This window comes from Hymenobacter sp. M1-2 (genome assembly GCF_057808495.1).
On the sequence record NZ_JBTYZO010000004.1, the window covers coordinates 171220 to 255417 of the forward strand.

Sequence of the window (84198 nt, forward strand, 5' to 3'; positions counted from 1 at the left end):
TTACGAACTGGGCCGTACGCTGCGCACGGCGTCGGTGGGAGGCAAGAAGGTCACGAATATCAGCGAGCTGGAAACCAATCCGGTGGTGGTGCGCAACTACGAGGCGGGCCTCAACAGCCAGCTTGGCCCCGTGAACGTGGGTGGCGTGTACTACATCAGCCGCTCCGACCTGGGCGCCAACCTGGTGCAGGTAGACGGCGTTCTGGTGCCGCAGCGCCTGCCCGAACGTGTCTGGGGCTATGAACTGACGCTGGATTGGGCCGCGCTAGACCAGCTTTCCATCGGGGGCTCCTACTCCTGGGTGGAAGGCAAAGCCGACCGCGGCGACAACGGCAGCTTCTCCGACGCCGACGACGTGTATCTGAACAGCACCCGCATCACCCCGCCTAAAGCCACCGGCTACATTCGCTACTCGCCCTTCGAGAAGCTGAGCCTCAACCTGAATTACGTGCGCTCGGGCCGCCGAGAGCGGTTTCAGCCGCTGGCCCGCCCCACGGCTACGGCGCTCTATGCTCCGGGTGAGGGTCCGCTTAAGCCCTTCGACTTGTTCAATTTCAGCGCCGCGTATCGTCCTGGTGAGCAAATCACGGTGGGCCTGGGCGTAGAAAACCTACTGAACAAGGCGTACTATCCAACTATTGCGCAGTTCTATGGCAACGATACGAACTACACCCGTGGCAACGGTGCCCGTATGAATCTGAGCGTGGGATACTCTTTTTAGCGGGCTAGTTAGTGGCACGGACTTCAGTCCGTAGTCCTGCCATTAGCTCAGTTTGGGTAGGTGGCAAAAGGAGGCTACGGACTGAAGTCCGTGCCACACTACTTGTTTAAGCTTTGATTTGTTAGATCTAACGTCTCCAACGCAGCAATGCCCATCAACCGCCGGCTCTTTGCGCTTCATTCCTGGCTCGGCCTGCTGGCGGGCAGCTTCATTCTCGTGTTTTTCTGCACGGGCGCGCTGATGGTTTTTCGGGAAGAAATAAACGAGCTGAGCCACCCGGAGCTGTTTCGGGTAGAAGCGCAGCCGCGGCTCCTGAGCTACGATACCTTGTACCGGCTGACGCGGCAGCACGAGCCGGCGGCCATTTTCTACTCGCTCCGTCACATCCCCCAAACACCCAACGAAACGCTGGAAATCCGCATTTACGAAGCCGGCGAGTACGGGCGGCTGTTCGTGAATCCCTACACTGGGCAGGTGCTGGGCAAGTCGTTCAATTCCTTTACCGATGCGCTGATTATTCTGCACTACAGCTTTTATCTCAAGCACGTGGGCGAGGCGCTGGCGGGCTTTTTTGCCATCTGCCTGCTCGGTTCTACCCTCACGGGCGGCATCGTGTACCGCAAGTCGCTGCTGAAAGTGCTGTTGTTTCGGCAGCGGGTGAGCTGGCGCAACTGGCGGGCGGCTTCGTCGGGGCTGCACCGAGTGCTGGGCGTGTGGGCGCTGCTGTTTCAGCTATTGCTGGCGAGCAGTGGCCTCTGGATGAGCTGGGACGCTTTCGATCTGCAAAAAATCCTGAGCAACGAGGAGAAGCCGCAGGCCACATTGCCCGCCGTAGCCGCCAATCTTGACGTACTCATTCGGGAAGCAGCTCAGCAAGTGCCAGGTCTGCACCTGACGCGCGTCAATTTCCCCCGTAAGCCCGAAGCGCCCATCAGCGTACTCGGCACCTCGCCTGCCGACTCCTGGCTGTGGGGCGGCTCCGTGAACAAGGTGGAATTCGCTAACGTACCCGGCGCGGCTCAGCTCCGCAAGCTCACTCGCCAACAGGACCTTAAGCCGCTGGAAAAGCTCGATTTGGCGCTCCGTACGCTGCATTTCGGGCAATATGGCGGTCTGGGCATCAAGGTGCTGTATAGTCTGCTGGCCCTTAGCAGCGCTGTCATCACCATCACCGGCTTCATGATGTGGTTTCGGCGCTCCAAAGCCCACCCCGTAGCCCGGCGCGGCCACGCGGCCCGGCCGCGTGGCCGGCTGACGCGCGTCTGAGCAACAGGCGCAGGTAAAGTACGCACTACTTTCCGTTTCACATGGCCCAGTTCTTTCACCACAATGAGTTTGGCTACTGCGCCCGGTGCCCCCGGACGCGCCATTTGCACGTGTGCTTTGGAAACGTCGCCTTAGCCGCCACGGTCCCCGAGTTTCAGGAGTTTCGGCAGTGCATTCAGCAAACTTGGCAGCACCACCAGTTCAGCACCCCTGACCCCGAAAGCCGCTGCATTGCCCTCCGAACTCCGGCTCCGAAGCTCGCCATGGTTTTTTCGTTGGTAGAACTGGGCCAACTACATGATATTCTAGAAAACACGGCGTTGTTGCTGGAAGTGGAAGAACTGCTGAATCCTGGTGAGTAGGAGCAAGCTAGCGGTGTTTATTGGAGTATTTGGTGCAGACCGAGCCCGGCTTTGACTATCTGTGGCCTGCTCTCTATAATTCAAGAATAGCTTTTAGCCAGCGGGCCCCGGAAGGATGAATAGTCAGACTTTTGAGTTTCTCTCTAAGAACCCACAACGTACCTTTCTGCTCCATTGCAACCTGAAGCTCTACAAGCCAGTAGAGGCAGGTGCTTTCAACCACTGCTTTTTTCCTTTTTATGAAGCAACCCTACTTTCTCGACTACCTGTCCGGCCACAAAAGCTCGGTTCTAGCAACCGTGTTCGGTATCAGTGCCTTAGGTGCCCAAAGTCAATCCCTAAATTTCACTCCCGCATCCGTCAGTAGTACAGTTGGCACCTTCACGCCACTAGGTAGCGCCAGCACGGCTATTGTGGTGGCCAGCAGGGACGACGCTAACTCCGCACCCCAGCCCATCGGCTTCACATTCAACTACAACGGGCAAAATTTCACCCAGTTTATACTCAATACCGATGGGGCGTTGAAGCTTGGCAGCACACCGCCCACCGATACGTTTGATGATTTTCTCATCAGTGTGGACCCAGCGAACAACAACATGCTATTTCCTTTGTACGAGGATTTGCAGGCCGCTTCTACCACTACGAGTTTCCGCTTTCAAACTACGGGCACGGCGCCCAACCGGGTGTGCACGGTGGAGTGGGCCGGCATGGACGAATCCGTTGGCCCAAAGCAGTTCACGGATGCCAGCTTTCAAGTCAAACTCTACGAGACCATCAACACCATTGAGTTCGTATATGGTCCGTTTACACCAGGCAACGGTACCGCAAAAACGTCGATCAGCTCTGTTGGCCTAAAAGGAACGGGCCCTCTTAATGGTCGCTTAGTGTTAGCAACCAAGTCAGCAACAACCCCGTGGGCGGCTGGTACTTGGCGAGGCAATCTTTATGCCACCGAAAAATTTGATTTCGACAAAACGACCTTACCGCAAGTAGGACGCACGTTCCGTTTCGGCACTGCTCCGCTAGGCACCTCAGCCGCGTTGGAGCAAGCCGTCAACGTGTTCCCAAACCCAAGCAGCGGGTTATGTACGCTCGATGTGCGCGGCGCCAGTAGCAAAAATGGTTTGCAAGTGAAAGTTATAAATACGCTGGGCCAGTGCCTTCACACGGCCGTAGTCCGAGACAACACTGCCACTCCACTTGACTTGGGCAACTTGCCTAATGGCATGTACACGCTGAAAGTGCGGAATGGCAACGACTTCTCCATCCGCCACGTGTCGGTGCAGAAGTAGGGAAGGGCTTGAGCAATGTTGTGGAGAAGGCAGTCAGTAATTGGCTGCCTTTTTTGCTTGATAAGTGTTTTGCAGCAACCGTAATGGTTGTGGCTGCGGCTACCATACTAGTTGCTATTGCACTGTTCTATTGCAGGTTGAATTATACAACGATATATTAAAACAATGGCATTGTTTTTTCTGTGGCTGTGAAGTGTATAGCTCTACCTGCGAGTAGATCTATCAGGATGTCTCAATTCTCACCATTTTTCTTCTCCACTATGAAAAAGACTTACCTCTTCGCACATTTGTATGGCCGCAAAAATCTAGCGTCGCTCGCCTTACTTGGCCTGGTTTCCTTGGGCGCTCAAGGGCAAGCGCTGAATTATCCTCCCACTTCTGTTACCAATACAACTAGCGCATACACTCTCCTCGGCAATACAAGCACGACCATTAGGGTAGACGATGCTGACGATGATAATTCGGATCCTCAACTTATTGGTTTTACGTTCAACTACAACGGGCAAAACTTCACCCAGTTTGTGCTGAACACCAATGGAGCCTTGAAGCTTGGTGCCACTCCACCCAGCGATGATAACGATGATTTTCTGAACAGCACGAACCCAGCTGATGAGAATATGCTGTTTCCCTTATCTGATGACTTAGTGGGAATTTCAGCTACCTCAAGTTTTCGCTTTGAAACAACTGGGACAGCGCCTAACCGTGTATGCACGGTGGAATGGTCTGGCATGAGTGAATTCGACGAGCCAACTCAATACACCGACGCTAGTTTTCAAGTCAAACTCTACGAAACTACCAACGCTATTGAGTTCGTCTACGGTTCTTTCACCCCCGGTACTGGTAGTGCAGAGGCAAGCTTGGGGTATGTAGGGCTGAAAGGAACGGGCCCTCTCAATGGCCGTCTAGTGCTAGGGACCAAAGCAGAAACGGCCGCCTGGTCGGCTGTTGCGTGGCAGGGCGCTCTATATACATCGAATCAAGGCTTAATCTTTAACAGGACGACTTTGCCCGATGCGGGACGTCGGTTTCGCTTCAACACTACTCCGCTAGGTACATCGGCCGCACTCAACCGGGCTATCAGTGTGTTCCCTAACCCCAGCAGCGGGTTGTTCACCCTCGATGTGCGCGGCGCCAATGCCAAGAACGGGCTACAGGTGGAAGTCGTGAATATGCTCGGCCAGCGTGTGCATGCGGCCACGGTGCGTGACAACTTTGCCAGCCAGCTTGACTTGAGCACTTTATCCAATGGCATGTACACGCTGAAGGTGCAGAACGGCAACGAATTTTCCGTTCGTCATGTGTCAGTGCAGAAGTAAGAATCGCGGCTGTTATTCGTATCCATTGCACAAAAAAGACGGCCTGCTACTGCGGGCCGTCTTTTTTGTGAGAATGAAGTAGGCAAGTTGCTTTCAACGAAGCAGCCTTAACGTAGTATCAAGACGCTGAGTGCGCAGTAGATCTTGGTATTCCTGTTGCAGTTGTAGCTGGTTTTGGCTTTGTTCTAGGCCCCTGAACGGGCGCACTTTGTAGCGGCTGCCAGGAGTACGACTTAAGTTCACGTAGAGTAGGCCCCGACTAGGCCGCTCCGTTGCTTCCCCGCTACGGATACGGGCAACCCGTTTTTGGTTGTTGCCAAATAATGCCTGCATGGGGCTCAACCCCACATAAAGATTCGCTTGGCCATTCAGGTAATATTCGCCGCTCACGTCCATATCGGTGAGGTTGCTATTTAGGTTTAGAGACGGAATTAGCAGCCGGCCGCCATCGAGTACAAAACGCGGACTGACGGGCTCGAAGAGAAGGTGGCTGGTGCGTTCTTCGCGCAGAAACCGTAGGGCCGTCATGAGGGCTTCTACATTTAGTAGTTCCAAGTTGCGCAGGTCGGTTTTTAGGAAGGCGTAAGTTTGGTTCAAGTGCGGCAGAAATGTGTTATCCAAATCTGTATATAGGTCCGTTTCTCCGTTCATCGTGCCCCGAATATTGTCGGGCCCTAGTACATCAAAGCCCAGCGCACTGGCGAGCGTAAATAGCTCCGGCAGCTGTAAGCCGCGTAGGCGCAGCTGCGCGTGCAACGGATGATGGTTGGCTTCAGCACCGGTGAGTAGTTCACCACGCAAGGAAATATCACCCCCGAAGGCCCGCAGGTCGCATTGTTCCACCCGTGCCTTTCCAGCTCCCAAGCTGCTTTCGAGCCGAAAGCGGCTGCCTTGTAGCGCCGCATATCGCACTTGGTCGGCAGTCACGCGCACCTGGCCAGTTACGGTGCCGTCGAGGAAAGGGGAAGGGGTGCCCTGGGGCCGGCGGCGTTGGCGGAGAGTATCAGTATCACCATCCGTATCGGGAGGAACGGTGCTGAGAGCCGCTAATAGCTGCAGTAAGTGCTGCACATCCAGGGTGGCGTAGCGCAGGTCGAGGCGGGCGTGAGCATTGGTTAGGTGCGTGCCATCGAGGCGGGCGCTGGCGCTGAGTTGGCCAGTGCCACCCGTAGTAGAGCGAAAAGTCAGGGCCGGAATTCGAAAGTCGGGGCCCGTTTTGTTGATGTTTAAACGAAGGTTCAGAAGCTGGTCGTTGGTGGGCAGCACCAGCCGGTCGATGGTGGCCACGGCCTGCCCGTTGGCAGCGAGGAGTATTTCGCGCAAAGTAGGGGCCGTGGGGGCCGCAGATGCCCGCTGCGACGGGCGCGTAACACGGGCCAGGAGCTGACGATAGTTGAGCAGAGGAAAATGTACCGCTAACTGGGTGGTGATAGGCTGAGACGTGAGGGTGTCGGTGGGCCAACTTACGCGGCCAGTCAGCTCCCCACCCCATACCCGCCCGTGCAGCTCACGGAGCTGCACGCTACGGCCATCGTGGTCGACTGTGGCCGCTAAGTCTGCCAGCGTGTCGGCCGCCAGCACCAAACGTCCACATCGCAGCTGAATGTTGAGCCGCAGACCGGGGGGAAGCACATTCAGGGCCCGCGAAGCCAGATCCTGGTTCCGAGTGCGGCCGGGGCGTGGGAGGCGAGGAGCAGTGGGTGTAGTACGGCGGCGTGGGTCGGCCAGCAAACGGCGAAACTCAGCTAGGTTAAGCTCGTCTACCGCGAACGTGCCGGCTACAGTGGTGGTAGCATGTTGGCCGCTGAAGTAAGCTAGCAGATACGTGGTGGTGGCGTTGGCGCGTACCTGCATCCCGTTGAGGCGCCCCGACAGGTTTTCCAGCACCCACAGACTGTCGCGCAAACGGATGCGCACGTTCAACCCCACCATATTGGCTTGCCGCCGCGGCACTGTGAACGAGGCATTTTCGAATTGCACGGTACCACGGGCCGCAATGGGGCGCAACAGTGAATCGGGAGGAGGAAGGGTACGCCGGGCAGTGCGCTTAGGTATTGTGGGCAATACTCCATTCAGCTCTAAGTCGAGGGCTGCTTGGCCCTGGCGGGCCCGCCACAGCGTGGGGGCCACCACTGCTGCTAGCGTTTGCAGCTCGGTGCGGCCGCGCACATGGCCCAGCAGCCGGGGCCGCGTGAAATCGCGCACGGTAAGGGCGGCATCCAACTCACCCGCCTTCGAATAAAGCCGACAGTGCTCGAACGTGAGGTAAGTCGTGCGCGGCGAGTGGCCGGGGCCATTATCGAATACGCCGCGCGCGTCCCAGCGACGGATGCGCCGCGCGGCGTCTGTCCACTGCATCTGGGCATTGCGGAGCGTGAAGCGCAGGACCGTACGGGGCCGGGTGGTAGGCCCGCTCAAACCCCGAATGGTGTACCAGATATGGGCGTGACTAGGGCTACGAGCACCTCGCAGGTACCTGTTTAGGCTGGTGGGCAAGGCCACGTGCAGCACCTCCAGCAAGGGCTGGTCGCCCTCGAAGCGTAGGTTGAGGTGGGTGCCGCGGGGCTCGCCGGGCGCCGGGCCCCGGTGCGTACCCCCAATGCTTACCGTGTCGCCGTTGAGCGTGGCGCGGGTGCGCAGGAAAGTGCCTTCGCGCCGCCGAAAATTGTATTGATAGCTCACCCGCGCCACTATGGGCTCTTGTTCAAACAAGTTGCCCTGCCCACTGCGTAAGTACACCAATTGCCCATTCAGCAAACCGCCTACTTCAGCCACACCCTTGCGCACCCGCGCCACCAGCCGCCCGTGCCGCACATACGCCTCGAAGCCACTTCTGTGCAGCTCGTTGCGGTCCGTTACGCGCACGTTGAGCAGAACCAGTGAGTCAAGGTCGAAATTGGGCGGGATGCTGGGCGTTGTTTTCCGGGGGCCTTTACCCCGCAAGCCCCAGTCATGCCCCAGCGAGTCAGTGAATTGGCGAAACTCTACGTCGCGTAGCGTTAGGTGGCTGACCCGAAACTCACCCCGCCAAATAGATCCTAATTCCAGTTGCGCATCAGCCTGGCCCACGCGTAGCACGGGTACCGCGCGGTGGTAGGAGGTATCCGTCAGTAACACATGTTGCAACGAGGCCGTGAGGTGGGGGAAGTTGCGCAGGATGGAAATATCCACTGCAAAGGGAGCGAGCACCAAATCTGAAGTACGCGCTACTCGTTCGCGGATTAAGTGCTCCAACTGCCGCTGCCCCCAGTGCGTGCCCAGCAACCAAGCGCCAATCAATACCGTCAGCAACACGCCCAGCACGCTTAGGCCTAGCAACTGACGGAAAGAAGGACGCCGCATAGGAAGGAACAGAGACAAAGAAGATGAGTCCCCATACTACGCAGAAAACCCGGCAGTGGTATGTAGCAAAGCTCAGCCAGGTATAGAAGAGCTAAGCTGTATAGCCAGGTTTGCTCTGTGGAAGACAATGCTCCTCAGCACCAAACCTGTCTACACGTAACTCCACCAGCAAAGTACTACTGAAAATCAGCCCCTAGAAAAGACGGCGTAAGCTGCGCCACTAAGGCATTCAGCAGCGGAAAAAGGAAGCTGGGACCTTGGGCCAAAAGTTGCCGTTGCTGGTTCAGGTGGCCGATTGTTTGCACATGCGGCGCAGCTGGGAGGGTGGAACCTTCCGCATCAAGCAGCGCGTCGAGTAACTCGTCGGTTGCTTCCGGATGAAATTGGAGCCCTACCACCCGGCTTTCCCACACAAATCCCTGACACGGCGTGGCTTCCGATGAAGCCATGGCCACCGCGCCGGGCGGTAGGGTAAACGTGTCGTAGTGCCAATGCAGCACGGGTAGCACCGCCGGGGTGTGCTGAAACAACGAATGTTGCCGGATGGCTTCGGTGAAATGCACTGGGAAAAAGCCCACTTCCGGCTCCGTATTAGGGCCTATCCGAGCACCCAAGATCTGCGCCAGCAGCTGAGACCCTAAGCAAATGCCTAGCACCGGCGTACCAGCCGCAATAGCAGTCCGCAAAAAAACCTTCTCGGCGCGTAGCCACGGAAACTCGGCCTCGTCGTGCACCCCCATAGCTCCACCCAGCACCACCAGCAGGTCCACATCAGTGAGTTGCGGAAGAGCGGGTTGGGGTTCAAACCACCGCGTGCTAGTCAGGCTGTGGCCGTGCGTGTGGGCCCAGGTGGCCACCCAGCCCGGCCCTTCGGCGGCCATGTGTTGAAAATAATGGATGCGCATCACTCAGCGGAGGTCGTCGAACTCCAGGTACAGCTGCTTCTCCACGGTTACCGGAACGGGCCGTTGTTGACTGGTGCCCGTTACGGTAGCGGAAGTTGCAGGTAGCGGCTTGCGGGCGTTAGCGCCCGGCAATTGCCACGAAAGCGCGTCGTTCTGCCGCAGGCTTTTCACGGCTTTGGCATCGGTTACGCGCACACGCAACACCTGGTCGAAATCGGGCTGGCCTTCGATGCGGTGCACCAAGAACTGCTCCTGGCTGCTGCCGAACAGTAAAAAAGACTGCTGCGGAGCCGGTGTCGTAGCGGCGTTGAGCTGCTGGAAGTGCACCACGCGCCGGATGCTGACGCGCACGTTGCGCGCGATGGGTACGCCGCCCCGCTCGAAGTGGCCCCGATAGAGCGTGCCGCGGAAAGACTGGCGAGCCTGCACTACTTCGGGCAGCACAAACCGCTCCGGCTCCAGCGTGTACACGGTTTCGGCGGGAAATTCCCGCTGGCTTTGCGCGTATACCGCCTGGGCCGAATCGGGCAGACTGAGTTCTAGCAGCACCTGGTAGTGGTGCGGGCTGTGGAACATGGGCAGGTGTGAGGCAAACACGGCACTCGTGCCAAACACCAGCATACCGTGCACGCTCGGCCGGTCGGGTACGGCGGCAGTGGGAGCCGAAACGGCGGTGGGGGTAGGGTGATGCGCGTGCTGCCCCAAGGCAGACAGGCAGCTAGTGAGGAGCAGGGCCGCGACGGTGGCGCCCTGCAAAACCCGGCGAGGGGTGTAAAACATTTGTCAGGAAGACAGGGGGGGATTGCCAATATTCGGCACCGGGACAAAGGTAACACTCCGCCGCGAAACGCCGTGACTGTGTCACAATTGAAAGAAAACCAGTGCGGCTTCGGTACTCGGAAAGGGCCAATACAATATATGGGCTGGATATGGGCTGGTAACTCAACAGGAAAATATGGAAGAAGCCAGATTCATCCGTTTCTTGCTTGCTCTTTCCTGTCTCTTATGAAACTGCCCTCTTTGCAGCACTTGGCTGCCGAAGCTGTCCGTGTGGTGCGGCGCTTCCCGCTCACTCTGCTGTGTAGTTTGCTGCTAGGCGCCGTGTGCATCTATTATCAGCGCCTCGACTACGAGGAAAAAGACACTATAGACTGGTTGTTTCCGGTGCTATCGGCGGCGGTGCTGGGGCTCACGCTCACGCTGAGTGCGGCACTGGCCGGGGAACGGTACCGTTGGCCGTGGTGGGGGCGGGCACTGGCGGCGGCTGGTGCTGTGGGTTTGCTGGTGCTGTGGTATGCGCTAAGTCCGACCGAACCCAGCTTGGTATGGGCGTTGCGGCTGGCGCTGCTACTGCTCGGGCTGCATTTGCTGGTGGCCGTGGTGCCCTACCTGCCGGAGTTGCGCCGCACAGCCGATACCCCAGGCTTCTGGCGTTACAACGAGATTTTGTTTCTGCGCATTCTCACAGCGGGCCTGTATTCGGGGGTGCTTTTTGCTGGCTGCGCACTGGCGCTGGTAGCTATACAAAATTTATTTAACGTCGTGCTCGACCGGCACATTTACGAGCATCTGTTTACGGTGCTGGCCACGGTGTTCAACACCTGGTTTTTCCTGGCCGGGGTGCCCCACGACTTCGAGGAGTTGGAGCAAGATGCTGCTTATCCCAAAGGGTTGAAGCTGTTTACGCAGTTTGTGCTGCTCCCGCTGGTCGTCCTGTACCTCGTCATTCTGTACGCCTATCTGGCCCGTATCCTGGTGCTCTGGACGCTGCCAAAAGGGTGGGTTTCTACGCTGGTGCTGGCTTTCTCCGTAGCCGGCATCTTTGCTTTGCTTCTTATTCATCCCATTCGCCATGCCGCCGAAAACACCTGGATTCGCACGTTCGCGCGGTGGTTTTATAGGGCTTTGTTTCCGCTGCTGGGGTTGCTGTTTGTGGCTATTGGTACGCGCGTACAGGCTTACGGCATCACCGAGGAGCGCTACTTCGTGCTGGTGTTGGCGGGGTGGCTGGCCGGTATAGCGGCGTACTTCCTGCTGCGGCAGGGGCGGGGTATTATCTGGATTCCGGCTTCCTTGGCGTTAATAGTACTGCTGGCGTCGGCCGGGCCGTGGGGCGCGTTTGCCGTAGCCGAACGGAGCCAGTTGCAGCAACTTCAGAAACTAGCCGCGGAGTACAAGCTGCTGAAGAATGGGAAGCTAGACGGAGCCGGCGAACGAGTGCCAAAGCTGACAAAAAACACCAGAAACCGCATTGCTTCCGTATTAGATTTCTTCGTCAAGCGTGACGCCGTGCCGCGGCTTCAGCCGTTTTTCGCGGCGAATCTGACGGTGCCCGATTCCCTGCGTGAAGCACCAGATCAGAGGGAATGGTTTTACAGCCGGCTGCACGAAATCAGTGGCATTTCGCCGTATGATCCATACGGTTTGGAAGAAGGAACCGAAACGTCTACCAGTTTTGAAACTCCCAGCTACGACTATCAAGCATTGGGTAATGGCCGCTATTGGATCAAGAATGTGTATAGCGCCCCATACGGATACCTCTCCAACCGCACGGAAGAAAGCTTGGTAGAAGTACCAGCGCGCGAGGGTTCTTTTCGGCTGCGGAGCGAGAGACAAGGCTATAACATTATATTGGAGCAATTGCGCCCTGACAGCACTTGGCAACAGATGTTACATGTGTCGCCCGGCGCCCTCGCCGATTCGTTGGTGCAGCAGCGTGGCTCCGGCAATAGTTCTAGAGTTGAGCTACCAGCCAGCGGCCTTACGTTGCGCGCGTCTACCTCTAAAGCTTCGCTAAGCCTGTTTATGGCCCAGCTGACCAGGCAGCAGAAACAAGATTCGGTATTCTACCACATGAACGGCGAGGCGCTGTTGGAGCTAAGTAAGCAGTTTCCTTCCACGAGATAATAGGCAGTCGGCGATTAGCAAATGCCGCGGCTGTAGGCTGTGCAGCTCCGCAAACCAGAATGGAAGCTAAATTCTAAGTTCTTATATCTAGTGTCTCACTGCATAAAAAAAGAGCCGCCAGCGTAACGCCGGCGGCTCTTTTTACGCAACGCCTATTCCCACTCAATAGTAGCCGGGGGCTTGGAGCTGATATCGTACACGACGCGGTTGATGCCGCGCACTTGGTTGATGATTTTGTTGCTGACTTCGGCCAGGAACTCGTAGGGCAGGTGGGCCCAATCGGCGGTCATGCCATCTACGCTCGTTACGGCGCGCAGGGCCACTACCCGCTCGTAGGTACGCTCATCGCCCATTACGCCCACGCTCTGCACGGGCAGCAGCATTACGCCAGCCTGCCATACTTTCTCGTAGAGGCCGTGCTCTTTTAGGCCGTTGATGAAGATGGCGTCGGCGCGTTGCAGCAGGTCCACTTTCTCCGGCGTGATATCGCCGAGGATGCGGATGCCCAGGCCGGGACCGGGGAAGGGGTGGCGGTGCAGAATATTAACCGGCAGCTCCAGCGTGTGGCCCACTTCCCGCACCTCATCCTTGAACAAGGCCCGCAGCGGCTCCACAATGCGCAGGTTCATCTTCTCGGGCAGCCCGCCCACGTTGTGGTGGCTCTTGATGGTCACGGCCGGCCCTTTCACCGACACCGACTCAATAACATCGGGGTAAATGGTGCCCTGCGCCAACCACCGGGCGCCGTCTACTTTCTGCGCTTCCCTATCGAAGACCTCAATAAACGTGCGGCCGATGGCCTTGCGCTTCAGCTCCGGGTCCGTCAAACCAGTCAAGGCTGCGTAAAACTCGGCACTAGCATCCACGCCGCGCACGTTTAGGCCCAAGTCGCGGTAGGAGTGGAGCACATCTTCGTACTCGTCTTTCCGCAGCAGCCCATTATTGACGAAGATGCCGTGCAGGCGCTTGCCAACGGCGCGGTGCAGCAATAGCGCCGCCACGCTCGAATCGACGCCGCCGGAGAGGCCCAGAATCACCTGGTCCTGCTCGCCAATAGTGCGCTGCAAGGTTGCCACCATCGAATCGACGAAGTGCTCCGGCGTCCAGCTTTGGTCGAGCCCGCAGATGTTTACCACGAAGTTCTGGAGTAGCGTTTTGCCGTCCGTGGAGTGCGTAACCTCGGGGTGAAACTGAATGCCGTAGGTTTCCTGCCCGGCGATATGAAAAGCCGCCACGGCCACTTCCGGCGTGCTGGCAATAATGTCGAAGCCAGTTGGCAGCGTCTTAATCGTGTCGCCGTGCGACATCCAGACTTGCGACTCCGTGGGCACGCCGTGCAGCAGCGGCGAATCGTGGTGCACGCGGGCCAGGCGGGCGCGGCCGTACTCCCGAATGGTAGCCGGCATCACGTCGCCGCCTTGCTGGTGCGCCAGCAACTGGGCCCCGTAACACACGCCTAACACGGGCACGTGGCCTAAATATTTGTTTAGGTCAGGATTAGGAGCTTCTGAGTCGCGGACGGAACACGGCGAGCCCGAAAGCACAACGCCCCGGATGTCCTCAGTGAGGTCCGGGGCGTGATTAAACGGGTGGATTTCGCAGTAAACGTTCAGCTCGCGGATGCGTCGGGCAATAAGCTGCGTGTACTGTGACCCAAAATCGAGAATCAGGATTTGTTGAGGCATGACGCAAAGGTAAACACCCTAGTCGTGCGCACAACAATCCAGATAAAGCGTTTTTGCTCTTTATAACCCAAGTCATGGAAGTATATAAATTAAATAATGGATATTTTTTCTTGGTTTTTTCTCAGCTATTCAAAATGTATTCGTAATATTGCATAGTAGTTTTTGAAGAACATATTGGAACTCGACAGTAACCTTGTTCGCCAAAGTTCAGTATGCGCCTCTGATAACTCTCTCGTTTGCAACTCGCTCTTCTCAGTTTACCCGCATGAAAACTATTTACTCTCGCCTTGCCTTGCTGTGTGTCCTTGGTGTATCGGCATCGTCGGCAATAGCTCAGTCTCGTCCTCGTCCTGCTGCCGCCCCAGCGGCTCGAGTTCTCAATTCCCGCACGCTAGCCATTGCCGATAAAAAAACGGAACCAGTTGTTGTAGCCGAAACGGCCGCGCCTCTAGCACCCGTAGCAGCTCCAGCACCGCAACCTCGCGTGCTAATGGGCACCGTGCTCAACGAACAAGGCGCGCCGCTAGCCGGAGCAGTAGTGCTAATTACCTCCGACCGTACCTCCGCCACCAGCACCAACGCCGACGGCCAGTACATGATTCGCAGCACCGCCGTCGATCCGGTACTCAAGGTAACGTACGCGGGCTACCAAGACATGGAGTTCACGCCCCACGAAGAACAGCCCGTTACTTTCACTTTGGAGCCTATCAGCGACTATTCGCGCCAGTTCAAGAAGCAAAGCAAGGCTGCGCAAAAAGCTTATAAGCACTAAGCCAGCCGGCTGAAGCTACTTGCTTGAGAGCGAAATATTTACTGCATACCATACGCCTCGGCCCGTCGGAAAAAACCCAGCGGGCCGAGTTTTTTGCAAAAAAACTACGGTAGCTATGCGTTTCCCAGTATTGGCGGCGTATCTTTGCAGCGGCGAGTCAGAACGACCAGCTCCTGCTGAACTCCCCCAGGACCGGAAGGTAGCAAGGGTAGGTGGTTGAGCGGTGCGATTTTGGCTCGCTTTTTTTGATCACAGATTAGCGCGAATTTTAACGGATTACACGGATTTCGTGGACGTTGTTCGTTCTACTTGCCCATATTAGTTGAAACAGAGAGGGCTTGCCATCTGGCAAGCCCTCTCTGTTCTTAGGGAGCCCCAGTGTTTGAGAGTCTGGGCGCCGGCTCCAGGTCAGGCGATTCAACTGTTCACATAATCTGCGTGAAAAGTCTGTCGGCAGCAGCGCTACGCGCGAGCCAGAAGCTGCAATCGTCCACAAAATCCGCGAAATCCGTTAAAATCCGCGCTAATCCGTGATCCTTGGAGTAGCTTTGGGGCCTCATTGTTTTCAACTTACTCGCATGAAATTCTTCATTGATACCGCCAACCTGAAGGAGATTCAGGAAGCCGTGGAGCTGGGCGTGCTCGACGGCGTGACCACCAACCCTTCGCTGATGGCTAAAGAAGGCATTCGCGGCATTGATGCCGTGCTGAGCCATTACAAGCAAATCTGCGAGCTGGTCGATGGCGACGTATCGGCCGAAGTAATTGCCACCGACTTAGAGGGCATCATTCGGGAAGGCGAGGCGCTGGCCGAACTACACCCCAATATTGTGGTGAAAGTGCCCATGATTCGGGAAGGCGTGAAAGCCATCAAGTATTTCTCGGAGAAAGGCATTAAAACCAACTGCACTCTGATTTTCTCGGCCGGACAGGCCCTACTGGCCGCTAAAGCCGGTGCTACCTACGTGTCGCCATTCGTAGGTCGCCTGGATGATATCGGGCACGACGGCCTGCAACTGATTCAGCAGATCGTAGATATTTTCTCCAACTACGGCTACCCCACGCAGGTGCTAGCCGCCTCCGTGCGCCACGTGCCACACCTCATTCAATGTGCCGAGTTGGGTGCCGACGTAGTGACCTGTCCGCTGAACGTTATTACGAGCCTGCTCAATCATCCCCTCACCGAGAAAGGCCTCGCCACTTTCCTGGCCGACCACGCGAAAGTAAACGCGTAAGTTTGAAGAGCTAGGAGTTAGAAGCTAGAAGTCAGTAGCAGCTTTGCATTCTAACTCCTGGCTCCTAACTCCTAGCTCCTTCAGTATGTACATCATCAAGGTAAAAGGCAAGGCCAAGATTCCGGACTACATTCAGTTGCGCGACGAGAACTTCGTGCTCATCGCGTATTTCCGTGCCGACCGGCCGCTGAAGGACTTGCACCGCTATGGCCTCGAAAACAAGGAAGTGGCGCTAGCGGCCGTTATAGAGGGCCTGGAGTTCGGTAAGCTGCAAAAGCTGGAAGTGTAAGCCGCCACACCAACACTTGCATTCCCGCTAAAGCGCAAACGCCGGGCGGGCCCTGTTATAGCAGCCGTACTTGGCTTTCTGCTTTAGCCGGAATGATATTTTTGGGGAAAGACTCGTCCCTGTATCTTCGCCTTTATGCCCACTGCCACCAACCCGGTTATCGAACTGCACGACGCCTACATAATGCAGGATGTGAATACCGTGCTGCAAAAGGTTACGTTTGCGCTCGACAAAGGCGAGTTCGCCTACCTCGTTGGGCGTACGGGTTCCGGGAAAAGCTCTCTGCTGAAGACGCTCTACGCCGATTTGCCCCTGGGTTCCGGCACGGGCGCGGTGGTAGGATTTCCGCTGCCCAAGCTCAGTAATAGCGGCAAAGTGCCGTTTCTGCGCCGTAAGTTGGGTATTATCTTCCAGGATTTCCAGTTGCTTTTCGACCGAACCGTGGCCGAAAACCTGCTCTTTGTGCTCAATGCTACCGGCTGGCGCGGGAAGGCGCGCAAGCAACAGCGTATGTCGGAGGTGCTGATGCGCGTGGGGCTGGCTAACGTGGCCAACAAGATGCCGCACCAGCTTTCCGGCGGCGAGCAGCAGCGCGTGGTAATTGCCAGAGCCCTACTAAATGAACCACTGCTGCTGCTGGCCGACGAACCCACTGGCAACCTCGACCCCGACGTAGCGGATAGTATCATGCGCCTGTTCGTGGAAATCAACAACGCTGGCACGGCGGTGCTTATGGCTACCCACAACTACCAAATCATTCGGCAATACCCGAAACGAGTGCTCAAGTGTGAGCAAGGCCAATTGGTTGACTCAGCTGTTTCACCGTTTCAATTGAAAATGGAAAGCTAGGAGCTACGTAGTTTTTTGGGTGGCGCGTGAAAAGTTTGGTTACATTCTTGCCGCTGACTCAGCTCCTGAACGAAACAAAGGATGACTGTAGGCATTGCTCGCAAGTCAGCCCTCATTCTTAATTCATACTTCCCCATTCATACTTCCAAAGGATGTCCGGTTTGTCGGTGTTGATTCCGGTGTACAACCGCAACGTGACGGAGCTGGTGCAAGCGCTGCTAGCCCAGGCTGCTGACTGGCCCGGTCCGCTGGAAATCTGCTGCTTCGATGATGGCTCGACGGAAGCTCAGCGTCTGCTAAACCGCCCATTAGCGGCGCTGCCTGGTGTGCGCTACCAAGAACTGCCCCACAACGTAGGTCGGGCGGCCATTCGCAATCAGTTGGCTACAGCGGCCCGCTACGAATGGCTACTACTGCTCGATAACGATAGCCTGCTTCCCGACGACAAATTTCTCGCCCGTTACGCCGCGGCCCGCCACCTGGCGCCGGTACTGGTGGGCGGCACCGCCTACGAAACGGCCGCCCCAGCTTCTAAGGAGCTGCGTCTGCGCTGGCTCTACGGCCGCCGCCGCGAAGCCCGCCCCGCCGCTCGACGCCAGCGGGCTCCTCACGGCCAGCTCACGCTCAATAATATGCTGGTGCGCGCCGACGTATTTCTGCGCTTCGGCCTCGATGAAACCCTAACTCGGTACGGACACGAAGACACTAAATTTGGATGGTTGCTCCGGCAGGCGAAAGTACCTGTGCAGCACCTCGATAACCCCGTGCTGCACGATGGGCTGGAGCCCGCGGCGCAGTTTCTGCAAAAAACCCACGACGCCGTCCGCAACTTGGCCCGCCTGTACCGTGCCGAAGGCCTCGGTGCCGATACCAAGCTGCTGAAAGCCGCTTTGCAACTCCACCGCTGGGGACTTGGGGAGGCGGTGCGCGGCGCTTTCCGGTTGCGCCAGCAACAAGTACGCCGCAACTTGCTCTCCACCCAGCCCAGCCTGCGCCAGCTCGACGCGCTCAAGCTCTACTGGCTGCTAACGGAACTGCGATAACAAAAAAAGGCCGGCCCCTCGCGGGAACCGGCCTTTGCACGGGTGGGTGCAAGTTTTTATTCTTTCTTCTTGTCGTCTTTGCCGTCGAAGACGTCTTTCACGGCGCCGCCAACTTTCTTACCGACTTTCACAGCGCCTTTGCCGATTTCCTTACCGGCTTCTTTCACGTCGCTGCCAACGTTTTTGGCTGATTTGCCGGCTTCTACGCCTTCGCCTTTCGCTTTAGCGTCAGCTTTATCGCCGGTAACCAAGTCGCCCACTTGCGAGCCGCGGGCTTCCGTTTTATCAAATGATTTAAAGGCGGCGTATTTCAGCTTTTCCTTGGCTATTTCAGCCTTATCGGCTCCGCTGACGTCACCTTTTACTTGGTCGTATTTGGCGTCCATAGCACGCCACTCGGCGTTGATGTTACGCCAGTCATCAATGTCGAACTTGTCTTCGTTCTGCTTAATGCTGCGGACGAAAGCTTCGTACGTGCCCCGGGCGTTGGCCGCCGTGAGGGCCGCGGACGGTGAGCTAGGCTTGTAATATTTGCCAAGCTTAGTTCCGCCACTGTTGCCACTGCCGCTGCTAGCAGAAGCAGTCGTCGTCGTGGTGGCGGTGGCAGTAGTATCAGCAGAAGCAGTGGCAGACGCCCCGCTGCTAGCTGACTCCATCTTGTCGTAGGCCGTGGTGTAACGCGTGCGGAGCGCCTCAATTTCCTGTCGGCGCGCATCGTCGTACTGGTCGGCGTATTTATCTACGGCCGCCACTTTGGCGTCGAAGTCGGCCTTGAGCTGGGCAGTTTCCTGCTGAATATTACCTCCGGCCTGGGTGGCCGCGGCATCAGCTTTGGCTTCGGTGTCCGAAACGAAAGTCTTGAAGTCGTTGTACGCCTGGTCACTTTCAGCCGAAACCTCTTTTTTTTGGTTGGAGGAGCAACCGGTCTGGGTGAAGGCAACGCCGCCCATCAGCAACGTGGCCGATAGCGCGTGGAGGGTGAGAGCTTTCCTGAACATGGCATCAAAAATCTAAAGACAACATATAGGCCCGCCACTACATAGTAGCTGGCTCTGGCACGCTTAACGCAGCCCAAACGCTCTAGGTTGCGCCAATGTGGCTTGCCCAACGGCTACCGACGACGTTTTATCTTTGAATTTCATCTCTTCCCGGCTCGCTGTGCCCGCCTTTCCACTACTTCCGCCCACACCTATCTCCCTCCTCGATTTGCCCGCCCAGCACGCGCCCATCCGGGAAGAGCTGGACGCGGCCCTGCGCCAAACGCTCGATGAGGCAGCCTTCATTCAAGGGCCCGCCGTGGGCCATTTTGCGCAGGAGCTGGGCGAATACCTGGGCGGCCCGCACGTAATTCCCTGCGCCAATGGCACCGATGCGCTGCAATTGGCGCTGATGGCGCTGCGCCTGTCACGTGGCACCGAGGTCATCGTTCCGGCCTTCACGTACGTGGCGACGCTCGAAGCCGCTGCCGTGCTTGGTCTGGTGCCCGTGCCGGCCGAGGTGCGCCCCGACACTTTCAACCTCGACCCGCAGGCCGTGGCCGCCGCCATCACCAGCCGCACCGGCGCCATTGTGGCCGTGCATCTTTTCGGGCAGTGCGCCGACCTAGAAGCCCTGCGCCAGGTGGCCGACCAGCACGGCGTAGCCCTCATCGAAGACAATGCCCAGGCCATCGGGGCTACATTCCGCCCCAGCCACGGCGGCACCTGGGTGGCCGGCACGGTGGGAGAGGTGGGCACTACGTCGTTTTTTCCGAGCAAAAACCTTGGCGGCTTTGGCGATGGCGGAGCCCTCTTCACCCACGACGAAGCTCGCGCCGCCTATCTGCGTCAGCTTGCCAACCACGGCCAGACCCGCAAATACCACCACGAGCACGTAGGCCTCAATTCTCGCCTCGATACCTTGCAGGCGGCTCTGTTGCGCGTGAAACTGCGCCACCTCGACGCCTGGACCGCCGCCCGCCAGCGCGTAGCTGCCCGCTACGACGCCGTGCTAGCCGATACTCCCGGCCTTACCCCGCCGGCCCGCGACCCACGCAGCACCCACGTCTTCCACCAATACACCCTCACCACCGCGGACGAGCCCGGCCACCGCGACGCGCTGCAACAGCACCTACAGCAACACGGCGTACCCAGCATGATTTACTACCCGCTGCCCAACCATCTACAGCCCGCTTACCAGTACTTGGGCTATCGCGCAGGTCAGTTTCCGGTGGCCGAGCGGCTGTGCCGTACAGTGCTGTCATTGCCCATTCATCCCACTCTGACGGATGAGCAGGTGGCGTACGTGGGTGAGGTGCTCAGGGAGTTTTCCATCGAATAGTTTGGTCTATAATCTCGTGCGGTAATCTTAGGCTACAGAAGTGCCTTGGGACGCTTCAACACATTTCTAATTACGATTTTGTGCATACCAGCCGGACTTGGTACCCCTTGTGACTTAGCTCGCACCAATGTGTCGCGCGTATACGGTGTGCGCGGAGAAGCCGGTGTTTTTTCGGAGCTTGCCAAACTGTTTATTGCTCCCGAACCCCGTTTCCCTTGGCTGATTCTTCTGCCGTTCGTTTTGCCATTTGCGGCGTAGGCCACATCGGCCACCGTCACGCTGCCCTCGTTTCGCGCCATCCCGGCGCCCAGCTCACCGCCCTCATCGACATTCGCCCGGAGCTGCAAGCGGGCTTGGCCGCCGAGTTTCCAGGCGTACCCTTTTTCCTTTCACTCGACGAATATCTGCTACACGGGCCAACGGCCGATGTACTGACGGTGGCTACGCCTAATCATCTACACGCTCCGCAAGCCATTCAGGGCCTGCGCGCCGGCTTGCACGCGGTGGTAGAAAAACCCATTGCCTTGCGCAAGCGCGATGCCGAAGACCTCGTGCACACCGCCTTGCAAACGGGCCGCCTCGTGTTTGGGGTGATGCAGAACCGCTACTCGCCGCCCGCCGCTTGGCTCAAGCAAGTCTACGACGAAGGTCGCCTCGGCAACATCTACCTCGTTCAGATCAACTGCTTCTGGAACCGCGACGCCCGCTACTACCGGCCCGGCGGCTGGAAAGGCACTCAGCAGCAAGACGGCGGTACGCTCTTCACTCAGTTCAGCCATTTCGTGGACCTGCTTTATTGGGTGTTCGGGGATATAGAGAACATTCAGGCCCGCTTCCGCGACTTCAACCATGCCGGCCTCACTGAGTTCGAAGACAGCGGCCTCGTCACGTTCGATTTGGTGCGCGGGGGCAGCGGCACGCTCCAGTACAGCACCGCCGTCTGGGACCGCAACCTCGAAAGCTCCCTCACCGTGGTGGCCGAGCATGGAAGTCTGCGCCTCGGCGGCCAGTATATGGACCAAGTAGCCTACTGCCACCTCAAAGACTACCAGCTCCCCGCGCTACCGCCCACCAACCCCGCCAACGACTACGGCCCCTACCAAGGCTCCGCCGCCAACCACGTGCAGGTGATAGAAAACGTGGTGGACACCGTGCAAAAGCGCAGCTTCGCAACCACTAATGCGCTGGAAGGCCTAAAGGTGGTGGAGATTATTGAGCGGGTGTATAGTTTGAGGTAAGAAGCAAGACGTTGCGTGATGAAGAGTCGTATATTCCGGCAACATGGCCACCTTACGTATCTTCAGACCCGACTCGCCAGCCTCTGCCAACACTTTCGGGTAGAACAGCTATATCTGTTTGGCTCGGCCGTAAAGGGCCAGTTTGACCCCGATACTAGTGACGTAGATGTGCTGGTAAAAATGTTGCCCGCGTCGCCGGTGGAGCAAGGAGAAGCCTTGCTGCAACTCAGGGAAGAATTGGAGAAACTGTTCCAACGCAAAGTCGATTTGCTGACGCCGGGCGCATTGCGCAATCCGTATCTGCGAGAGGAAATAGAGCGTACCAAACGCCTGGTGTATGACATTTCGCGGCCATAAGTATCTGTTTGATATCCTTCAGGCCATTGAATAGGCGGAAGAGTTTGTGCACGATATTCCCGACTTCGCCGCTTATCAGGCAGATCGTAAAACCCGTAGCGCCGTAGAACGCCAATTAGGCATTGTGGTGAGGCAATGAATCATTTACGCCGGGTGTGGCCCGAGGCCGAATTGCCCAATACCAAGCAGATGATAGATTTTCGGAATCGGCTAATCCACTCGTATGATAATATTGACGACGTTATCGTGTGGGCTATCTTGAAAAAACATCTACCAGTGTTGAAGGCCGACGTGCAGCGCCAGCTAGGGGCCGATGAGTGAAAGCAAAACTTGAACCGTGTCTACTGCCGAAGAGCAAGCCCGTACCGAACTGCACACCTGGCAGCGCAAGATGCAGCAGCCTCCTTCGCTGCTGAACCGCTTGGCGCGGCGCGTCCAAACCCGGCTGAATGCATTGCTGCCAGAAAAAGTACACGCGGCCATCACGGCGGCCATCAAGCAAATGGTGCGCGGCGTGCTGTTCGGCTCCGCGCATACTACGCGCAAGCCCGTGGAGGATATTGCTCTCGCGGAGCGGGAAGACGCCGTGCGCACGCGCGTCCGTGTGTACCGCAACACGGCCGCTGCGGAAGGAGCCGTGACGGGCGCGGGCGGCTTCCTGCTCGGACTCGCCGATTTTCCGCTGCTGCTTAGCATCAAGCTCAAGCTACTCTTCGACATTGCGGCCCTCTACGGCCACGACGTGCGCGACTACTCCGAGCGTCTCTACCTGCTGCATGTGTTCCAATTGGCCTTTAGCAGTCAGCACACCCGCAACGACATCTACCAGCGCCTCGCCGATTGGGACGCCTACCGCCACACCCTCCCCAGCGACGTGCACGAGTTCGACTGGCGCACCTTTCAGCAAGAATATCGCGACTACATCGACCTGGCCAAAATGGCCCAACTGGTGCCCGTCATCGGGGCTCCCGTTGGGGCCATTGCCAATTACCGCCTCCTCATTCAGCTTGGCCACACCGCCATGAACTGCTACCGCATGCGCTGGTTTGCGGCTGAGGCTACCGCTTCTCCTTCCACCTGAACAGAGGAAAGAAGGACAGGTCATAAAACCCGAAAAAGCCCCGTCAATCACTTGACGGGGCTTTTATCATTGCGGCTGAACTTAGCTTTTGGCTTTGCGGTGGCCTTTGTGTTTCTCGGCTTTCTCAGCGCGAAGCTGGGCGTATTTGGTGTACTGGTCGGCCGTCAGGATTTGCTGGAGCTTCGCGTCGTATTGCGCTTTGCTGGCCTTCATTTCCTGGTGGCCTTCGCGGCGCTTTTTCTTGTCGGTAGTGGCGGCGTACTGGGCGCGCTTGGCTTGCATCTCCTGGTAGCGGGCCAGGTGCAGTTCGCGCACTTGCGCCGTCTGGGCGGGCGTGAGGTTGAGCTTTTTAGTGAGGCTCTGGGCGGCGTGGTCGGCGCGCTGCTGGGGCGTTTTCTGCGTCTTAGCGGCGTGGTCCGTTTTTACTTTGCGCTCGGCTTTGGCGGGCGCCACTTGCGCCGATGCTACACCAGCCGAAAGAGAGAAAGCAGCGAGAAGAACGAGGATTTTTTTCATGGAAATGTTTGAATTGTTGAATTCGAGAAGTCGGAAAAGAAGCATGGCTAAGCAGTATTTTGTGCTTCTGAGTGTGATTAGGCAACTCAGGTGCCAATTTTTGTGCCCGGTGGCTTTTCTGTTGAAAATAAAAAAAGTCAATTATGAGATTAAACCTTCGTGTCCTCGATTCATCGGGGCCAGATGGGCGGGAATATGCAGCTCAGGAGCACTATTTGTAAATGCGCGAAGGCTGCGCTTACCTTTGACGCACCAATTCTTTACCGACGAAGGATTGTTTTTATACAGAGGCGCTGAGAGACAGGCTCTACGACGCGCCGGCAACCCTCGGATCATCCGAAACGGTGCCAACTCCTGACCATATAAAAACAACAAGCCGTGGATTCTTTGCCCCGCTTTTCAGCCCGTTTCGTACTCTCTGCCTCGCTGTGCGTGTCGGCTAGCTGTTGTTGCCCGGGCTGTTGTAGCTAGCCTTCCTGTAGGTCAACTTCAGACCGTGTGAGTGCGCTCCGAAGTTGGTGGCTAAGGCCTGTTAAGGCCCTTTCTTTCCCTCGTTTTCTTTTTTGGCTTCGGCCTGCCAGGCGTTTTACGCTCCGGTTCCGCGTGCGGCTATTGCGGCGGAACGGTGTGTGGTTCAACAATTCGTGAAGCCGAGGCTTCATGACACCTCTTTTTATGCTGAAAAAATCCTTGGAACTGCTGCGGCAGGAAGCCGCCGAAACGGGCGCCAACACCCTCAAACGAACCCTGAACGGCTTCAACCTCATCACTATTGGCATCGGCGTCATTATTGGGGCCGGCTTGTTTTCGCTCACGGGCATCGCGGCCGCCAACAACGCCGGCCCGGCCGTGACTCTCTCGTTTGTGGTGGCTGCCGTGGGCTGCGCGTTTTCGGCGCTGTGCTACGCGGAATTTGCTTCTATGGTGCCGGTTTCGGGCTCGGCCTATACTTATGCCTACGCTACCATGGGTGAGCTGTTCGCCTGGATTATCGGCTGGGATTTGGTGCTCGAATACTCGGTAGGCGCGGCGACGGTAGCCATTAGTTGGTCGCAATACCTGCTCAAGTTTCTCAGCAAATACGGCATCATTCTGCCGCCGCGGCTGGTGATGTCGCCGTTTGAGACGGCGCAGTTGGCCGATGGCAGCATCGTGCATGGCTTCGTCAATGTTCCGGCCATGCTCATCGTGCTGGCTATTACGCTCATCATCATTCGCGGCACACAGGGTTCGGCCTGGTTCAATGCGCTGGTCGTGACGCTGAAGGTGGCGGTGGTGCTGGTGTTTATTGCGCTGGGCTGGCAGTACATTGACCCGGCCAACTACCAACCCTACATTCCGCAGAATACGGGCGTGTTTGGGGAGTTTGGCTGGAGCGGCATTCTGCGCGGGGCGGGCGTGGTGTTCTTCGTCTTCATCGGCTTCGACATTGTGGCCACGATGGCGCAAGAAACGAAGAACCCGCAGCGCAACATGCCCATCGGCATTATCGGCTCCTTGCTGATTTGCACGGTGCTGTTCGTACTGTTCGGCCACGTCATGACTGGCTTGGCCAACTACACCGAGTTCAAAAACAGCGCCGCGCCGGTAGCCATTGCCATCGAAAAAACGCCCTACGCCTGGCTTTCTTCGGCCGTGATTCTGGCCATCATCATCGGTTATACTTCCGTGATTTTGGTGGATTTGCTCGGGCAGAGCCGCGTGTTTTTCTCGATGGCGAAGGATGGGTTGCTGCCGCCGGTGTTTGCGCGCATTCACGAGCAGTTTCGCACGCCGTTGCAATCGAATCTGCTGCTGGGCCTGTTCATTGCGCTTTTCGCCGGTTTCGTGCCGATTTCGGTGGTAGGGGAGATGACGAGCATCGGTACGCTGCTGGCTTTTGTGATGGTGTGCGTGGGCGTGCTCATCATGCGCAAAAAAGAGCCGAACGCGCCGCGCGGCTTTCGTACGCCGTTGGTGCCTTTAGTCCCCATTCTGGGCATTCTCACCTGCCTGCTCATGATGGTGTCCTTGCCCGGCGAAACGTGGCTGCGGCTGGCTGTGTGGCTGGCTATCGGCTTGGCCATCTACTACGGCTACGGCAAAAAGCACAGCAAGCTGCGGCAGGAGCAAGGACGCTAGAAACCGGCTGCTACGGGAGTTTCCGGCGAAGTCTGCCGTAGCGCCTTCATCGAAATTGTAGCTAGCTCAAGTTGCACAACAGCCGCGTAGCGGCAACAGGTTTGTAGCCTCTGGTTGGTCTGGGGTGTAGCACCGCGTAGCGGTGCCAGAGACGCCAGCCGATCTGGCACCGCTACGCGGTGCGGGCTCGTTTTAGGGTTGTTTTCTACAAACCTATTGCCGCTACGCGGCTGTTGCACAACCCGGATTCGTTAAGTCATTACGGCTTTGCGTGGCGCTAGCCCCGCTCGCTTGCCGCAAGTAGAGTGGAAAGCGCTTTATTAATTTATTAAAGAGAGTTGTTTGTGCTGTTTTCAGTTTTTCATAAAAGACAGCACAAGCTTGCCGACTGGGCGAACTAAAGTTAGGCGCGTTTCAGCAGCTTTTGCAGCACTTCCCGTACCTGCGGCTCCGCGTTGGTGAGTAGAAGTAGGCCGCCATACAAGGCCGTTAGCAGCGTGGAACGCAGCAGCATTGTGATGAACAGAGAGTGCACAAAGGGCACCAGCCAGGCGGCCAGGCCGGCAGCGGCAGCGAGCAGCAGAATAAGCGGCACACGCTTGTCGAAGGGCTGTAAGCCGAAGCTGCGCCACACAAACCAGGTGCGGGCCGTGTTGATGGTGACGAGAGCCGCGGCAGCGGCCACGGCGGCGCCCGTCAGGCCCATCCGCGGAATCAGTAGCAGGTTCATAAGCAACGTAGCGCCAGCCAGCGAGGCATTGAATAGCAAATCGTAGCGGTAGCGCGGCGACGTGACAACAATAAGCCCGTTGACACCCGTGATACCATCGAAGAGGCGGCCGGCCAGCAGAATGAGGACAGCCGTGGCGCCGCTGGCGTAAGTGGGTTTCATCTGGGCGTAGATAAAGTCCAGGTTTAAGGCGATGCCAAGCGCCAAGTAGCAGCCCAGAACTGTATTGAGGCGAGTGGTGCGCTGGTAGAAATCGGCCATGCGGGGCAAGTCGTGGTCTTTCCAGTACTCGGCCAGTAATGGAAAGGCAATCTTGTATAGCGCCCGAAAGGGCAGCACCAGTGCCGTGCTAATAAAAAACGCCACGCTGTAGATGCCCGCCCCGTCGAAATTCACCATCGAGCCCACCATCAGCGAATCGACGGTGGTGATGATAACGCCCGACACGTTGCCGAGCAGCGCAAACGCCCCGAAACTGAGCATCTCGCGCATGGGCCGAACACCCAGCACCGCGCGCGTGGGTCGCAAGTGCAGCTCCCCAATGAAGGCCGTGTACACAATGAGCAGCAGCCCCACACTACTACTCGCGCCGATGTACCAGAGCACGTAGCCGTGGAAGCTGAGGTAGCCACCGCCAAACAGCAGAGCCCCAACCGTAATGAGCAGCCGCAGAATGATTTCCTGAGCGAAAGAGGAAAACGCCGTGTGGTAGAGCGACTTCAGATAGGCATCCTGGAGATTGAGCAGTAGCGTGAACAGGGCCAGCACCAGCCCCCACACGTAGTATTGACTGAGCAAGTCCGCATCCTCTAAGTAGAAACTGAGCACCAGCGGTTTACCCACCAGATACAGCGCCGCCACCACCGAAAACCCAACCAGCGGCACGCCCAGCAGAAACGGCAGAAACCCGTGGTGCCCCGTCTCGCGCTGCCGGAAATACGGAAAAAACCGCACCCCCATATTGCCAAACCCGAAAGCCGACATCTGCGCGAACATCGTAGCCAAGGCCACTAGCACGCTGGTAAGGCCTATCTGGTGCGGTTCCAGCACCTTGGGCAGCACCAGCACCGTATTAACGAAGCCCAAGGCCAGCCCCGCGTAAGAAATAACCGTATTGCGCAGCCCTTGCCGCCGAACGATGCCCAATTGTACTTAGTGCTTAGTTGTCAGTGCTTGGTGCTTAGTTGTTAGTGCTTAGTGGTTAAGGTTTATGCTGATGCCAAGCAAGTCTACTACAAACCCCTAAACCAGGCACTAAGCACTAACAACTACGCACTAAAGAAACAATGTCCTGGCCGTTTACGAAGGCCGTATTGCGGCTGCGAAGGTACTGCATCAGTTCGGCGAACTGGCGCGGGCCGGTGGTTTCATTGGTTGGGTCGAAATGGTCGTTGTGCCAAAGCAGCGTACAGACGCCGCCGAACCGCTCAATTTCTTGGAACATGGGCCGCAGCGCTGGCAGTATTTCATCGGGTGCTAGCTGCAAGTAGTTGAGATGATGCAGTGTGGCATCCATCACGTTGAGCGGAATTTCGAGAAAAGTACACGCCTCGCCCCGCTCAAAATTGAAGGGATAAAAAGGCAAGCAGTAAGAATTGCGAAATCCAAAATGCTCCGCGAAGCCCAGCGTGGAATCGTAGGCGAAACTGACTTCATCAAGTATACTGGGTGTACGCTGGGGCTCCCAGTACAGATAGTGAAACCGGTTGCCAAGAATGGAGCCAGGAAGTTGCACCCGTTCCCGCTGCAAGCGTTGTACATCCGTACTGGTGCCAATGCTACCGTGCACGGCTAGCTCACAACCCTGTTCGGCTAGCACTCTAATCCGCCACTGCAGAGCTGTAGAGGATAGTTTGTAGTCGGCATTGGAGGTGCCGTTGGGCGCTTTATGGTGGTTAGGTAGAAAGAAGAACGTGCTTTTAGCTCTGTGCTCAGCCACCGTCTGCTGCACCAGTTCCAGGTTGTCCCAGGCGTCGGGCAGGGTATAATGCCGTTTGAGCAGCTTGCCGAATTTCAGCCATTCGCGGCCCTGCCAGGCGGCTTTGGCGGGAGCTTTCCACGCGCTGCGCAATTCGTCGATATCGTGGGTGATGAAGGTGGCGAAAGGCGCATCGCTGGCCCAGCGGCGCAGCGTTAGTGGCTGACCCGTGGCATGTTCTACAGCCGTCTTTAGGATGTCGAAGTAGTAATTTACCAGCGGCTTCGTCACGAAGCCATATTGCTGCTGCACACTGGCGGCGTAGGGAAACCGACCGTGTCGGTCACGCTCCTCCGAAAAATATTCCTGCCAGCCGCTGAGCAGGTAGAAAGCAGCAGAAACGAGGTCAGCGTGCAGATAGGCGCGGCGCTCGGGCAGTAGTTCCAGCAGCGGCAGTTCCAGATTAGGATCGAAGAAAACCGGCAGAGTCTGGCCTTGCCACTCGCGCAACGTTGGAGCAGCGGGGTAGGGCTGCTCCCGCGTAAAGAACCCCGCCGAAGCCTCAGCTATTTCAATTTGTGCCTGGCTGCCCGCGTAGGCTGTGCTCACGTTGGGCACCGCCTCGTAGGCCAGCCGGAAATGCCGGAGCACATACGCCAAGCGGACTTCAGCGGAAATAAGAGAATGTGGCATACGCTTCAGCTCGTACCGAAAAGTAGTTGGTTCGATAAGAAAAGCATTGTCTTGATTTGAAAGGAAGCAAACACATTCGGAAGACTGCGTAGCCAAACTAAAGCTTACCCCACGGATTCCAGCCACTCGTTTAGCAGGCGGGCGGCACGCTCTTGGCTGTGGCCTTCCTCTGGCGTGCCCAGCGTGGCATTGTAATAAGCCGCCCGGCGGTACAGATCCGCCGGTTTGTGCTGCCGATAGCGGCGTATCAATTCCGACAGTTCCGGCAGCGTCTGAGCCCGTTCCACCAAGCCGTGCGCCACGTAGCCGTAGTAATCGTCGGCTATGGTATGCGCGCCGAAGCGGTAGTATAGACTCACGACGTTTAGCAGGGTGGCTTCCAAGTGGGTGCTGGTGTCGGCGGCAATAAGGGCATCTTGCTGCTGCACAAACTCGAATACGTTTTGCTGTCGGGCATCGGAAAACAGTAGCTGCGGGTATTGCTCGCGCAGTGGGCGGAAGTCGCGGGAGTCGCTAGGATGGGGGCGGAAGGTGAAGGTGAGGTCTGGAAATTCGGGCAGCAGGTGCGCAATGGCAGCAGTAATGGCGTCCGTCATGTCCAGTGTGTTGCAGGCAATGCCCACGCACCGGACCTGCGGTTGCTGGTTTTTCTGATTGAGAAAAGCATCGGCTTTCGGCATGCCCACCAGTTCTACTCGGCCTCGCACCGGCCCGCACTGGCGATATTTGTCTAGTGCGTCCTGTCCTTCGAGCAAGTTTAAATCGAAGCCAAGCGGTGGGAAATTGACGCTCACGCTGGCGTGCTGGACGTAGGCCGTCGGAATGCCCTCGGCGCAGCAGGCCAGCAGCAGAGCCCGGGTGTCGTCGTTGTGGTCGTTGGCGAAGACGACGGCCCGCGGCTGGTAGTGCCGCAGCGCCCGCCGGTACACCTCGTAGTAGCCAATGGCGTTGTAAATCAAATCGAAAAACCGCCTGGCCCGCCGCCCTTCCGTGCGCATCAGCCCCCAAAATACCAGCGGAAACTGCCAGTAATACAGCAGCTTCCGCCGCAACGACAGGCGGTTCACCACGTCATTATAGCGCCCAATTTCCTTGCTCTGCCCCGCCACCAGCACCGCATCGGGCCGGGCAGTCCGCAGAAAGTGCAGCGAGTCGTAGTTGTTCTGGCTTACCACGTACAGCCACACCGCCCCGTGCAGCTTCTCCGGATTGCGAACGGGCCGAAACACGTTGCCAATGAGCCGCGCGCCCGTGTAGCCAAGCACTTTTACGAAGCGCCGGAGCGGACTGGTAGGAGAAATGGACTCTAATACGTGCTTTGGAAATCCCGCGAAATGGTCGGTGAAGCGGACATACAGGATTTCCCGTAGCCGGGCAGTCAGACGTCCGAACATAGTGGTAGATGAAAAACTAGCCGATATGGCGAATCAGCATGAAGGCTTCCGCATAGGGCTGCCCAATTACTATACCCCAGCGCTGCGCCAGAATTTGGAGAGCTTCCGGGGAGCGAGGGTGCGGATAAGGGCGCTTTTCGAATTCGTACGCTTCCATACCCTTGATTTTAGCGGCTACATCTTCCGGCGTTACGGCCAGAAAAAAATTAGGCAAGAAAGGATTGGGGTAGTTAGCCGCTTGCCATTCCGTAGAAGATGGCGTCTCACAGGCCAGAATGGTACGCATAGGCTCCCCCGGCAGCGGCCGGCAGCCGGTAACCACCGCCTCAAACGTGCGGCGGTGGTCGATGTTAGTATCGCCACCGTGGTGGGTGAAGATGAGGTCGGGTTGAAAGTTCTCTTTTTCCTGCTCCACCACCTTCACTAAATCAAGCAAATCCACGGAATCGAAACGGTTGTCGGCGAAATCGTAGATGCCGGTGGACGCATAGCCAATGGCAGCGGCGGCCCGCTCAATGTTGCTACGATGAATGGTCAACTCTTCGGCCCACTGCTCTGGCGACCGAACGGCCGCGCGGGCCGTGATGCCTTCGCCCAGAATAACGGCGCGGGCCGTGCAGCCGTGCCGGTGCACCAGCCGGTGAATAGTCGCTCCTAGGCCCAATAGCTCATCATCGGGGTGGGCCACTATCACTAGGATTCTCTTATTTTCGAAATCAAAGATCATCCGGCGAAACGGCTAGCAAGCGGCGGTATTCTTCGGGCAGCGTGGAGCGGAAAGGTTGCCCGGTGAAAAATTTGATGCCACGGCGGCGCAGGAAATCGCGGAAGTCTTCAACCTCCGTCGTCACCTCACCCGTCAGTTCCAAGCGGTCGAGGTGAAACTGTGCCCCATTACAGTGAATTACTCGGGCGGTGGCGTCGTAGCGTGTCGTAACCGCCAAACTTTTATAGCTGGCCAGCTCGGCATAAGCGGCCAAGATGGTCACAACCAATGCCTCGTCGCGGCTCGCATCCTGATTGGGATACAGGTTTTCGCGGATGATTTTGACCGGCACGCCCCCGGCGAGGCAGCCGTCGGGTAGATTTTTGTTGATTAGCGCGTGCATGCCAATGACCACGTTGCTGCCGATGGTACGGCCCGGCAGTACGGTGGACTTACCCGTGAGCCAGACCCGATCGCCGATGGTAACCGGGCCGAAATCAGCCGGGAAGCCATCGAGCACTGGTAGCCAGGCCCCGTGCGTCCAGATGGCTACGTACTCGCCGATGCCCACGTACTCGCCAATGGTGATGGCGTAGTTGACGTTGAGGCGGACAAACGAGGCTAGCATACAGTAAGAGCCCACGCGCAGGTGAGCGTCGGGGCTGAACTTACCGCCGTGGCCTACCAGCACATGCGAGTCCCAGTACACGTACTCACCCAGGGTTACCGTGCGAGCCGTGAAGTCATTATGGGTGCCGATGTAGGTCAGGGACCCTATTTCCAGTCTTTGACTGATGAGAAAGGTGTTGTGGGCACCTATCGTTACATCGTCGCCAATGACGCATTCTCCGGCTCGAATAGTGGTATTCGGCCCCATGCGGAAGTTTTTGCCGATTCTAATCCGGTCAGCTATAATGTAGCTTCCGTTATCAAACTTCTGGATTTCCATAGTTGTGAAAGTAGTCAGAACGTGCTTTAGAAAGCATCCCAGGTAAGTGCTGTGCCCCGCCGCAGGGCTTGACGAACCGGCCGGCCCAGCAACTCCGGTAAATAGTGCGGGGCTAGGCCGTGCCCAGGGCGGATGACTCGAATATTTTCCTGAGTTAATACTTCGCCGGCGGCAATATCCTGCACCACATAAATGGAGCGCCGGAATCCTACTGATTTCAGTTCGGCTTTGGTGGGACCATACGATATGGTTCCGAGTGCTTGCTGTGCTTGAGTGCATTCCTCCACGAGCCGCTTCATTTCGGCGGGTTCCATAGAAAAGGAAGAATCTGGCCCCCCATCGGCCCGGCGAATGGTAAGGTGCTTCTCAATAACCGTGGCCCCGAGCACCGTAGCGGCTACGCTCACGCCGGTGCCCATGGTGTGGTCGGAGAGGCCCACGTGGCAGCCGAACATGTCGCGCAGATGCGGAATGGTGCGCAGGTTGGTGTTGTGGGGGAGGGCTGGATAAGTGCTCGTGCATTTAAGCAACACAATTTGCTCGTTGCCCTCACTGCGAACAATGCGCACCATGCGTTCCAGGTCGGCCAAATCGGCCATGCCCGTGGAAATGATAACCGGCTTGCCCGTGCGGGCGGCGCGGCGGATGAGGTCGGGCCAGTTGTTTTCGAAGGAGGCTATTTTGTAAGCCGGGCAGTTTACGGTTTCCAGAAAATCAATGGCTTCCACGGAAAAAGGGGAGCTGAAACCCACCATGCCGCGGGACGCCGCGCGTTCAAAAATTGGCGCGTGCCACTCGAACGGCGTGTGGTTGGTGGTGTAGAGCTCGTAGAGCGACTGGCCTTCCCAATCGTCGTTGGCGCCGCGCACGATGAAGTCCGGTTCCCGGCTGTCGAGCGTGAGCATGTCGGGCGTGCTGGTCTGAATCTTCAGAGCCTGGCAGCCGGCATCGGCTGCGGCATCCACGATTTCCAGGGCTTTTTCCAAAGACTGGCCGTGGTTGCCCGACATTTCGGCGATGATGAAAGGCGGCTGGCTGGGGCCAATGAGGTGGTTGCCAATACGGATGTCTTGCATAAAAGAAAGCAAACTAAGCTAGCTGGTGGCCGGGGTGTGACAGACGAAGACGTCGTACAACTCGCCGTGCAACTCCACGGGAGAGTGGCGAGTGAAACCCAACCGTTCGAATACCCGGCGCGAAGCTGGATTCGTGGCTTTCACTTGCCCCACCAACGTCCACGGAGCGGGCCGTTCCTGCCGGAGTTGCGCAAAGGTACGCCGCAGAATGGCGCTGCCCAGCCCGCGGCCCCGAAAGTCGGCGGCTACCGAATAGTCGATGGTGCCCGTTTGCTCCGCAAACTCAACCCGCACCTGCCCAACCGGCTGCCCGTGCAGCGCCAACACGTACAAATAGGAAGTTGGATCGGCCAAGCGGCGGCCGAACCACGCTTCATGCGCCGCCCACGCAATGGGGGCCGACTGCACGGCGCTCTGCCGCACCTGCGCATCATTAGCCCAGGTGAAATACAGCCGCATATCATCAGCCGTAGCCCGCCGTATGGTTAGGGAATAAGCGAGGTGCAGTTCCTGAAACATGTGTTGGTAGCGCTGAGCGGCCGCCCCATCGAAAATAGCCCGCTGCCGGGCCTGCATAGCGTGAGCCATCGTAGGCAGCACCTCCGCTGATAGAGTGGGCAAGCTAGTGAAGGGTAGCGCGAGGTTGGAATTGGTAAGGAAATCGGAAATGCCACGCTGGTTTTCAGCAGTTAGATGAAGCAGAAGCACGCCCCCGAAAGCGCAGCATTCATAGGCCATCCCACTTGGCGGGCATACGAACACGCCGCAGGTAGCGAGCAGCGCCGCCATGGCCGCCGCCGACAGATTATGCTGCACACTCACTTGCGGTTGAGGCGTGGTATAAGCAAGTAGGGCCTGCTGGTGAGGATAAGCAGCGCCTACAACTACGGTTATCCGTCGATCAGGAAATTGCTGTTGCACCTGCTTCAGTACCGTCAACGTCTGGTTGTGCGGGTCGGCGCCGCCCATATTGAGGAAGATGCGCGTGGTATCGGGCTGGTGCGTTGGGCGTTGCGCCGCTTCCCGAAACGGCTGCCGCAGCAGCGCATACGCTGGCCCCAAACAAAGCACCGCACCCGGCTCCGGCGAATACGCAGTAGGAGATACACTACCCGCCGCGTTAATAATTACGTCGCACCAGCTATGCTGCGTAGTCAGGTCGTCGAGGCATACTAGTGCCCGTAGATGGTGTTTGAGTGTACGACGATATTCATCCGTGAACTCATAGCCATCCAACACCAAAATAGTGTCAGCGGCTAACTGCTCCCGTAGCCAAACGGCTTCTTCTAAGAGCGAGAGGCCCGTTGGAACCAGCTTATAGTCGAATTCTCGCGCTATAAATTGCTCTTTCATGGTCGAATCCAAGTCTCGCACGATGAAGCAACAGCCAAATGCCGGTTGCAGCATTTCCGCCAGGGCCAAGCAGCGAGTAACATGCCCCAAGCCAATGCGCGTATTACCGTCAGCCCGAAATACGACTTGTGGCAGCGTATTCGTCATAATCAGACTTTCTTCTGCTCGATGTGCGCGTTCAACGCCACCAGTTCCGGGTGCTGCTCCAGCAGGGAAATGAGGGCTTCCGTATAAAGCTCATCCGCGTGATACTGCTCAATGAGTTGCTGAATTAAGTGGAAGTCTTCAGTGGTATCAACGGTTAGGCGGTACTTGCTTTGGTCTTGAGGCAAGGTGATATGCTGAAACCGAACGCGCCCCGAACGATTCTGGTGGATGTACGGCGTAACGTGCTCCCGGTCGGAATCCATTGTGGCCTTCGAAGCAGCTTCTTCCAGCAGCTCCCGCGAGAATACCTCAAAATCAAGCCCGCGCGGAAACGTGCGTTCCAGCACGTTCGACAAATAGAGCCGCGCATCATTACGGCGCACGTACTCTTGCACGCTTTGTCCAATGAGCGGGCCATCGAGCAAAGGGCAGTCGGACGTGACGCGCACGATGATGTCGAGGTCGTATTGCGCCGCACATTGCTGGTAGCGGCTAAGTACATCATGCTCATCTCCGCGCACGGTGGGCAGGTTCGCGGCAGCCGCGAAATCAACCAGCGGGTCGTCGGTAGCGTTGGTGGTTGTAGCTAAGTACAAAGGTAGGCCGCTTTGCAGCACCCGGTTCACGTGGTATTGCAACAGGGGCTGGCCCGCAATGCGCTGCAACACTTTACCCGGTAAGCGGGTGCTGGTCATCCGGGCTTGCGAAATGATGCCGATGCGAGGAGAAGACACAGAATCAGCCTTAGGATACAAATTCTCGAATACAAGCCACCACATACTCCTGTTGCTCATCCGAGAGGCTCGGAAACATCGGAATGCTGAGGCAACGCGCGTAATACTGCTCCACCTTCGGAAAGTCGCCGGGTTTCCAGCCTAAGTCTTGGTAGTAGGGCATGGTATGTACCGGAATGTAGTGCACTTGCGCGTACACCTGCCGCTCACGCAGAAAGTCGTACAGGCCTTTTCGGTCTTCCACCTGAATCACGTACAAGTGGTAAGCGTGGCCGGCCGAGCCAGCCAGCGGAACTACACCGGACATGGTAGCAAAAGCAGCATCATAGCGCGCGGCCAACTGTCGGCGGCGGGCCAGCCCTTCGTTGGCCCGCCGTAGTTGGCTGATTCCAAGGGCGCAGAGCATGTCGGGCATGCGGTAGTTGTAGCCCAATTCCTGCATCTCCATGTACCAGCCACCATCGTAGCGCTGCATCTGGGCGGGGTCTTTCGTGATGCCGTGGGTGCGCAGCTTAAGCAGAGCCTGGTACAGGTCTTCGCGGTTGGTCGTCACCATACCGCCCTCGCCGGTAGCAATATGCTTCACTGGGTGGAAGCTGAAGATGGCTAAGTCTGCGAAGTGGCCGTTGCCGCACTGCTGCTGCTTGCCAGCCGCGTCCACAAAAAAACCGCCGGGCGCGTGGCAGGCGTCCTCAATAATCCACAGCCCAAATTCCTCGGCTAAGCCTCGCGCTTCTTCCATGTTGATGGCTAGGCCCGCAAAATCCACGGGAATCAGCCCCTGAAAATGACCCTTGGGGTGTGCTTCGAGCAGGGTGCGCACAGCCTGCAAATCAAGCAAGCCGGTGGCCGGGTCGATATCGGCGAAATGTACCTCACCGCCGCAGTAGCGCACGCAGTTCGCCGACGCCACGAACGTTAGGGGCGAGGTGATGACGCGTTGCCCTGGCTGCACCTGAAGCGCCAGCGCGCAAAGGTGCAAAGCCGCCGTGCCATTGCTAACGGCCACCGCGTATCGCGCTCCGATGTACGCTGCAAACTTCTCCTCAAATTCCAGTACCCTGGGGCCTTGTGTCAGAAAATCAGAGTGAAGAGCCTCGGTAACGGCTTGGATATCGTCTGCTGTGATCTGTTGCCGGCCGTAGGGAATAGGAGTCATGAAAAGTGGTTAAGGATGTGCTGCTTTATTCAGCAGTGCAAAGGTCCAAAATTGCTGGTCACTAGCAACCGACCTATTTAAGGCATTACCTTTACTTGATGAGCTTTGAAGTCAAAAGGGTCTTTCAAAATTACACTCAAGTTTATTGATTCAGTTTTTTAGTGTTTGCGAATGAAGCAGTTTTACAAGGTGACCAGTATGCTCTTTTGGGTACTCATCAGTATTCATTTTCCTACTACTCTGTACGCTCAGCGGGAAGCCAACAATTGGTATTTCGGTAGTCAGGCCGGGGTAACATTCACCAGTGGCAGTCCGGTGGCTTTAGCAGATGGGCAGATACGTTCCTACGAAGCATGTGCCAGTCTTTCGACCTCAGCCGGAAATCTGGTCATGTACAGTGACGGAGAAAAAGTATGGGACGCCAGTCATCAGCTTATGCCAAACGGCTCCGGCTTAGGCGGGCACATCTCTTCCTCGCAAGGCGCTTTGATCTTGCCGCACCCGCTTAATCCAACGCAGTATTTCATCTTCACCGTCGATGCCATCGACAACAACTTGGTAGGAGGCCTGCGTTACTCTCTTGTTGACATGTCAAGGCGGGGCGGTCTAGGCGACTTGGTAGTGGGGACAAAAGCAATCCGGTTGCCCACACCCACTCTCAGCGGAAAAGTGACGGAAAAACTTACGGCTGCGCTTCATGCCAATGGCCGGGATTATTGGGTTGTTGTGCATGGCTGGCAGTCGAACAGCTTCTACAGCTTTTTACTGTCGCCAACTGGCATCAGTCCTACGCCCGTAATCAGTTCCGTTGGCCCCGAGCACAGTGGCGGAGCTGGAGCTTTCGGCGCTGCGAATGCTGTTGGCTACATGAAAATCTCGCCCGCAGGCACTCATTTAGCCTTAGCCCAACGGGACAAACAGCTAGAGCTATACACTTTCAACAACAGGACCGGCAGCGTTTCCAACTATGTGCCGCTTCCCTTTTCCGCTGCTCATTACTCTGGAGTTGAGTTTTCTCCGGATAATTCCCGCTTTTATGCTAGCACATACGCAGATGACGGTTTCTCCAGCACTATCTATCAATACAATCTGCTTGCCGGTTCGCCAGCTGCTATCAGTAATTCCCGCCAAGTGGTGGCAAACCTTTCAGGAATAGCCGTAGCACTACAGGTTGCGTTGGACAATAAGATTTATATAGCTTCTTATGATAGACCTTCCTTACATGTCATCAATTCGCCCAATGGATTAGGCGCCGCCTGTGGATTCAGCCCGAATGCTGTATCGTTAGGATCAAGATTTGCTCAGGTGGGACTGCCCAACTTCCCCAACAAATTTGCGCCACCAACCGTTACGGCGGCCATTTCAGTGGCTCCTATTTGTGTGGGTGCCGCCGCGTCTTTCTCCTTAGCGCTGTCGCCGGCGGTACCTGGTGCTACCGTTGCCTGGAATTTTGGTGATCCGGCTTCGGGAGCGTCAAACACGGGAGTTGGCGTAACGCCCACGCACGTGTATACTGCGGCGGGAACTTACACCACCACGGCTACCGTGACAGTGGCTGGTGTAGCGCCCATTACGGCAACGGCAACCGTGATGGTAAGCCCGCTTCCTACGGTAAGTTTAGGACCTACTACGCAGCCGCTTTGCGCAGGCCAGCGCCTGACACTCATGGCTGGGACGCAACCGGCGGGAAGTACATACCGCTGGCAGGATGCTTCCACGGGCAGCAGTTTTACCGTGACACAGCCCGGCACGTACTCCGTCACGGTTACTTCGCCGCAAGGCTGTTCGACGCAGGCAACTACCATTGTCAACGCGCAGCCTGCACCAGTTGTAAGCCTTGGCGCCGATACGGTGGTATGTCGGGAAAGACCGCTGCAGCTACGGGTTAGCTCGCAGCCAGCGGGAGCAACTTACCGTTGGCAGGATGGCTCTACGAGCAGCACGTTCATAGTACAGACGCCCGGCACGTATGCAGTGGAGGTAACGCTGCCCGGCGGCTGCACGAGCCGTGACGAAATAGCCGTGCGCGCGGCCCAATGCCCGTTCAAAATTCCCAACGTCATTACGCCCAACGGCGACGCCAAGAATGATGCTTTCGTACTGGAAGGACTGAACCCCAAAAACTGGCGCCTTGAAATTTACAACCGCTGGGGCCGGCAGGTCTATCAAAGGGAAGCCTACGACAATGGGTGGAAGGCCGTCGACGAATCTGTTGGCGTCTATTACTATCTACTGACCCATAGCATAACCGGCCAGCGCTACCGGGGCTTCGTGGAGGTAATACGCTGATTTTTCTTCGCTATAGCCGCACCAAAAAGCGCCGCCTTCACGTGAAGGCGGCGCTTTTTGGTGCGGCTAGTTTCAGGACGAACCGATTTCTAAAAAGAATGGTCGCCGCCAACGGCTCCGCTGTCGTTGAAATCGAAGTACCACGAGGTCACGAAAGGGTTATCGGCTTGGATGGTAATCCAGCCGGGCTGCCCTGCCAGGAAAGTGCGCAACTCGTGGTCGGTGTTGCTTTCTATGCGTAATTGGCCGAAAGGTGCTAGGCGGGCGTTTCGGACCAAGGTCTGACTATCAGTTTCCCGAAAAAACGTGAGTTCCAGGTTGGCGGGCATGGCATACTCCTTCACGGGGGAGCCGTTCAGTATTATTACCACCGAATGGTCGCCATCGAGAATGGGACTCCACTTGAACGTGCCGGGTTTGGTGAGCAGCTTTGCATTGGCTAGCTGCGAAGCGAAGCACACGTTGGTGGGCAAGTCCAGCGGCTTATCAGCGCGGCCCACATTCAGCCCGAACTTGAGCCGAGTTGGAATTCGCTCTCGATCCGGCCAGTGCTTGATGATGTTGACGCCCTGTAATTCAGCGGCTTGCTCAGCAGAAAAATGCGCCTGAATAACCTCGTTGAAATCTAGGCTAAAGAACTGTTCCGGCGATGCTTCCAAGTGGCGCCAGTCGCGTACGGCACCTACGCGCTGCCCGGCCTCGTCGTAAAATTCCAGATCGATGCCGAAAGCGCAGGGCGAGTAAACGGGGTAGAACACCAAATGCGTATATTCGCCAGCTTCCTTAAAGAGCGGTACAAAAACTGCGCTATCGTAGAACCGCTCGTCGCTGTTGGTCCAGTAGGCGCTGGCGTCGCTCACGGCAGAGCTGTCGTAGTAGGTGTGCGTGATGCTGAGCGCGTGGCGCTGCTGCTCAAAATTGCCGGCCACGAAACGCGGAAAAAAGCCCCGGAAATCGTGGTGCAGCTTGATCGTGCCTTTCTCGCCGTGCAGGATGGCGTCGAGGTCGATGTAGTCGCGCAGATTGACGAAATACGTGGCGTAGGCGGGTACGTCGCGCAACTCAAACGCGCCGTGCGTGGCGCGGTCGTGCTCATCTACGATAGTCCAGCGAATGGTTTGGCTTTCATAAGCATACACGCCATTCACAAACGCAAAAAAAGGCGCGTACGCCTCACCCGACAAAATATCGAACCCACATTCAGGTACGATTACCGACTCATTTTCCTGCAGGTCTTCGATGTCGTTGTAGATGCGGCCCGTGGTGTGCACGCTGGCCATAAAGTTGTCGCCGTAGTAATTGAGCACGAATGCCGGATAAGGATATACCAGGTCGCGGGTGGCGAAAATTTCCAATTCGAGCGAACCCGTAAAATCCGCGGCAGCACCAAGCACGGTTTCCGCCAGCAGGTCGTTGAGGCGCAGGGCAAAGGCTTTCGGCTCGTTGATGAGCAAGCTTTTGCGGAGGAGCAAGTCGCCGGCTTGGCCCCGTAGCGTCACGAGCATTTGTACCTCCGGGATATTGCGCTTCAGCAGCCAATAGCCCATAAATAGCACCCGGCTGCTGTAGTGCTGGTTGTGCAGCACCGGAAAAATTGCCGAAGAGCGAAACACGGGCCGCCGCGTCAGGCTCACCGTTTCACCCACGGCCAGCGTCGATTCCAGGTGCTTTTGGTAGTTTTTCATGCAGTGAGGTTGCCTCGACGAACAAGGCTAGGTGTGGGGCAGAAAGGGCGGCGGGGAGAATATGTAGCTGTAAAGTTCAAGCAAAGCAGCGAATTTGGCTGGCGGCAGTTGTGCGAAAGTGAACAGGGAAGTAATAAGGCTGCTTTTTAGAATATCCCGGTGGGCTTAACTTCTACTTGCTTTGCTCTTTTGCGAGCAAAAACCACGTGACATCATCCTGCGGGAAAGAATTGTCGCGCTTGTAGCAAAAGCCATAATCCACTAACCTAAGATCCGCGTATTTATCGAGCATTTCTCCTGCGAAATCCCGCTTAAATAAACGGTCGGTATGTCCTCTGTAGTTTATGGCTACCGGGGAAGGATTGTAGTACTCGCAAATAAGAATGTACTTATTGCTCGACGCGTAAAGCTTCTCATACACTTCCTGAAGCCTGTCAGGGTTAATATGAATTAGAACACCTTTTATCAGCGAGACATCAAATTTTGTCGAGGTATTATAATCGAGAATTGAACCGTTGTACACATTGTCGGCACCAACGACGCTGGCAAGTTCCTCAGCGGCTTGCTTGTTTATCTCTATGCCATACAGGTTGATAGCCGGAAACAGGAGCTTGATGGCCTTCAGGTTCATTCCCACATTAGCTCCAAACTCGATTAAAGAAGTTGGGCGGCTAACTTGATTGAATATTCTGGAAAAGAAATTCAGGTTGGAGGCCAAATATTCTTCACTTTTGTTTCTGCCAATATATTCGTTGCCAAACTCTCCGGCCCAGAATTTCTCCTGCTCTGTCTTGAAATTCATTTTAATTTACTGCTACAACTTCTTACTCGTAAGGCTTTTCAGGGGCGCCCCGTTTATTTAAGTGGTTTCTGGACTCCACGCCTGGTTCTTTAATGAATATTGAAAAATAATTTCAAGAGGGGGTTGATTAAATGACAGGTTGAATTTATAAAAAGCAGGTTGCTATACTGCGAAGTTTGCATCTACGTGCAATCTGATTTCCTCTCTAATTTCTTCCGCGTTAAGCCAGTGGTCGTTGTTGGCAGAGTTGTAATGGAAGCCTTCCGGAACGCGCTTTCCATCGAAATGGCGAATAAACTCTTCGACATTCCACCACGGCGTGAAAGGCAAAATCACGTAGTACTTCTCCAACTCCACGGTGCTTAGCGCGTCGGTTTCGGTTATCATTTCCTCGTGCAGTTTCTCGCCCGGCCGGATGCCCACAATTTCCTGCCGGCATTCTGGGCCAATGGCCTGAGCTACTTCCGTGATTTTATAGCTCGGAATCTTAGGCACGAAAATCTCGCCTCCCCAACTGTGCTCCAGCGCGTAGAGCACCAAATCCACGCCCTCTTCGAGCGAGATGTTGAAGCGCGTCATGTCGGGGTGGGTAATGGGTAGTACGCCGGAGTGCCGACGTTGCAGAAAAAAGGGCACCACCGAGCCGCGGGAGCCAATTACATTGCCGTAGCGCACCACCGAAAACCGCAAGTCGCGGCCGCCCTTGATGTTGTTGGCGGCCACGAACAGCTTGTCGGAGCAGAGCTTAGTGGCGCCGTAGAGGTTGATGGGGGCGGCGGCCTTATCAGTGCTCAGTGCCACCACTTCCTTCACGCCGCAATCGAGAGCCGCATTTATGACGTTCTCCGCCCCGAAGATGTTGGTCTTGATGCACTCCATGGGGTTGTACTCGGCGGCGGGTACCTGCTTGAGGGCAGCGGCGTGCACAATAATGTCGACACCCTCGCAGGCTCGCTTCAGCCGTTCTCCGTCGCGCACGTCGCCGATAAAGTAGCGGATGGCGGGATACTTGCTCTGCGAAAACGTCTGCGACATCTCATATTGCTTCAGCTCGTCGCGCGAGTACACGACCAGGCGCCTTACCTGCGGGAATTTTTCGAATACGCTCTGCACAAACTGCTTGCCGAACGAACCGGTACCGCCGGTCACCAAAATGGATTTGTGATTAAGGTCGAGAGCCATAAAAAGCGAAAGCGCCGGGTATGTTCGGCAAATCAGAAGGGCAAAAGTACGGGATTGGGAAATGAATGAAGAATTAGGACTGAAGAATGAGAAATTCGCGCAACCCGGCCAAAGGGAGGCGGCGTAGCCATTCTTCATTCTTCATTCTTCATTCTTCATTCTTCATTCTTCATTAAAGAAAGCAGCTGCTCCGTAAGGGCGCGGCGGGAGTAGCGGGCGTGCTTGAGGGCCGGTAGATCAAGGTTAGGGTTGAGGCGCCATTGCGCCACTAGTTTCTCCAGATGTTCCAACATGGCTTCGTAGGCAGCATATGGGAATGCTTGGCCCGCGCTGCACTCCCGTAGCAGCAGGTCGGCATCGGAGCCGGCCGGCCCGACGCAGATAACCGGCTTGCTCGCCGCCAAGTATTCGAAGACCTTACCTGGCAAAATGCCGAGGTTGTACGGCACATCGGGAATAGCCATCAGCAGCACGGATGCTCGTAGCAAGTAGCTCACTGACTCGTCGTGCGGCACGAAGGCAACCAACTCCGTGTGCGGCAGCAGCCCGTTTTCGGCGAGCTGCTGCTGTACGCCTTCCGATACTTTTCCCACGAAGCATAGCCGCAGCGGCACGTCCAGGTGCCGCCTGCGGCACTCTGCAAAGGCCCGCAGCCACAACTCAATGTGGTAGGTTTCAGAAATAGTGCCGGTGTGCGTGACGAGCAGCGTATCAGTGGGCGGCGTCGATGGGGCTTGAAAATCAGCTTCATCATACCCATTGGGCAGCACATGGAATTTCTCCGGTCGTAGCGCCGCCGACTTCCCCAGAAACAGCCGCCCAGTGTCGGCACTGGTTGTCAGCACCACGTCGGCTTGCTCCAGCACTTGTCGCTCGTAGCGGGCATCGAGCCAGCGGGCCAGCGGTGTTTGGTTTAGCTCGTGGTGGTAGTAAATGTCTGTCCAGGGGTCGCGCAAATCGGCCAGCCAACGCAAGCCGTAGCGTTTTTTGAGCGCCAGCCCAATGAGCTGGGTGGAGTGGGGGGGCGAGCTGGTCAGCACCGCGTCGAAGGTTTCCCCTTGATTTATAAGCTCCGCCACGGCTTTCAAAGCGTGCCGGTTCCAGCCGCGTCGGGCATCCGGGATAAATAAATTGCCGCGCACAAACTTGAAAAACCGCTGCGTGAGGCTGGTTTTATTTTCGCCTACAAAGCCGCCGTACGGAATCTGCTGGCGCCCCGTCAGCTTCTTGTAGCTCCCAAACGGCTCCGACGTGTCCGTTCGAATTACGCGCACGCCGGCCGGTACTTCGGCCGCCAGCGAGTGGTCTAGTACCGGATAAGCGCCTTTTTCGGGGTCGACAGTAATCACGGTTGGTTCGACGCCCAGCGCCGGTAGATGCTTCACGAACTTGAGGCCGCGCTGCACGCCGGCGCCCCCCGAAGGCGGCCAATAGTAGGTGATGACGAGCAAGCGAAGCGGACGGGCAACGGACACGGGCAACCAAATAGCGGGAAGAAGCGCGAAGGTACGCAGGCGCGGCCTTTCGAGGTTTTCTGGTTACTTTTGAAGGCTGAATCCGTTTTCCATTCGTATCATAGGCTATGGCTGCCGACTACACCGAATTGCTGGCCCTCACGGGCGACGTCCTGCGGGCCGTAGATCGGCAAACCGAGGAGAATAAAAAGGCTATCGACAACCTGGGTACTCGTTTCGAAGCCATCTTCAACCGCTTTGCCGAAGCCACCGCCGATGGTTTTATCCGGGTGGAAAAGAAAATCGAAGGCGTGAAGCAGGAGGTAGCCGAGTTGCGGACCGACGTGCAGCAGATCGACAAGCGGCTGGAGCGTATGGAAACCAACCCGCCCGCCAACCCCGACGTGCTGCGTCGCCTGGAAGTGCTGGAAAACATCGTGCTGCGCAAGGCTTTTTAAGCGTCGAAATCAGCACATCACCTCACTAGTAAATTAAGTAGCACATCTACCGATGTTTGATAACCTCAGTACCAAGCTCGATCGGGCTTTCAAGACGCTCAAAGGCCAGGGCAGCATCACCGAAATCAACGTTGCCGCTACCGTCAAGGAAATCCGCCGCGCCCTCGTGGACGCCGACGTAAACTACAAGGTAGCCAAGGAAGTAACCGACAAAATCAAGGACGAGGCTATGGGCCGCGACGTGCTCATTAGCGTGTCGCCGGGCCAGCTGATGACCAAGATTGTCTACGATGAGCTAACCCAGCTCATGGGCGGCGATAAGAAGGACATCGTCATCAAGGGCGAGCCGGCCGTAGTGCTACTTTCGGGTCTGCAAGGCTCGGGCAAAACCACTTTCGCTGGTAAGCTGGCGTCCTTTATCAAGAAGCAAAACCGTACCGTGTTGCTCGTAGCCTGCGACGTGTACCGCCCGGCCGCTATCGACCAGCTGAAGGTGCTCGGCGAGCAGGTGGGCGTGGAGGTGTACTCCGAGCCGGAGAATAAAAACCCGGTTGACATTTCGCGGAACGCCATCGAGTACGCCCGCAAAAACAACAAGAAGGTCGTCATCATCGACACCGCCGGCCGCTTGGCCGTGGACGAGCAGATGATGGCCGAGATTGAGCAGGTGAAGCGAGCCATTAACCCGTCGGAAACGCTGTTCGTGGTGGACTCCATGACCGGCCAGGACGCCGTGAACACCGCCAAAACCTTCAACGACCGGCTCAACTTCGACGGCGTGGTGCTCACCAAGCTCGACGGCGACTCGCGCGGCGGGGCGGCCCTTAGTATCCGGGCCGTAGTGGAGAAACCCATCAAGTTCATCTCGACGGGCGAGAAGATGGAGGCGCTGGATATGTTCTATCCCGACCGGATGGCCCAGCGTATCCTGGGCATGGGCGACGTTATTTCCCTCGTAGAGCGTGCCCAGCAGCAGTTCGATGAGGATGAAGCCAAGCGCATCAACCAGAAGATTCGCAAAAACCAGTTCAACTTCGATGACTTCCTCTCGCAGCTGGAGCAAATCAAGAAGATGGGCAACCTGAAGGACCTTGTGGGCATGATTCCCGGCATGAGCAAAGCCGTGAAAGACGTAGACATCGACGACGACGCCTTCAAGCCGATTGAGGCCATCATTAAGAGCATGACGCCCAAGGAGCGGGCCCAGCCGGAACTGCTCAACGGTTCGCGCCGCCGCCGCCTCGCCAAAGGTTCCGGCACCGATATTCAGCAGGTCAACAACCTAATGAAGCAGTTTGAGGACATGCGCAAAATGATGCGCACCATGAACAAAATGAGCCAAACCAAAGGCGGTATGCAGCAAATGGCCCGCATGATGGGCATGAAAGGCCCACTCCGCTGATCACGGATTGGCGCGGATTTTAACGGATTCCACGGATTTTGTGGACGATTCGCCTAGCTTAAATTGAACGAAAGTCCCGTTCAGCAAAAAGCCTCGCATGTGCGAGGCTTTTTGCTTTTGCAATCGTCCACAAAATCCGTGGAATCCGTTAAAATCCGCGCCAATCCGTGATCAGTAGGCTTTTCGACCCTCGTATTGTTTCCAGGCTTGGAAACTCACTAGAGCCTCATCGCGCAATAGCTCCGTCATGGGGATTTGGCGCTGGTGGAGGGGCTTTTCGATTTCGTCGTAGATGAAGTGGTCATCGAAGCCGATGGCGGCGGCATCGGCCTTGGTGTTGCCGTAGAAGACGCGGGACGGGCGGGCCCAATAAATGGCGCCGAGGCACATGGGGCACGGTTCGCAGGAGGTGTACAGGTCGCAACCTTCTAGTTGAAAGGTCCCTAGCGCGGCGCAGGCCTTGCGAATAGCGTCCACCTCGGCGTGGCAAGTAGGGTCGTGGGTGCTGGTGACTTGGTTGAAGCCGCGTGCAATAATTTCACCATCCTTCACTACCACAGCTCCAAAAGGCCCGCCGTGGCCGGCTTGCATCTTCTCGATGGAAAGGCGAATGGCTTCGCGCATGAAATCAGGGTTGGGAGCGTCCATAGGAGAAAATAAAAAAACGGACTCGCAAGGTAAGTACCTGCCAGGTTATACACTTGTTGCCCACGTATTTTTGGACGCTAAGTTGTCAAAGAAAGGTTGCAAGCAGTAGGAGCAATACAGAATGGGCAGTGCTATTAGGGTACACAAAAAAGCCCCTGGAACACTTCCAGAGGCTTTTCCGGCAGGTAATTAGGAAGTTGCTTAGTTGCGCACGAATGGCATTGCTAGGCTCACGCCGTTACCAATAATGCGCACCACGTAGCTTCCTTGCGGTAGGTCTTTTACAGCAAGCGGGTGCTTATTGGCTCCTCCTAGCGCATAAGTGCCAACCTGACGACCCGTGATATCTAGTATCTGCACCTGGTAAGTGCCGGCCGGCAGATCTGTCAGATCGAGAGTGGCTTGGCCAGGAGCAGGGTTAGGATATAGCGCCACGTTGGCCTTGCTTGCGTTGTTAAACTTCACAACCCGTACTGGGCTCACCGAGACTGTGCCATCGGTATCAACCTGCCGCAGACGGTAGTAGGCGATTTTGTAGCCTAATAGGCCCGCACCAGCATCCGTGAAGCGATAGTCAGTAGCGCGAGTGCTACTGCCCTGCCCACGTTGCGTGCCTACCCGCTCGAAATGGCTGGCGTTGAAAGAACGCTCTATCTCGAAACGGTCGTTGTTGAGCTCGGTAGCCGTAGTCCAGGTCAGTACTGCATCATTCTTCACCGCCACGGCTTCAAAGCTTTTCAGCTCCACTGGCAAGGGCCGCGTGATGGTTACGTCTTCGGCAGTGCTGGAGCTAGCAGTATAATTGCTACCGGCCGCGGTTCCCAAACTCGTATCAGTGCCACCCGCGTAATTGCCGCCTGGCCGAACTGTGCTGGTGGCGTCGCTGGTGCGAAGCGGGTTAGTATAAGTAACGTCGCTACTCGCTTGATATGCCACGCCATCGTTAGCAGCCGCTGCAATGGTAGCTTGGAAAGTTACGCTTAGCGTAGCACCCGCTGGAATAGACGAGGTAGTGAACGTGGGCTGGCTACTTCCGCTAGTGGTGGGCTGCGTAAAATTGACAGGTGCCGTAACGGTGTTATTGGCCAGAGTTAGACTAGTCTGTACCGCCGATGTGTTGTCGAAGCCAAAGATATCATTGGCTAAGCTCACCAGCATAGTTACGTCGGTAGCCTCACCACCAGTATTCGAAACAGTGAGGTTGTAGAGCGCCGGATTCACAGCGCTTCCCGGAGCACCTACGCGAGTCCGGATAGGAGTGGTAGTACGCAGTGCTGCCGTGAGCACAGGTAGGCAGTCACCGGCTCCAGCAATCGTGTTGGGGATGGCAGCGCTAGTGGCGGTTGAAGAGCTGCCACCAGCACCCGCTGTTGACCCGTAATTAGTGTTAAGAAGTGCACTGCCAGTTCGGCCATTAGACCCAGCAGCCACCGATGAGGAAGCTAGGGCACTGTTAGCGTACACGAATCCGCCACCGCCACCGCCACCTGGGCCGTACAATGTCGAGGCAATGACAGCACCAGAATTCGCGTCGCCGCCGTCGCCGCCGGTAGCGCGCACAGTTAAGCCGTTCAGGCCTGGCGCCGTGCTGGAGGGAGGGGTAGCAAACAGCAGTATGGTTCCGCCCGCACCGCCACCACCAGCGGCATCGGCAAGGTTTGGTGTGCCTGGAGCATTGCCACCATTCGCTACTACTTGGCCGGTACCCGTTACAAAGCCCGTCCGCAGGATGATGATGCCGCCACCTTGGCCGCCACTGCTTCGAAATTCGTTGGCGGCGTTACCGTTTGTACCACCAGCGCCACCGCCACCGCCCATAACCAGTTGGGAAGAGCTACCTGCGAAGGCTGCTCCGCCTGAGGCAAGGGGGCCACTGCCACCCGTGCCCTGGCCGTAACCGCCCAAGCCGCCCGCGCCTGCATTGCTGCCGCCGCCGCCGCCAGCATTACCCGTGTTACCAGAGTTAGGTGAAGCAGACGTACCGCCGCCACCTGCGTTGCCAGGGGCACCCTGAGCGTTGCTACCGCCTCGGTAGCCTTCGTTGCCAGAAGTTATAGTTGCGGTACCAGCATCATTTAATATGTAACGGGGAGTACCAGCAATACCCTCGCCTTTTGAAGCGTGGGCACCGGCAGCAAGCTGGAGAAAGTCATTGGAGTTGTAGCCGCCAGACGCCCCACTGTAAGTCTTACCGCCCCCGCCCCGGAAACCTTTAGCATTCATATTGAGCGAGCCGTTGTTGAAGGTCGTTCTTCCTGCCACATCCAGCACGAGCACGCCGCCCGTGGCTCCGTTCCATTCTGGGCCCGTAATGGTGCCTGTAACAGTCAGGGCGGAATACTGCGGTACCCGAATAACTTGGAAACGGCGTTGGCCGGTCTGATCTCCCGTTATGCTGCCAAAATCAATATTTTCGTACGTATTGGTCAGCGCTTTGTTGAGAGTAAGAATCTGGTTTGCACCAGATGCCTGCACGGCCGCAACACTGGCATACTCGTAGTTACCAGCCGTCAGGTCGGCTGCTAGGACACCGCTGGCTGGTAGGCCAGCAACACCGTCACCATACGCATTCGTATTGGTAGTATTAAGATTAGCGCCTTGCATTTGCATAATCAGCACCACATCGCCTACTGCAATAGGTGTTCCATCCGTATTGCGGGCTGCCCCTATGGCCACGGTGGTGCCGCTGGCTGAAACCCCCGGATAATAAGTGTTAGGCGTTGCTGTGTTCCCGTTGGCAACGGTTCGAAAGCCGTCTTGGCCCGGCGATGCGCAGACAGTCGATACGTTGGCTATACCACCAATAATGGTGGTGATGGTAGCCGTATTATTAGCGACTACTGGATCCGGAATGCCATTAGCTACAGTAGCGAGAGCTACAATACTGCCACTTGCTGGCACGGTAACGTTTACGGAGTTGAGGACCGGAGAAGCGCCACTAGCTAGCGATGCAATAGGAGCGAACGTGACTAAGCCCGTAGAAGGATCGTAGCTTCCACTGGAGGGCGTGACACTACCAGCCGGCAAGTTGGGCGTGAGCTGCAATGTTGTGCTTACGTTGCTAGCGGCTATTGGTCCAAGGTTGGTAGTGGCTACAGTGTAAGTGATACTAGAACCAGGGTTAGCAGACGTAGGGCCGCTAACGTTCGCTTGTACATCGGCACCTTGTACAATGACCGTGATGTTGGCTGGGCTGGACGTAGAGGTGGTCATACCCAGCACATCATTCACCGTGTACGGTATGACAACCGTTCCAGCGAAGCTTCCAGTAGGAGTAAACGTAACTTGGCCGTCCCGAGTCGCTGTGAACGTGCCTTTACCAGTAACCGTAAAAGTATTCTGGATGCCAGCAGTGCTGAAATCTAGGTCTAGAGAGCCAAGCTGAAAGCCAGTACCAGGGAATATGTCGTTGCTGATGGCGTTTAGCGTCACTGGCTGATTGTAACGCGTAGAGGCCAAATCATCGTTAGCAAACGGCGCCTGCACAATATTCAGGTTACGAATCTCGTGCACATTGGTGGAGCCGCCCGTGGAGCCCGAAAAGCCCAGGCGCAACCTATCAGGGGGAGTGGCTACTGTGAAGTTATTCACCGTGGTAGCTACCTCGTTGCCGTGCTGAATTCGCACTGTAATCCGATAAGTCCTGCTTGTACCCGACCCGACTGGTACCACGTCGATAAAGGCACGGCGGTAGTCGTCCGATCCTGACTGCGCCCGTTCAGTAGGTACATCCAAGCTAAAGCCAAGCTGGTTCAAAGCTGTACCCGTGAGGTAGGGATAATCGGTGGTACTAGAGCCGTCGCCGGCTCCGCGAATGGAAACAGCGTCTGGCGTAAAGCCTGGCCCGCCGTTGCGGCCCTCCGTTGGGTTGGCATAATTGCCCCATTCGTCGATGCCGATGCCGATATAGCCGCGCGAAACACCGGGGGCAATGGGGGCAACTGTTTTTTGAGCATAGCCCAAAGATCCACCCGAAGCTCCAATGCGGAAACCACTCATGGGCTGGTTCTGGTCCACTAGAAAAACGCTGAAACCGTCCGCTCCAGTGCCGCCGTAGGCAAAGAACTCGAATGAGATGGTAAAACCTTCTGGAGCATCGAAGCCGAGGTTGTCGATGATGGAGCCGGCTTGATCGTTAGTGGCTTCGGTTAGGCGTAGGTACCCTGAACCAATAGCGTCATCGCCAGTTCTTCCAGTCCCGGTATAGCGGGCATTACCACTAAGTGTGAAGTTTGCTTCAGAGGAGCCCTTAAACGTTGCATTGCGCGGAAACTGCGCCTGAACGTTTGAAAAAGAGCTTAGAGCCAGATTTAAAAGAAGCCCTAATAACAAAATTGCGCTCAAGCGTCGCCTAAAGAAGACCGACAGCGCAAGCTGAGCAGTAAAGGGTGTTTTCATATGGAACAGAGAAAAGAGTGGCTACTTGAGAGTTAGGCATAGAATATTTTAGCTATCTCTAGTGCAATGGTTTTATTGAAATTATTCAACAAGATATTGCTCTACTAGACAATGATAAGCGTATTTTACGATTATGTACACTTTTCTACCTCTTATTATTTTGTGCACTTATTGGTTACTAGCAGCCAGACTAAGGCGGTAATTGCTATTGTAGCGCTTAGAAACCGGCGAGATAATTAATCTTTTTGGCCCGATCCTTGTTAAAGAAAAAATCCTAGAAAGAATACTTTTTAGGTGTTTTGGTTGTGGAAAAGGGGCGGGCCAGTGGTCCGCCTTTTTTTATGCCTAGCTTCGTCGTTAAGGGTGTCCTGCTATCCTTGGCTCTCAGCCGCTCGAAAACAAGGACTTGCACTTGCACGGTTCTCAAATACGCACCAATTGACTGGTGGAATGAGATTGTACTTGCCTTTTCATAACCGTCATGGCTACTTCTACTATGTCTCATTCTGCTGATCCAGCTACTGGGCGTTGGATTTTAGTGGCTGCTATTGCGGCTTCTTGCATGGCTTTTATCGATGGTTCGGCGCTGAATGTGGCTTTGCCAGTTCTGCAGAAAGACTTGGATGCAAGTGGTCCGGATTTGCTCTGGATTTTGAATGCCTACTTACTGGTGCTGGCAGCGCTCATTTTAGAGGGCGGCGCGCTTGGCGACCGACTAGGCCGTAAACGCGTTTGCATGGCGGGTATTGGGTTGTTCGCGTTGGCTTCACTGGCCTGCGGCCTGGCGCCCACCACGGGTTGGCTGATTGCGGCGCGTGCCGTACAGGGTATGGGCGGGGCTTTGCTGATTCCTGGCAGTCTGGCGCTCATTTCGGCCGGGTTTCCCGAACAGGAGCGAGGGCAAGCTATCGGCACGTGGTCGGCGGCAACTACGTTGGTTACGCTGGGCGGACCAGCGCTGGGCGGCTGGTTGGCCGATGTAGGATGGTGGCGGATTATCTTTTTGCTGAATCTACCGCTGGCGGCGTTAGCGCTACTGGTGCTTTGGCGCCGAGTACCCGAAACGCGCTCCGCTACTGCTCCTGGCAGCGACTGGTTGGGCGCCGTTCTGGTAGCACTTGGGCTGGCTGGCCTTACCTGGAGCTTGCTACGAGCCCCGGCCATTGGGTGGAACAGTGTACAAGTGGTAGCATCCTTTGGCGGTGGAGTACTGGCTTTAGGTGCTTTTCTATGGGTAGAGTACCGATCCAAACACCCTATGTTGCCGCTTCGCTTGTTTACCAGCCGCACATTCAGTGGTGCCAATGGGCTTACTCTGCTGCTCTACGGCGCATTGGCTGCCGCTATGTTTTTCCTTTCCCTCAACTTGGTGCAACTGCAAGGTTACTCGCAGTTTCAGGCGGGGCTGGCTTTCATGCCTCTAGCCACCCTTATTGCCAGCCTTTCCCGGCCCGCCGGCCGCTGGGCCGATAGTTACGGGCCGAAGCCTCTGCTTACGGCGGGTCCGTTACTAGTAGCGTTGGGCTTTGGTTGGCTAGGGCATATTGGCTTTACGGCAGGACCAGCAGCTTACTGGAGTACGTTTCTGCCGGGGTTGCTTTTGTTTGGACTTGGGATGGCCCTGACCGTGGTTCCCCTCACTACGGCCGTTATGACGTCTGTTGCCGATGAGTACGCGGGTACGGCTTCGGGCGTGAACAACGCCGTAGCCCGCACAGCAGGTGTACTGGCTCTGGCCGCACTAGGTGGGCTAGCTCTTACGCACTTTTCTGGCCAGCTTATAGAGCGAACTGCTCCGCTGCAACTGCCTGAATTAACGCAGGCGGCCTTACTGCGCGAAGCACCCAAGCTTGGAGCCGCTGCAGTACCTGACGCTGTGGCGGCAACACAACGGCCAGCGGTGCAAGAGTCCATTCGAGAGGCCTTCCAAAACACTTACCAGCTGATGCTTTGGGTGTGTGCCGGCGTAGCAGCTGCCAGCAGCGTACTCGCCTTTCTCACTGTTCCCGCAAAATCGGCCTCAACGAAGTCTTCTCCACGAGAATCTTAAGTAAGAAAATCGCGAAGCTCTTCTTAATTCCCCGCCAGCTAGAATCAAGGCTAGAGAACAGGTATTGCCTTAAATTTCCTTGCGCAGCAGGAGCCAGGCAATGTTAGCGCTAGAGCTGGAAAGGAGGGTTGACCATCTAAGGACAAGTAGCTAGTGAATAATACGTAGCTCGTAAGTGTCGGCGGGTGCGTCAGGAGTTGGGAAGGCGCCTACGCGGCTAGGGCCGTAGCCAAGGTTCACTTTCACCCACTCGTTGCACGCTGGTAGTAGCGCTATAATATCCTGACGCAAGCGGACAAGGTCGTCGCGCAGGTTTTGCAGTTGTTGCTGCGCCTCCTCGGCGTGCTGTGGGAAGCTGCCGGTTGCCGGGCGCTGTTCAAATGCTGCTGCGGCAGCCTCTGTTTGCGCCTTCTCTAAGGGCAAAGCTATAATATCCTGTTCTGCTTTATGCAGGTCTTTTTCCGTGGCCAGATAGGCATTTACCTTGTCTTCGAGCGGCTGCAAATCAGGATTCAGGTAGTCGAGGTTGCTGGACATGGTGAAGGGCGTAAAAAGCGTCTGGCATACCAAACGCAACCATTGTGCAGAAGGATACGCCGTGGTGGATTTACTGCTCGGATTATGGTTGCAAAGTGTCGTAATAGGCCAGTAGACGAACCACATCGGCTTCCTTGCTCAGATTGAGACTTTGCTTGCTGACATACGCAGCGGCTGAAGATTTATACTGCTCCTCGAGAGCCTCCAAAATGCTCCGTTTGTTGAGTCGGACTGGGATTAGCGTTTGGTCGGGGCGCTTTATGTAAAAATTTTCTGTAGTACCCCACTCCGACTTTTTGACGGTGTTCAACGCTCCGCCTGATGTTTGAGCCCGAACTTGGCCAATCAAGCAGGACCCACCCCGCCCGATGCCGTAACTTGCGGCGCCAATATCCTGCCCATCTCTCGCCACAATCGCCGATGCCTACCAATGCCCCTGTGCTACCTGACCCGCTTGGTCACGCTTTGCGCGACTATCAGCAAGGCCAAACGGATGCTGCGCTCACCGTGCACAGCAACGTAGCGGAAGAAGAGCCCCTGCCAGCCGCTTATTTTTTCCGCAGCCTCTGGGAAATGCCCGAGTTGGAACGGCAGGCTCTCGACGAGTGCCAGGGCCGGGTGCTCGATTTAGGCGCCGGCGCGGGCTGCCACACGCTGGAGTTGCAAGCTCGTGGCTTCGAGGTGAAGGCCATCGATGCTTCCGAAGGAGCCGTGCAAGTAATGCAGGCACGCGGCGTGCGCGAAGTAGCCCACCACAACATCTTTGATGCCGCCCTCACGCACGAAAAATACGACACGCTGCTCATGCTCATGAACGGCCTAGGCCTGGTGGGCACATTGGAGGGGTTGGAAAAATTTCTGCGCCACGCGCGCGCACTGCTGGCTCCTGGCGGTCAGATTCTGGCAACTTCTTCCGATATCAGCTACCTCTACGAAGACGAGGAAGGGGCTTTGGTTTTCGACCTGAACGGCCCGTACTACGGCGAAGTCACGTACGCCATGCAGTATGGTGAGCTACAGGGCGCCCAATTCTCCTGGCTTTTTGCTGATGCCAGCATCCTGCAAGACTATGCTGTAGAAGCGGGTTACGAAGTGGAGTTTCTGGGAGAGGATGAGCAGCAACAGTACCTCGTGCGGCTGACACCACTCAACGGGTAGATAACTAAGTCAATAACAAGTTTATTAGTCAACATTACAGCGACACGTCAATCAGCAAATTCTTCGCAACGACATGACCTACATCAAGACGTACACCGTGCGTTGGGCCGATATGGACCCAAACGGGCACATGCGCCACTCCGCTTACACCGACTACGCTGCCCAAACAAGGCTAGAGTTTCTTGCCGACCAGGGTTTTGCGATGCAGCAGTTTGCCAAACTGGCTATCGGCCCCATCCTGTTCCGCGAAGACACGCGCTTTCTGAAGGAGATTCACTTAAGTGAGACCATCCGCGTTTCGGCGGAAGTGGGTGGCCTCAGCGCCGATGGTTCCCGCTGGCGTATTATTCACACATTATACAAAGCCGATGGCCGCGAAGCCGCCATTGTGGCCGTAGACGGTGCCTGGCTCGATTTACGCCTGCGCAAACTCACGCTGCCAACCCCCGAACTGGCCAACACCTTCTCCCACATGACCCGTCACGCCACGTACGCCGACATTGTGCGGGAGAAGAAAGTGAGGGAGTAGTGTATTCAGCTAGAAACGGGAGCGTTTTTGGCGACTGAAGGTGCAATAAACAGTAACACTTTCCCCGCTAGGAGCCAGGAAAGACGCTTATGCATTTTTGTGAAAACAGCTAAAAGGAAGGACTATTTCACTCCTTCCTTACTCTTCAGCGCCTTTGCAATACGCTCCACCTGGAGTTGGTGGTGGAGCACGTGGTCGAGCATGAAGTCCAGCGTTTGATGGATGGTGAGCATGCCAGAGCGAGGGTGCTTGAAGATGGCCCGCTTGAGTAGTTTGCTAGGATATTCATTCAGGGTCTGCTCCAAGCGCCGCCGCCCGGACTGCCATTCCTCCCGCAGTTGCGGCAGAGGCGGAATATGGTCGGGCGTGATACTGCTCAACACAGCTGGTGCTTTGAACCGCGTGAATGGAAGCCGCAGCAACACCCGCAACAACAGCGACTTGAAAGCATGCCGAAGACCAGCCTGTTCCAAGTTTTCGGCGTGTTGCAGCTTCTTCTCGATGTATTGCCCAATGCCCATTTCGGCCACCAGCAAGTGCTGCACCACCTGCGCCGCCGACCACTGGCCCGGCCCCGGCGACTGGTGCGCCGCGTCACCAAGGGCCTCAGTCGTTTTCAGCAAGCGAGAAGTGGCTTGTTCGAGCTGCTCGAAGCGCAGGTGCAGACGATGATTCATGAAGCAAGGTGGGAGTAAAGGGATGCGGCGTAGCTTTGGGCAAAAGGTACGTAAAATCCCCACCGGTGGCTTGTAGGCTAGCCTGCTTGTTACCGGGTTCCATGTCCAACGCTCATCCATTAATGTCCATTCCCGCTGAAGCTGTGTCAGTTAGCCAGCCTCCACGGCTCGTGCGGTGGCTAGGTCAGCCGTGGCCGTTGTGGGTGCGCGTGTGGATAGTGCTAGGGATTTATGGGAGCTATTTTTTGCTGGGTGGGGGCCTCCGTGGTGCCGGCATGCCTTACGATGCTGGCCACTATTGGGAATTGGCGGTGTCGTTTCAACGGCAGCACCAGGCCTTTTCGTTGCTGTATTTCAATGATCCCACTCGCGGTTACGTAGCGGCCCTATTGCAGTTCCCGGCGTTGGTAGTCCGCTTCCTCACCAATTGCTCCATGCCAACGGCGGCCAAGACGGTGGGCCTAGTCTGGGCGGCGCTCCTGTATGCCTGGCTGGTGCCGGCGCTGTGGCGTAGTTTGGTGCTAGGGCGGGTAGCGGGAGCACGTTGGCTGGTGCTGGTGCTGCTAGGTTTCGTGTTCTGGCGTGACCATTTCAGCTTCACCCTCACCGACATGCCGGCCTTGGCACTGCTGCTGCTGGCTCTCTGGGCATGTAGTCGGGCGGGAATAGGTTGGTGGCTACTGGCTGGCTTGGCCTTAGCGGCGGCGCTGAATAGCCGGCCCGTGTACGCGGTGGCTGTACTGCCCGTGCTAGGGCTGGCCGGCTGGTGGAGTCGGCAGCACGGCGGCAAGGCGCTATGGCGTTGGGCAGCGCTAGCGCTAGGTATTATTATAGTACTAGGTCCGCAGCTAGCCATCAACCGGCTCCACTTCCAGCGCAACACACCCTTTGTACTAGCCCGAGTCAACCCCACTAATAACGCGCCGCTTTACCTCAAGCAGCTCACCTGGGGCACCCACGTGCTGCGCTACGATACCGAATTGCGGCAGCGCCTCGTCTATGCCGACCTAGACGGCCTGCGGGTGTTGCGGCATGAGGGAATCAAAGAATATGCTTCTTACGGACAGTTTCTGCGCATCGTAGCTCGCCATCCGCTCAACTACGGCTGGCGCTATTTGCGACACTTATTCAATGGCCTCGACGTGCAGCAACCCGCACCATACCTGCTGCACAACTATAGACCAGCGCGGCATTGGATGCAATTGCTGAACTACACGGTACTTGGCTTTGGAGTAACGGTAGTAGTACTGTCGCGGCGCTGGCGAAACTGGCCCCGGGCACTGGCGCTGCTGGCCTTGCTGCTACCTTGCGCCGTTGCGTTGCCCACGGCCGTAGAATGCCGCTTTCTACTCCCGTTGCACCTGTTACTGCTTACGGTGGTGGCTTTCCGGGTTTCGCCGGAACGGTATTGGAGAGCCTTGCGCGTCCGGCCGATACTCGCCGTGGTAGTGGTACTAACGGCTGGACTGTGGCTGGGGGGCTGCTTCTGGCTTTCGGCCGCTACTTTCCGCAACTTGCAGCCCGACCGTGGCAAGTCCTTGGTAGACGACTAGCTTTTTTACCACATTCCACCTTGTTGACGCGTGTTTCTTCTCTAGCTGGCCGTTTGCGGATTCCCTACTGGGACTTAACGCTGCTGATTTTGGTGGTGTACTTGGTGTACCTGCCGTTTTCTGGCTACTCGAATCTGTACTTTGACGCCGAGTATTACTGGTTTATCTCCGTTTACTTTCACCATAAAGGCAGCCTATCCTTATTCAACTTTCATGACAGTCTGCGGGGATATTTCCTGCCGCTCTTACTGCTGCCTTTGCGCATTGCGCAATATTATAGTGAGCTGCCTGCCATTTGGTTTACCCGCGTGTTTGGTGCCATACTAGCGGCGCTAGGGTTTGGGCTACTGGGTCCGTTGCTCTGGCAAGCGGTACGCGGCGAAAAAACCAATCTAACGTGGACTCGCCGGGCAGCTTTTGCGGCCCTAGGATTTATGTTGTGGCGCGACTATTTCAACTTCACCCTTTCCGATTTTCCGGCACTTTGGGCATTAGGACTTGGGCTATTACTGCTCTACCAGCCACGCCTGTGGGGTATAGCAGCAGCGGGGGCCTGCTTTGCGGCTGCTTGCAATATGCGGCCTCCCTATTTAGTGGCCGTGCCGTTTTTCCTGTTGCTATCCGTGGTGGCTACGCCGGAAGAAAGCCAGTGGCGCTGGGCTCGTGTAGTAGCTCTGTTGGCAGGAATGACGCTGGTGCTAGGGCCGCAGCTCATTATCAATCAGCGGCATTTTCATCAAACCTCCCCGCTAGTGTTGGCGCAAGACGAGAACCTAGAAACTGACAACCTGTACCGTGAAAAGCTAAAATTGGGCCTGCTGCAACAGAAGTACGAAACCAGTCTGACGTTGGACTACCCACAACCCGTAATGATTTTTCGGGATGAGGCGGGCGAACAGCTTGTGCGTACAGAGCAGGTGGAATGGTTTAATTCCTACGCTAGCTACGCACACCTAGTGCTACGTCATCCATTGCTTTTCGTCAAAATGTATGCCCAGCGCCTCTTCAACGGCCTCGACTTACAATACCCGACACCTTACATTCGTCAAGTATACCGGTCTTCGCTCGGACTAGCTTGGCTGAACTATACGGTTTGGTTTGGGGCCTTGTTGGTGGTGATGCACACTCGTGCGCGTTTTCTGCGGCTGCATCAGTGGTTGGTGCTGGGTGCGCTGCTAGTGCCCTGCTTGCCCATGCTGCCCATCAACATAGAGTGCCGTTATCTACTACCCTTGCATTTGCTATGCTATGCGGTACTATGCTTTGGCTGGCCCGCTGCTTGGCACCCTGCGCGGTTTCCGCGTCAGCAGCTGGCCCTGGTGGGTGCAATGTACGTGGTGTTTGTTGGTCTGTGCTTCGTGGCTTCCGCGGCTGCGCAAGCTACGCTGGAACTAGGGCCACGAACGCTGTGGTAGAAGTGGGTGTTTGCTGCAATTATCAAAGAGCTGCCTTAAAGCATCAAGTAACTACTCAATAAGCACCTTTGCGCTGTTTCAGGCAAAAGGTTTTCAATAACAGAAAGGCCCGCTAGCATGACGCCAGCGGGCCTTTCTGTTATTGAATGGAATCAAACTAATCAGCACTTAGGCTTTCTGGTACGTCACCTCTTTTACGGCTTGCACGGTGCGGGCCACGTTGGGCAGCGAGGCTTCAATGAGCGTGGGCGCGTAGGGCAGGGGAACGTCCATGCAGGTGATGCGCACGACAGGAGCGTCGAGGTAGTCGAAGGCGCGGCGCTGCACAATGTAGGCCAGTTCCGAGCTGATGCTGGCCAGCGGCCAGGCTTCTTCTACCACCACCATGCGGTTGGTTTTCTTCACCGATTCCACCAGCGTATCGTAGTCGATGGGGCGGACGGAACGGAGGTCGATAACTTCGGCTTCGATACCTTCCTTGGCCAGCTCATCGGCGGCGGCCAGGGCCACTTTCATCATCTTGCCGAAGCTCACCACCGTCACCGATTTGCCTTCGCGCACCACGTGGGCTTTGCCGATTTCGAGCAGATATTCCACTTCCGGCACCTCGCCTTTGTCGCCGTACATCTGCTCCGATTCCATGAAAATCACTGGATCAGGGTCGCGGATGGCGCTTTTGAGTAGGCCTTTGGCGTCGTAGGGGTTGCTGGGCACTACCACTTTCAGGCCGGGCGTATTGGCGTACCAGTTTTCGAAGTTCTGCGAGTGCTGGCTCGACAGCATACCGGCGCTGCCCGTGGGGCCGCGGAACACGATGGGGCAGGAGTACTGCCCGCCCGACATCGAGTAAATCTTGGCGGCCGAGTTGATAACCTGGTCAATGGCTACCAGCGAGAAGTTGAAGGTCATGAACTCGATGACCGGAATCAAGCCGTTGATGGCCGCGCCCACGCCGATGCCGGCAAAACCAAGCTCGGCAATGGGCGTGTCAATTACGCGGTCTGGGCCGAACTCATCCAGCATGCCCTGGCTCACTTTGTAGGCGCCGTTGTATTCGGCTACTTCTTCGCCCATGAGAAATACACGCGGGTCGCGGCGCATTTCTTCGGACAGGGCTTCACGCAGGGCTTCCCGGAATTGGATGGTCCGCATAGTCGATTGGTGTTCGAAAGTCAGAATGAAAATGCCGGCCCAAGCCGGCGCGTAAAGCTACGACGAGTAAGGCTGTTGGGCAAATGAGTCTATTTTGCCTTAAACACGTAGCTCATGTAGGCCAGCCGGTCTGCCATTTATTTCATTACTCAAAGAAGCCAGGTAACTCAATGTTTCTCCACCTTCGAGAAATTATCAGAAGGCGGCCATTTTTATGGCGCGAAGGACTACTTGCTCATTGTCTCAGCACCTCCAGAAACACCTTGCCGCGGGCATAATCCATGAATTCCAAATCCTCTACGGCGCGGCCAGCGAATTTGCGGTCCAGCTGCACGGCGCGGCGCAGATGCTGGCCCAGCAGAGGCTCATCTTTCCGGCGAGCGGCTACCACGGCCAAGCAGTAATAAGCCAGCGGGTCGTTGGGCTTCAACGTAAGAGCCTCTTCATACATGCCGTTGGCGCCCTCATAATTGCCCTTCAGCAAATAGATGAGCGCCTTATTCATGGTGTTCTGGTAGGTTTTAGAACTGTAGCTAAGGCTGTTGACGGCATCATCCAGTTGGCCGACTTCAATTTCCAGCGCGGCCTTGTCGGCAAAGATTTTGTCGAGTATTGGGCGCGGGCCGCCGAGCTTGATGGCGTAGTCGTAATTCTGGAGAGCTTCGAGCTTGTCGCCGGCGCGGTGGTAAGCGGTGGCTACACGGTAGAACATGGCCGCCGTGGGGTTGCGGTGGGCCGCCAGCGTAAAATTGACGCCAGCCCGGCGTAGGTAGGTGCGGCGCACTTTTTCGCTCACCTCTTTCTCCGAGCGCAGCAGCAGTACTACCGCCAGGTTGTGGTAGGCTTCCCAACGGCCGGTGGTAGCCACGGAAGTTTCGTAGATGCGCTGCTTTTCGGCCAGCAGCGGCGTGAGCGTGGCGGAGTAGCGCAGCTCTTCCGGCGTAAGAGCGTCGGCCTCAATCTGCTTCTCCACAATCTTTTTTGAGAGCAGATAGATTTCCGAATCGTAGCGCTTGGGGGCGGTATACTGCACGGCCACCGTGCCGAAGCGCATCACCGGGTAGATGTACTGCTCCAAGTAATCGAAGTACGAGAGCTCGTGCAGGCTTTTTTCCTTCTGCGCGTAGGTGCCAGGCGTATCATTCACGAGCAGCAGCACGGAATCTATCTGTTCGGGCTTCAGAGCCGATTGCTGCACCTTGTTCAGAAACAGGTCCCAGCGGCGGTGGTAAGCTTCGGTTTCGAAGTCGATGTCGCGTACGCGATTCAGGTAGGCGTACAAATCGACGCGGTTCTTGTAATACTTCACCAGGGCCTGTACGCGCTTGTCGGCGAGGCGCCGGTCGTGGGCGTCGAGGGAATCGGGGGAGTGGCCGGCCACCACCATCACCTTCTCCGTGCGCTGGTTGGCTTCGATGAAATCTTCCAGCGCGGCCACGTTGGTGCCCAGGTAGTTGCGGATTTCCGCCTTGCCGGCGTCAAAGAAAAAGGGCAGCACGCGGGTGCCGCTCATGTTGTTGTCGACGGTTTCGGGCAGCAGCTCGATGGCCGTATCCTGGCGCACCACCAGTCGGCCGGTGCTCACGATGCCGCGGGCCAGTCTAATTTCCTCGCCTTTCAGACGCTTGCCTTTGGGCTTCAGCTGCCGCACCTCGCCCAGAGCCAGCAATTGGCCCGGACTTTTATTGGGCGTAAATGGGAAAGACAGCTGTTTTTTAATGACCAGCTGGTTTTTGTCGGTCTCGTCGTACACGTATTCGCCCGACACGAAGGAGAGGCGGCCCAGGGTGTCTTCGCGCAGGCCATCTTCGTAAACGTAGCGCAGATTGAGTCCGTAGGCGGCGCCTTTCTTTAGATGCGCGGCCGGCACGCGGGCCGTTACCTCAAAAAGCACGTTTTCGCCGTTACTTTCCAGCACGGAGGGCTGTACGCTAACTTGTTGGCCGGCTTGCGCAACCTTCAACATCTTAGGTAGCGTACAAGCAGGCAGCAAGCCCGCTCCAATCGACAGTAAGGCAAGCGAAATCAGGTGCAACGGGCTTCTCATAGGCAGGGGTATCGGGGCGAAATTTCAGACAACAAACGCAAAAGCGCGCGGACCAGACGTATCTTGGGAGGAATTTGCACCACCCGAGCTTGAAGAAAGCCGCGTATCTCCCTATTTTGTACCAGGTTAGGGGCCGCAAGTCTTTACATCAGAACGCTATGAAACGAATCACCGACTACATTGAGAAGCAGAGCTTCGGCGTCTGCAACGCGCTAGGCAATCGGCTGGGATTCTCCACGAGCAGCGTCCGGTTGTCGTTCGTGTATGCCTCGTTTTTTACGTTTGGCTCGCCCATCGTGCTGTACTTCGGGCTGGCATTCTGGATGAATGTACGCCGCGCCATGCGTCGGCAGCGGAGTACGGTTTGGGATTTATAGCCTAGGCTTGGTAGCCTGTGCTGGTGCCTGCTTCGTTTTGAGGCAGGCTTTTTTGTGGGTTGAATTTCTCGCAGTATCTCGCAGTGTTCTAGCGTATCAGAGCAGTTTCCAGTTCCGAAAACTTGCGTTTGCCTTGGGCAAAGTAGGCCCACACGAGGCTGCCTTGGTAGGTGCCGGGGTGTTGCGAGATGGTGAGACGGGGCAGGAAATCCTGGCGCTTTTGCTTCCAGTAGGCCCGCTGACGGCGGAAGTCCCGGTGGGCCCGCAGGATGGCGCGGGCGTCGGCGGTTTCGCCTTGCAGCAGCAGGCGCAACGCGGCCACCCAGTCGAGGAGGAGGCGCGTGACGAGCGTGCCGACAAGCTCCGTTGGGTGCGTGTTTTTGTAGACCAGCGCCAGGCCGTTGCGGAAGTTGAGGTAAGTTTTGCGCGGGTTGGACTTGTGCAGCGTACCGCCGCCCACGTGGTAGACCGTGCTGCCACCGTGGTACCAGACTTCGTGGCCAGCATTCCAGAGTCGCCAGCACAGGTCTATTTCTTCCATGTGAGCGAAGAATTCTGGCTCCAGACCACCCAGCGCGTGCCAGGCGCTCAGGCGCACCACCATGCAGGCGCCGGTAGCCCAAGCCACTGGGCGGGCGTCGTCGTACTGGCCCTGGTCGGTTTCGAGGGTGTCGAAGAGGCGGCCGCGGCAGAAGGGGTAGCCGAGCCGGTCGAGGTAGCCGCCGCCAGCGCCGGCGTACTCGAATAGCTCGGGTTGGGCGTGAGCGCGCAGCTTGGGTTGCACGGCCGCCACGGCGGGGCGCTCCTCTAGCAGCTGCCGCAAGGGCCGCAGCCAGCCAGGCGTCACTTCCACGTCGGAATTGAGCAGCACCGCGTAGCGAATATCGGCGGGCAGTTGCGGCAGAGCCTGGTTGTAGCCTTCGCAGAAACCGAAGTTGGTGGCGTGCTGAATGAGCCCAACCTGCGAAAACTCTCGCTTCAGCACCGCCACGGAGTCGTCGGTGGAGGCGTTGTCGACCACGATGATTCGGGCGTCGTTGGTGTGGGCGAGCACGGAGGGAAGGAACTGGCGCAGCAGTGCGGCGCCGTTCCAGTTCAGGATTACCACGGCCACATCGGCGCAGGTGTCGGCAGTCGGTGGTACTGGATTAAAGGCCAAAGCCGCCGAGGTCGAGGCCGGGAATGTTGGGGAGCAGGCCGCTGGTTTTTTGCTTGAGTTCTTCGCGGGCCTTTTCGCCAGCTTCGTCCAGTGCTTTGTTCACGGCAGCTACTACTAAGTCCGCTAGCATTTCGCGGTCGGAAAGCAGCGTCTCGTCGATTTCCAGTTTCAACACGCGGCGCTGGCCATTGGCGGTGGCGCGCACCAGGCCGCCGCCCGCTTCGCCGGTGGCCGTTACGTACTGCATTTCTTGCTGGGCCTGCTGCATTTTCTCTTGCAGCTCCTTCATCTTGCCCATCATGCCCATCATATCAAACATGGCACTATTCTTTTCGAGGGTGGAGGTGATTTGGGTGGCAAAGGTAACGCCGCCCACGTTGTAGAAACGGTAGCTGCCAGCGGCAGTCTTTGGCGCGGCGCAGCCACGCGTGACTACTCGCCATTGGGCTAGTTCCAGTCTTCAGAGTGGCAAGAACAAATATGGCGCGATTTCAAATGGCCGCTTTGCGTCTGCCGGTTCGGAAACCTGCTTGATTGGCTACTTCTGAAATATACTGATCTAAGGATATAAGCTAGAATACGATAGCTTTAACATTATTAGATAACGAGAAATAGAGTATGATTCCTGTTAACTGTGTTTGGGAATAAGTAAATTTTAATTCTATAGGCTAATCCTTGGTTCTCTAGATTACATCGTATTTAGCGAGCTCTAATCTAATATCACTATTGACTTTATTATATAACGTCATTAATCGATCATTTAATTCTATGGAAGTTGACAAATACTCTAGAGTTTCAGATGAGAAATCATTAGTCTTTATTTTGTTTATCAACACGGGTAGGTATTTATTAATGCTCTTTGTGAGTATAATAATCTGATTTTCAATATCATGTAAATTAAAATAGAGTGATACATAATTGCTTTCATTTAAAATATTTTCTGAAGCTGTTCCTGATACACTACTCCATTTCTCATAAAGATGAACATTATGCGTACGATGATCTTTGGCAAAATGTAAGTAGGAATTTAGATAAACTGTACTGTTTTTCTTTAAGATCATCGCATTGATGCATTTCTGGGATGCGTCAATCTTGTTGTTTAGGTAAATCGCTCTTATAGATAACTTATGTTCTTTAACTTTTTGCTCAGATTCTATCCATTTGGACCAGATGTTAACGGCACCTGTTACTAACACTGTCAAGAATGATCCAGCTAATGCTACTATAGCAATTACGGTACCTTGTTCCACTGTATAAGGGATTGGGGATTCATGATGGGGACTAAGATAAGGGACTACTATATCCTATCCCACGCAGTTTGAACATCGGTTGAGTCAATTAGCCCAATGACTGACTTCATCTCGCAAAAAAAGCTGCTTGGTATGGTCCAGTGCTTGACGAGCACCTTAAAACGTGCACTTACCGCAAAATCGTGACGGTACCGTGCTGGACTACGGTTTTGCCCGTTTCGTCTTTGGCTTCGAAGCGCCAGATGTAGGCGCCGGGAACGGGCTTTTCGTTGCGGATGCGGCCGTCCCAGGCCTGGGTTTTGTCGGTGCCGCGGAACACTTCCTGGCCGTTGCGGTCCACTACGGAGAAGGTGTACGTTCTCAGAAAACGGCCTTTCACTTCCAGCACGTCGTTTAGGCCGTCGCCGTTGGGGGTGAAGGCGGTGGGTACATAGGCTTCGAGGGCGCGGGCAGCGGTGGCGATGTTGGAGTAGCTCGGTGCCGGGAGGCCCGCGCCCGTCACTTCGAGGCGGTAGCGCACGGTTTGCTGATCGGTGGGGGGCATCGGGTCCAGGTAGGTGCCGCTGGCGCCCACCGCGACGGCCCGCAGCACAGTATTAGTAGGGCTGAGTACGAGCAGGCGGTAGCGGAGGGTATCCTGGGCCGTGAGAGCCGGCGCCCCGCGCAGCCCCGACCATCGCAGTCGTACCGAAGAACCCCGGATATCAGCCAGCTCAGTGGCCAGGATGGCGGGGCAGAAGGGGGCGCTGGCGGCGGAGCGGTTGGTGCAGTCGTCTTCGAAGCGGGCTTGGTAGCAAGGAGCCGCGGCCAGGCTGTAAGTAGCGAGCGAGTCGCGGCGGGTGCGGGTGGGCGTGGTACCGATGGGCTGGCCATCGCGCAGAAAAGTGAGCTGGCCGGTTGTGGGGAAGCGGGCTACGGTGGCCATGAGCACTACGCGGTTACGCTCATCAAAACTGACTAGCAGGCGCGGAGTAGCTGGTGGCTGAGTGGCCGTAGCGCGCACGGCCACTTCGTTGGAAACCGACGACACACTACCAGAATAGCGGGCCGCGAGGCGGTACGTGTACGTGACACCGCAAGCCACGGCGGTATCGGTATAGGCGCGGCTGGCCCCGGCAAGCGGCGTACCGAGTGGCAGCGGCGTCCCGTTGCGGGTCAGCTCGTAGCTGCTAGGGTCGGCGCCGAGCTGCCAGGTCAGCTCGTTGCGGCGCTCGGTGGCTTGCACCGTGAGGCTGAGCGTACTTACGGGTTCCGAAACGGCTTGGGCCTGCTGGCAGGCGTCGAGGCGGCGCAGGCGGTAGAAGCCGGGCTGGGCGTTGGCTATGGTGAAGCCGCTGAGGCCGTTGGCTACGGCAGGTATGGGTTGAAACGTGGTTGGTGTGGCGAAATCGGCCCGCTCCACGAAGTAGCGGTAGCCAGCTACCAGCGGCGCTACATCGAGTTGGGCTGTGGTGCCTTGCAGGCTGAGGCGCTGGATGACGAGCGGACCTGGCGCGGCCAGCTGCGGCAGCGGCTGCGTGGCCGACTTGGTGCAGAGCGTATTGTCGCTGTACCCACCCGTCACGGTAATGGAAGTAGCGCCGGCCGGCACCGAATACGTGCTCGACTGGTTGGGATTGGCCGAGAACGTGCTGGAGCCGATTTGCACCGTGTAGTTGTCGTAAGGATCACCGGGCAGCGTCAGGAGCACGAAGCCCGGCGAGCAGGCAGTAGCGGTGAAGTTTGGGGCCGGATTGTCGTAGACTTCAAACACCCGGAAGAAGATGGTAGAAGTGCCGCCCCCGACCGGAGCCTGGCCATTTTCCGTGACGGTGATGGGGCCGGCAGCGGTGGGCGTATACGTAAAAGGGGAGGGCTGAAAACCGGGCCCGCACGGATTGGGAAGAACATTCCGGCTAGGCACCACCTGGTAGAAGTACACCAGCGGCGCCCGACCAGCGCACAACTCGAATCGCACTGGGCGGCCCACGCACAGCGTCTCGACTGGCTGGCCGGTTTGTACATCAACGGCCACGAAGGTGCAGGCTGGCGGATTCGGCGATACGCCGCAGGGCTGAGCCAGCGCCGGCACCGCGCCAGCCAAGGTGCAGCCTACGAGCATCAACAACAGATAGAAATACTTCGCAAAGGGCATAAAAGGAGCTAGAAGTCAGAAGCTAGGAGTCAGGAGCAGGTAATCAGTGGCAAGCTATTGGACAAGTAGTGAGACGCTGTTGATCGGCTTCTTTATGCACTACTACCAATTACCTACTACTGACTACTCAACTAACGAAGACGCGGCCCCAATCAACACACATTCGTCCGGCGGTTCCCGCATTACGGCCAGTCGTAGCCGCGTACGAAGGCGGCAGCGGTGTGTAAATCGGGATAGAGCACCCGGTCCCGGCTCACGAAATTAACTTTCTCTCGAAAAGCTGCCACCACCTGTTCCAGCGCGTGGGAAGTGCGGGCGGGGCGGCGGAAGGCCAGCGCCTGGGCGGCGTTCAGCAGCTCGATGCCCAGGAGCTGCTCCACGTTTTGCACCACGCGCAGCGCCTTGGTGGCGGCGTTGGCGCCCATGCTCACGTGGTCTTCCTGCCCATTGCTGCTCACAATGCTGTCGACGGAAGCCGGGGTGCAGAGCTGCTTGTTCTGGCTCACGATGCCGGCGGCCGTGTACTGCGGAATCATGAAGCCGGAGTTCAGACCGGGCTCGGCCACGAGGAAGGGCGGCAGGCCGCGCTGCCCGCTAATGAGCTGGTAAGTGCGACGCTCCGAAATGCTCCCGATTTCGGCGGTGGCAATGGCCAGCATGTCGAGGGCGAGAGCCAGCGGCTGCCCGTGGAAGTTGCCGCCGCTCAGGATCAGGTCGTCGTCGGGGAAGAGGTTGGGGTTGTCGGTGACGGCGTTGCACTCGGTTTCCACCACTTGCTGCACGTAGGCCAGGGCGTCGCGGGAGGCGCCGTGCACCTGGGGCAGGCAGCGGAAGGAGTAGGGGTCCTGGACGGCAATTCTAGGCTGCGTTTGCAGCTCGCTGCCGGCTAGCACCTCCCGCACGTGGCGGGCCACGGTGAGCTGCCCGGCGTGCGGCCGGATACGGTGCAGGCGCTCATCAAACGGCTCGGCCCGCCCTCCAAACGCCTCCAACGACAGCGCCCCAATGACATCGGCGGCGCGGAGCACTCGATGCACACGCAGCAGCTCTTGCACGGCGTAAGCGAGCATAAATTGGGTGCCGTTGAGCAGCGCCAGTCCTTCTTTGGCTTCCAGCGTGAGCGGCGCCCAGCTAAAGAGACTCAGCGCATCGGCGGCGGCCAGGCGGTAGCCCTGGTAGTTGACTTCACCGAGGCCCAGCAACGGCAGGCACAAGTGGGCCAGCGGGGCCAGGTCGCCGCTGGCACCCAGGGAACCCTGCTGGTACACCACGGGCAGCATGTCGCGGTTGTGCATGTCGAGCAGGCGCTGCACGGTGGCCAGCTGCACGCCGCTGTGGCCGTAGCTCAGGCTCTGGGCCTTGAGTAGCAGCATGGTTTTCACCACTTCAGCGGGCACTTCCTCGCCCGTCCCGCAGGCGTGCGACATCATCAAGTTGACTTGCAACTGGCTCCGGTCGGCGGGCGAAATGCTCCGGTCGTAGAGGGCGCCGAAGCCGGTATTGATGCCGTACACGGGCGCGTCGGAGCGTTCCAGCCGGTCGTGGAGGTAGGTGTGGCAGTGCTCGATGCGCTGGCGGGCTTCAGTGGAAAGCGTGAGGCGGGTTTCCGGACCCAGCAGCTCGGCCAGCGTATCGAGGCTCAGGTGGGCAGAAGGGGTGAGAGCGTACTCGCGGGGCATGGGGTGGGAAAAGTAGGCGGGTGGGGCCGGGGTGGAAAGCCAAAATTGCCACTTTTTCCCGTGAGCTGACACACGAAGTTGCCTGGCGCTACGGAGGAACTGGCGGCAGTCTTCCCGCCGACGGAGTCGGCAGACTGCCAGCCACGGAGCCGGTTCAGTCTTCAGACTGAATTTTAACAGCTGCTTCTCGTGTGGTCCCGTGCGGTGTCTCTGTCCTGTGCCATGCGCCCGTCAGTCTGAAGACTGACCTAGCTTTTGCGGCTGACAGTCTTCGCCGACTGCGTCGGCTCAAGACTGCCGCCAGTTAGCCTACCAACAGTACGGGGAGGCCGGGTTCGAGGCCGGCGTATTGGGCCGCGCTGCTGTAGACGTAATCTTCCGGGCGAAAGCAGATGCCGGCCCGGACGGGATTCTGGTGCGTGTAGTCGACACGCTGCCGGATCATTTCATTTGAGGACAGTTCGACGGCGTGGCTGTGCTGCTGCCAGAACTGCGTGTGTTTGTTGTTGGGGTTGACTTTTCCCGCTTGGTTGAACATCCATTGCAGCCAGTGCTGCCGACTCTCCCGAGGATTCTCGCTGATGGCTTTTAGAAGCGCGTAAGACGTGTACTTCTTGAAGTCCCGCACCACCGCCGACAGGTTGCCGCCCTCTATCACGCGGGCCACCAGATGCAGATGATTTGGCATGAGACAGTAAGCAAAAAGCTCCAGGCCTTTCTTCTGCTGGCAAAAGTGCAGACTATCGAGAATGAGGTCCTTGTACTGCGGGCGGGTGAAAACGTCGATCCAGTCAACCACCGTGAAAGTGAGGAAGTACAGCCCTTCCTGGTCGCGAATAGAATAAGCCATGATCAAAACATATAATGCGCCTTCAATATAGTAAGCAGTAGGACTAATTTATACAACTGTCTAGCGTCTTGCTGAGGTCGTTCGGAGCGGCTCGTGAACTGTCGCAGACCAGCTGACGCGCCTTGCAAGCCTACTTACATCCGTTGCAACGCCTCCTACAAGCGTTGCAAGCACATCTACAGGCGTCGCAAAACGTCTTACAAGCGTTGCGAACAAGCTTACAACCGTTGCAAAGCCCATGCAAGCGTTGTAAAAGCAGCTACATACGTTGCAAAGCAAGCGACAACCGTCGCAAGACTACTCGCAAGCGTTTCAAAAGCGCTTACAACCGTTGCAAAAGCAGATGCAAGCGTTGCAAAAGCTACTGCAACCGCCGTTGCAAGCGGCCTCTCATCCGTATAAACAGGCCTGGCGGCAGTCTTGAGCGCGGCGCAGCCAAGCGAAGACTGCCAGCCACGAAAGCCAAGTCAGTCTTCAGACTGACCTACAGAAAAGGAAGCAGAACCACAGACGCAATAAATCAGGTTCAGTCTGAAGACTGAACGGGCTCCGTGGCTGGCAGTCTCGCCGACTCTGTCGGCTGGAAGACTGCCGCCAGCTGCCGCTTATTTCATTAGCTCCGCCACCACTTCTTCTACAAAGGCCAGCACCAACTCCTGGCCGGTGCGGAGGTCTTTCAACTTGAACTGGCCGGCGGCGCGCTCCTCGGAGCCTTGCAGCAGCACGAACGGAATGCCTTTGGCGTCGGCGTACTTGAACTGCTGGGCCAGCTTTTTAGCCTCCGGGTACAACTCGCTGGCGATGCCGGCTTCGCGCAGCTGGCGCAGCACAGGCAAGATGGCCCGCTCGGCCTCGGCATCGAAGTTGGCGATGAGGCAGCGCGTGGTGGTAGCCGCGTCGGGTGGGAACAGGTTCAGCTCTTCGAGGCAGTCGTAGAGCCGGTCCACCCCGAACGAGAAGCCCACGCCCGACACGCCCGGCAGCCCGAAAGCGCCCGTGAGGTTGTCGTAGCGGCCGCCGCCGCTCACGCTGCCCATGTTCACGTTGTTGATTTTAATTTCGAAGATGCAGCCTGTGTAGTAACTCAGGCCGCGGGCTAGCGTCACGTCGAAGTCGAGGTTCTGAAACTTGTCGAAGCCAAAGTCGCGCAGGTAGTCGAGCACGCGCTGGAGGTCTTGTAAGCCTTTATAGCCATCAGCAGTGGCATTATCAGGGTCCACACCGGCCGTGACGAAACCAGCCAGCAGGCGCTCCAGCTTTTCCTCGAAGTCGCCTGCTACGCTCAGTAGATCGAAGAGGCGCACGGTGGCTTCTTCCGAAAAGCCGCGTTCGGCCAGTTCCTTCTCCACGCCGGCGCGCCCAATCTTATCGAGCTTGTCGATGGCCGTGAAAAGGTCCACTTCGGTTCCTTCGCCGCCCAGCGCCTGGTAAATAGCGCCCAGCACGCGGCGGTGGTTGATTTTAATGGTGTGCTCCGTCAGCCCTAGTGCATTCAGTACCTCGCTCATCATCAGCACGATTTCCGCCTCGCACAGCAGCGAATCGGTGCCTACCACGTCGGCGTCGCACTGGTAGAATTCGCGGTAGCGGCCCCGCTGCGGCCGGTCGGCGCGCCAAACGGGTTGAATCTGGTAGCGCTTGAAGGGGAAGGTGAGTGTGCCGCGGTTCATCACCACGTAGCGGGCGAAGGGCACCGTGAGGTCGTAGCGCAGGCCTTTTTCGGCCACTTTGGGTAGGATGGCGCGGCTGCGGTTGTCGGTCGTGAGGTCGTCGGGCGTTACGTCCTTGGCGAAGTCGCCGGAGTTGAGGACTTTGAACAGAAGCTGGTCGCCTTCTTCACCGTATTTGCCAGTCAGCACCGAGAGGTTTTCGAGTGTGGGCGTTTCAAGCGGAGCGTAGCCAAACTTCTCGAACGTGCGGCGAATAATGCCGAAGATATAGTTGCGGCGGGCCACTACGGCCGGGCCAAAGTCGCGGGTGCCGCGCGGGATGCTAGGTTTCTGGGCGCTCATCGGGAGGGTGCGGTATGATGGCGCGAAGGTAAGCAACGGGCGGCGGCTCACTTCGCCCGCCGCGCCTGAAACAGCACCGAACCGGCCAGCGGCGCCTTGAGCGCCGTCCGTAAGCCGGCGCGGCGCAGGGTACGGGTGGTCCAGTCGTTACAGGTGCGCAGGGCGTGGTAGCGGCCCTGGGCCCGGAAGAAAAAGTCGTCGGCAGTGTAGCCGGCCGCGTTGCGCAAAGTATAGCGGGCCAGACTATCGGATTGGAAAGAAGCGGCAATCTGAGCCGTTAGCAGTTGATATTCTTCAACTGAGATACGCAGCGGCACCACGCGGGTGCCTTCCAGCGGCGCGCGGCGCAAAAAGCGGACGTGCATAAGCGTGGGCCCCGGCACCAACGCGCGCAGCACCGTGCCGGGGCCGGGCAACTTGTGCCCATAAGAAGCCAGGTAAAACCCTTCACTGCCCCAGCCAAACGCCGCGTACTGGTAGCCGCCAAAACGAGTCTGAAATGAGGAATCAGGCAAATGCCGAAACCAATTGGTGCCGCTGCGAGCCTCCCGCAACGGCAGCACCACGTCCGTGTGCGTCCCATTCGACACCACAAACACCGGCACCCCATCCGGCGTCTGCCGAAACCGACTATTCACGGGCACCAACGTACCCGTGAACAGCAAAAGCAACAAAGCAAAAGCAGCCGACAAGAAATAATGAGAAATTAGGAATGAAGAATGAGGAATTGGAGCTGGCTCCGGTCTGCCCGCTTTTTCGCGGGCTGACCGGTCGCCGCTAGCTGAAATTGCTCCGCCTGGTCGTTTGTCCCAATTCAAAATTCTTCATCCTCATTCAGAATTACCAGCTGGCGCACCCTTCGACCGGTCAGCCCGCGAAAAGCGGGCAGACCGGGGCTTTTCCGCAAGTCAAAATAAATGAAGAATGAGGAATGAAGAGGGAGAAATTGACACAACCCGGCCCGTCGTAGGTCGCGTAGCACATTCTTCATTCTTCATTCTTCATTCTTCATTCTTCATTCTTCATTCCAACTATGACCCCGCCTGCGCTACTTGGCTGGGGCTGCACTCGGCTACGGCCTGGCGCGTTGCGGTTGCCGTGGGCTGGCTTGGCAAGGATTGGAGCGTGAGCGTGCCGAGTTGCTGGTGGTTGCGCATGGGCCGAACCGTGACGGTGGGTTGCAAGGGCTGGTAGCCTAGGGCCGTCGATTCTATGATGTAGTTGCCGAGGGGCAGGTTATTGATGTGGAAGTTGCCCTTGGCATCGGTGGTGCCAGTGGCGGCCAGGCCATGGTCGGTGGCGCGCAGAACTACCACGTTGGTGTACGGAATGGCTTCTTTCGTGTCACCGTCGCGGAGGCTGCCGCTGACGGTACCGTTGAGGGTGGCAGCCGAGAGTTGCAGTACGGCCAGCGAAGCAATAAAACCTACGAGGGAGCGGTTCAACAAGGAAGTTTTCATGATTTTCAGAGGAAAAAAGTAGGCAAGGCGCTACCCGTCGGCCAACCACGTAGGGCAGCCAAAAAGCGGAAGCAGTGAATTAAAAAAGAAGCTGGTGAGCCCGGGTCCGGCTGGCGAAAGCGCCAGGTGGCAGGGCGGGGGCCCCACTCCAGTTGAGCGGGGCTCTTCGGCGGGCGGGTGGCCTGGCTTTTCGTTTCTGGAAAGCCGCCGCACATCGAAGCGGGGTCTGGAAAGTCGGCAGAAGTAGCTAGCAGTCTGCCGGGTAGTGCCGCAACTACCTTAAAGATGTCGGCGGCGGGCAAAGAGATGCCTGAGCATCAAAAGATTTTTCGTTGGCGCTATTCTAAGGGTTACTTGGATTTTACGCTGCAAAAGTAGGGAGTATGTTCGCCGGTTTCAATCGCACGATGATGTGATATCAAGCCGGCCACCCCTTAGCCACCGAAGCCACCGCCGCCGCCCTGGGGCTGGCTCTCGATTTTCTTCGGGGGTTTGTTGGAGCCCAGGTACCAGGAGAAGCCCAAGTAGCCTACCCGCGACTCCCACTTGTTGTAGTACGTGGCCTGGAAATCGTTTTCGGCGGCGTATACTTTCGTGAGGTTGCGTTGCGTGTTGAAGATGTCACTCACCCGGAGCGTGAGGGCCGCCCGGTCGTTGAAGAGGCGCTGGCGCAGGGCCACTTCCACGGAACCCACGGGAGAAATACGGCCTTGCGGCGTGATGACGGCGGCGCGGTAGTTACCAGTCAACTGCACGTCAAGCTTGGCGGTGGGGTTGAAGGTGCTCATCAAGCGTCCCGTACCCGACACCGTGCGGCGGCTGGTTTCGTTGCCCGTAGCGGCCGTGACGTTGGTTTGGAACAGCGAGCCGTTGGCCGTCAGGCGCCACCATTTCGTGAGGGGCTGGTTGAGCGAGAGTTCGGCACCCATGCTCGTGGCCTGCCCGAAGTTGTCGGCGTAGCTACCCGTAATCACGGCGCCGTTGCCGTAGAGGCGGGTGGCGGCGGTATCTACTCGCGTCAGGCGCTGGATGGCGTTGGTGGTTTGGCGGTAGAATACGGTGGTGTTGAGCGAGGTCTGGCCCATCATCATTTGGTGGCCCAGCTCAAAGGAATTGATGTATTCGGGGCGCAGTGTAGGGTCGCCGATGCGGTAGGTGCGCTGGTCCTGGTAGAGCGGGAAAGCCAGCAGCTGCATGAATTGCGGGCGGTTGAGGCGCCGCGAGTAACTGAATTGCACGCGCTGCTCGGCCGTGGAGAGGTTGCGCGCCACCGTGGCCGAAGGAAACAGGTTGAGGTAGCTCAATTTGAACGGGCCATTGCCGCCGTCTACCTCGCCGCGGGTGTTGGTGTATTCGCCCCGCAAACCACCTTGCAGGCTCCATTTGCCCATGGTCTGCTGGTAGGTAGCGTAGCCGGCCTGCGTGTATTCCTTGAAGGTATAGAGGAATGAACGGTCGGCGAGGCGTTCGAAACCGGGCGTGTCGCCGTATTCGCGCAGGAAATCGTCGGTGCCATCGTTGAGCATCATCTGGCCCTTCAGTCCAGCCTCAAAGCGGATTTTCTCGCCGACGGGATGCACATAGTCGGCTTGGTAAGAGGCCGCGTTCAGGTCCACGTGCAGATCCTGCTTCCATTCGAGCAGGTCGTCGGTGCCGGAAGTGTTGCGCTGACCCACCACCACATCGGCCAGTAGGTTGGTGTAGGCGGCGCTGGCCGTCAGTTCGCGGCCTTTGTGGGCTTCCCAGGTGCGGCGGTAGTCCACAGAAGCGTCGGTGTTGTTTACGTTCTCCGTCACTCTGAACGTGCTGCCAATCAGATTGCTGCCTTGCGCACTACTGATGTTGGCTAGCTGCGTGCCGGTGTTCAGGCCGCGGTTCATGTTGGGCTCCACGGTTAGCGTGAGCGTTTGCTCAGGCGAAATCGTGTAGTCGAAGCCCAGACGGGCAGAGTGGTTGACGTTGTGGCGCCGGTTGCTGCCGTCTTGGTGGATGAGTAGCGTGTTGCCTTCTACGGTCGTGGTTTGGTCGGTTCGGGAAGTGCTGATGTACCGGTCGTCGCGCAGGTTGTAGGAGCCGAACAGGTTCAGCTTACCGGCGCGGCGGTTTAAGCTGAGGCTGGGGTTGTACTTGTCGCGGGTGCCCACCGTAAGGGCGGCTTGGCCGTTCCAGCCGTCTTTCTTCTGCTTTTTGAGGATGATGTTGATGACGCCCCCGCCGCCGGCCGCATCGTAGCGGGCCGAAGGGTTGGTCACGACTTCCACCTTCTCGATGGCGCTGGCCGGAATCTGCTCCAGGCGGTTGCCACCCGCGCCGCTGTTGCCGCCGCCGCTGGGTTTGCCATCCACCAAAATCGTGATGTTGGAGCTACCGCGCATTGTTACCGTCCCATCGGGCGATACGGCCACGGAGGGCACGTTTTGCAGCACGTTTACGGCGGTGCCGCCCACGCTGCTCAGGTCTTTTTCTACGTTGATGACCTTCTTATCGAGGCTTTCTTCTACGGCGGCCCGCTCGCCCTGCACCGTAACGCCGGCCAGCTGCATGGCCGTGGGCGCCACTTTTAAGGAACCCAGCCGCAAGTTAGGGTTGGCGCTGGTCAGGGACACTGGGCGGCGCAAACCTTGGTAGCCGACGGCCGAAGCTTTCAGCAGATAATTGCCCATGCCCAACGAAGCCAGCTCAAAAGTGCCCGTTTCAGTGGTTTGCGCGCCGCTTACGAACGTGGAATCCTGAGCGCGCAGTACTACTATGTTGGCGAAGGGCAGCGGCTGGCCGTTGGCTTGGTCGAGTAGCGTACCCGACACCGAACCGGTGGGCTGTTGCTGGGCCGCGGCCGCCAAAGGAGAGAGCATAACAAGGAACCCCAGGCCCTGAATGGCCCGGCTGAAAGGCAGGAAGGAAGTCATCGGAGTGGTGAGTTGGAGTACGAACCAGGCAAAGAGCTGCCGTTCCAGGCGGCCGCGGTTCCGCTGGGTGGCTGTATTGCCAGAAGTTAAGGCACGAAAAGCAGGGGTGCCCACCGATCCAAACTGGGGGCACCAAGCGGCCGAAACACAGTGAGCAGCAAAGAGAAACGTTCGTCTCAGTTAGGCTGCCCGGCTCCCGGCCCGATTGGCACGGTGGTGTCCGGCGTCTGCTGCGGGGGGCGCCCCCGAGTGGGGCGGGCCGAGCGGCAGGGTATTTCGCTTATCAATGACCCAAAGGTAACAGAAGGTACTATGCAACGCAAGGTACTGTGTAAATTAATTTTGTGTTGCGTCGTTTTTTGGTTGGAGTTAAGCAGGTTGTGATGAGCGAGAAGTAGCCAAGCGGCTTACTGAAAACCCTCTTTGCAGCGTATAAAGCTGGTTTTGCTTGCTTCTGGAGTACTAGATGTAGAAAAAGCGAAAAGCGTGGTCCGTACCCGAAACTTTTCTTGCGACTCCCTAGCGAAGATTCAGCTTCATCGATCAAACTGCCCTGTACTGTCGAGGTCAGCGAAGGATAAAGACCTAATCTGTTGATGATCAAGAGGACTTCAGCCATCGATAGCTAAACCGTCTGCGCCTATGTAGCCTTGGCTTCAGCCTTTGGAATGGTCTGGACCAGTTGGGCCTTATAGTGTGGAGTTGACTATTGAGGACAATCTTGGCTGATTCTGGTGGGGATACTTCCGCAAGTGGCATTCGTTACAGACCACTCAAACTTTTAGGCCAACAATTTTCCGGGCGCAACCTGGGCACAAGCTGATACAAACCGAACATAGTGTCCAAATCCGGACAGGATTTCTCTCGTTGCAAATCCTTGATACATGTATAAGTATCTGATATAAAACACTCTGCAGAAATGGCACGGCGGTTGGCTGACTGTACAGGAATCACCCTTATTCCTGTACGAAAATGGACAGAGCAATTTCTTCCGACACCAAAAACCGCCGCAAGCTTCGCCAATGGTTGCTGATAGCAGTAGCCCTGATCGTGGCCGTGGCGGGCCTGCTGGCCTTCCGCTCGGTGTTGCAACCCAGCATCCGCCGCGCCCAGCTCCTGACGGCCACCGCCGAAACCGGCGACGTAGAAGCCTCTCTCACGGCCGCCGGCCTCATTATTCCGGGCCATGAGGCCGTCATCACCAGCCCCATCCAGAGCAGCGTGCGGCGGGTAGTAGTGCAAGTAGGGGAGAAGGTGAAGCCCGGTCAGACCATTCTGGAGCTGGACAAAGACCTCACCAACAGTGCCCTGGCCAAGCTGCAAGACGGCCAGCAGCAGAACCGCAACAAGAACAGCCAACTGCAACTAAGCCTCGAAAAAGCCCTCAACGACCTTCGCTCCCAGGAGCAGGTGCAGCAAGTGAAAGTGCGCAGCCTACAATCGGCGCTGCGCGACGAGCAGTATCTGCTGAAGATAGGCGGCGGCACTGCCGAAAGCGTGCGGCAGGCGGAGCTGAATCTGAAAGTGGCCGGGCTGGAATTGCAGCGTCTGCGCGAGCAAATTCGCAACCAGCGGGCCGCCAACGCGGCTGATGTGCGAGAGCTGGGCTTCACGATGCAGATTCAGGACCGTAGCATCGCGGAGCTGGCGAGCAAGTTGTCCCAGGCCGATATCAGTAGCCAGCAGCCCGGCGTGCTTACCTGGGTGAACGAGGATATCGGGGCCACCGTGCAGCAGGGCGACCCGCTGGCCCGCGTGGCCGACCTGAGCAGCTTCCGCGTGCGAGCCACCATTTCCGACTCCTACGCCGACGCCCTACACACCGGCGACGCCGTAATCGTGCGCCTCAACGGCATCGACCTGCGGGGCACCATCAGCACCGTTAGCCCGGCCGTGGAGAAAGGCACTGTGACATTCTACGCCCGCCTCGCCGAAGACCACCACCCGGCCCTGCGCTCCAACCTGCGCGCCGACGTGTTCGTGGTGACCAGCAACCAGCGCAACGTGCTGCGCGTCAAGAACGGCCCCTTCTACCAAGGCGGCAAAGAGCAGCCCGTGTTTGTGGTGCGCGACGGCAAAGCCGAGCGCCGCGTGGTACGCTTTGGCGAAAGCAACCTCGACTACGTGCAGATCCTGAGCGGCCTGCGCCCCGGCGAGGAAGTCGTGCTCAGCGACATGAAAGAATACCTGGAAACGCCCAGCCTCACTATCAAAGACTAACGGCCATGAAAATTCTATCGACTTTCTGGCTGAAAAGCACTTCAGGTTTCTGGGTAAAACGCATCAGCTTGCGAGCTAGCCAAGTTTTACGCGGTACAGCACAAGCGAAAACGTACGTGGCAGTGTTAGCCTTGCTTCTACTACTAACCGTACCAGTTGCCGCGCAGAATAGTGGCTCCTTGAATCTGGAGCAGGTGATTGGGCTGGCGTTGGAGCAGTCAGCGGTGGCGGGGCAGGCCCGCACGGCGCGCGAAACCAGCTACTGGCAGTTTCGCACGTATCAGTCGAACTACCGGCCGCAACTGGCGTTGCAAGGCACATTGCCCAATTACAACCGCGTAATTACGCCCGTGGTGCAGCCCGATGGCACCATTCAGTTTCAGGCGGTGCGGCAGAACAACTCCACGCTCGGCCTCACGCTCAGCCAGAACATCGGCCCGACTGGCGCGCAGATTTTCGTGAGTTCGGAAACGCGGCGCTTCGACGACTTCAACCGCGACATTCGGCTCTACAATAATCAACCCGTCAACTTTGGCCTCACCCAGCCGCTGGGGCGCTACAACCGCCTGCGCTGGGACCGGCGCATCGAGCCGCTGCGCTACGAGGAAAGCCAGCGCCAGTTTGTGTTGGAGCGCGAAACTATTGCCCAGCGCATTACGGAGCTGTATTTCGATGTGCTGCTGCAACAGGTGAATGCCGACGTGGCTACGCAAAACGTGCAAGCCAACGAGGAAATGCTCCGCCTCGGCAAAGAGCGTTTCCAACTCGGCCGTCTCAGCCAGAGCGACTTGCTGCTGCTGGAACTCAACGTGCTCAATTCTCGCCGGGCCCTCGCCCAGGCCCGCATCGACGCCCAGGATGCGGCTCTTAGCCTGCAAACCTACACTGGCCAAAGCGCAGAAGCCCTACGCCTCACGGTGCCCACCACTACGCCGCGGCTAACGGCACCCGCCGATGAGGCTCTAGCCCAGGCCCGCCAGAACCGCCCCGAAACCGTGGCCTTCCGCCGCCGCCTGCTCCAAGCCGAAAGCGACGTGGCGCTGGCCAAGGGCACTACTGGGTTTCAGGCCTCGCTGGTGGCCAACTTAGGCTACGTGAACAGCGCCCGCAACTTTTGGGACACGTATTACAGCCCCCAGAATCAGCAGCAAGTGAGCCTCACCTTCGCGCTGCCGCTCGTGGACTGGGGCCGGCAGAAATCGGTGGTGAAAACGGCCGAAGTAAACCGCCGCCAAGCTGAGCAGACGGTGGCCCAGGAACAGCAGGTGTTCGAGCAGAGCGTGCTCACGCAGGCCACCCAGCTCGGCACGCTCAACGAGCAGCTGGCCCTCAGCGCCCAGGCCGATACGCTGGCCCAGCGCCGCTACGACATTGCCCAGGCCACTTACAAAGTAGGCCGCATCAGCCTCACCGACCTCAATATCGCGCTAGCTGAGAAAGACCAGGCCCGTCGTGGCTACATCAATGCCTTGCGCGCTTGCTGGGTGGCTCACTACCGCCTGCGTGCCCTCACGCTCTACGATTTCGAGCGTCAGCAACCGTTAGCGGCTGGTCAGTAGCGCGCCGCCGAGCCGTCTTGCTCTAACCGGACATTGCTCCCTGCTGATATCGAACACAGTGTCCGGTTTTGAACAGATTTTATACAACGACTTCAATTGGTTTTGTGATTAACTATTTGATTATCAAAAGAAAATAGAAATGGCACGCCACTTGGCTTATTAGGTCAGGTACGGGGCCTTCACTGCCCAAAAACGGACAACCTCTTCCAACACTTTCTTCCGACATCCTTCGCCTTCAACTTCTGCCGCACATGAACCCTTCTTCCACTCCGCAAGGCCTCTATACTTCCGCTGCCACGGCCAGCAGCAAACCGATGCTGCAACTCACCAACATCGAGAAGGTCTACCAAACCAAAACCATCGAAACGGTGGCGCTGAACCGCGTCAACCTGACCATCAACCAGGGCGAGTTTGTGTCGATTATGGGTCCCTCGGGCTGCGGCAAGTCTACGCTGCTCAGCATTATGGGGCTGCTGGACGAGCCGACTTCCGGCACCGTGGAAATTGCGGGCCGCCCCGTGCAGTCGTACTCCGATAAGGAACTGGCTTCGTTGCGCAACCACAAAATTGGCTTCGTTTTCCAGAGCTACCACCTCATCAACGACCTCTCGGTGCTCGACAACGTGGAGCTGCCGTTGCTTTACCGCAGCGGCGTGAGCGGCAAGGAGCGCCGTCAGCGCGCCCACGCCGCCCTCGACAAAGTGGGCCTGAGCGCCCGCACCAACCATTTTCCCAGCCAGCTTTCGGGCGGGCAGCGCCAGCGGGTAGCCATTGCCCGGGCCCTGGCCGGACGCCCCGAACTCATCCTCGCCGACGAACCCACCGGCAACCTCGACTCTGTGATGGGCGAGGAAATCATGGATCTGCTGCTGGGCCTCAACCGCCAGGAAGGCACCACCATCGTGATGGTAACCCACGACGAACAGCAGGCTCTAAAGACGGAGCGCGTCATCCGCTTCTTCGACGGCAGCCAGGTACAATAGCGCCACGCGGCCCAGGCGCCCAGGGCTGAAACCCCGGGCTAGGCAGCGAAATCCGAAACAAACCACTCCCTAGCCCAGGGCTTCAACCCTGGGAATTCCGAGAATCCCGCGCTTCGTGCTACAGCTTTAACAAGCCATGAAACTTTCCTCTCTTCCCTTCTCGACCGATGCAGAACTGGTAGCCGCTTGCCGCCGGGGCAACGCCGCCGCGCAGGAGCAACTCTACCGTCGTTTCGCGCCCAAGATGCTGGGGTTGTGCCGGCGCTACTTGCACCACGAGTTCGATGCGGAAGATGCGCTGGCCCGTGGCTTCGTGAACGTGTTCCGCGGCCTGCATCAGTTTGAGGGCAAGGGTAGCCTCGATGGGTGGGTGCGCCGCATCATGGTGCACGAGGCCCTAGGCTGCTTGCGCCGCCGCGAATCGCTCACGCTGCGCCTCGACGACTGCCACATCAGCCACTTAGCCACCGATGCGCCTTCGGCCGACGTGGAGCTGCAAGCCGCCGACCTGCTGCGGCTGGTGCAGGAGCTGCCCGCTGGCTACCGCGCCGTGTTCAATCTCTGCGCCATTGAGGGCTATACCCACCCCGAAGTGGCCGAGCTGCTCGGCATTTCGGAGGGCACCAGCAAGTCGCAGCTCAGCAAGGCCCGCGCCGTGCTCCAGCGGCAGGTGGCCGCCCTGCATTCTTCCTTCTTCACATCTCATTCTGCCTTCAGCCATGCTGCTTAGCTATCTTAAAATTGCCTGGAAGGTCTTGCTGCGCCGCAAGTTCTTCACCTTCATCAGCCTCTTCGGCATCAGCTTTACGCTCATGATTTTGCTGGTGGTGTATGCCTTCTTCGACCACATGATAGGGCCGCACACCCCCGAAAAAAAGATAGATCGGATGTTGTTCATCAACCGCATGAACCTGCTCTACAAGGACGGTGGCCAAAGCAATTCCAGCCCGAGCTACGCTTTTCTAGAGCGCTATGTGCGCCCCATGAAAACCCCCGAAAAGATTTCTATTAGCACTTCCTTCGGCTCCACGGTGGCTTTTATTGGTAACCAAAAGCTGGAGCTGATTGAGAAATACACTGACGGCGAGTTCTGGCAGCTGCTGGACTTCAAGTTTCTGGAAGGCCGGCCTTATACAGTGCGTGAGGTGAAAGAGGCAGCCCATATAGTTGTCATCAACGAAAGCACCAGTCGCAAGTACTTCGGCACTGCTACCGGCGTAGTGGGACGTCCGTTCGAAACGTTCGGGAAACGCTACCAAGTGGTAGGAGTGGTGGAGGATGTGCCCGCCACGCGCTTCCATACCTACTCCGATATCTGGATACCGATTACCACGAGTGTACAGGACATCAAAAGCACGGAGTACATGGGCGGGGCAATGGCCATTCTGCTGGCTCCCAGCGCGGCTGATGTAACAACGATGCAGCAGGAATATCAGCGGATAGTAGCCAAGGTGCCGGTGCCGGACCCGAAGGTGTTTGCCGCCGTCCGTACCCACGCCGAGCCGCTGCTTGGCTCTTTTACAAGGCAGTTTTTCAATTATGTAGAAGAAGACAGTGGCGTGCGGCGCTTCCTAGGAGTAGCGTTTGGCTTAGCCTTCCTGTTTATCCTGCTGCCGGCCCTGAACCTGGTGAATATCAATGTGAGCCGCATTTTGGAGCGTTCCTCTGAAATAGGAGTGCGTAAAGCTTTTGGCGCCACGGCGGGCACTCTGATAGGGCAGTTCTTAGTCGAGAATATCTTTCTCACCCTGCTTGGCGGCGTGCTAGGGTTGCTGCTGGCGGCAGGCGCGCTCTATCTGCTCAACACCAGTGGCTTTATCTCCTACACCAACTTCACCCTAAACTGGCGGGTGTTCTTGTGCGGCTTACTCGTTAGCCTGCTCTTTGGATTGCTGTCGGGGGTGTACCCGGCTTACAAAATGTCGAAACTACAGGCTGTAAAGGCCCTGAAAGGAGGAAGCAACTAATGATACGCCATCTGTTTACCCTGATTTGGAACCGCAAGCGGGCCAATTTCCTGCTCATCGCCGAAGTTTTTTTCGCCTTCGTCGTCCTGTTCGTGGTGGGAAGTATGCTGGTGTACAACCAGCAGAACTACATGGCTCCTCTGGGCTATGAGTACGAGCAGGTGTGGCAGGTAGACCTCGACCCCGGCCAACAGCCCACGAAGGACCAGCCCCCCATCTACGACCAGATTGTGCAGCGTCTGAAGGCCATACCCGGCGTGAAATACGTGGCGCGCAGCACCTGGAACACGCCGTTTTCATTCAGCAACAACAACGGCGACCTCCAATTTGGAACCGGCCCTAAAGTGGAGCACGACCACTACACCGTAGGGCCCGAAATGCGCGACGTACTGGGCCTCAAGCTGCTGCAAGGGCGCTGGTTCGAGAAGGGCGACGAAACGGCCACGCGGCCCGTCACCGTCATCACACAAGAAGCCCGCGATAAGCTGTTTCCGAATGAAAATCCCATTGGCAAGGTCATCCATAGCGGCAGCAACAGCAAGTATGAGTGGCAGGTGATTGGCGTAACGGGCACCTACCGCGCCGGCAGCGACTTCAGCGAACCCGCTCCCGCTGTCTTCCGCCTCATTATGCCGCTGGACACCAACTTCGTCGGGAGTTCGACCATGCTAATTCGGGTGGCGCCTGGTTCTGGGGCCGCTCTGGAAAAGCGCATCATCAGCGAAGTTCTGAACACGGCTAAAGGGTGGCGAACCGACGTTAATACTCTGCCCGAAATGCGCGTAGTTAAGCTCAAATTTGTGATGACGCCCATCGTAGGCTCGCTCATCGCCTGTGTATTCTTGATTGTAAACGTGGCGCTGGGCTTATTCGGGGTGCTCTGGTACAACATCAACCAGCGCCGGTCCGAGATTGGATTGCGCCGCGCCATTGGCGCGAGCAGCCCGGCCATTAGCAGTCAGTTTCTGGGCGAGGTGATGGTCGTGACAACGTTTGGGCTGCTGCTGGGCCTGGCCGTGGCGGCGCAGTTTCCGCTGCTCGGCGTCATGGATCTAGGGGCCAAAGTGTACGTGCCCGGCATGTTGCTCGCCACGGTGCTCATCTACATTCTCACGGCCATCTGTGCGATTTATCCGAGCCGCCTGGCTTCCGGCATCCGCCCGGCAGTAGCCCTGCGCGAGGAGTAAGTTCAGGCTGGACCCTTACTCATATTCTTCGCGCTCCTAGCCAGGCGCCTAATGGCATCAGGGGCTTCCAGAGGATAATCAGGTGGGTAAAAAGGTCAACTGGTTGTGTCGAAAGGATAACTAGGTGGGTGAAAAAGACAACCAGATGGGTAAAAAAGCTAACTGGTTCAGGTCCGAACTGAACCAGTTGCCTGGGGAGCACAACTGGTTGCCCAAAAAGGACAACTCGTTCAGCTCGGACCTGAACTGGGTGTCCTTTTAAGGCAACTAGCTGTCCTTCGCGAACAGCTGGTTTGAGTTTAGGCCACCTACTTTGGGTGACGTGGCGCGCTGGCCGGGCTCGTGGCCTATCTTGCCGGAGACTAGGCAGCGGGCCGTTGCGGGCTCACCCCCAAGGCTTCTCCTGGCAGCGGGGGCAGTATAGCAAACCCACGTTGCGGACTAGCCGCCTAGCGGCTCAAGGATTGTAGAACAACAGCCCTGAAACGACCCTGCGCCGCGTAGCGGTGCCAGAGACGCCCGCCGATCTGGCACCGCTACGCGG

At 57.2% G+C, this 84198-nt stretch carries 67 protein-coding genes, 1 other RNA gene and 1 riboswitch (1 of these 69 only partly in view); of the genes, 33 read left to right on the top strand and 35 right to left on the bottom strand.

Annotation, left to right across the window (positions count from 1 at the left end; translation table 11 throughout):
- From ACYSMN_RS05890 to ACYSMN_RS05910, 5 genes are all read left to right on the top strand, one after another.
- On the top strand, nucleotides 1-721 hold the 3' portion of the coding sequence (locus tag ACYSMN_RS05890) for a TonB-dependent receptor (protein ID WP_488922925.1). Its footprint begins 1691 nt before the window's first position; only the last 721 of its 2412 coding nucleotides appear in the window; its start codon lies beyond the left edge, outside the window; it ends in the stop codon at nucleotides 719-721.
- Between the two features lie 147 nt (nucleotides 722-868).
- Nucleotides 869-1987 carry a PepSY-associated TM helix domain-containing protein gene (locus ACYSMN_RS05895; protein WP_488922926.1) on the top strand — a complete coding sequence of 373 codons (1119 nt, stop codon included), beginning with the start codon at nucleotides 869-871 and terminating at the stop codon, nucleotides 1985-1987.
- A gap of 41 nt (nucleotides 1988-2028) precedes the next feature.
- Nucleotides 2029-2349, top strand: a complete 321-nt coding sequence (locus ACYSMN_RS05900; protein WP_488922927.1) for a DUF6686 family protein — start codon at nucleotides 2029-2031, stop codon at nucleotides 2347-2349.
- Between the two features lie 239 nt (nucleotides 2350-2588).
- A complete protein-coding gene (locus tag ACYSMN_RS05905; RefSeq protein ID WP_488922928.1) occupies nucleotides 2589-3641 on the top strand; it encodes a T9SS type A sorting domain-containing protein in 1053 nt (350 codons plus the stop codon).
- A 260-nt stretch (nucleotides 3642-3901) separates the two neighbouring features.
- A complete protein-coding gene (locus ACYSMN_RS05910; protein WP_488922929.1) occupies nucleotides 3902-4957 on the top strand; it encodes a T9SS type A sorting domain-containing protein in 1056 nt (351 codons plus the stop codon).
- Nucleotides 4958-5050: 93 nt separating this feature from the next.
- On the opposite strand, the gene ACYSMN_RS05915 is transcribed toward ACYSMN_RS05910, so the two are convergent.
- From ACYSMN_RS05915 to ACYSMN_RS05925, 3 genes are all read right to left on the bottom strand, one after another.
- Nucleotides 5051-8299 carry an AsmA family protein gene (locus tag ACYSMN_RS05915; RefSeq protein ID WP_488922930.1) on the bottom strand — a complete coding sequence of 1083 codons (3249 nt, stop codon included), beginning with the start codon at nucleotides 8297-8299 and terminating at the stop codon, nucleotides 5051-5053.
- Nucleotides 8300-8475: 176 nt separating this feature from the next.
- Entirely contained in the window at nucleotides 8476-9204 is a 729-nt protein-coding gene (locus tag ACYSMN_RS05920) for a type 1 glutamine amidotransferase (protein ID WP_488922931.1), read from the bottom strand.
- A 3-nt stretch (nucleotides 9205-9207) separates the two neighbouring features.
- Nucleotides 9208-9984: a hypothetical protein gene (locus tag ACYSMN_RS05925; RefSeq protein WP_488922932.1), complete on the bottom strand. Its 777-nt coding sequence runs from the start codon at nucleotides 9982-9984 to the stop codon at nucleotides 9208-9210.
- Nucleotides 9985-10209: 225 nt separating this feature from the next.
- Between ACYSMN_RS05925 and ACYSMN_RS05930 the strand changes: the two genes are divergently transcribed.
- Nucleotides 10210-12111 carry a DUF4153 domain-containing protein gene (locus ACYSMN_RS05930; protein ID WP_488922933.1) on the top strand — a complete coding sequence of 634 codons (1902 nt, stop codon included), beginning with the start codon at nucleotides 10210-10212 and terminating at the stop codon, nucleotides 12109-12111.
- Nucleotides 12112-12263: 152 nt separating this feature from the next.
- On the opposite strand, the gene guaA is transcribed toward ACYSMN_RS05930, so the two are convergent.
- Nucleotides 12264-13796: a glutamine-hydrolyzing GMP synthase gene (guaA, locus tag ACYSMN_RS05935; RefSeq protein ID WP_488922934.1), complete on the bottom strand. Its 1533-nt coding sequence runs from the start codon at nucleotides 13794-13796 to the stop codon at nucleotides 12264-12266.
- 265 nt (nucleotides 13797-14061) lie between these two features.
- Between guaA and ACYSMN_RS05940 the strand changes: the two genes are divergently transcribed.
- The 6 genes from ACYSMN_RS05940 to ACYSMN_RS05965 all read left to right on the top strand — a co-directional run bounded on the left by ACYSMN_RS05940 (nucleotide 14062) and on the right by ACYSMN_RS05965 (nucleotide 17984).
- Nucleotides 14062-14568 carry a carboxypeptidase-like regulatory domain-containing protein gene (locus tag ACYSMN_RS05940; RefSeq protein WP_488922935.1) on the top strand — a complete coding sequence of 169 codons (507 nt, stop codon included), beginning with the start codon at nucleotides 14062-14064 and terminating at the stop codon, nucleotides 14566-14568.
- 149 nt (nucleotides 14569-14717) lie between these two features.
- Nucleotides 14718-14814, top strand: an RNA gene (ffs, locus tag ACYSMN_RS05945) — signal recognition particle sRNA small type.
- Nucleotides 14815-15146: 332 nt separating this feature from the next.
- Nucleotides 15147-15803 carry a fructose-6-phosphate aldolase gene (gene fsa / locus ACYSMN_RS05950; protein WP_488922936.1) on the top strand — a complete coding sequence of 219 codons (657 nt, stop codon included), beginning with the start codon at nucleotides 15147-15149 and terminating at the stop codon, nucleotides 15801-15803.
- Nucleotides 15804-15888: 85 nt separating this feature from the next.
- Nucleotides 15889-16092 carry a fructose-6-phosphate aldolase gene (locus ACYSMN_RS05955; RefSeq protein WP_488922937.1) on the top strand — a complete coding sequence of 68 codons (204 nt, stop codon included), beginning with the start codon at nucleotides 15889-15891 and terminating at the stop codon, nucleotides 16090-16092.
- Nucleotides 16093-16227: 135 nt separating this feature from the next.
- Nucleotides 16228-16941, top strand: a complete 714-nt coding sequence (locus tag ACYSMN_RS05960; protein WP_488922938.1) for a cell division ATP-binding protein FtsE — start codon at nucleotides 16228-16230, stop codon at nucleotides 16939-16941.
- 152 nt (nucleotides 16942-17093) lie between these two features.
- Nucleotides 17094-17984 (top strand): glycosyltransferase, encoded by an 891-nt coding sequence (locus ACYSMN_RS05965; protein ID WP_488922939.1) that lies wholly within the window; start codon nucleotides 17094-17096, stop codon nucleotides 17982-17984.
- A gap of 56 nt (nucleotides 17985-18040) precedes the next feature.
- Here ACYSMN_RS05965 and ACYSMN_RS05970 read toward each other — a convergent pair whose 3' ends face one another.
- Nucleotides 18041-18982 (bottom strand): DUF6565 domain-containing protein, encoded by a 942-nt coding sequence (locus tag ACYSMN_RS05970; RefSeq protein ID WP_488922940.1) that lies wholly within the window; start codon nucleotides 18980-18982, stop codon nucleotides 18041-18043.
- A gap of 160 nt (nucleotides 18983-19142) precedes the next feature.
- On the opposite strand from ACYSMN_RS05970, the gene ACYSMN_RS05975 reads away from it, so the two are divergent.
- The 5 genes from ACYSMN_RS05975 (at nucleotide 19143) to ACYSMN_RS05995 (ending at nucleotide 22979) form a co-directional block, all read left to right on the top strand.
- Complete coding sequence (locus ACYSMN_RS05975; RefSeq protein ID WP_488922941.1) at nucleotides 19143-20303, top strand: DegT/DnrJ/EryC1/StrS family aminotransferase; 1161 nt, start codon at nucleotides 19143-19145, stop codon at nucleotides 20301-20303.
- 215 nt (nucleotides 20304-20518) lie between these two features.
- Entirely contained in the window at nucleotides 20519-21541 is a 1023-nt protein-coding gene (locus tag ACYSMN_RS05980; protein ID WP_488922942.1) for a Gfo/Idh/MocA family protein, read from the top strand.
- A gap of 18 nt (nucleotides 21542-21559) precedes the next feature.
- On the top strand, nucleotides 21560-21898 hold the full coding sequence (locus ACYSMN_RS05985; RefSeq protein WP_488922943.1) for a nucleotidyltransferase family protein: 339 nt from the start codon (nucleotides 21560-21562) through the stop codon (nucleotides 21896-21898).
- Nucleotides 21899-22033: 135 nt separating this feature from the next.
- Nucleotides 22034-22219, top strand: a complete 186-nt coding sequence (locus ACYSMN_RS05990) for a HepT-like ribonuclease domain-containing protein (protein WP_488922944.1) — start codon at nucleotides 22034-22036, stop codon at nucleotides 22217-22219.
- 16 nt (nucleotides 22220-22235) lie between these two features.
- Complete coding sequence (locus ACYSMN_RS05995) at nucleotides 22236-22979, top strand: EcsC family protein (protein ID WP_488922945.1); 744 nt, start codon at nucleotides 22236-22238, stop codon at nucleotides 22977-22979.
- An 81-nt stretch (nucleotides 22980-23060) separates the two neighbouring features.
- On the opposite strand, the gene ACYSMN_RS06000 is transcribed toward ACYSMN_RS05995, so the two are convergent.
- Nucleotides 23061-23495, bottom strand: a complete 435-nt coding sequence (locus ACYSMN_RS06000) for a DUF4890 domain-containing protein (RefSeq protein WP_488922946.1) — start codon at nucleotides 23493-23495, stop codon at nucleotides 23061-23063.
- Between the two features lie 277 nt (nucleotides 23496-23772).
- Nucleotides 23773-23864: riboswitch (SAM riboswitch) on the top strand.
- A 306-nt stretch (nucleotides 23865-24170) separates the two neighbouring features.
- Here ACYSMN_RS06000 and ACYSMN_RS06005 point away from each other — a divergent pair.
- Nucleotides 24171-25616: an amino acid permease gene (locus ACYSMN_RS06005; RefSeq protein ID WP_488922947.1), complete on the top strand. Its 1446-nt coding sequence runs from the start codon at nucleotides 24171-24173 to the stop codon at nucleotides 25614-25616.
- A gap of 403 nt (nucleotides 25617-26019) precedes the next feature.
- On the opposite strand, the gene ACYSMN_RS06010 is transcribed toward ACYSMN_RS06005, so the two are convergent.
- The 9 genes from ACYSMN_RS06010 to pseC all read right to left on the bottom strand — a co-directional run bounded on the left by ACYSMN_RS06010 (nucleotide 26020) and on the right by pseC (nucleotide 36475).
- Complete coding sequence (locus ACYSMN_RS06010) at nucleotides 26020-27492, bottom strand: lipopolysaccharide biosynthesis protein (RefSeq protein ID WP_488922948.1); 1473 nt, start codon at nucleotides 27490-27492, stop codon at nucleotides 26020-26022.
- 115 nt (nucleotides 27493-27607) lie between these two features.
- Nucleotides 27608-28957, bottom strand: coding sequence for a DUF7033 domain-containing protein (locus ACYSMN_RS06015; RefSeq protein WP_488922949.1), 1350 nt, complete (start codon nucleotides 28955-28957; stop codon nucleotides 27608-27610).
- A gap of 104 nt (nucleotides 28958-29061) precedes the next feature.
- The gene (locus ACYSMN_RS06020) at nucleotides 29062-30351 is read right to left on the bottom strand and encodes a hypothetical protein (RefSeq protein ID WP_488922950.1); all 1290 of its coding nucleotides are present in this window, start codon (nucleotides 30349-30351) and stop codon (nucleotides 29062-29064) included.
- 16 nt (nucleotides 30352-30367) lie between these two features.
- Nucleotides 30368-31078 (bottom strand): PIG-L deacetylase family protein, encoded by a 711-nt coding sequence (locus tag ACYSMN_RS06025; protein ID WP_488922951.1) that lies wholly within the window; start codon nucleotides 31076-31078, stop codon nucleotides 30368-30370.
- The gene (locus ACYSMN_RS06030) at nucleotides 31068-32006 is read right to left on the bottom strand and encodes a hypothetical protein (protein ID WP_488922952.1); all 939 of its coding nucleotides are present in this window, start codon (nucleotides 32004-32006) and stop codon (nucleotides 31068-31070) included. Before ACYSMN_RS06030 ends, ACYSMN_RS06025 begins: the two co-directional genes overlap by 11 nt.
- A gap of 26 nt (nucleotides 32007-32032) precedes the next feature.
- Nucleotides 32033-33082: a pseudaminic acid synthase gene (gene pseI, locus ACYSMN_RS06035; protein WP_488922953.1), complete on the bottom strand. Its 1050-nt coding sequence runs from the start codon at nucleotides 33080-33082 to the stop codon at nucleotides 32033-32035.
- A gap of 18 nt (nucleotides 33083-33100) precedes the next feature.
- Nucleotides 33101-34582 (bottom strand): UDP-2,4-diacetamido-2,4,6-trideoxy-beta-L-altropyranose hydrolase, encoded by a 1482-nt coding sequence (gene pseG, locus ACYSMN_RS06040; protein WP_488922954.1) that lies wholly within the window; start codon nucleotides 34580-34582, stop codon nucleotides 33101-33103.
- A 2-nt stretch (nucleotides 34583-34584) separates the two neighbouring features.
- Nucleotides 34585-35316, bottom strand: coding sequence for a cytidylyltransferase domain-containing protein (locus ACYSMN_RS06045; RefSeq protein WP_488922955.1), 732 nt, complete (start codon nucleotides 35314-35316; stop codon nucleotides 34585-34587).
- 10 nt (nucleotides 35317-35326) lie between these two features.
- Nucleotides 35327-36475 (bottom strand): UDP-4-amino-4,6-dideoxy-N-acetyl-beta-L-altrosamine transaminase, encoded by a 1149-nt coding sequence (gene pseC / locus ACYSMN_RS06050; RefSeq protein WP_488922956.1) that lies wholly within the window; start codon nucleotides 36473-36475, stop codon nucleotides 35327-35329.
- Between the two features lie 1305 nt (nucleotides 36476-37780).
- Here pseC and ACYSMN_RS06055 point away from each other — a divergent pair.
- A complete protein-coding gene (locus ACYSMN_RS06055; protein ID WP_488922957.1) occupies nucleotides 37781-38764 on the top strand; it encodes a gliding motility-associated C-terminal domain-containing protein in 984 nt (327 codons plus the stop codon).
- 89 nt (nucleotides 38765-38853) lie between these two features.
- Here the strand turns inward: ACYSMN_RS06055 and ACYSMN_RS06060 are convergent, their stop codons facing one another.
- From ACYSMN_RS06060 to ACYSMN_RS06075, 4 genes are all read right to left on the bottom strand, one after another.
- On the bottom strand, nucleotides 38854-40449 hold the full coding sequence (locus tag ACYSMN_RS06060; RefSeq protein WP_488922958.1) for a hypothetical protein: 1596 nt from the start codon (nucleotides 40447-40449) through the stop codon (nucleotides 38854-38856).
- A 172-nt stretch (nucleotides 40450-40621) separates the two neighbouring features.
- A complete protein-coding gene (locus ACYSMN_RS06065) occupies nucleotides 40622-41251 on the bottom strand; it encodes a pseudaminic acid biosynthesis-associated methylase (RefSeq protein ID WP_488922959.1) in 630 nt (209 codons plus the stop codon).
- Nucleotides 41252-41413: 162 nt separating this feature from the next.
- The gene (gene pseB, locus ACYSMN_RS06070) at nucleotides 41414-42433 is read right to left on the bottom strand and encodes a UDP-N-acetylglucosamine 4,6-dehydratase (inverting) (RefSeq protein WP_488922960.1); all 1020 of its coding nucleotides are present in this window, start codon (nucleotides 42431-42433) and stop codon (nucleotides 41414-41416) included.
- Between the two features lie 155 nt (nucleotides 42434-42588).
- Nucleotides 42589-43908, bottom strand: a complete 1320-nt coding sequence (locus tag ACYSMN_RS06075) for a glycosyltransferase family 4 protein (RefSeq protein ID WP_488922961.1) — start codon at nucleotides 43906-43908, stop codon at nucleotides 42589-42591.
- 107 nt (nucleotides 43909-44015) lie between these two features.
- On the opposite strand from ACYSMN_RS06075, the gene ACYSMN_RS06080 reads away from it, so the two are divergent.
- Nucleotides 44016-44345, top strand: a complete 330-nt coding sequence (locus ACYSMN_RS06080) for a hypothetical protein (RefSeq protein ID WP_488922962.1) — start codon at nucleotides 44016-44018, stop codon at nucleotides 44343-44345.
- Nucleotides 44346-44397: 52 nt separating this feature from the next.
- Complete coding sequence (ffh, locus tag ACYSMN_RS06085; protein WP_488922963.1) at nucleotides 44398-45747, top strand: signal recognition particle protein; 1350 nt, start codon at nucleotides 44398-44400, stop codon at nucleotides 45745-45747.
- A 171-nt stretch (nucleotides 45748-45918) separates the two neighbouring features.
- On the opposite strand, the gene ACYSMN_RS06090 is transcribed toward ffh, so the two are convergent.
- Nucleotides 45919-46395 (bottom strand): nucleoside deaminase, encoded by a 477-nt coding sequence (locus tag ACYSMN_RS06090; RefSeq protein WP_488922964.1) that lies wholly within the window; start codon nucleotides 46393-46395, stop codon nucleotides 45919-45921.
- Between the two features lie 201 nt (nucleotides 46396-46596).
- Complete coding sequence (locus ACYSMN_RS06095; protein ID WP_488922965.1) at nucleotides 46597-50739, bottom strand: T9SS type A sorting domain-containing protein; 4143 nt, start codon at nucleotides 50737-50739, stop codon at nucleotides 46597-46599.
- Nucleotides 50740-51289: 550 nt separating this feature from the next.
- On the opposite strand from ACYSMN_RS06095, the gene ACYSMN_RS06100 reads away from it, so the two are divergent.
- Nucleotides 51290-52843: an MFS transporter gene (locus ACYSMN_RS06100; RefSeq protein WP_488922966.1), complete on the top strand. Its 1554-nt coding sequence runs from the start codon at nucleotides 51290-51292 to the stop codon at nucleotides 52841-52843.
- Between the two features lie 150 nt (nucleotides 52844-52993).
- Here the strand turns inward: ACYSMN_RS06100 and ACYSMN_RS06105 are convergent, their stop codons facing one another.
- On the bottom strand, nucleotides 52994-53380 hold the full coding sequence (locus tag ACYSMN_RS06105) for a hypothetical protein (protein ID WP_488922967.1): 387 nt from the start codon (nucleotides 53378-53380) through the stop codon (nucleotides 52994-52996).
- 420 nt (nucleotides 53381-53800) lie between these two features.
- Between ACYSMN_RS06105 and ACYSMN_RS06110 the strand changes: the two genes are divergently transcribed.
- The gene (locus tag ACYSMN_RS06110; protein ID WP_488922968.1) at nucleotides 53801-54538 is read left to right on the top strand and encodes a class I SAM-dependent methyltransferase; all 738 of its coding nucleotides are present in this window, start codon (nucleotides 53801-53803) and stop codon (nucleotides 54536-54538) included.
- Between the two features lie 73 nt (nucleotides 54539-54611).
- Entirely contained in the window at nucleotides 54612-55067 is a 456-nt protein-coding gene (locus ACYSMN_RS06115; RefSeq protein ID WP_488922969.1) for an acyl-CoA thioesterase, read from the top strand.
- A gap of 122 nt (nucleotides 55068-55189) precedes the next feature.
- Here the strand turns inward: ACYSMN_RS06115 and ACYSMN_RS06120 are convergent, their stop codons facing one another.
- Nucleotides 55190-55744, bottom strand: coding sequence for a DinB family protein (locus tag ACYSMN_RS06120; protein ID WP_488922970.1), 555 nt, complete (start codon nucleotides 55742-55744; stop codon nucleotides 55190-55192).
- Between the two features lie 122 nt (nucleotides 55745-55866).
- On the opposite strand from ACYSMN_RS06120, the gene ACYSMN_RS06125 reads away from it, so the two are divergent.
- Both ACYSMN_RS06125 and ACYSMN_RS06130 read left to right on the top strand, forming a co-directional pair.
- On the top strand, nucleotides 55867-57297 hold the full coding sequence (locus tag ACYSMN_RS06125) for a hypothetical protein (RefSeq protein WP_488922971.1): 1431 nt from the start codon (nucleotides 55867-55869) through the stop codon (nucleotides 57295-57297).
- Nucleotides 57298-57350: 53 nt separating this feature from the next.
- The gene (locus tag ACYSMN_RS06130) at nucleotides 57351-58712 is read left to right on the top strand and encodes a hypothetical protein (RefSeq protein ID WP_488922972.1); all 1362 of its coding nucleotides are present in this window, start codon (nucleotides 57351-57353) and stop codon (nucleotides 58710-58712) included.
- 168 nt (nucleotides 58713-58880) lie between these two features.
- Here the strand turns inward: ACYSMN_RS06130 and ACYSMN_RS06135 are convergent, their stop codons facing one another.
- Nucleotides 58881-59888 (bottom strand): pyruvate dehydrogenase complex E1 component subunit beta, encoded by a 1008-nt coding sequence (locus ACYSMN_RS06135; protein ID WP_488922991.1) that lies wholly within the window; start codon nucleotides 59886-59888, stop codon nucleotides 58881-58883.
- A 211-nt stretch (nucleotides 59889-60099) separates the two neighbouring features.
- The gene (locus ACYSMN_RS06140) at nucleotides 60100-61830 is read right to left on the bottom strand and encodes a tetratricopeptide repeat protein (RefSeq protein WP_488922973.1); all 1731 of its coding nucleotides are present in this window, start codon (nucleotides 61828-61830) and stop codon (nucleotides 60100-60102) included.
- 239 nt (nucleotides 61831-62069) lie between these two features.
- Between ACYSMN_RS06140 and ACYSMN_RS06145 the strand changes: the two genes are divergently transcribed.
- Nucleotides 62070-62288: a PspC domain-containing protein gene (locus ACYSMN_RS06145; RefSeq protein ID WP_488922974.1), complete on the top strand. Its 219-nt coding sequence runs from the start codon at nucleotides 62070-62072 to the stop codon at nucleotides 62286-62288.
- An 88-nt stretch (nucleotides 62289-62376) separates the two neighbouring features.
- Here ACYSMN_RS06145 and ACYSMN_RS06150 read toward each other — a convergent pair whose 3' ends face one another.
- The 10 genes from ACYSMN_RS06150 to ACYSMN_RS06195 form a co-directional block, all read right to left on the bottom strand.
- Nucleotides 62377-63447 carry a glycosyltransferase family 2 protein gene (locus ACYSMN_RS06150; protein WP_488922975.1) on the bottom strand — a complete coding sequence of 357 codons (1071 nt, stop codon included), beginning with the start codon at nucleotides 63445-63447 and terminating at the stop codon, nucleotides 62377-62379.
- Nucleotides 63437-63766 (bottom strand): YbaB/EbfC family nucleoid-associated protein, encoded by a 330-nt coding sequence (locus tag ACYSMN_RS06155; protein ID WP_488922992.1) that lies wholly within the window; start codon nucleotides 63764-63766, stop codon nucleotides 63437-63439. Before ACYSMN_RS06155 ends, ACYSMN_RS06150 begins: the two co-directional genes overlap by 11 nt.
- Before the next feature lie 364 nt (nucleotides 63767-64130).
- Nucleotides 64131-64697, bottom strand: a complete 567-nt coding sequence (locus tag ACYSMN_RS06160) for a hypothetical protein (protein WP_488922976.1) — start codon at nucleotides 64695-64697, stop codon at nucleotides 64131-64133.
- A 169-nt stretch (nucleotides 64698-64866) separates the two neighbouring features.
- On the bottom strand, nucleotides 64867-66831 hold the full coding sequence (locus tag ACYSMN_RS06165) for a T9SS type B sorting domain-containing protein (RefSeq protein WP_488922977.1): 1965 nt from the start codon (nucleotides 66829-66831) through the stop codon (nucleotides 64867-64869).
- Nucleotides 66832-67013: 182 nt separating this feature from the next.
- Nucleotides 67014-68510 carry a histidine ammonia-lyase gene (gene hutH / locus ACYSMN_RS06170; RefSeq protein WP_488922978.1) on the bottom strand — a complete coding sequence of 499 codons (1497 nt, stop codon included), beginning with the start codon at nucleotides 68508-68510 and terminating at the stop codon, nucleotides 67014-67016.
- Nucleotides 68511-68814: 304 nt separating this feature from the next.
- Entirely contained in the window at nucleotides 68815-69360 is a 546-nt protein-coding gene (locus tag ACYSMN_RS06175) for an REP-associated tyrosine transposase (protein ID WP_488922979.1), read from the bottom strand.
- A gap of 605 nt (nucleotides 69361-69965) precedes the next feature.
- Entirely contained in the window at nucleotides 69966-71372 is a 1407-nt protein-coding gene (hisS, locus tag ACYSMN_RS06180; RefSeq protein ID WP_488922980.1) for a histidine--tRNA ligase, read from the bottom strand.
- Nucleotides 71373-71419: 47 nt separating this feature from the next.
- The gene (locus ACYSMN_RS06185) at nucleotides 71420-72064 is read right to left on the bottom strand and encodes a TIGR02117 family protein (protein WP_488922981.1); all 645 of its coding nucleotides are present in this window, start codon (nucleotides 72062-72064) and stop codon (nucleotides 71420-71422) included.
- Nucleotides 72065-72403: 339 nt separating this feature from the next.
- The gene (locus tag ACYSMN_RS06190; RefSeq protein ID WP_488922982.1) at nucleotides 72404-72832 is read right to left on the bottom strand and encodes a carboxypeptidase regulatory-like domain-containing protein; all 429 of its coding nucleotides are present in this window, start codon (nucleotides 72830-72832) and stop codon (nucleotides 72404-72406) included.
- Nucleotides 72833-73266: 434 nt separating this feature from the next.
- The gene (locus ACYSMN_RS06195; RefSeq protein ID WP_488922983.1) at nucleotides 73267-75738 is read right to left on the bottom strand and encodes a TonB-dependent receptor; all 2472 of its coding nucleotides are present in this window, start codon (nucleotides 75736-75738) and stop codon (nucleotides 73267-73269) included.
- Nucleotides 75739-76710: 972 nt separating this feature from the next.
- Between ACYSMN_RS06195 and ACYSMN_RS06200 the strand changes: the two genes are divergently transcribed.
- From ACYSMN_RS06200 to ACYSMN_RS06225, 6 genes are all read left to right on the top strand, one after another.
- On the top strand, nucleotides 76711-77958 hold the full coding sequence (locus tag ACYSMN_RS06200; RefSeq protein ID WP_488922984.1) for an efflux RND transporter periplasmic adaptor subunit: 1248 nt from the start codon (nucleotides 76711-76713) through the stop codon (nucleotides 77956-77958).
- Between the two features lie 131 nt (nucleotides 77959-78089).
- Nucleotides 78090-79517: a TolC family protein gene (locus tag ACYSMN_RS06205; protein ID WP_488922985.1), complete on the top strand. Its 1428-nt coding sequence runs from the start codon at nucleotides 78090-78092 to the stop codon at nucleotides 79515-79517.
- A gap of 314 nt (nucleotides 79518-79831) precedes the next feature.
- The gene (locus ACYSMN_RS06210) at nucleotides 79832-80500 is read left to right on the top strand and encodes an ABC transporter ATP-binding protein (protein WP_488922993.1); all 669 of its coding nucleotides are present in this window, start codon (nucleotides 79832-79834) and stop codon (nucleotides 80498-80500) included.
- 136 nt (nucleotides 80501-80636) lie between these two features.
- Entirely contained in the window at nucleotides 80637-81230 is a 594-nt protein-coding gene (locus tag ACYSMN_RS06215) for an RNA polymerase sigma factor (RefSeq protein ID WP_488922986.1), read from the top strand.
- Nucleotides 81220-82467, top strand: coding sequence for an ABC transporter permease (locus ACYSMN_RS06220; RefSeq protein ID WP_488922987.1), 1248 nt, complete (start codon nucleotides 81220-81222; stop codon nucleotides 82465-82467). The genes ACYSMN_RS06215 and ACYSMN_RS06220 overlap by 11 nt, the downstream gene beginning before the upstream one ends.
- A complete protein-coding gene (locus tag ACYSMN_RS06225) occupies nucleotides 82467-83654 on the top strand; it encodes an ABC transporter permease (RefSeq protein ID WP_488922988.1) in 1188 nt (395 codons plus the stop codon). The genes ACYSMN_RS06220 and ACYSMN_RS06225 overlap by 1 nt, the downstream gene beginning before the upstream one ends.
- Nucleotides 83655-84198 lie beyond the last annotated feature (544 nt).

Excerpts from the sequence above, each read along its gene's own strand:
- ACYSMN_RS05895 (WP_488922926.1), top strand. The coding sequence starts at position 869 with ATGCCCATCAACCGCCGGCTCTTTGCGCTTCATTCCTGGCTCGGCCTG.
- ACYSMN_RS05900 (WP_488922927.1), top strand. The coding sequence starts at position 2,029 with ATGGCCCAGTTCTTTCACCACAATGAGTTTGGCTACTGCGCCCGGTGC.
- ACYSMN_RS05905 (WP_488922928.1), top strand. The coding sequence starts at position 2,589 with ATGAAGCAACCCTACTTTCTCGACTACCTGTCCGGCCACAAAAGCTCG.
- ACYSMN_RS05910 (WP_488922929.1), top strand. The coding sequence starts at position 3,902 with ATGAAAAAGACTTACCTCTTCGCACATTTGTATGGCCGCAAAAATCTA.
- ACYSMN_RS05915 (WP_488922930.1), bottom strand. The coding sequence starts at position 8,299 with ATGCGGCGTCCTTCTTTCCGTCAGTTGCTAGGCCTAAGCGTGCTGGGC.
- ACYSMN_RS05920 (WP_488922931.1), bottom strand. The coding sequence starts at position 9,204 with ATGCGCATCCATTATTTTCAACACATGGCCGCCGAAGGGCCGGGCTGG.
- ACYSMN_RS05925 (WP_488922932.1), bottom strand. The coding sequence starts at position 9,984 with ATGTTTTACACCCCTCGCCGGGTTTTGCAGGGCGCCACCGTCGCGGCC.
- ACYSMN_RS05930 (WP_488922933.1), top strand. The coding sequence starts at position 10,210 with ATGAAACTGCCCTCTTTGCAGCACTTGGCTGCCGAAGCTGTCCGTGTG.
- guaA (WP_488922934.1), bottom strand. The coding sequence starts at position 13,796 with ATGCCTCAACAAATCCTGATTCTCGATTTTGGGTCACAGTACACGCAG.
- ACYSMN_RS05940 (WP_488922935.1), top strand. The coding sequence starts at position 14,062 with ATGAAAACTATTTACTCTCGCCTTGCCTTGCTGTGTGTCCTTGGTGTA.
- fsa (WP_488922936.1), top strand. The coding sequence starts at position 15,147 with ATGAAATTCTTCATTGATACCGCCAACCTGAAGGAGATTCAGGAAGCC.
- ACYSMN_RS05955 (WP_488922937.1), top strand. The coding sequence starts at position 15,889 with ATGTACATCATCAAGGTAAAAGGCAAGGCCAAGATTCCGGACTACATT.
- ACYSMN_RS05960 (WP_488922938.1), top strand. The coding sequence starts at position 16,228 with ATGCCCACTGCCACCAACCCGGTTATCGAACTGCACGACGCCTACATA.
- ACYSMN_RS05965 (WP_488922939.1), top strand. The coding sequence starts at position 17,094 with ATGTCCGGTTTGTCGGTGTTGATTCCGGTGTACAACCGCAACGTGACG.
- ACYSMN_RS05970 (WP_488922940.1), bottom strand. The coding sequence starts at position 18,982 with ATGTTCAGGAAAGCTCTCACCCTCCACGCGCTATCGGCCACGTTGCTG.
- ACYSMN_RS05985 (WP_488922943.1), top strand. The coding sequence starts at position 21,560 with ATGAAGAGTCGTATATTCCGGCAACATGGCCACCTTACGTATCTTCAG.
- ACYSMN_RS05990 (WP_488922944.1), top strand. The coding sequence starts at position 22,034 with ATGAATCATTTACGCCGGGTGTGGCCCGAGGCCGAATTGCCCAATACC.
- ACYSMN_RS06000 (WP_488922946.1), bottom strand. The coding sequence starts at position 23,495 with ATGAAAAAAATCCTCGTTCTTCTCGCTGCTTTCTCTCTTTCGGCTGGT.
- ACYSMN_RS06005 (WP_488922947.1), top strand. The coding sequence starts at position 24,171 with ATGCTGAAAAAATCCTTGGAACTGCTGCGGCAGGAAGCCGCCGAAACG.
- ACYSMN_RS06015 (WP_488922949.1), bottom strand. The coding sequence starts at position 28,957 with ATGCCACATTCTCTTATTTCCGCTGAAGTCCGCTTGGCGTATGTGCTC.
- ACYSMN_RS06020 (WP_488922950.1), bottom strand. The coding sequence starts at position 30,351 with ATGTTCGGACGTCTGACTGCCCGGCTACGGGAAATCCTGTATGTCCGC.
- ACYSMN_RS06025 (WP_488922951.1), bottom strand. The coding sequence starts at position 31,078 with ATGATCTTTGATTTCGAAAATAAGAGAATCCTAGTGATAGTGGCCCAC.
- ACYSMN_RS06030 (WP_488922952.1), bottom strand. The coding sequence starts at position 32,006 with ATGGAAATCCAGAAGTTTGATAACGGAAGCTACATTATAGCTGACCGG.
- pseI (WP_488922953.1), bottom strand. The coding sequence starts at position 33,082 with ATGCAAGACATCCGTATTGGCAACCACCTCATTGGCCCCAGCCAGCCG.
- pseG (WP_488922954.1), bottom strand. The coding sequence starts at position 34,582 with ATGACGAATACGCTGCCACAAGTCGTATTTCGGGCTGACGGTAATACG.
- pseC (WP_488922956.1), bottom strand. The coding sequence starts at position 36,475 with ATGACTCCTATTCCCTACGGCCGGCAACAGATCACAGCAGACGATATC.
- ACYSMN_RS06060 (WP_488922958.1), bottom strand. The coding sequence starts at position 40,449 with ATGAAAAACTACCAAAAGCACCTGGAATCGACGCTGGCCGTGGGTGAA.
- ACYSMN_RS06065 (WP_488922959.1), bottom strand. The coding sequence starts at position 41,251 with ATGAATTTCAAGACAGAGCAGGAGAAATTCTGGGCCGGAGAGTTTGGC.
- pseB (WP_488922960.1), bottom strand. The coding sequence starts at position 42,433 with ATGGCTCTCGACCTTAATCACAAATCCATTTTGGTGACCGGCGGTACC.
- ACYSMN_RS06080 (WP_488922962.1), top strand. The coding sequence starts at position 44,016 with ATGGCTGCCGACTACACCGAATTGCTGGCCCTCACGGGCGACGTCCTG.
- ffh (WP_488922963.1), top strand. The coding sequence starts at position 44,398 with ATGTTTGATAACCTCAGTACCAAGCTCGATCGGGCTTTCAAGACGCTC.
- ACYSMN_RS06090 (WP_488922964.1), bottom strand. The coding sequence starts at position 46,395 with ATGGACGCTCCCAACCCTGATTTCATGCGCGAAGCCATTCGCCTTTCC.
- ACYSMN_RS06100 (WP_488922966.1), top strand. The coding sequence starts at position 51,290 with ATGTCTCATTCTGCTGATCCAGCTACTGGGCGTTGGATTTTAGTGGCT.
- ACYSMN_RS06105 (WP_488922967.1), bottom strand. The coding sequence starts at position 53,380 with ATGTCCAGCAACCTCGACTACCTGAATCCTGATTTGCAGCCGCTCGAA.
- ACYSMN_RS06110 (WP_488922968.1), top strand. The coding sequence starts at position 53,801 with ATGCCTACCAATGCCCCTGTGCTACCTGACCCGCTTGGTCACGCTTTG.
- ACYSMN_RS06115 (WP_488922969.1), top strand. The coding sequence starts at position 54,612 with ATGACCTACATCAAGACGTACACCGTGCGTTGGGCCGATATGGACCCA.
- ACYSMN_RS06120 (WP_488922970.1), bottom strand. The coding sequence starts at position 55,744 with ATGAATCATCGTCTGCACCTGCGCTTCGAGCAGCTCGAACAAGCCACT.
- ACYSMN_RS06125 (WP_488922971.1), top strand. The coding sequence starts at position 55,867 with ATGTCCATTCCCGCTGAAGCTGTGTCAGTTAGCCAGCCTCCACGGCTC.
- ACYSMN_RS06140 (WP_488922973.1), bottom strand. The coding sequence starts at position 61,830 with ATGTTGAAGGTTGCGCAAGCCGGCCAACAAGTTAGCGTACAGCCCTCC.
- ACYSMN_RS06145 (WP_488922974.1), top strand. The coding sequence starts at position 62,070 with ATGAAACGAATCACCGACTACATTGAGAAGCAGAGCTTCGGCGTCTGC.
- ACYSMN_RS06155 (WP_488922992.1), bottom strand. The coding sequence starts at position 63,766 with ATGTTTGATATGATGGGCATGATGGGCAAGATGAAGGAGCTGCAAGAG.
- ACYSMN_RS06165 (WP_488922977.1), bottom strand. The coding sequence starts at position 66,831 with ATGCCCTTTGCGAAGTATTTCTATCTGTTGTTGATGCTCGTAGGCTGC.
- hutH (WP_488922978.1), bottom strand. The coding sequence starts at position 68,510 with ATGCCCCGCGAGTACGCTCTCACCCCTTCTGCCCACCTGAGCCTCGAT.
- ACYSMN_RS06175 (WP_488922979.1), bottom strand. The coding sequence starts at position 69,360 with ATGGCTTATTCTATTCGCGACCAGGAAGGGCTGTACTTCCTCACTTTC.
- hisS (WP_488922980.1), bottom strand. The coding sequence starts at position 71,372 with ATGAGCGCCCAGAAACCTAGCATCCCGCGCGGCACCCGCGACTTTGGC.
- ACYSMN_RS06190 (WP_488922982.1), bottom strand. The coding sequence starts at position 72,832 with ATGAAAACTTCCTTGTTGAACCGCTCCCTCGTAGGTTTTATTGCTTCG.
- ACYSMN_RS06195 (WP_488922983.1), bottom strand. The coding sequence starts at position 75,738 with ATGACTTCCTTCCTGCCTTTCAGCCGGGCCATTCAGGGCCTGGGGTTC.
- ACYSMN_RS06200 (WP_488922984.1), top strand. The coding sequence starts at position 76,711 with ATGGACAGAGCAATTTCTTCCGACACCAAAAACCGCCGCAAGCTTCGC.
- ACYSMN_RS06210 (WP_488922993.1), top strand. The coding sequence starts at position 79,832 with ATGCTGCAACTCACCAACATCGAGAAGGTCTACCAAACCAAAACCATC.
- ACYSMN_RS06215 (WP_488922986.1), top strand. The coding sequence starts at position 80,637 with ATGAAACTTTCCTCTCTTCCCTTCTCGACCGATGCAGAACTGGTAGCC.
- ACYSMN_RS06220 (WP_488922987.1), top strand. The coding sequence starts at position 81,220 with ATGCTGCTTAGCTATCTTAAAATTGCCTGGAAGGTCTTGCTGCGCCGC.
- ACYSMN_RS06225 (WP_488922988.1), top strand. The coding sequence starts at position 82,467 with ATGATACGCCATCTGTTTACCCTGATTTGGAACCGCAAGCGGGCCAAT.